A 113,370-nucleotide genomic window follows, 5' to 3' on the forward strand; every position below is an offset into this window, starting at 1 on the left:
TGGACGAGGTGCTGGGCGACAACAGCGGCGTGACCGGGGTGCGCCTCAAGTCCACCGTGGATGGCAGCACCCAGGAGATCGCGGCCCCGGGACTGTTCATCGCCATCGGCCACAGCCCCAACACCGGTATCTTCGAGGGCCAGCTCGAGATGGCCGGCGGCTATATCAGGGTCCAGTCCGGCCTCGACGGCAACGCCACCGCGACCAGCGTGCCGGGTGTGTTCGCCGCCGGCGACGTGATGGATCATGTCTACCGCCAGGCCGTGACTTCTGCCGGTACCGGCTGCATGGCCGCGCTGGACGCCGAGCGCTACCTGGACGAGCTGTAAGCGCCCTTCGGGCAGCGCCAAGTCGCAAGCGCCCAGCTGACAAGGGCGAACAGGGTTGTTGGTGCTGAAACAAGATTGGCCCCGTTGGTGGTGAAAGCCAACGGGGTCAATTGTTGACACAAGCTAGGTGTCAGCGATCATTCTGCGGCGCTCGGCGCTCGGCGCTCGGCGCTCGGCGCTCGGCGCTCGGCGCTCGGCGCTCGGCGTATATGGCTAGTAGTGCGGCGGCAGCTCGTCCTCGGGGCGAGGCGTCGCCGTGTCGTGCTCCTGCAGCGCCCGTTGCTGGTCGCGCAGTCGTTCCTTCATCAGCGCATTGAGCCGCTCGAGGCGTGACAGTCGCTGCTCCTGGCCGGCCACGGCCGCGTCCAGGGTGTCGAGCCAGTGCTCCTGGTAGGCGATGCGGCTCTCCAGGGCCTCGAGGCGCCGTGCCAGCTCGGCAGGCGTCGTATCGGTGCTCATGGTAGAATCCTCGCGCTGGGTGTCGCCGTTCATCGTGGCACCTTCATGATCATGATGGTTTCTTCCTTCCTTTCACCCCGACAAGAGAGTTTTACAGGTCCATGAATCGAAAGGTCGTGTTTCGTTGCAGTCTCATCAGCCTGCTGCTGGCCGCGCCGGCCCCGCTGCTGATTGCCCTGTTCGTCCATCTCACCGGCGGCGTGCTGTCCCGTGAGCTGTTTTCCAGCCTCCAGGTCGGCGGCGTGGCCGTGGTCTATTTCGCCGCCGCCGCCGCGGTCTTCCTGGTGCTGCTGGTCGCCACCCTGGCGGTCAACGCCCTGACGCCCCAGCTGGTCAACCTGGCCGAGGTCGAGGATGACGATCGCGAGATCGGCGAGGTCAAGTGGTTCAACGTCAACAAGGGGTACGGCTTCATTACCCGTGACGACGGGGAGGATGTCTTCGTGCACTTCCGTGCCATCCGCGGGCGGGGGCATCGTACCCTGGCCGAGGGGCAGAAGGTGCGCTACCACGTCATCCAGAACGAGCGAGGGCTGCAGGCCGACGACGTCACCGTCATCACCTGAATCCCTCGCGATCCGTCGGCCCGACGCCCCGCACGCTCTGGTAGAGTGCGCGGGGCGTTGTCGTTCCGGGGGATCACTGGCCGGAGTCGGGCCAGTCGATCGGCTGCTCGGTGCCGTCGGGCAGCACCTGCAGGAAACGGTCCGGGTCGTCGCCGGGCTGCCAGCCACCCAGCGAGCAGCGTACCTCGCAGCCCAGCCGGGCGGCGGCCTCCCGGGCACACGCCGTGTCGGTCGCCCAGGGCGTCTCGGGGCTGTCGAGCCACAGGCTGGCGAAGCCGTCGGCGGCCTTCTCCACCACCAGCACGGGCACCTCGCCGGCCGCCGCGTGGCCGAGGGTGCGCCACTGGCGCTTGCCGGCGGGCGAGAGCGGCCCGGCGCCGATGGCCTGCCGGAGCCAGGCATCCAGACGCGCGATGTCGCAGTGGGCCAGGTAGATCTCGATATCGGGATAGGATTGCATGGGCGCCTCAGGGCCGTGCCGTGCCGTTGACGAAGAGTCTGGCGAGAATCGCCTCATAGACCCGGCTGAGGTCGTCGAGATCCGAGGCCAGCACTCGCTCGTTGACCTGGTGGATGGTGGCGTTGCAGGGGCCAAGCTCGACCACCTGGCTGCCCAGGGTGGCGATGAAGCGCCCGTCGGACGTGCCACCGGCGGTGGAAAGCTCGGGGCGGTGTCCCAGGGCATCCTCGACGCCGGTGACGGCGGCCTCCACGAGTTCGCCCTCGGCAGTGAGGAAGGGGTCGCCGTTGAGCGTCCAGTCCAGGTGATAGTCGAGGCCATGGGCCTCCAGCAGCGCCTCGGTGCGTTGCTTCAGCTGCTCGTGGGTCACCTCGGTGGAGAAGCGGAAGTTGAATACCACCTCGACGTCGCCGGGGATGACGTTGGTGGCGCCGGTCCCCGCGCGGATATTGGAGACCTGGAAGCTGGTGGCGGGGAAGAAGGCGTTGCCGGCGTCCCAGTGCTCCCGCGCCAGGGCGTCCAGCGCCGGCAGCGCCTGGTGGATGGGGTTGCGCGCCAGGTGCGGGTAGGCCACGTGGCCCTGGATGCCCCTGATGTGCAGCACCCCGCCCAGCGAGCCGCGTCGACCGTTCTTGATCACGTCCCCGAGGCGGTCGGTGGAGGAGGGCTCGCCGACGATGCAGTAGTCGAGCCGCTCGTGGGCCTCGCGCAGGTGCTCGACCACGGCCCGGGTGCCATCCACCGCCGGTCCCTCCTCGTCGGAGGTGATCAAAAAGCCGATGCGCCCGTGGTGGTCCGGATGAGCCGCGACGAAGCGCTCCACCGCGGTGACCATCGCCGCCAGGCTGCCCTTCATGTCGGCGGCGCCTCTGCCCCGCAGCATGCCCGCCTCATCGATGCACGGCTCGAAGGGCGGGAAGTCCCAGCGGGTATGGGGGCCGCTGGGGACCACGTCGGTGTGCCCGGCGAAGGCCAGCAGTGGCCCATGGTGGCCGCGGGTCGCCCAGACGTTCTCCACGTCGCCGAAGGGCAGGCGCTCGACCCGGAAGCCGAGCGCCTCGAGGCGCTCGACCATCAGGTCCTGGCAGCCCAGGTCATCCGGGGTCACCGAGGGGCGCCGGATGAGCTCGAAGGCCAGCGCCAGGGTCGGGGAGAGCGCGGGCGGCTCAATTGTTGGCATGCAGCGCCTCATTGAGCGCGATGGCGCTCTTGTTGGTGAGGCACTCGATGCGCCCGTTCTGCGAGTTGCGGCGCAGCAGCAGGTCGTCCTGGCCGGCCAGTTCGCGGGCGGCCACGGTCTTGACCTCCTGGCCCTGGTCGTCGAGCAGGGTGACCTTGGCACCGGCGGTAATGTAGAGGCCGGCCTCCACGGTGCAGCGGTCGCCCAGCGGGATGCCGATGCCGGCATTGGCGCCGATCAGGCAGCCCTCGCCCACCTTGATGACGATGTTGCCGCCGCCGGAAAGGGTGCCCATGGTGGAGCAGCCACCACCGAGGTCCGAGCCCTTGCCGACCATCACGCCAGCGGAGATGCGACCCTCGATCATGCCCGGCCCCTCGGTGCCGGCGTTGAAGTTGACGAAGCCCTCGTGCATCACCGTGGTGCCCTCGCCGAGGTAGGCGCCCAGGCGCACCCGGGCGGTGTCGCCGATGCGTACGCCGCCGGGCACAACGTAGTCGGTCATCTTGGGGAACTTGTCGACGCAGTCCACGGAGAGCGGACGCCCTTCCAGGCGGGCCTTGAGACGGCGGGCCGGCAACTCCTCGATGTCGATCGCCCCCTCACTGGTCCAGGCGATGTTGCGCAGCAGGCCGAACATGCCGGTGAGGTCCAGGCCGTGGGGCTTCACCAGGCGGTGGGAGAGCAGGTGCAGCTTGAGGTAGACCTCCGGGGCGCTCTGGGGCGGGGTGTCCACGTCCAGGAACATGGCCACCAGCGGGCGCCGGCTCGCGGCCAGGGTCTCGGCCAGTTCGGCCTGCTCCTCGTGGCCGGCGGCCTTCAGCGCGCCGGCCAGCTCGCCGCACTGCTCGGGCAGGAAGCTGACCGCGGCGTTGCCGTCGGGGGCATCGAGCACCTTGGCGGCAGCGGCCACCAGGCCGGCGTCGGGGTCGAGCAGCGGGGCCGGATAGTAGATCTCCAGCCAGTCGCCCTGGGTATTCTGGGTGCCGATTCCGAGTGCAAAGCTCAGCATGGGGGTGGTGTCCTCTGGAAGCGTAGGGGAGGGCCCGGGTGGGCCCTAGAGTGAGTCGTAGTCGCCGTCGCGGTAGCCGACGAGGATCTCGTCGCCGGTATCGAGCAGCGGGCGCCTGAGCAGGGTAGGGTGGGCCAGCATCAGCTCGCGGGCCTTGTTGGCGTCGATGTCGGCCTTCTCCTCGTCATCGAGCTCCCGCCAGGTGGTACTGCGCCTGTTGAGCACCTCCATGACCGGCACGCGGTGCAGGATGTGCTCCAGCAGCGGGGCCGAGAGGCCGTCCTCGCGCAGGTCATGGACCTGGTAGGGGATGCCCTTGCCATCCAGGGCCTTGCGGGCGCGGCGACAGGTGTCGCAGTTCTTGATCACATAGAGCGTCAGCATCAGGAACTCCTCTCGATGAAGCGACGGATGCGCCAGGCGGCTTCCACCGTGGCCGCCGTATCGGCGACCAGCGCCAGGCGTAGCCGGCCGCTGCCGGGGTTGGTGCCGGTGCTGCCGACCCGGCCCATGTAGCTGCCGGGCAGCACGCTGACGTTCGCCACGGCATGGAGCGCGCGGGTGAAGGCCTCGTCGTCCCCGCCGGGCACCGCCGGCCACAGGTAGAAGCTCGCCTCGGGGGCGGGGAAGTCCAGCACCGGGGCGAGGACCTCGGTCACCGCGGCGAACGTCTCGCGGTAGGCGTCGCGGTTGGCGCGCACGTGGGCCTCGTCGTTCCAGGCGGTGATCGAAGCCTGCTGAACGGGCAGCGACATGGCGCAGCCGTGGTAGGTGCGATAGCGCCGGAACGGGGCGATCAGCTCGGCGTCGCCGGCCACGAACCCGGAGCGCAGCCCCGGCAGGTTGGAGCGCTTGGAGAGCGAGTGGAACACCAGGCAGCGTCGGTAGTCGTGGCGGCCGAGGCGCGCGCAGGCCTCGAGCAGCCCCGGGGGTGGAGCGGCCTCGTCCAGGTAGAGCTCCGAGTAGCACTCGTCCGAGGCGATCAGGAAGTCGTGTTCATCCGCCAGGGCGATGAGCTTCTCGAACTCGGCCAACGGCGTGACCGCCCCGCTGGGATTGGCCGGCGAGCAGAGGAACACCAGCTGGACGTCGCGCCAGGTCTCGGCGGGCACGCTGTCCAGGTCCGGCCGGAAGCCGCTCTCGGCCGTGCCGTCCAGGTAGAGCGGCTGTCCGCCGGCGAGCAGGGTGGCCCCCTCGTAGATCTGGTAGAAGGGGTTGGGCATCGCCACGCCGGCCGGGCGGGTGCGGTCGAGCGCCGCCTGGACGAAGGCGAAGATCGCCTCCCGGGTGCCGTTCACCGGCAGCACCTGGCGGTCGGCGTCGAGGCCGGCCAGGGCGAAGCGTCGCATCGCCCAGCCGGCGATCGCCGCGCGCAGCTCGCTCGTCCCGGCGGTGGCCGGGTAGCGGGCGAAGTCCTGGCGGTGGGCCGTGAGCGCCTCGAGGGACGCCGCGAAGGGCGCATGCTGCGGCTCGCCGATGGTCAGCGAGATAGGCGCCAGTCCCTCGGGCGGCGTCACGCCGGCCTTGAGGGCGGCGAGCTTCTCGAAGGGGTAGGGCTTGAGGGCGTCGAGGTCGGGGTTCATGGGTGTCCAGATGCGCCTGGGACAGAAGCAAGCGTCCGGCGTCGTTGTCGGTGATGGCCCGCGTGCGGTGGCGGCGCGCGGGCGGGCAGGGCGTCGATTATAGGGAAGCCCCGGGGCGGCCTCAAACGCCGGCCCGCCCTCGTGCCCGGTGGTCGGCGTCAGCCGGGGATGGCCAGGACCTCGATGAGGCGCTCGCGCAGGCGCTGCTGGCGCTGCGGGTCGATGAGCGGCGCACCGGCCTTGTCGGTGATGAAGAAGACGTCCTCGACCCGCTCGCCCAGGGTGGCGATCTTGGCCGCCGACAGCGCGATGTCCTGCTCCATGAAGATGCGGCCCACCCGGGCCAGCAGGCCGGGGCGGTCGGGCGCGACGAGCTCGAGCAGGGTGCGTTCGTTGGCCGGGTCCTGCTCGATGCTGACCTCGGTGGGCACGCGGAAATGCTTGAGCTGACGCGGGGTGTGCCGAGTGACGATCTGCGGATAGTCGTCCGGGTCGTCGAGCTCCTCCACCAGGTGGCGGCGGATCTCCTCGATGCGCTCGCGGTCGCGGATCGCCTGGCCGTGGTCGTCCAGCACGATGAAGGTGTTCAGCGTCCAGTCGTTGCTGGAAGTGGCGATGCGGGCATCGTGGATCGACAGCCCCAGCTGGTCCATGGCGGCGGCGGTGGCGGCGAAGAGGTCGTCCACCGAGCGGGTGTGGATGAAGACCTTGGTGCCGCCCTCGGCCATGTCGTCGGTGGGGGCGTTGATCAGGATCAGCGGCAGCTGGCTGTCGCCGTGGTCGAGGATGCCCTGGGTCTGCCAGACGATCTCGCTGGGGGCGTACTGGAGGAAGTAGTCCTCGCCCAGCGATTCCCAGAGCCGGTCGACCCGGGCCATGTCGGCGCCCACCGAGGCCAGCAGGGAGTGGGCCTCGCTGCGCGTTTCCTGCACCCAGTCGTCGCGCTCCAGGGGGTTCTCGAGGCCGCGACGCAGGGCACGCTTGGTCTCGCCGTGCAGCTGGCGCAGCAGCGAGGCCCGCCAGCCGTTCCACAGGGTCGGGTTGGTGGCGTTGATGTCGGCCACCGTCAGCACGTAGAGGTAGTCGAGCCTCGTCTCGTCGCCCACCAGGCGGGCGAAGTCGGCGATCACGTCGGGGTCGGTGATGTCGCGCTTCTGGGCGACCATGGACATCATCAGGTGGTGCTCCACCAGCCAGCTCACCAGGCGCGTGTCGCGGCTGGAAAGCCCGTGACGCTCGCAGAAGGCCTCGGCATCCCGGGCACCAAGGGTCGAGTGGTCGCCGCCGCGCCCCTTGCCGATGTCGTGGTAGAGGCCGGCGATCCACAAGAGCTCCAGCTTGGGCAGCTGGTGGATCAGGTTGGCGGCGACCGGGAACTCCTCCTTCGCCTCGGGTTTGCGGAAGCCGTGGATGCACTTGAGCAGGCGCAGCGTATGGGCGTCCACCGTGTAGATGTGGAAGAGGTCGTGCTGCATCAGCCCCACCGCCTGGCCGAACTCGGGCAGGTACTTGCCGAGCACGCCGTAGCGGTTCATGCGCCGCAGCTGGCGGGCCACGTTGCCGCCGGAGCGCAGCAGGGCCATGAACAGGCTCTGGTGGCGCAGGTCGTCGCGATAGAGGTCGTCGATCTGGTGGCGGTGGTCGCGGATCAGGCGGATGGTATCGGCACGCACCCCCTCGATCTCCGGATGCTCGGCCATCAGCAGGAAGAGCTCGAGCAGCGCCGAGGGGCGCCGGCGGAAGACATGGCGCGAGCGCGCCTGAATATAGCCCCCCTTGATCTCGAAGCGCTCGTTGAGAGGGATGGTGGTGAGCGCCTCGCCGGCGTGCAGGATCGCCTCGTCGAAGTGCTGCAGCAGCATATCGTTGAGCCCGGCCAGCGCCGTGACGTGGCGATAGTAGCGCTTCATGAACTGCTCCACCGCCAGGCGCTCCGGGGTGTCGCGATAGCCGAACAGCTCGGCGATGGTGCGCTGGTGGTCGAACAGCAGGCGGTCCTCGGCGCGGTCGGTGAGCATGTGCAGGGCGTAGCGTACCTGCCACAGGAAGGCCTGTCCCTGGCTGAGGATGCGAAGCTCCGGATCGTTCATGAAGCCGCCCGAGACGAGATCCTCGTAGCGCTGGGTGCCGAAGTGGCGCTTGGCCACCCAGCCGATCATCTGGATATCGCGCAGCCCGCCGGGGGAGCTCTTGATGTTGGGCTCGAGGTGGTACTCGGAGTTGTTGTAGCGGTAGTGACGGCTGATCTGCTCCTGCCACTTGGCCTCGAAGAAGCGGTCCGCCGGCCATAGCCGGTCGGTGGACAGGCGCGCCTGCATCGCCTCGCGCAGGCGCTCGGACCCGGCCAGGGTGCGGGTCTCGAGCAGGTTGGTGATCACCGTCACGTCGGCCGCGGCCTCGCGCTCGCAGTCGGCCAGCGAGCGCACGCTGTGGCCGATCTCCAGGCCGATGTCCCACAGGAAGGTGATGAAGGCGGTGAGGGCTTCCCGGTAGGGTTCATCATCATCGCGCTCGAGCAGCAGCAGCAGGTCGATGTCGGAGTGGGGGTGCAGCTCGCCGCGGCCGTAGCCGCCCACGGCGAGCAGGGCCACCCCGTCGTCGGGCCAGGCGTGCTGCTCCCAGGCGATGGCCAGCAGGCGGTCGAGACACCAGGCCCGGCCGTGCACCAGGTCGCGGATGTCGGCGCCGGCGCGGAAGCGCTCGTCGAGGCGGGCCTGGATGTCGCGCAGCGCCGCCTTGAAGGGGGTGATCGGCGAGCGCTCGCCGGTGAGTTCGGCGCGGAAGGCCTCGACATCGAAGAGGCTGTCGTCGGGGACGAAGCGATAGTGGTGCAGGAGCATGGCAGTCGACTCAGCGGTCGAGGAAGGAGAGGTCTTCGTCACGACGGGCGGTGAGCACCTCCACGCCCGTCGCGGTGACCAGCAGGGTGTGCTCCCACTGGGCGGTCAGGCTCCTGTCCTTGGTCACGGCGGTCCAGCCGTCGCGCAGGACCTTGGTGCGATGGTCGCCGACGTTGATCATCGGTTCGATGGTGAAGCACATGCCCTCCTCGAGGGTGATGTCGGCCTCGGGGGCATAGCCGTCGTAGTGCAGGACCTGCGGGTCCTCGTGGAAGCCGGCGCCGATACCGTGTCCGCAGAAGTCGCGCACCACCGAATAGCCGTTGGCCTCGGCGTGAGACTGGATGGCGCGGGCAAGTGTAGAGAGGTGCACGCCCGGGCGCACCAGGGCGATGCTGCGGTAGAGGCACTCCTGGGTGACCCGGCAGAGGCGCTCGCCCTGGATGGTCTCGCCGATGATGAACATCATGCTGGAGTCGCCGTGATAGCCGTCGGCGGTCTTCACGGTGATGTCGATGTTCATGATGTCGCCCTTCTTGAGCTTCTTGGCGTCATCCGGGATGCCGTGGCAGACCACGTGGTTGATCGAGGTGCAGATCGACTTGGGAAAGCCGTGATAGTCGAGCGGCGCCGGGGTGGAGCCCAGTTCGTCGACGATATAGTCGTGGCAGAGCCGGTCCAGCTCGCCGGTGCTCACGCCGGCCTTGACGTGAGGGATGATCATCTCGAACACGCTGGCGGCCTGGCGGCCCGCCTCGCGCATCTTCTCGATCTCGTCGGGCGTCTTGATGGGTACGTTCATGGAATCTCGAATCAGGGGTGGTGTCGCCCGAGGGACGGCGGGCTCGAGCATCGGACGACTTCATCTCGGAGGCCATCCATGGTATAAAGCTGCGCGCTTTCCTGCAATCGCGGAGCCCTGTCGACCCGTCGGCGCCTCGGCGAAGCCCGGGAAGTGCGCTCAATCAATGCAATGCCTTGAAATCACACATGCACCGTCACATGGTCCCGGGTGCTGTCGGGTTGCTCCGACGGTCGGATCCATGGGGTGCGTGGAGGCCTAACCCGATTTTCCAGGAGTCATCCATGGCACACGTCAACATGCGTGACCTGCTGAAGGCAGGCGCTCACTTCGGTCACCAGACCAAGTACTGGAACCCGAAGATGAGCAAGTTCATCTTCGGCGCTCGCAACAAGATCCACATCATCAACCTCGAGCACACCCTGCCGGCCCTCAACGAGGCCATCGATGTGGTCGAGAAGATGGCAGCGGCCAACAACAAGATCCTGTTCGTCGGCACCAAGCGCAGCGCGAGCAAGATCATCAAGGAAGAGGCCAACCGCGTCGGCCAGCCGTTCGTCAACCATCGCTGGCTCGGCGGCATGCTGACCAACTACAAGACCATCCGCGTCTCCATCAAGCGCCTGCGCGACCTCGAGACCATGCACGAGGACGGCACCTTCGAGAAGCTGACCAAGAAGGAAGTGCTGATGGCGACCCGCGAGCAGGACAAGCTCGAGCGGTCCGTGGGTGGCATCAAGGAAATGGGCGGCCTGCCCGATGCCCTGTTCGTGATCGACGTCGACCATGAGCGCATCGCCATCAACGAGGCGAACAAGCTGGGCATCCCGGTCATCGGCGTGGTGGACACCAACTCCGATCCCGATGGCGTCGACTACGTGATCCCGGGCAACGATGACTCCATCCGCGCGATCCAGATCTACGTCAAGGCCATCGCCGACGCCTGCGCCCGCGCGAAGGAAGGTCGTCCCGACGAGTTCGTCGAGGTCACCGAAGCCGAAGAGAGCCAGAGCGACGCGGCCGCCGAGTGATCGTCGGCCCGCCTGGGCCGGTCGCCGTGCCGCCACTCCGGTGGCGGCCCGCCGGACAGGCGCAAGGGGGCCCAGGCCCCCTTTCTTCTCTTCTTTTCCGCTACCCATTCCAGGTCGAACCATTCAGAGGACACTACCATGGCAGCTATCAGCGCCTCCCAGGTCAAGGAACTGCGCGAGCGCACCGGGCTCGGCATGATGGAGTGCAAGAAGGCACTCACCGAGACCGATGGTGACATCGAGCAGGCCATCGAGAACCTGCGCAAGAACTCCGGCCTCAAGGCCGCCAAGAAGGCGGGCCGCACCGCCGCCGAGGGCACCGTGGTCACCCGTGTGGCCGAGAACGGCAGCTATGGCGTGATGGTCGAGATCAACTCCGAGACCGACTTCGTCGCCCGTGACGACAACTTCAAGGCGTTCGCCGAGAAGATCGCCGATGCCTTCTTCGCCGCCAAGAGCGAGGACGTGGCCGCCGTCATGGACGGCGAGCTCGAGACCGCCCGCGAGCAGCTGGTGCAGAAGATCGGCGAGAACATCGGCGTGCGTCGCAGCGTCGTGGTCGAGGCCGGTGACGGCAACCTGGTCGGCGAGTACGTCCACGGCGGTCGCATCGGCGTGCTGACCGTGCTCAAGGGCGGCAACGCCGAGGTGGCCAAGGACGTCGCCATGCACGTCGCCGCCATCAACCCGGCGGTGGCCCGTCCCGAGGACATGCCCCAGGAGCAGCTGGACGCCGAGAAGGCGATCATCCTGGCCCAGCCCGACATGGCCGGCAAGCCCGAGCAGATCGCCGAGAAGATGGTCCAGGGCCGCCTGAAGAAGTACCTGGCCGAGAACAGCCTGACCGAGCAGCCCTTCGTCAAGAACCCGGACCAGTCCGTGGCCGAGTTCGTCAAGGCGGCCGGCGGCGAGGTGGTCGGCTTCACCCGTTTCGAGGTGGGCGAGGGCATCGAGAAGGAAGAGGTCGACTTCGCCAAGGAAGTGATGGAACAGGCCAAGCGCAGCTGAGGTCGCAGGTTCCAGTGTGAAGATGGCGTGCGCGCGAGCGCACGCCTTCGCGTATCCGGCCGGTGAATCCGGCCATCCACCAGGTCCCATGCGTCGAGAACCCGGGAGACACCCCATGACCAGTGCCGATCACCCCGCCCCCAGCAAGCCCGAGAAGACCCGCGCCGAGGTGTCCAAGTACAAGCGTATCCTGCTCAAGCTCTCCGGCGAGGCCCTGACCGGCGATGCCGAGTTCGGCATCGACCCCAAGGTACTGGATCGCCTGGCGCTGGAGATCGGCCAGCTGGTGGGGATCGGCGTCCAAGTCGGCATCGTCGTCGGCGGCGGCAACCTCTTTCGCGGGGCGGCCCTGCACGAGGCGGGCATGGACCGGGTCACCGGTGACCACATGGGCATGCTGGCCACGGTGATGAATGCCCTGGCCATGCGCGATGCCCTGGAGCGCTCCAACATCCGCTCGCGGGTGATGTCGGCGATTCCGATGAGTGGCGTGGTGGAGCATTACGACCGCCGTACCGCCATCCGCTACCTGACGTCCGGCGACGTGGTACTGTTCTCGGCCGGCACCGGCAATCCCTTCTTCACCACGGACTCCGCGGCCTGCCTGCGCGGCATCGAGATCGACGCCGACGTGGTGGTGAAGGCCACCAAGGTGGATGGGGTCTACGACAAGGACCCGGTCAAGCACTCGGATGCGGTCAAGTACGAGCAGCTGTCCTATGATGACGCGCTCGACCAGAAGCTCGGGGTGATGGATTTGACCGCCATCTGCCTGGTGCGGGACCATGACATGCCGGTGCGGGTCTTCAACATGAACAAGCCGGGTGCCCTGCTGAACCTGGTGGTGGGTGGCAAGGAAGGCACGCTGATTGACAGAGGGTGAGACAGTGATCGACGACATCAAGAAGGATGCGCAGAGTCGCATGAAGAAGAGCCTCGAGGCCCTTCACCAGAACTTCAACAAGATCCGTACCGGTCGGGCGCACTCCAGTATCCTGGATGCGGTGACCGTGGACTACTACGGCGGCCAGGTGCCGCTCAACCAGGTGGCCTCGATCAACGTCGAGGACGCCAGGACCCTGAGCGTGGTGCCCTGGGAGCAGCAGATGGTGCCCAAGATCGAGAAGGCCATCATGACCTCCGATCTCGGCCTCAACCCGGCGAGCGCCGGCAACGTGATCCGCGTGCCCATGCCGATGCTCACCGAGGAGACCCGCAAGGGCTACATCAAGCAGGCCCGCCAGGAGGCCGAACACGCCCGGGTGGCGGTGCGCAACGTGCGCCGCGATGCCAACGGTGATCTCAAGTCGCTGCTCAAGGAGAAGGAGATCACCGAGGACGAGCAGCACCAGGCCGAGGAGGCCATCCAGAAGCTCACCGACAGCATCATCGCCGAGATCGACAAGGCGCTGGAGTCCAAGGAACACGACCTGATGCAGGTCTGATGACGGCGGGCGGCACCGGCGAACGGCGCCGCCGGCGACGGATCGCCCCTCGGCGAACCGCGGGCAAGGCGTCCGCGGTTCGACGGCCTTCATGCTCTTACCCGCCATGCGAGACATCATGACGTCACCGCAGTCTCCCCGCTCCGGGGTCACCCCCGACGACGGGCCCACCGCCGGCGAGGCCCCCCTGCCGCGCCACGTGGCCATCATCATGGACGGCAACAACCGCTGGGCGAGGGCGCGTGGCATGTCCGGCGTGCGTGGCCACCATGCCGGCGTCGAGGCGGTACGCGCCGTCATCCGCCGCGCCGCCGAGCGCGGCATCGAGACCCTCACGCTGTTCGCCTTCTCCAGCGAGAACTGGAAGCGGCCCGCCAGCGAGGTCAATGCCCTGATGGAGCTCTTCCTCATGGCGCTCAAGCGCGAGGTCAAGAAGCTTCACCGGCACGGCATCCGCCTGTCGGTGATCGGTGACCGCAGCGGCTTCTCCTCCTCGATCCAGAAACACATCGCCGGCGCCGAGGCGCTGACGCGGGACAATACCGGCCTGCACCTGGTGATCGCGGCCAATTACGGGGGGCGCTGGGATATCGCCGGTGCCGCCCGTCGCCTGGCCGAGCGGGTCGCCGCCGGCGAGCTCGATCCCGAGGAGGTCGACGAGCAAGCCCTCGACGAGGAGGTGAGCCTGTCCGGCGATGCGCCGGTGGATCTGTGCATCCGCACCAGCGGCGAGCAGCGCATCTCCAACTTCCTGCTCTGGCAGATGGCCTATGCCGAGCTCCATTTCACTCCCGTGTTGTGGCCCGACTTCGATGGCGCCGCCTTCGACCGTGCACTGGCCGACTTCCAGGGGCGTCAGCGGCGCTTCGGCATGACCGACGAACAGGTCGAGGCACAGGGTGCTTAGACAACGGATCCTCACCGCGGCCTGGCTGATTCCCCTGGCCCTGTTCGGGCTGTTCGGCCTAGAGGGCGAGGGGTTCCGGCTGTTCACCGCCGCCATCGTGCTGCTCGCCGCCTGGGAATGGGCCAACCTCGCCGGCATCACCTCGCCGGGCCGTCGCCTGCTCCCGGTGGCGGGCCTCGCCGTGCTGATGGCGCTGTGCTGGGCGACCGGCGTCGTGCTGTCGACCTGGCCGCTGTGGCTCGGCGCGCTGGGCTGGCTGGTCAACCTCTACTGGGTGACCGGCTACCCCGCGCGTCTCGCGCAGTGGCAGTCGACCGGCATGCGCCTGGCCATGGGGCTCTGGGTGCTGCTGCCGACCTGGGTGGGCTTCAGCGTGCTGCGCGAGGGCGGTGTCGTCTGGCTGCTCTTCGTGCTGCTGCTGGTGTGGGGCGCCGACATCGGCGCCTACTTCGTCGGTCGGGCCCTCGGCCGACACAAGCTGGCCCCCAGCGTCAGCCCCGGCAAGACCTGGGAGGGCGTGGCCGGGGGCCTGGCCTCCACTTCGCTGCTGGCGGTCGGCTTCGCCGCCTGGCAGGGCCTCGGCGTCGCCGGTGGCCTGCTGTTGCTGCTGGCGACGGCGGTGGTGACCCTGGCCTCGGTGCTGGGCGACCTGCTCGAGAGCATGCTCAAGCGCCATCGCGGGATCAAGGACTCCAGCCGGCTGCTGCCGGGTCACGGTGGGGTGCTCGACCGGGTCGACAGCCTGACCGCGGCGGTGCCGCTGTTCGCCCTGCTGCACGGGGGGCTGCTGTGACACCGCGTCGCGTGACCGTGCTGGGCGCCACCGGCTCCATCGGCTCCAGTACCCTGGACGTGCTCGGCCGTCATCCGGAACGCTACCGGGTGCATGCCCTGACCGCCCACCGCTCACGGGAGGCGCTGCTGGCCCAGTGCCGGCGCCACCGGCCGGCGGTGGCCGTGCTCGACGCCGAGGAGGATGCCGCCTGGCTGCGCGGGCAACTGGCCGAGGCGGGGCTCGCCACCACCGAGGTGCGGGCCGGCCGCGAGGCGCTGGTCGAGGTGGCCGAGGCCCGCGAGGTGGATACCGTGATGTCGGCCATCGTCGGCGCCGCCGGCCTGCTGCCGACGCTGGCCGCGGTGAAGGCCGGCAAGCGGGTCCTGCTGGCCAACAAGGAGGCCCTGGTGATGTCCGGGGCGCTGTTCATGGACGCCGTCACGCGCCATGGTGCCACCCTCCTGCCCATCGATTCCGAACATAATGCCATCTTCCAGTGTCTACCCGTCGAGCACCGCGGTGGCCTGGGGCGCCATGGGGTGAGGCAACTGCTGCTGACCGCCTCGGGCGGTCCCTTCCGTGGCTGGTCGCGGGATGACCTGGCCCGCGTGACCCCGGACCAGGCCTGTGCCCACCCCAACTGGTCCATGGGGCGCAAGATCTCGGTGGACAGCGCCACCCTGATGAACAAGGGACTCGAGCTGATCGAGGCGTGCTGGCTCTTCGAGGCCCGTCCCGACCAGGTCCAGGTGGTGGTGCACCCCCAGAGCGTGATCCACTCCATGGCGGCCTACAGCGACGGCTCGGTGATTGCCCAGCTGGGCAACCCGGACATGCGGACCCCCATCGCCTACGGCCTGGCCTGGCCCGAGCGCATCGACGCCGGGGTGGAGGCGCTGGACCTCTTCCAGGTCGCGCGGCTCGACTTCGAGCCCGCCGACGAGACGGCCTTTCCCTGCCTGCGCCTGGCCCGGGAGGCCATGGCCGCAGGCGGCACGGCACCGGCGGTGCTCAATGCCGCCAACGAGGTGGCGGTGGAGGCCTTCCTGGCCGGCCGCCTCGGCTTCACCGATATCGCAGAGCTGGTGGCCCGGGTGCGTGATGAGCGCCCGGTCGTGCCGGCGGGGGACCTCGAGACCATCCTCGAGGCCGATGTTATCGCCCGGCGGGCGGCACACGCCTGGCTGGCGCGGCAATGATGCGCGCGCCTCGACGCTGTTGACTGCAAGGAGATTGCCTTGGGCCTGATCCAGAACGTGCTGGCCGTGATCGTGGTGCTCGGCCTCTTGATCACCTTCCACGAGTTCGGCCACTTCTGGGTGGCCCGGCGCTGCGGCGTGAAGGTGCTGCGCTTCTCGGTGGGCTTCGGAAAGCCGCTGTGGTCGCGCCGCGATCGTCACGGCACCGAGTTCGTGGTGGCCGCCATCCCGCTGGGCGGCTACGTAAAGATGCTCGACGAGCGCGAGGGGCCCGTCGACCCCGCCGAGCGGCAACAGGCCTTCAACAACAAGACGGTCTGGCAGCGCATCGCCGTCGTCGCGGCCGGCCCCCTGGCCAACTTCCTGCTGGCCATCGTCGCCTACTGGGCGCTGTTCGTGGCCGGCACCACCACGGTGGCGCCGGTGATCGGCAGCGTGACGCCGGATTCCCCGGCCAGCCGTGGCGGCCTCGAGGCGGGCCAGGAAATTACCGCGGTACGGGGCGAGGCGGTGCGCTCCTGGGACGAGATCAACCTCAAGCTGGTCGCGGCCATCGGCGAGAGCGGCGAGCTCGAGGTGCAGGCCCGGGACGAGGCCACCGCCGACCCACGGACCTATCGCCTGCCGGTGGAGGAGTGGCTGGTACGCCAGGATCCCCCGCGGCCGCTGCCGAGCCTGGGGCTGACCCCCTGGCAGCCCGAGATCCCGGCGGTGCTGGGTCAGCTGGTCGAGGGCGAGGCGGCCGCCGAGGCCGGCCTGCAGGTAGGCGACGAGGTCGTGGCGGTGGACGGCGACCCGGTGACGGACTGGATGGCCTTCGTCGACCGGGTCCGCGCCAGTCCGGGTGAGCCCCTCGACCTCGAGGTGCTGCGCGACGATGAGCGCCTCTCGATCACCGTCACGCCCGGCCGCAACGAGCTGGAGGAGGGCGTGGCCATCGGCTACATCGGCGCCGGTGTCGAGGCCGTCAGCTGGCCCGACGAGTACCGTCGCGAGATCCGTTACGGCCCGGTGGCCGCCGTGGGCCAGTCGCTGGCGCGTACCGGCGAGATGACGGTGCTGACCCTGGGGGCCATTCGCAAGATGGTGGTGGGGCTGATCTCGCCGTCCAACCTCTCCGGCCCCATCACCATCGCCCGGATCTCCGGCGACTCGGCGCGGGCGGGCCTGGAGAGCTTCGTCAGCTTTCTGGCCTACCTCTCGATCAGCCTGGGGGTGCTCAACCTGCTGCCGATCCCGGTGCTCGACGGCGGCCACCTGCTTTATTACCTGCTCGAGGTGGTGCGCGGTCGCCCGGTGTCCGAGCAGGCCCAGGCCGTGGGCCTGCGCATCGGCCTGGCGCTGGTCGGCACCCTGATGCTGATGGCGCTCTATTTCGACCTGATGCGGCTCTGGTAGCCGGGCGCCGGCTTGTCAGTGGCCAGTACAAATGTATAAGGTGCCTGTCTGGACAGGACGGCAGATCAACGCGAGCGAATCGACTGCATGAAAATCAAGACCATCGGACTGGCGGCGCTGCTGCTCGTAGGTGCCCAGGCGGCACAGGCGGAACCTTTCGACGTTTCCGACATAAGGGTAGAGGGGCTGCAGCGGGTTTCCCCCGCCTCGGTGTTCAATGCCTTTCCTGTCAGCGCCCGCGACCGGGTCGACGAGCGCGAGCTGGCCGAGGCGGCCCGCGAGCTCTTCGCCACCGGCCTGTTCGAGGACGTCAGCCTGGCCCGCGAGGGGGACGTGCTGATCATCCAGGTGGTGGAGCGCCCGACCATCGCGCGCCTCGATATCGAGGGCAACGACCAGATCCCCGATGAGGACCTGCGCGACGGCCTCAAGCAGGCCGGGCTGGAGGAGGGGCAGGTGCTGCAGCTCTCCACCCTCGAGGAGATCCAGCGCGAACTCGAGGGGGTCTACCAGTCCCAAGGGCGCTACAGCGCCCGGATCGAGACCTCCGTCGAGGAGGTCAGCGAGGGCCAGGTCCAGGTCAACATCGACATCGACGAGGGGGCGGTGGCCAAGATCCGCCAGATCAACATCGTCGGCAATCGTGACTTCGACGATGAGGAGCTGCGCGAGGTCTTCGAGCTCGAGGACAAGCCGGGGTTCTTCTTCGGCTGGTTCTCCAGCGACGAGTACTCCCGCGAGGCCCTGGCCGGTGACCTGGAACGGCTGCGCTCCTTCTACCTGGACCGCGGCTACGTGAACTTCAACATCGAGTCCTCCCAGGTCTCGATCAGCCCCGACAAGTCGCGGATCTTCGTTACCGTGAACATCGACGAGGGGCGGCAGTACCGGCTGGGCGACATCCGCTTCGCCGGCGATCTGCGGATCCCCGAGCGCGAGGCCCGTGAGCTGCTGGACGTGGAGAGCGGCGAGATCTTCTCTCGCAGCGACGTCACCGCCTCCTCGGAGGCCCTGCGCTCGCGGCTGGGTGCCGAGGGCTTCGCCTTCGCCAACGTGGACGGCATTCCCGAGGTCGCCACCAGCGGCGACACCGTGGACCTGACCTTCCGCGTCGAGCCCGGCCGCCGGGCTTACGTGCGGCGCATCGAGTTCGCCGGCAACACCACCACCCAGGACGAGGTGCTGCGGCGCGAGATGGTCCAGATGGAGGGGGCGCCGGCCTCCACCGAGTCGATCAGCCAGTCGCGCCAGCGCCTGGAGCGCCTGGGCTTCTTCAAGCAGGTCGACGTGGAGACGCGACCGGTGGCCGGCGAGCCCGACAAGCTCGACGTCACCTACACCGTGGAGGAGCAGCCCTCCGGCTCGATCTCGGCGAGCATCGGCTTCTCCCAGAGCGCCGGGGTGATCTACGGTGCCTCGCTGTCCCAGAACAACTTTCTCGGCACCGGCAACCGGGTCAACCTCGGTGCCCAGCGCAGCGACACCTTCACCAGCCTCAACTTCGGTTTCACCGACCCGTACTGGACCCTCGACGGCATCTCCCGCGGCTATAACCTCTACTACCGCGAGACCGACTACGAGGACTCCGACATCTCGACCTACTCCACCGACGCCTTCGGTGGGGGCATCAACTTCGGCTACCCGATCAACGAGCTGACTCGCCTGAACTTCGGGGCTGCTCTCGAGGACCTGTCGCTCAAGACCTATCGCGATACGCCGGCCGAGATCATCCAGTATGAAAATGACCAGGGCAGCGATGCCCAGAGCCTGAAGCTCACCGCCAGCTGGACCCGCAACAACCTCAATCGCGGCATCATGCCCACCGCCGGCAACTACCAGCGCCTGTCGCTGGAGAGCGCGGTGCCGGGCAGCGACGCCGAGTACTACAAGCTGCGCGCCCAGGCCCGCCAGATCTTCCCCTTCAACGAGGAGCAGACCTGGGGCCTGAAGTTCAGCGGCGAGCTGGGCTATGCGGACACCGTCGGCGGCGACGACCCCTATCCGTTCTACGAGAACTTCTTCTCCGGCGGCCTGGGCTCGGTCCGCGGCTTCACCGGCAACACCCTGGGGCCGGCCACCACCGAGCGCAACGGTGGCGACGACCGCACCCTGGGCGGCAACGTCCTGGTGGAGGGCAGCGCCGAGGTGCTCTTCCCGGTGCCCTTCGTCGAGGACCAGCGCTCGCTGCAGGCCTCGCTGTTCCTGGATGCCGGCAATACCTTCCTGACCGACTGCTACGACGTGCCTGAGGGATTCACCTCGACATGCGACTCCGGCGTCGACCTGGGCGAGCTGCGCTACAGCGCGGGGGTCGGCCTCTCCTGGTTGACCCCGGTGGGGCCGCTGACCTTCAGCGTCGCCGAGCCGCTCAACGACGAGGACGGTGACGACACCCAGTTCTTCCAGTTCTCGCTGGGTCAGACCTTCTGATCCGGCCCCCTATCGAGGAGTCTCCCCCATGCGCAAGCTGTCCGCCGCTCTCTGCCTCGGCCTGCTGGCCGCCGTGACCCTGCCGGCCCAGGCCGACGAGGTGGCCGTGCTCGACTGGCGCGCCGCGCTGATGGAGACCGATGCCGCCCAGCGCTCCATGAACGAGCTGCGCAACCGCCTCGCCGGTCAGCAGCAGGAGGCCGAGTCCCTGGGCCAGGAGCTCCAGCAGACCCAGCAGCGCCTGCAGCAGCAGGGCGAGAGCATGACCGAGACCGAGCGGCGCACGGCCATGCAGGAGTTCCAGCAGAAGGGGCAGCGCTTCGAGCGGCTGCGCCAGGAGATCGGCCAGGCGCGCCAGCAGTCCGAGCAGCAGTTCCTCCAGCAGGCCGAGCCCAAGCTGGACCAGGCCGTCCAGCAGGTCATCGACCGCCACGGGGTCGAGGTGCTCGTGGACCCGAACGGCGTGCTGCATTCCGAACGGGAGCTGCAGAACCTGACCGGGGAAGTCACCGAGATCCTCAACACCCTCTACTGAGCCGGCCGCCCCACGACAGCGAGTCCCCATGAACCAAGACGCCCGAACCCTCACACTGGCCGAGATCGCCGAGCGCCTGGGAGCCCGCCTGGAGGGTGACGGCGGCCGGCGGGTGAGCGGCCTGGCCACGCTCAGGGAGGCCGAGCCGGACCAGGTGGCCTTCCTCGCCAATCGCGCCTACCTCAAGGACCTGCCGGGGACCCGGGCCGCGGCGGTGCTGCTGGCACCCGGCCATGCCGGGACCTGCCCGGTGGCGCGCCTGGAGATGGACAACCCCTACCTCGGCTACGCCGAGCTGTCGCGGCTCTTCGATCCCCTGGCCGGGCGTACCCCGGCCGGTATCCACCCCACGGCGGTGGTCGCCGACGACGTCCGCCTGGGCGCGGAGGTGGCCATCGGCCCCCAGGCGGTGATCGAGTCGGGGGTCGAGCTGGGTGACGAGGTGGTGATCGGCCCGGGCTGCGTGGTGGGCGCCGACTCGCGCATCGGTCCCGGGTCGCGCCTGCACGCCAATGTCACCGTCTGCCATGGCGTGGTGATCGGCGCCCGGGCCATCCTGCACAGCGGCTGCGTGATCGGCGGCGACGGCTTCGGTTTCGCCCACGACGGGGCGCGCTGGCACAAGATCGCCCAGCTGGGCGGCGTGGTGCTGGGCGACGACGTCGAGGTGGGCAGCTGCTCGAGCATCGATCGCGGCGCGCTCGGCGACACCCTGATCGGCGACGACGTCAAGATCGACAGCCAGGTGCAGATCGCCCACAACGTGCAGATCGGCGACCACAGTGCCCTGGCCGGCTGCGTGGGCATCGCCGGTTCCACCCGGGTGGGCCGACACTGCATGCTGGGGGGCGGCGTGGGGCTCTCCGGCCACCTGACCATCGCCGACGGGGTACAGGTCACCGGCATGAGCCTGGTGACCAACTCGATCCTCGAGCCCGGGATCTACTCGTCGGGGACCGGCGCCATGGACAATGCCCAGTGGCGCCGCAACGCGGTGCGCTTCAAGCAGCTCGACGACATCGCCCGGCGCCTGGCGCGGCTCGAGAAGGCCGGCCGCAGCGGTTGAGGCCGTGTCGCAGGGCGGTATAATCCACCGCCTGTCTGCGCCGGCCCCTGCTGCCGGCCATGCCCTTCCGCGGGACGGGCATCCTGTCATTTCAGAGGTTGCTACGATGGTAATGGACATCAACGAGATTCGTGAGTATCTGCCCCACCGCTACCCCTTCCTGCTGGTGGATCGGGTGACGGAGATCACCCTGGGCGAAGCCATCGTTGCCTACAAGAATGTCAGCATCAATGAACCCTTCTTCAACGGCCACTTCCCGCATCACCCGATCATGCCCGGGGTGCTGGTGATCGAGGCGCTGGCCCAGGCCTGTGGCATCCTCGGCTTCAAGACCGTCAACAAGCTGCCCGCCGACGGCTACGTCTACTACCTGGTGGCCAGCGACAATGTGCGCTTCAAGCGCCCGGTGATGCCCGGCGACCAGCTGGTGCTGGAGGCCAGGGTCGAGCGCACCAAGCGGGGCATCTGGAAGTTCGCCTGCCGCGCCACGGTGGATGGCGAGCTGATCTGCGAGGCCGACATCACCTGCGCCGAGAGGAAGGTCGCTTGATACACCCTACCGCCCTCATCGATCCCGCGGCGCGCCTGGCCGACGATGTCGAGGTCGGGCCCTTCACGGTGATCGGGCCCGATGTCGAGATCGGGTCCGGCAGCCATATCGGCCCCCACGTCGTGCTCAAGGGCCCCACCGTGCTGGGTGCGCGGACCCGCATCTTCCAGTTCGCGTCGGTCGGCGAGGACTGCCAGGACAAGAAATACGCCGGGGAGCCGACCCGCCTGGTGATGGGCGACGACAACGTCATCCGCGAAGGGGCGACCCTGCATCGCGGCACCGCGCAGGATCGCGGCGAGACCACCATCGGCTCGCGCAACCTCTTCATGGCCTACGTGCACGTCGGCCATGACTGCGTGATCGGCGACGACTGCATCCTGGCCAACCAGGTGACGCTCGCCGGCCACGTGCATCTGGGCGATTTCGTCATTATCGGTGGCCTCTCGGCCATCCATCAGTTCTGCCACTTCGGCGACCACGCCATGGCGGGCGGCGGTTCGATCATCACCAAGGACACCCCGGCCTATGTGATGATCAACGGCAATCCGGCCCAGGTCCACGGGCTCAATCTGGTGGGGCTCAAGCGCCGCGGCTTCTCCCGGGAGGCCATCCGTGCGCTGGGCGAGGCCTACAAGCTGGTCTATCGCCAGGGGTTGACCACCGAGCAGGCTCTGGATCAGATCCGGGAGCGCTTCGCGCTGCCCGAGACCGAGGCCTTCGCCGCCTCCATCGAGGCCTCGACCCGCGGCATCATCCGCTGAGCATGGCGGCGTCATGACGGTCCGTCGCGTCTACCTGGTCGCCGGCGAGCTCTCCGGCGACATCCTGGGAGCCGGCCTGATGCGTGCGCTTAAGGCGCGTCATCCGGGGGTCGCGTTCCGCGGCATCGGCGGCCCGCGCATGATCGCCGAGGGCATCGACAGCCGCTTTCCCCTGGAGACCCTGTCGGTGATGGGCCTGGTCGAGGTGCTCAGGCACCTGCCCGGGCTGGTCCGGGTGCGGCGTGAACTCAGGCGCGATGCCCTGGCCTGGCGGCCCGATATCGCCATCGGCATCGATGCCCCGGATTTCAACCTCGGGCTGGAGCGGCAGCTGCGCGAGGCGGGCCTGACCACCGCCCACTACGTCAGCCCCTCCGTCTGGGCCTGGCGGCAGGGGCGGGTCAAGGGCATCGCCCGCTCCGTCGACGCCATGCTCACCTTCCTGCCCTTCGAGGCCGCCTTCTACGCCCGCCACCGCGTGCCGGTGGCCTTCGTCGGCCATCCCCTGGCCGACGAACTGCCCCTCGACAACGACCGCACCGCCGCGCGTGCCGAGCTGGGCCTGCCCGCCCACGGCCCGGTGCTGGCCGTGCTGCCCGGTTCCCGGGCCAGCGAGATCCACTTCCTGGGCGAGACCTTCCTCGCCGCCGTCGAGCGGCTCTGCGCCTCGCGCCCCGGGCTGCGGGTGGTGGTCCCGGCGGCGACGCCCGAGCGCCGCACCGAACTGGAGGCGCTGATGGCCGAGCACCCCGCCCTGGTGGACCGCCTGACCCTGGTCGACGGCCGGGCCCGGGAGGCCATGGTGGCAAGCAATGCGGTGCTGCTCGCCTCGGGCACCGCGGCCCTGGAGGCGATGCTCTGCCATCGTGCGATGCTGGTCGCCTACCGGATGGCGCCCATGACCCACTGGCTGGCGAAGCGACTGGTGAAGACCGAGTGGATCTCGCTGCCCAACCTGATCGCCCGCGAGGCCCTGGTGCCGGAGCTGATCCAGGATGCGGCCAACCCCGAGGCGATCGCCGCGGGACTAGGCGCCATGCTCGATGATCCCGCGGGTCGTGCGGCCCTGGAGGCGCGCTTCGCCGCCATGCATGCCGGCCTGCAGCGCGATGCCAGCCGCCGGGCGGCCGAGGCCATCGAGGCCCTGGTGGCGGGCCGTCCGCTGCCGGCCAGCGTGGCCCCGGAGCTGGCCGACGAGGTGTCGCCGTGACGGTCAAGGCGCGCGCGAGTGGGAAGGGGGGCCGCGAGCTGCCGCCGCTGGTGATCGACTATCCGGGAGACCGCCTGGCCGGGGTCGACGAGGTGGGTCGCGGCCCGCTGGTCGGCCCGGTGGTCGCCGCCGCGGTAATCCTCGACCCGGCACGGTCCATCGCGGGCCTTGCCGACTCCAAGGCGCTCACCGCCCGGCGTCGCGAGGCCCTGGCGCTCGAGATCCGCGACCGGGCGCTGGCCTTTGCCGTGGCCGAGGCGTCGGCCGCCGAGGTGGACGCGCTCAATATCTACCATGCCACCCACCTCGCCATGCGCCGTGCCATCGACGCCCTGGTGCCGGCGGCCGAGTACCTGCTGGTGGACGGCAACCGGTTGCCCGGGCATCATGTTCCCGGCCAGGCGGTGGTCAAGGGCGATGCCCGCCATCCGGCCATCGCCGCCGCCTCGATACTGGCCAAGGTCGCCCGCGACGCGGGCATGGTGGCCCTCGATGCCCGGTATCCCGACTACGGTTTCGCCCGCCACAAGGGCTACCCGACCCGCGAACACCTGGCCGCCCTGGAGCGCCTGGGGCCGCTGCCCGACCATCGTCGCTCCTTCGGTCCGGTAAAGCGCCAGCTGGCACTGTTCTGATTCACCAATCCCGAGCCCATCATGACCACGCCCTTCGTTCATCTTCGCGTCCACAGCGAGTTTTCCCTGGTCGACGGCCTGGTGCGTCTCAAGCCGCTGGTCCAGGCCGCCGTTGACCAGGGCCTGCCGGCCCTGACGCTGACCGACGAGGCCAACCTCTTCGGCCTGGTCAAGTTCTACAAGGGCGCCCAGGGGGCGGGGCTCAAGCCGATCATCGGCAGCGACCTCTGGCTGGCCAATCCCCATGACGAGGGGCATCCCTATCGCCTGACGCTGCTGGCCATGGACGAGACCGGCTATCGCAACCTCACCGAGCTGATCTCGCGGGGATGGATGCACGGCCAGCGCCAGGGCCTGGCCCTGCTGGACAAGGCCTGGGTGCTCGAGCAGAGCGCGGGGCTGATCGCCCTGTCCGGGGGCCGGGAAGGGGAGGTCGGCCGACACCTGTTGAGCGACCATCACGACGAGGCTCGCGCCCTGCTCGAGGAGTGGAGCGCCGCCTTCCCGGGACGCTTCTACCTGGAGCTGACCCGTACCGGCCGGCCGCTGGAAGAGGAGTGCGTGCACCTCTCGGTGGACCTGGCCGTCGAGACCGGCATTCCGGTGGTGGCCACCAACGACGTGCGCTTCCTCGCGCGCGAGGACTTCTGGGCCCACGAGACCCGGGTGGCCATCGGCGAGGGCAAGGCGCTGGACGATAAGCGCCGCGAGCGGCGCTACACCGAGGAGCAGTACCTCAAGAGCCCCGCGGAGATGGCCGAGCTGTTCGCCGACATCCCCGAGGCGCTCGAAAACAGCGTGATGATCGCCGCGCGCTGCAACGTGGAGGTGCGCCTGGGCGAGATCTTCCTGCCGGAGTTCGCGATTCCCGAGGGCATGACCCAGGACGAGTACTTCCGCAAGATCTCCCATGACGGCCTCACCGAGCGCCTGGACGTCCTCTATCCGGCAGAACGTTATCCGCGCGACGGGGCGGAGTATGCCGAGATCGACGCCCGCTACCGCAAGCGGCTCGACTTCGAGCTCGACATCATCATCCAGATGGGCTTCCCCGGCTACTTCCTGATCGTGATGGACTTCATCCAGTGGGCCAAGGACAACGACGTCCCGGTGGGGCCCGGGCGCGGCTCCGGTGCGGGCTCGCTGGTGGCCTACGCCCAGAAGATCACCGACCTCGACCCCATCGGCTACGACCTGCTGTTCGAGCGCTTCCTCAACCCCGAGCGGGTCTCGATGCCCGACTTCGACGTCGACTTCTGCATGGAGAAGCGCGACCGGGTGATCGACTACGTGGCCGACCGCTACGGGCGCGACGCGGTGTCCCAGATCGTCACCTTCGGCACCATGGCGGCCAAGGCGGTGGTGCGCGACGTGGCGCGTGCCCAGGGCAAGCCCTACTCGCTGGGGGACAAGCTCTCCAAGCTGATCCCCTTCGAGGTGGGCATGACGCTGGCCAAGGCCATCGAGGCCGAGCCGGCGCTCAAGGAGTTCCTCGACAACGACGAGGAGGCCGCCGAGATCTGGGAGATGGCCAAGAAGCTCGAGGGCGTCACCCGCGGCACCGGCAAGCACGCCGGCGGCGTGGTGATCGCGCCGACCAAGCTCACCGACTTCTCGCCGCTGCTCTGCGACGAGGACGGCAACGGCTTGGTGGTGCAGTTCGACAAGAACGATATCGAGGAGGCGGGGCTGGTCAAGTTCGACTTCCTCGGCCTGCGCACCCTGACCATCATCGACTGGGCGCTGGAGATGGTCGACAAGGTCCGCGCCACCGAGGGCCAGGGGCCGCTGGACATCGACACCATCCCGCTGGATGACGTGCCGACCTTCGAGATGCTCAAGAAGGCCGAGACCACGGCGGTCTTCCAGCTCGAGTCACGTGGCATGAAGGAGCTGATCAAGCGCCTGCTGCCCGACTCCCTGGAGGACATGATCGCCCTGGTGGCGCTGTTTCGCCCCGGCCCCCTGCAGTCGGGGATGGTCGACGACTTCATCAACCGCAAGCATGGCCGGGCGGAGATCTCCTACCCCCACCCGGACTACCAGCACGAGCTGCTCAAGTCGGTGCTCGCCCCCACCTACGGCATCATCCTCTACCAGGAGCAGGTGATGCAGATCGCCCAGGTGATGGCGGGCTACTCGCTGGGCCAGGCCGACATGCTGCGCCGCGCCATGGGCAAGAAGAAGCCCGAGGAGATGGCCAAGCAGCGCGCCGGCTTCATGGAGGGCTGTGCGGCCAACGGCATCGACAAGGACCTCGCCGGCAACATCTTCGACCTGGTGGAGAAGTTCGCCGGCTACGGCTTCAACAAGTCCCACTCGGCGGCCTATGCGCTGGTCTCCTACCAGACCGCCTGGCTGAAGGCGCATTATCCCGGCCCCTTCATGGCGGCGGTGATGTCCACCGAGATGGATAACCTCGACAAGGTGGTGCCGCTGATCGAGGAGTGCCGTCACCTCTCGCTTACGGTGACTCCGCCCGACGTCAACGTCGGCGGCTACAAGTTCACCGTCGACGACCAGGCACGGGTCGTCTATGGCCTGGGGGCGATCCGCGGGGTCGGCGAGGGCCCCATCGGCGCCATCGTCGAGGCCCGCGACGCGGACGGCCCCTTCGAGGATCTCTTCGACTTCTGCCGCCGGGTCGATCCCAAGCGCATGAACAAGCGCACCCTGGAGGCGCTGATCCGCTCCGGCGCCCTGGACACCCTGGGGCCGAGCCGTGCGGTGCTCAGCGCGGCGCTGGAGGATGCCCTGAAGGCGGCGGTCCAGACCCAGACCAATCAGAACCTGGGCATGATGGACATGTTCGGCGAGGCCTTCGTCGACGAATCGGCCGCCGATGCCTACGGCGATTACCGCCAGGCTCGGGAGTGGAGCGACAAGGAGCGCCTCGCCGGCGAGAAGGAGACCCTGGGCCTATACCTCACCGGCCACCCCATCGACGAGTACGAGGGCGAGCTCGCCCGCTTCGTCTCCACCCGCATCAGCGACCTCAAGCCCTCCCGGGAGCCCCAGCGGGTGGCGGGCCTGGTGGTCGGCGTGCGGACCATGAAGTCCAAGCGTGGTGATACCATGGCCTTCATCACCCTGGACGATCGCACCGGGCGCATCGAGGCGTCGCTGTTCGGTGAGCTCTATGACCGGCTGCGCGGCCGTCTCGAGGCCGACCAGGTGATGATCGTCGAGGGCGAGGTCTCCAGCGACGACTACTCCGGCGGACTGCGTCTGCGCGGCAAGGAGGTCACGCCGATGGTCGAGGCGCGCAGCCGCTTCGGCCAGGCGGTGGAGCTCTCCCTGGACGGCGGTCGCCTCAACGGGCGGCTGGTGGATTCGCTGCGCGCGAGCCTCGCCCCCTTCTGCGACGGGGAGGGCCTGCCGGTCCGGCTGCGCTACCGTAATGCCGAGGCCTCGGGCTGGCTGGAGCTCGCCGAGGAGTGGCGCGTCACCCCCAGCGACGAGCTGCTCACCGGCCTGCGCGAGGTGCAGGGACAGGATGGGGTAAGACTGAAGTATCGGTAAACTGGCCGTGGCCTTCAGCATGTCCGCGAGGGGCCCCGGGGGCAGGCCGTAGAGGAGGTCCTACGCCAGGGGTGAGAAGGATCCCTCCGAACGGGCTGGTCAAGGATGGCCAGCACCGGACCTGCAAGCGAAGCGGGACGCGAGAGCGAAGCAGGGCGTCGGTAGCGCCCAGGGAGGGGTTCACAGCGCCTCCTCGACGGTCCGGCGTTCCGGGGCCTTCCGCCGGATCAGTCCCGAGCAGTCGCCAGCAGTAGCTGTGTCGCCTTGCGTGGCGCGTTGAGGGTGCGATAATGCCAGCCACTTCACTTTTCGCGCCGCGCCTGGCCTCGACGGGCAGGGCGGTGAAACACGACAAGGCATCCGGCCAATGAATCCGAACTATCTCGACTTCGAACAGCCCATCGCCGAACTCCAGGCCAAGATCGAGGAGCTGCGGCTGGTCGGCAACGACAGCCAGGTCAACCTCAGCGACGAGATCGGCCGGCTCGAGGAGAAGAGCCGCAAGCTCACCGAGTCGATCTTCAAGGACCTCAGCCCCTGGCAGGTCTCGCAGCTCTCGCGCCATCCCCAGCGCCCCTACACCCTGGACTACCTGGTGCACGTCTTCAGCGACTTCGACGAGCTCCACGGCGATCGCAAGTTCGCCGACGACGCCGCCATCGTCGGCGGCGTGGCGCGCCTGGATGACCGGCCGGTGATGGTGATCGGCCACCAGAAGGGCCGCGACGTCCACGAGAAGGTGCGCCGCAACTTCGGCATGCCGCGCCCCGAGGGCTACCGCAAGGCCTGCCGCCTGATGGAGATGGCCGAGCGCTTCCGCATGCCGGTACTGACCTTTATCGATACGCCGGGGGCCTATCCCGGCATCGACGCCGAGGAGCGCGGCCAGTCCGAGGCCATCGCCTACAACCTGGCGGTGATGTCGCGACTTCGCACGCCGATCGTCGCCACCGTGGTCGGCGAGGGCGGTTCCGGCGGGGCGCTGGCCATCGGCGTCTGCGACGAACTGGCCATGCTGCAGTACTCCACCTACTCGGTGATCTCCCCCGAAGGCTGCGCCTCCATCCTCTGGAAGAGCGCCGAGAAGGCCTCCGATGCCGCCCAGGCGATGGGCATTACCGCCGAGCGTCTCAAGGAGCTGGGGCTGGTCGATACCCTGATTCCCGAGCCCCTGGGCGGGGCCCATCGCCACCCGGTGACCACCGCGGAGCGGGTCAAGGCGTCGCTGCTGGCGAGCCTCGACCGCCTGGAGGCGATGGACACGGACCGCATGCTGGAGCGTCGCTACGAGCGCCTGATGAGCTACGGGGCACCTGTCTAAGGGGCCTTGCTGCGTTCGGCCATGTCCCTGCAACGTCTGATCGATGACGCCCTGGCCCAGACCCCGCCGGGGCGTTGTGTCTGGGTGGCCCTCTCGGGTGGCCTGGACTCCTCGCTGCTGCTGACCCTGGCGGCCACGGCCGGTCGTCGTCATCCCCGCTCCCTGCGGGCCCTGCACGTCCACCATGGCCTGCAGCCCGCCGCCGACGGCTTCGAGCGTCACTGCCGACGGCTCTGTTCGCGACTCGGCGTGCCGCTGTTCGTGGAAGGTGTCGCCGTCGACCGATCCGCCGGGCAGGGGCTGGAAGGGGCGGCCCGGGCGGCGCGCTTCGCCGCCTTCGCAGGGCGAGTGGCCCCGGGGGAGACCCTCTGGCTGGCCCAGCATCGGGATGACCAGGCCGAGACCTTCCTGCTGGCCGCCCTGCGTGGCAGCGGGGTGCGCGGCCTGGCCGGGATGACGATGGGCCGCGACTGGCGGGGCCGGCGGCTCGAGCGCCCCTTTCTGGCTATGGCGCGGCCGACCCTCGAGGCCGAGGCGGGGCGCCGGGGCCTGGCCTGGGTGGAGGACCCCTCCAACGACGACGAGACCCTGGACCGCAACTTCCTGCGCCACGCCGTGCTGCCGCTGCTCGCCTCCCGCTGGCCCCATGCCGGCGAGGCCCTCTCCCGCAGCGCGGTGCTGGCCGGTGAGGCAGATACCCTGCTTGGCGAGCTCGCCGGGCTGGATCTCGAGCGCCTGGGTGGCGACCCTGCGCGTTTGAAGCTTGATGGGCTGGCCGGGCTGTCGTCGGATGCTCGCCGGCGTCTGCTGGTGCGCCACTGCTGCGCACGGCTGGGCCTGCCGACGCCGCCGGCGCGGCGGCTGGCGACGCTGCTGGCCCAGCTCGGTGCCAGGCAGGATGCCGAGGTGCGGGTGGCCTGGCCCGGCGCGGAGGCCAGGGTCTGGCGAGGGCAGCTTCATCTGCTGGCGCCGCCTGAGCCGCTGCCGGTCGACTGGCAGGCCGGGTGGGATGGCCGCTCACCGCTGGTCACGCCATGGGGAGAGGTGCGGGTCTCGCTGGGCCGGGGCGATGGTGCACCGGTCCGTCTGCAGGTAGTACCGCGGCGAGGGGGAGAGCGGCTGCGGCTGCCCGGCCGTGGCCGGCGCGACCTCAAGCGGCTGCTGCAGGAGCTCGACGTGCCGCCCTGGGCGCGTGGGCGGCTGCTGGTGGTTCGGCTGGGAGAAACCGCGGTGGCGGTGCTCGATCCGGTGGATGAGGCGTGGCTGGCGCTCGGCGAGGGCTGGGTCAGCCGCGGCGCAGCACCAGGGGGAAGTCCGCGGCCTGCTGGTAGGCCGCCTCCTGCTCCAGATCGTTGAGCAGCAGCGCCGGGGTCTCCTCGCCGACCAGCGTCAGCGTCAGCGCCTCGCCCTCCGCTTCGAGCCGCGGCACGGCCGGGGGCTGCTCGGGACGGGAGTGATTGAGGATCACCGCCAGGCGCAGCAGTCGGGCCAGCCGGGAGTGGGGACGGCGCTCCGACTCGGGCAGCGCCTGCCACTCCTTGACCGGGAACTTGCGGCGGTGGGCGCGCACCAGGAAGGCCAGCAGTCGTTGTTCCGGCCGCGAGAAGCCGGCCAGGTCGGAGTACTCCAGCAGGTAGGCGCCGTGGCGATGGAACTGGCTGTGGGAGATGGCCAGGCCGATCTCGTGCAGGCGGCTGCCCCAGTCGAGGAAGCGCGCCTGGTCGTCGTCGAGGCCCCAGGTCCCGCGGACCTGGTCGAGCAGGGCGCCGGCGGTGGCCGCCACGTTGTCGGCCTGCCGGCCGTCCACCTGGTAGCTGCGGGCCAGGCCGTCCAGGGTCTTGAGGCGCGAGTCCTCGGGACTGTTGCGCCCCACCATGTCGTAGAGCACCCCCTCGCGCAGGGCGCCGTCGGCATAGCGCATCCGCTCCAGGTCGAAGGCCTCGAAGACCGCGCCGAGAATCGCCACCCCGGCCGGAAAGACCCGCGAGCGGTCGGCCTTGAGTCCCTCCATGGCCACCTTGTCGAGCTTCTTGCACTTGATCAGGCGCTTGCGCAGGGCGGCCAGGCCGTTGCGGGTGATCACCCCGTCGGGGGCATCCCCGGCGGCCGCGATCACCGCGGCCGCCGCCTTGATGGTGCCGCTGGACCCCACCGGGTCGACCCAGCCCAGGCGCTGGTAGGGGCGCTGGATGTTGGCCAGCTCCGAGAGGGCGGCAAGCTCCGCCTGGCGCATGCGCTTCTCGCTGATCTCGCCCCCCTCGAAGAAGCGGCGGGTGAAGGTCACGCAGCCCATGCGCAGGCTCTCCAGCGCCAGGGGCTCGAAGCGCTCGCCGATGATGAACTCCGTGGAGCCGCCGCCGATGTCGACGATCAGTCGGCGGCCGTCCTCGGCCAGGGCGTGGGCCGCGCCCAGATAGATCAGGCGGGCCTCCTCGCGGCCGGCGATGATCTCGATGCGGTGGCCGAGCAGGGCCTCGGCGCGCTCGATCAGCGCCTGGCTGTTGATCGCATCGCGCAGCGCGTTGGTGCCCACCACCCGCAGGTGCCCCGGGGTGATATCCTCGAGGAAGGGGGCGAAGCGGGCCAGGCAGTCCAGGGCGCGCTGCATGGCCTCCTCGCCGAGCCGGCCGTCCTCGTCGAGGCCGGCGGCCAGCTGGACCTTCTCGCCGAGGCGGGCCACCACCTGCAGGCGGTCATCCTGATAGTTGGCCACCAGCAGGTGGAAGCTATTGGAGCCGAGGTCAATGGCGGCGAGCCGGGTGGGATCGCCGGCCACGGCAGCCGGAAGTGGGGCGGCAGCGGAGGGCGCCGGGTCCTGTGGCGAGGTCATGGCAGTTCCTTCGGATCGGTCAGGGGCAAGGGTGCGCGGCGCTCCCGATCGTGTCAATTGTCGCGGGCCCCAGGGCTTGCGTTCGCCCGCCGGCTTGACTAGTATCGGGTCGTTCGCCTGTTCCGAATGCTTCCCGACCGTCTCGCGGCGATCCCGTCACGGTCAGTTTCCAAGTCGTCAGACAGCCCACTGCTTCAGCCCGCGATCCCGGCCGCCTGGCCCGGACCCGCAGGTCAGGCGAAAACGAACCTGCTTCCTCGCTTCCGATATCGGCCCGGCAACCCAGAATGCGGTCGCCCGCCCATGGCCATACGATGCAGCATGACGAGAGGTAGCCTGTCCGGGCTCTGAACGCATCCACAGGGCGTCATCGTCTCGCCTCCTGTCTTTCCTCACGGCGCACTGCCGCCCGGCTTCCACGAGCGAATTCTGAACACACCGATGAATCTTACCGAACTCAAGCAAAAGCCAGTGCCGGAGCTTCTGGAGATTGCCCGCGAGATGGGCATCGACAACCTGGCACGTTCCCGCAAGCAGGACATCATCTTCGCCATCCTCAAGAAGCATGCCAAGAGCGGCGAGCCGATCTTCGGCGATGGCGTGCTGGAGATCCTGCAGGATGGATTCGGCTTCCTGCGCAGTGCCGACAGCTCCTACCTGGCCGGTCCCGACGACATCTATGTCTCGCCCTCCCAGATCCGGCGCTTCAACCTGCGCAAGGGCGACTCCATCTCCGGCAAGATTCGCCCGCCGAAGGAAGGGGAGCGCTACTTCGCGCTGCTCAAGGTCAGCGAGATCAACTTCGACAAGCCGGAGAACGCCAAGCACAAGATCCTGTTCGAGAACCTCACGCCGCTGTTCCCCCAGGAGCGGCTGCGCATGGAGATCGGCAACGGCTCCACCGAGGACCTCACGGCGCGGATCATCGACCTGGTGGCGCCCATCGGCAAGGGCCAGCGCGGCCTGCTGGTCTCCCCGCCCAAGGCGGGCAAGACCCTGATGCTGCAGAACATCGCCACCTCCATCACCCGCAACAACCCCGAGTGCCACCTGATCGTGCTGCTGATCGACGAGCGCCCGGAGGAAGTGACCGAGATGTCGCGCACGGTGCGCGGCGAGGTGGTGGCCTCGACCTTCGACGAGCCGCCGGCGCGCCACGTGCAGGTCGCCGAGATGGTGATCGAGAAGGCCAAGCGCCTGGTCGAGCACAAGAAGGACGTGGTGATCCTGCTCGACTCCATCACCCGCCTGGCGCGGGCCTACAACACCGTGGTGCCGAGCTCCGGCAAGGTGCTCACGGGCGGCGTCGACGCCCATGCCCTGGAGAAGCCCAAGCGCTTCTTCGGTGCGGCCCGCAACATCGAGGAGGGCGGCAGCCTGACCATCATCGCCACGGCGCTGGTCGATACCGGCTCCAAGATGGACGAGGTGATCTTCGAGGAGTTCAAGGGCACCGGCAACATGGAGGCGCACCTGGACCGCAAGCTGGCCGAGCGCCGCGTCTACCCGGCGATCAACATCCGCCGCTCCGGCACCCGCCGCGAGGACCTGATCGCCTCCGAGGACGAGATGCAGCGCATGTGGATCCTGCGCAAGCTGCTCAATCCCATGGAGGATACCGCGGCCACCGAGTTCCTGATCGACCGCCTGAAGGATACCAAGACCAACCTCGAGTTCTTCGAAGCGATGAAACGCCGCTGACCATGGCTGCCGGGAATGCCACTGCGCGGCTGACCCGGCGACAGGCCCCGGAGCGCCGGACCGTCGAAGAGGCGCTGTAACCCCCTCTCCGGCCTGTCCCCGGCGTCGCTTGCCAGGGCAACACAGCAGACGTATTCAAGGGGCATGCTATGCTGCCCCTTTCGTCATTCTGGAATCGGGAAATCCGAATGAAGTACAAGGACCTGCGCGAGTTCATCGCGGTGCTCGAGGCCCAGGGCGAGCTCAAGCGCATCACCGCCGAGGTCGACCCCTACCTCGAGATCACCGAGATCTGCGACCGTACCCTGCGTGCCGGGGGCCCGGCGCTGCTGTTCGAGAACGTCAAAGGCCATGCCATGCCGCTGCTCGGCAACCTCTTCGGCACGCCGAAGCGGGTGGCCATGGGCATGGGCCAGGACTCGGTCGCCGCATTGCGCGAGGTGGGGGAGCTGCTCGCCTTCCTCAAGGAGCCCGAACCGCCCAAGGGGTTTCGCGACGCCTGGAGCAAGCTGCCGATCTTCCGGCAGGTGATGAGCATGGGGCCGAAGACGGTGCGCTCGGCACCGGTGCAGGCGCTCGCCTACGAGGGCGACGAGGTCGACCTCGACCGCCTGCCGATCCAGCACTGCTGGCCCGGCGACGCCGCGCCGCTGGTCACCTGGCCCCTGGTGATCACCAAGGGGCCCCACAAGACCCGCCAGAACCTGGGGATCTATCGCCAGCAGAAGCTCGGGAGGAACCGCCTGATCATGCGCTGGCTCTCCCATCGCGGCGGGGCGCTGGACTTCCAGGAGTTCCAGCAGGCCCATCCCGGCGAGCCCTTCCCTGTGGCGGTGGCGCTGGGCGCCGACCCGGCCACCATCCTGGGGGCGGTGACGCCGGTGCCCGACAGCCTCTCCGAGTATGCCTTCGCCGGCCTTCTGCGCGGCTCACGCACCGAGCTGGTCAGCTGCGGCCATGCCGACCTCCAGGTACCGGCCTCCGCCGAGATCATCCTCGAGGGGTTCATCTACCCCGACGACATGGCCCCCGAGGGTCCCTACGGCGACCATACCGGCTACTACAACGAGGTCGAGCAGTTCCCGGTGTTCACGGTGACGCGCATGACCATGCGCGAGAACGCGATCTACCACTCCACCTACACCGGCCGTCCGCCCGACGAGCCGGCGATCCTGGGCCTGGCGCTGAACGAGGTGTTCGTGCCCATCCTGCGCCGCCAGTTCCCCGAGATCGTCGACTTCTACCTGCCGCCTGAGGGGTGCTCCTACCGCATGGCGGTGGTGACCATGAAGAAGCAGTACCCGGGCCACGCCAAGCGGGTGATGATGGGCGTGTGGAGCTTCCTGCGCCAGTTCATGTACACCAAGTTCGTGGTGGTGCTCGACGACGACGTCTGTGCCCGCGACTGGAAGGACGTGATCTGGGCCATCACCACGCGCATGGACCCCGCCCGGGATACCGTGATGGTGGAGAATACCCCCATCGACTACCTGGACTTCGCCTCCCCCGTGGCGGGACTCGGCTCCAAGATGGGCCTGGACGCCACCAGCAAGTGGCCCGGCGAGACCGACCGCGAGTGGGGCACGCCCATCGTCATGGACGAGGCCGTCAAGGCCCGCGTCAGCGAGCGCTGGAACGAGCTGGGCATCGAGCTCCCTGACAACGCGACATTCTGACAATTTCATGAGGCTTTCATGACGCCAAGGACCCTGACCTGCCTGGTCACCGAGGTCGAGGATCTCACCCCGGACGTCTTCCGCGTCCAGTTGGAGGGCCGGCCCGAGGCCGTGGCCCATGATCCCGGCCAGTACCTGGAGCTGAAGCTGGAGGAGGACCTCTGGGTGCCGTTCTCCATCGCCAACGCCCATGCCGGCGATGGCACCATCGAGCTTCACATCCAGCACTGGCCCGAGCGGGAGAACTCCGCCCGCCTGCGCGAGCTGATGCAGGTGGCCGAGCGGCTGACCCTGCGCCTGCCCGGCGGCGACTGCATCCTCGACCCGGACAGCACGCGACCTTTGCTGCTGGTCGCCGCCGGCACCGGCTTTTCCCAGATGAAGGCGATCGTCGAGGCGGCGCTGCACGATGATCCGGCGCGAGAAATCGACCTCTGGTGGGCGGCCCGCGAGCGTCGCGACCTCTACCTGGAGCGCCTGCCCCGGGCGTGGGTGGAAGCGCATGCCAATGTCCGCTTCCACGCCGTGACCGAGGTCGCGCCCGAGGAAGCCGTGGCGGGGGAGCGGGTCATCGGCCACCGCGGCCGGATCGACCAGGCCCTGGCGACGACCCTCGATGACGTCTCGGGGCATGACGTCTACGTCTCCGGCTCGCCGGGCATGGTCTATGCCTGCGTCGACGTGCTCGCCTCGCTGGGCCTGGCGCCCTCACGCGTCTTCTCGGATGTCTTCGCCTATGCGCCGCGGGACCCCATCGTGCCCACCGCGGGCAGCCTGGTGAGGGAGGCGCGGTCATGAGCGCCTCGCCGATCCTGATCACCGGTGGCGCCCAGCGCCTGGGACGCCACTGTGCCGAGCGGCTGCGCGACGACGGCCACCCGGTGATCATCAGCTATCGCCGCGAGCGGCCCGAGCTGGACGCGCTGCGTGAGCGGGGCATCGTCACCCTGTCGGCCGACTTCTCGACGGAGGCGGGCATCCTGGCGTTCCTCGCCAGGCTGAAGGAGGCAACCCCTTCCCTGAGAGCGGTCGTCCATAACGCCAGCGATTGGGCGCCGGACTCCAGCGGCCCCGAGGCGGGAGCTACCTTCGAGCGGTTGTTTCGCATCCACATGCTGGCGCCCTACCTGATCAACCTGCATGCCCGGGCGCTGCTCGAGGCGTGCAGCGAGCCCCAGCGCGACATCGTGCACCTGACCGACTACGTGGTGCAGAAGGGCTCCAGGAAGCACGCCGCCTACGCCGCCACCAAGGCGGGGCTGGACAACCTGACGCTCTCCTTCGCCGCCATGTACGCCCCGATGATCCAGGTCAATGCCATCGCTCCGGCGATGATCATGCTCAACGAGGGCGATGACGAGGCCTACGCCGAGAAGGCCCGCGCCAAGTCGGCGATGGAGATGATTCCCGGCCCCGGGGTGATCTATCAGAGCCTGCGCTACCTGCTCGACAATCGCTACGTCACCGGCGTGACCCTGCCGGTGGATGGCGGGCGCCACCTGCGCTGAGCCTGCAACCACCGGGGAGTATCAGTCAGGAAGGGGCGAGGCGCTGGATCAGCCTCTAGCGAAACCTGGCTGCGACCATCGGTGTCGTGCCGGATGCGGCCATCTTCGCTAGAATGCGGCTCTACCCTGACACGATAAAAGGAGCGACACATGGCGGGACACGACACGAACTTCAAGGACGACAGCGGCCTGCTGTCCGTGGTGCTGGGCCTGGTGGTGCTGGTGGCCATGAGCGCCCTGCCGGCCACCATCGGCTGGTACCAGCTGTTCGCCGGCTGAGCGGAGGCCCTTGCCAGCCATGCCGCAATGCGGCAGGATGAGGCGAAACCTCAGGAGCGATCCATGATCATGACCCACCGCGTCAAGCCCGCCTCTCACGTTGCCCGCAATGGCAGCGAGGCGTTCGCTGTGTGCGGCTATTGGTCTGGTTACTGGTTTATTCCCGGGGTGCCCGTGGCCATGTCCTGAACGCAAGACGCGACATCGCCGGGAGGTACCTCACCAGGGCCGCCTCCGCCAGAACCCCCGGACGGCCGCCCCGCCCGGGGGTTCCGCATTTCACGGCCCCCGTCCATACAACCGACATCCAGGAGAGGGACCATGACCGCATCCATCGCCATCCGCCAGACCCGGGGGTTCGCGGGCTATTATGGCTACTGGCGATTTAGCGAGCTGCGGTCGGCTCACTCCGCCACGCCCGGCCGTAGCGAGATCGGTGGCACCCGACCGACACGATGTATGACCGCTACCCGGAGTTGATGACGCCATGAACGCTTCCCTTGCCGCCGCCCCCCTGGCCGAGCCCCTGCGCTCCGCCGCCAACCCGGCCCGGCCGCTGCCCACCCCCGGCGAGCTGCGCCGCGAACTGCCGCTTTCTCCCGAACTGGTGGCCCGGATAGGGGCCCAGCGCCGAGCCATCCACGAGATCCTCGCCGGCCATGACCACCGTCTGCTGGTGGTGGTGGGCCCCTGTTCCATCCACGACCCCGAGGCGGCCCTGGAGTACGCCCGCCGCCTGGCCGCACTGGCGCCCCGGGTCGAGGACCGACTGCTCCCGGTGATGCGCGTCTACGTGGAGAAGCCGCGCACCACCGTGGGCTGGAAGGGGCTGGCCTACGACCCGGACCTCGACGGCAGCGGCGATATGGCCCGCGGCCTCGAGGTGTCGCGGCGGCTGATGCGCGAGGTGGCCGAGCTGGGGCTGCCGGTGGCCACCGAACTGTTGCAGCCGATGCTGGCGCCCTACCTGGAGGACCTGCTCGCCTGGGTGGCCATCGGGGCCCGCACCACCGAGTCGCAGCTTCACCGCGAGCTGGCCAGCGGCCTCGAGGCGGCGGTGGGGTTCAAGAACGCCACCGGCGGCGACATCGGCGTGGCGCTCGATGCCATGCGCGCCGCGGCGCACCCGCACAGCCACTTCGGGCTCGATGAAGAGGGGCGTCCGGCGGTGCGCGATACGGCAGGCAACCCTCATACCCAGCTGGTGCTGCGCGGCGGCCACGGCGAGCCCAACTACCAGGCCTCCCATGTCCAGGCGGCACGCCGCGCCCTGGAGGACGCCAACCTGTCGCCGCGGCTGATGGTCGACTGCAGCCACGCCAATGCGCTCAAGGACCACCGCCGCCAGAGCGAGGTGCTGCTCGACGTGCTGGCCCAGCGCCTGGCCGGCGAGACGGCGTTGGCGGGGCTGATGCTGGAGAGCCATCTCCACGAGGGCAAGCAGGCGCTTGCGCCGGGCCGGCTGCGCCATGGGGTCTCGGTCACCGATGCCTGCCTCGGCTGGGAGACCACCGAGCATCTGCTGCTGACGGCAGCCGAGCGACTTCGCTAGCCCTGTACCCCGGATGGCGATGTCGGGATAATGCCGTCGATTGCCGATTCGCTACCCGGAGTTCCCATGCCGTTCCAGTTCGAGGACCACGACCCCGAGACCTACCGCCGCAAGGCCAAGCTGATCAGCCTGGCCATGGCCGGCCAGCTGATCGTCTTCGGGCTGGTGTTCTCGCAGCTGCTGACCACGGCCTTCGGCTCCAGCTTCTGGCTCAATGCCCTGGGCGTGCTGCTGGGGCTGGTCGCGACCAGCCTGGTGTTCGCGGTGCTGCGCGAGCGCCCCTGGATGACCGAGATGCGCTATGTCTGGCAGCTCAAGCACCAGCTGTCCCGGGTCAGCGGCTACCTGCCGGCGCTGCGCCGCGGCATGGCGGAGGGCAACGACACGGCGCTGGCGGTGCTCGCCTTCTACCACCAGGGCATGGCCCAGCTCGCCGAGCTCAATGGCCGCACCCTGGACGACGATGCCGAACTGCTCGCCGAGCGCGAGGTGGTGCGTACCGCCCGTCGCGAGCGCGGCCTGCCCGAGCGCGTATCCGGGCTCGACCCCCATGACCTGGATGCGTTCCGCAAGGGCTGAGTCAGGCCCTGGCGGCATAGGCGAAGAGCAGGGTCTCCTGGGCGCTGATCGGGGCCGCACCGCCGGGCTGCTGCTTGACGTAGAGGCCGTCGCTGCGCAGCAGCCAGCTCTGGCAGTTGTCCACCAGGTAGGTCTCGAGGTCCTTGCGGACCCGGGCGGCCAGCTTCCTGTCCAATAGCGGGAAGCAGGTCTCGACCCGATGGAACATGTTGCGCGCCATGAAGTCGGCGCTGGAGCCCCAGGTCTCCGGCTTGCCGTCGTTGTGGAAATGGAACACCCGGGTGTGCTCCAGGAAGCGGCCGATGATCGAGCGCACCCGGATGTTCTCCGAGATGCCGGGAATGCCCGGGCGCAGGCAGCACATGCCACGGATGATCAGGTCGCACTCCACCCCGGCCCGCGAGGCCCGGTAGAGGGCCTGGATCAGCTTCGGCTCGGTGAGCGAGTTGCACTTAATGATCAGGTGGGCGCGCTTGCCCTTGCGGGCATGTTCGGCCTCCCGGTCGATCTTGGCCACCATCTGTTCGTGCAGGGTGAAGGGGGCGTGCAACAGCTGCTCGATGTGCCGGGCCCGGCCCATGCCCGAGAGCTGCTGGAAGACCTTGTGCACGTCGGCGCAGAGCACCGGGTCGGCGGTGAGCAGGCTATAGTCGGTGTAGAGCTTGGCGGTCCGCGAGTGGTAGTTGCCGGTGCCCAGGTGGGCATAGTGGCGCAGCTTGCCCCGTTCACGACGCACGATGTGCATCATCTTGGCGTGGGTCTTGTAGGCCATCACCCCGTAGATGACGATGGCCCCGGCTTCCTGCAGGCGCGAGGCCAGGGCCAGGTTGTCGGCCTCGTCGAAGCGTGCCCGTAGCTCAATCACCACCGTGACCTCCTTGCCGTTGCCGGCGGCCTCGACCAGGGCGTTGACGATGGGCGAGTCGGCGCCGGTGCGGTAGAGGGTCTGCTTGATGGCCAGCACGTCCGGGTCCCGCGCGGCCTCCCCGAGCATCTCCTCCACCGGGGAGAAGGACTGGAAGGGATGATGGAGCAGGATGTCGCCATCGGCGATCGCGGCCAGCACGCTGTCGGCCTTGCGCAGTGCCTTGGGCAGGCCGGGGGTGAAGGGGCGATAGAGCAGCTCGGGACGCTCCACGTCGCCCAGCACCGACATCATGCGGGTCAGGTTCACCGGGCCGTTGACCCGGAAGAGGTCCGGCTCCTCGAGCTGGAACTGCCTGAGCAGGAACTCGGCCAGCTCGTCGGGGCAGTTGTCGGCCACCTCCAGCCGGACCCCGCTACCGTAGCGCCGCGACAGCAGCTCTCCGCGCAGCGCCGAGGCGAGGTCGGAAACCTCCTCGGGGTCCACGGCGAGGTCGGCGTTGCGGGTCAGTCGGAACTGGTAGCAGCCGAGTACCGTCATGCCGGGAAAGACCTCCTCGGCATGGGCATGGATCATCGAGGAGAGGAAGACGTACTCGCTGAAGCCCGCCTCGCAGAGCGCCTCGGGCAGGGCGATCACCCGCGGCAGCGAGCGGGGTGCCGGCAGGATGGCCAGGCCCCCCTCGCGGCCGAAGGCGTCCTTGCCCTCGAGCTGGACGATGAAGTTGAGGCTCTTGTTGACCAGGCGTGGGAAGGGGTGAGAAGGGTCCAGGCCGATGGGGCTGATCACCGGCATGATCTCGGTCTCGAAGTAGTCGCGCACCCAGGCGCCCTGGGCCTCGGACCAGTCCCCGCGGCGACGGAAGCGAAGCCGCTGGGCCTCCAGGGCGGGGATCAGGACCTCGTTGAGGATCTGGTACTGGCGCGCCACCTGGGAATGGGCGATCTGGGCGATCTCGGCCAGCACCGAGCGGGGCGAGCGACCGTCGGCGCCTGTGGCATCATCGCCGAGCAGCACCTGGTTCTTGAGGCCCGCCACGCGGATCTCGAAGAACTCGTCCATGTTGGACGAGAAGATCAGCAGGAACATCAGCCGGTTGAGCAGCGGATGAGCCTCGTCCAGGGCCTGTTCCAGCACCCGGACGTTGAACTGAAGGTGGGAGAGCTCGCGGTTGAAGTAGAGCCCGGGGTCGGCCAGGTCTGCCTCCGGGTCCGGCAGCGCCTTGGGCTTGATGCCGGTGCGGGTCTGGTTCAACCGCGGGGCGGGAGGCTCGGGGGGCTCGCCGCCCCCCGTCTGGGTGGGCATGTCGGGCTGCCGGTCGGGACCGCGTGTCTCTTCCATGGGGTTTCCCTGTCGTCGGGCGGAAGGGCGCTGTCCCTCCCGTCGGCTATGTCGTCGCGAGCAGCCTGGCCGCGCGCTTGGCGAAGTAGGTCAGCACGCCGTCGGCGCCGGCGCGCTTGAAGCAGAGCAGCGATTCGAGAATCACCGCGTCCGCCTCCAGCCAGCCGTTCTCGAAGGCGGCCATGTGCATGGCGTACTCGCCGCTCACCTGGTAGGCGAAGGTGGGCACCTTGAGTTCGTCCTTCACCCGGCGCACCACGTCCAGGTAGGGCATGCCGGGCTTGATCATCACCATGTCGGCCCCCTCGGCCAGGTCCAGGGCCACCTCGTGGAGCGCCTCGTCGCCGTTGCCCGGGTCCATCTGGTAGGTGGTCTTGTCGGCCTTGCCCAGGTTGCCGGCGGAGCCCACGGCGTCGCGGAAGGGGCCGTAGTAGCGCGAGGCGTACTTGGCGCTGTAGGCCATGATCCGGGTGTTGACCAGCTGCTCCTGCTCCAGCACGTGGCGGATCGAGCCGATGCGGCCGTCCATCATGTCCGAAGGGGCCACCACATCGGCGCCCGCCTCGGCGTGGGAGAGCGCCTGCTTGAGCAGGGTCTCCACGGTGCGGTCATTGTGGACGTAGCCCGCCTCGTCGAGGATGCCGTCCTGGCCGTGGCTGGTGTAGGGGTCGAGCGCCACGTCGGTGATGATGCCGAGCCCGGGGATCGCCTCCTTGAGGGCGCGCACGCTGCGCTGGACGAGGCCCGAGGCGTTGTAGGCCTCCTCGGCCAGTTCGCTCTTCAGCGCCGTGCCCACCACCGGGAAGAGGGCGATGGCCGGGATGCCGAGCGCAAAGGCCTCCCGGGCCTCCTCGATCAGCAGGTCGAGCGACAGCCGCTCGACGCCCGGCATGGAGGGCACCGCCTCGCGCTGGCCCTCGCCCTCGAGCACGAACACCGGCCAGATCAGGTCGGCCGCGGTCAGGGTGTGCTCGCGCATCAGGCGGCGCGAGAAGTCGTCGCGGCGCATGCGGCGCAGGCGTGAGGTCGGGAACTGGCGTGTGGTCATGAAGCTCAAGGCGTCTCTCCGGATAGGGGGATCGGGACCGCCGCCCCCGTCATTATGGCGATGCCGGATGACGGCCTGATGACAGCGGGAGTCGAATGCCTCGAGTATATCAGTGTCGCCCGGCGTCGAAAGCCGCGCCTTGTCGCACCCTGGCCGACTCTCTAAAGTGAAGGCTTGCGGATTTCAGGGCCTGGCTTCGCCGGGCGCCTACCTTCAAGGAGAAAGGCATGAGCAAACAGGTGGCGGTCATCCTCTCGGGATGCGGGGTGCAGGACGGTGCCGAGATCTACGAGACCACCCTGACCCTGCTGCGCCTCGATCAGCTGGGCCTGGGCTATCGCTGCTTCGCCCCCGACATCGAGCAGCATCATGTCGTCGATCATCGTCGCGGCGAGGTGGCCGACGGCGAGCGTCGCAATGTGCTGACCGAGTCGGCGCGCCTGGCCCGCGGCGAGATCGCGCCCCTCGACGAGCTCGAGGCCGACGACTTCGATGCGATCATCCTCCCCGGCGGCTTCGGTGTCGCCAAGAACCTCTCGAACTTCGCCGAGGCTGGGGATGGCATGCAGGTGCTCGACGAGCTCACCGAGGCGCTGTCCGGCTTCCATGAGGCGCGCAAGCCGATCGGCCTGATGTGCATCAGCCCGGTGCTGGTGCCGCGCCTGCTCGGCCCCGGCATCGCCGTGACCGTGGGGCACGATCCGGGCGTCGCCGGGGCGATCAGTGCCATGGGCGGCCTGCACCGCAGCTGCGGGGTCGAGGACATCGTGGTGGATTTCGAGAACCGCGTGGTGACCACCCCGGCCTACATGCTGGCCACGCGCATCAGCGAGGCCGCCACCGGCATCTTCAAGCTGGTCGACCGCATCGACGAATTGATGGACCTGTAAGTTTTAAGCGCCGAGCGCCGAGCTACAAGCAAGCCCCGAAGTCTTCGAGCTTCGGGGCTTGCTTTTGCCGGGTTGGGTCTTAGTCGGGTCTTATCGTGCTGGCCTTGGCCGCTTGGCGCTATGCTTCCTCGTCTTCCTCGTCCTTCTCCCGCTTGCGGCGGACCAGGCGACCGAACAGCAGACCGACCTCGTAGAGCAGGTACATCGGCACCGCCAGCAGGCTCTGGGAGACCACGTCTGGCGGGGTGAGCAGCATGCCGATGACGAAGCAGCCCAGCACCACGTAGGGGCGCTTCTTCGACAGGCTCTCCACCGTGGTGGCGCCCGAGAGGATCAGCAGGAAGGTGGCGATGGGGATCTCGAAGGCCACCCCGAAGGCGAAGAACAGCTTGAGGACGAAGTTCAGGTACTGGTTGATGTCGGTCATCACCGCGACGTTCTCCGGCCCGGTCTGGGTGAAGAACTGGAACAGCAGCGGGAAGACGACGTAGTAGGCGAAGGCGGCGCCACCGTAGAACAGCGCCACGCTGGAGGCCAGGATCGGCAGCGCCAGCGCCTTCTCGTTGTCGTAGAGCCCCGGGGCCACGAAGGCCCAGGCCTGGTGCAGCACGTAGGGAATGGCGGCGAACACCGCCACCACCAGGGTCAGCTTGAAGGGCGCGAGGAAGGGAGAGGCCACCTCGGTGGCGATCATCTGCGATCCTTCCGGCAGCAGCGCCATCAGCGGCTGGGCGACGAAGGAGTAGATGTCGTTGGCAAAGGCATAGAGGCCCAGGAAGATCACCAGGATCGCGATCACGGCGCGCATCAGTCGCGAGCGCAGCTCGATCAGGTGCTCGATCAGCGGGGCCTGGTTCTGCTCCTTGGGGTCACCGGTCTTGCTCATCGGGGGGCAGAATCCTTGTCGGCGTTGGAGGCATCGGCGGGGCGCTGGGAATCATCGGCCTCGCTGCCCGTGCGGGCCCTGGCGAGAGCGTCATCGAGCCGCTTCTCGGGAGGGGCGGCCGGCGGGGCTTCGCCGGTATCGTCACCGGCCGAGGCCGACGGGCGCTTGCCGCTCTCGTCCTCGGCGATGCTCTCCACGCCGCGCTTGACCTGCTGGACGCCCTCGTCGAGCTTCTTCTGCTGCTCGTTGAGCTTCTGGCGCAGCTCCTCCGCCTCGAGCTGGGCACTGATCTCGCGCTGCATGCCCGAGACGGTGCGCTTGATCTTGCCGATCCACAGCCCCAGGGTGCGCGCCGCCTTGGGCAGGCGCTCGGGACCCAGCACCAGCAGGCCCACCACGCCGATGAGCATCAGTTCGAGAAAGCCCATATCGAACATGGCGGGTTACTTGCGCTCTTCCTGGTGCTCTTCCTTGTCATGGGCCTTCTGCTCGGCCTTGACGTCGTAGGTATTGACCTCTTCGTCATGGCTGACGCGGGCCTGGGGGTCGTCCGCCTTCTCGCCCTCGTCCTTATCCTTCTCTTCCTCGTGCATGGCCTTCTTGAAGCCCTTCACGGCGCCGCCCAGGTCACCGCCGACGTTGCGCAGCTTCTTGGTGCCGAAGATCAGGATGATGATGCCGAGAACGATCAGCAGCTGCCAGATACTGATACCACCTAACATAGTTGCTTCCTCAGGTTGGGGCTCCGGGAGGTCCCGGAAGGGCCAGTTGACGCTAGGGTTGCCGTGCGGCCTTCTCGTCGTGTCCGGAGACGCCGAAGCGGCGGGCCAGCTCATCCAGGACCTGGCGGTGGTCGAGGCCCAGGTGCGAGAGCATTACCAGGCTATGAAACCACAGGTCGGCCGTTTCGGCGATCAACGCTTGGCGTGCCGACTCGTCGCCATGCTCGGCGTCCTTGGCGGCCAGCAGGGTCTCGGTGGCTTCCTCGCCGACCTTCTCGAGTATCTTGTTCAGTCCCTTGTGATGCAAGGCCGCCACATAGGAATCCTGTGGCTCCGCCCGGCGGCGTTCTTCGAGCACAACGTGAAGACGGTCGAGGATATCGCTCATGGGAGAAGGTTCCGTTGCAGTGGGTGGAAGAGCGGGGCGGACATCAGTGCCAGGCCAGCAGCAGCACGCCGAGGGCGGCGGCGGCCAGGGCCGGCCAGGGCTGACCTGCGGCCCACTCGCTCAGCGGCTGCCAGGCGAGAGCGGCGACCAGCAGCAGCAGGCCCAGCCGAAGCCGCCGCTGGCTCCTGCCCCGCTGGCTCAGCGCTCGGGAGATCCCGCCCATGGCGTCGACCTGGCGGCGCCGCTGGCGGTGTTCCAGCTCGGTTCGGGTGAGGACCTGGTGGGCGAGCACCGGCAGCTCGGGCAGTTGACGAGAGAGCTCCGGGGCCTGTCGCTTGAGCGACTCCCAGAGGCCGCTGGCGCCGGCGCGCTCCTTCATCCAGCGCTCCAGGTAGGGCTTGGCGGTGCTCCACAGGTCCAGGTCGGGGTAGAGCTGGCGGCCGAGCCCCTCGATGTTGAGCAGCGTCTTCTGCAGCAGTACCAGCTGCGGCTGGACCTCCATGTTGAAGCGTCGAGCGGTCTGGAACAGGCCCAGCAGCACCTGGCCGAAGGAGATGTCCTTGAGCGGCTTCTCGAGGATCGGCTCGCACACCGTGCGGATCGCCGCGGCGAACTCGTTGGCGCGGGTCCCCTCGCCCACCCAGCCCGACTCGATGTGCAGCGCCGCCACCTCGTAGTAGTCCTGGTGGAAGAAGGCCAGCAGGTTGCGTGCCAGGTAGTCCTGGTCCTCGCGGGTCAGGCTGCCGACGATGCCGCAGTCGATGGCGATGTACTGCGGGTCGTGGGGATGTTCGAAAGAGACGAAGATGTTGCCCGGGTGCATGTCGGCATGGAAGAAGTTGTCGCGGAACACTTGGGTGAAGAAGATCTCCACGCCGCGTTCGGCCAGCTTCTTGAGGTCGGTGCCCTGGGCGAGCAGCGCCGCGGTATCGGCCACCGGGACCCCGTAGATGCGCTCCTGCACCATCACCCGGTGGTGGGTCAGTGCCCAGTGGATGGCCGGCACGTAGAGCAGCGGCGAGCCCTTGAAGTTGCGCTTGAGCTGGGAGGTGTTGGCGGCCTCCTTGGTGAGGTCGAGCTCGTCGAAGAGCGTGGCCTCGTAGTCGCGAACCACTTCCACCGGGCGCAGTCGGCGGGCCTCGGGAATTCTTGCCAGCACGCTGGCGAAGCGATACATCAACGCCATGTCCTGGCGCATCACGCGCTCGATCCCCGGACGGATGATCTTGACCACCACGGCTTCGCCCCCGTGCAGCCGGGCGGCATGCACCTGGGCGACGGAGGCCGAGGCCAGGGGCTCGGGCTCGAAGCTGGCGAAGGCATCCTCCAGCGACATCCCCAGCTCCTCCTCGACCAGGGCCATGGCCTGGTGGCCGGGAAAGGGCGGCACCTGGTCCTGGAGCCGCTGCAGTTCGTCGGCTATGTCCTCGGGCAGCAGGTCGCGGCGGGTCGAGAGCATCTGGCCGAACTTGACGAAGATCGGCCCCAGCGACTCCAGCGCCAGGCGCAGGCGCACGCCCCGGGAGCGGTCGCCGATCGGCACCAGGCGCAGCGGTGAAAGCGTGAACAGGCCGCGCAGCCACCAGGGCATCCGCTCCAGCGGCAGCAGGGTATCGAGCCGGTAGCGGGTGATCACCCAGAAGATGCGCGTGAGCCGCAGGATCATCGAGTCGTCTCCGGCGGGGCCAGGCGACGTCGCAGCCGCGCCAGGCGCGCCTCGAGGCGGTCGGTGGCGATCTCCACCTCGGTCAGCTGGTCGCGCAGCGCCTCGAGCTGGTGACGCCCCGGCAGCAGCCGTGCCTCCTCGAAGACATATTCGCCCACGTCGGCGCAGAACTCCTGGCGGGTGCGCAGGCCCCATCGGGAGAGGCTGCGCAGCCCCTCGGCCAGGCTATGGGCCGGGATGTCGCCGAGCCAGCGGGCGAGTTCCGCCTCCCAGTCCAGGTCGAGGTCGAGCAGCAGGTCGCGGGTCGCTTCCAGCAGATGGGTGCGCCCCCGCACGGCGAGCTTGCCCTGGAACATCAGGCGCTCGACGGAGGCCCCGCCCAGCAGTTCGCCGAGAGTCTCGGCATCCAGCTCGACCACGGCGTCGAAGCCCTCCTCGGCGGTGTCGACGGGGCGCAGCAGGTCGAGGCCGGCCGGGTGGAAGTGGATGGCCAGCGCCAGGGCGGGGCGCTCCAGGCGCAACAGGATGCGCTGGCCAGCCAGCCGGGCCAGGCGCGACGGCGCCGCCGGATCGCGGGCGAGCAGGGCGTTCAGGGTGCGTTCCAGGCCGGCCAGCAGCAGGGTGGGAGACAACGCCATCATGCCCTCACAGCTTGATGCCGCGGTGCAGGGCGACGATGCCCCCGGTGAGGTTGGTGTACTCGACGCGCTCCAGCCCGGCGGCCTCCATCATCGCCTTGAGGGTCTCCTGGTCGGGGTGCATGCGGATCGACTCGGCCAGGTAGCGGTAGCTGTCGGCGTCGCTCGCCACCAACTCGCCGATCTTCGGCAGCAGGCGGAAGGAGTACTCGTCGTAGGCCCTGGAGAACAACGGGTTGCCCGGCTTGGAGAACTCCAGCACCAGCAGGCGTCCGCCGGGCTTGAGCACTCGGGTCATGGAGCGCAGCGCGGCGTCCTTGTCGGTGACGTTGCGCAGGCCGAAGGCGATGGTGATGCAGTCGAAGGTGTTGTCGGGGAAGGGCAGGCACTCGGCGTTGGCCTGCACGTACTCGACGTTGCCGCCGATGCCTCTGTCGAGCAGCTTGTCGCGGCCGACCCGCAGCATGGACTCGTTGATGTCGGCCAGCACCACCCGGCCGCGGGGGCCCACCATGCGCGAGAACTTTCCCGTCAGGTCGCCGGTGCCGCCGGCGATGTCGAGCACGCTGTGGCCCGGGCGCACGCCGGAACGCTCGATGGTCAGGCGCTTCCACAGGCGATGGATGCCCATCGACATCAGGTCGTTCATGACGTCGTAGCGGGCCGCCACCGAGTGGAAGACATGGGCCACGCGCGAGGCCTTCTCCCCGACCGGGACTTCCTGATAGCCGAAGTGGGTGGTGTGCTTGTCACTGGCGCTCATGCCGTGGGGGCTCCCGAATCGCTGTGATGGGGGGAGGCCTGGCGGCCTCGCAATGGGCGCCATTGTAGCCTTCCCCGGCGACGATTGTCTTGACGCAGGGAGTCACTGAGGTGACCCCGAGGGCGCCGGGGACAGGCCGAAGAGGGGGTCCTACGCCATGGATGGCGTCGGTAGCGCCCAGGGAAGGGTTCACAGCGCCCCCTCGCAGGCCTGTCGCCGGATCAGCCGAGGGGAGGGCAGGCGACAAGTCTTGCTGTCAGAGCTGCTTGATCTCGATGCCCAGGGGCTCCCGGGAGGCGCCGGCCTCTTCCAGTCGGCGCAGGTAGTCGGCCCAGTTGGCCTCGCGCCTGCGGATCAGGTCGTAAAGGTAGTCCCAGCTGAAGAGCCCGCTGTCGTGGCCGTCGTCGAAGTGCAACTTGAGGGCATAGCGGCCGGTCTGGGTGATGTCCTTCAGGCCGACGTGCTTCTTGCCCACCTGCAGGGTGGCGGTATCGGGGCCATGGCCGCGTACCTCGGCGGAGGGCGAGAAGACCCGCAGGTACTCCACCGGCAGCCGGTAGCTCTCGCCGCCTTCGTAGGTGAGCTCGAGCTCTCGGTCCTTCTTGTGGTAATGCACCCTGGTGGGAATCGGGGCTGTCATGGTACCTCCTGGCTTGTTTCGCACCTCGAGCTTCGCGTGGCTCGAGGTGCGAAGCCCGTGGCTTAGAGAATATACCGCGACAGGTCCTCGTCCATCGCCAGCTCGCCGAGCTGGGAGTCGACGTAGGCGGCATCGATCGACAGCGGGCTGCCGAAGTCGCCACCCAGGTACGAGGCCTCCTCGAGCAGGCGCTCCATCACGGTGTGCAGTCGGCGGGCGCCGATGTTCTCGGTGCCCTCGTTCACCTTCCAGGCGATCTCGGCGATGCGCGCGATGCCGTCCTCCGTGAAGGCGACCTCGAGCCCCTCGGTGGCCAGCAGCGCCTGGTACTGCTTGGTCAGCGCGGCGGAGGGCTCGGTGAGGATGCGCTTGAAGTCCTCCGGCGTCAGGGCGTTGAGCTCGACGCGGATCGGCAGCCGGCCCTGCAGCTCGGGGATCAGGTCCGATGGGCGCGACAGGTGGAAGGCACCGGAGGCGATGAACAGGATGTGGTCGGTGCGCACCATGCCGTACTTGGTGGAGACCGTGGAGCCCTCGATCAGCGGCAGCAGGTCGCGCTGGACGCCCTCGCGGGAGACCTCGCCACCGCTGGACTGGCCGCTGCCCTTGCAGACCTTGTCGATCTCGTCGAGGAAGACGATGCCGTTCTGTTCCACCGCCTCGACGGCGCGGCTCTTGATGTCGTCCTCGTTGACCAGCTTGCCGGCCTCCTCGTCACGCAGCAGGCCGAAGGCGTCCTTTACCGCCACCCGGCGGATCTCGCTCTTCTGCTTGCCCATGCCGGCGAAGAGGTTCTGCAGCTGGCTGGTCATCTCCTCCATGCCTGGCGGGGTCATGATGTCGACGCCGGAACCCTGGGGCGTGACCTCGATGTCGATCTCCTTGTCGTCGAGCTGTCCCTCGCGCAGCTTCTTGCGGAAGATCTGGCGGGTCGAGCTGTCCTGGCGGGGCTCGTCCTCCTGGCCACGGGGCGGTGGCAGCAGGGCGTCGAGGATGCGCTCCTCGGCGGCGTCCTCCGCACGGTGGCCCACCTCGGCCTTGGCCTGCTCGCGCACCAGCTTGATGGCGGCCTCGGTCAGGTCACGGATGATCGATTCGACGTCGCGGCCCACATAGCCCACCTCGGTGAACTTGGTGGCCTCGACCTTGATGAAGGGGGCGCCGGCCAGCTTGGCCAGGCGGCGCGCGATCTCGGTCTTGCCCACGCCGGTGGGGCCGATCATCAGGATGTTCTTGGGCGTCACCTCATGTCGCAGCTCACCGTCGAGCTGCATGCGACGCCAGCGGTTGCGCAGGGCAATGGCCACGGCGCGCTTGGCGTCCTGCTGGCCGACGATGTACTGGTCCAGGGCGTGGACGATCTCGCGGGGGGTCATCCGGGTCATGGTCAGAGCTCTTCCAGGGTGACGTTGTGGTTGGTGAACACGCAGATGTCACCGGCGATGGTCAGGGACTTCTCGGTGATCTCGCGGGCACCGAGTTCGGTGTTCTCGAGCAGGGCACGGGCGGCGGCCAGGGCGAAGTTGCCGCCGGAGCCGATGGCGATGATGCCCCCCTCGGGCTCCACCACGTCACCGTTGCCGGTGATGATCAGCGAGGCATCCTTGTTGGCCACGGCGAGCAGCGCCTCGAGACGGCGCAGGGCACGGTCGGTGCGCCAGTCCTTGGCCAGTTCCACGGCGGCCTTGACCAGGTTGCCCTGGTACTTCTCGAGCTGCGCCTCGAAGCGCTCGAAGAGGGTGAAGGCATCGGCGGTGCCGCCGGCGAAGCCGGCCAGGACCTGGCCGTGGTAGAGGCGGCGCACCTTGCTGGCGTTGCCCTTCATCACGGTATTGCCCAGCGAGACCTGGCCGTCACCGGCCAGCGCCACCTGGTCACCGCGGCGCACGGAAACGATCGTGGTCATGGAGGGGACTCCTTGGGGGAGCACAGGGCTCCCGATGACTGGCGGCGCCGCGGGCGGGGCCGGGGCGCCGTGGATGAACTCAGGGAGTGAAGTGCGGGCGGGGGGCGAGGAATTCAACCTTGGTCGTGCCTCCCTCGCCCGGTCGGGCGGGTCAGTTCTGCAGCTGGATCAGCAGCGGCTCGATGCCCTGGGTGACCATCAGGTCCTGGGCGCGGTTGAGCTCGCGCCGGTCGCTGTAGGGGCCGACCTGAACCCGGTGCCAGGTGTCGCCGCCACCGGCCTTGACCTCGCTGATCTTGGCGAGCAGGCCGAAGTCACGCAGCCGGCCCGCCAGCCTGCTGGCATCGCCCGCCTCGCGGAAGGAGGCAGCCTGCAGCATGAAGCGGGCATCGGCCGGCGGGTCGTCCGTCGCCTGAGTGTCCGGGCGGTCGTCCGGCGCCGTGGCGTCGGCGTCCAGGTTGGCGGCGATCACCTGGGCGATGGGGTCGTCGCCGGTGGTCGCCGCGGGCGTCTCGGGGCGCTCCGGCGGGGTGGCCGTGGAGGCCGGCACCTTGCCCCCGGGGGCAATCACCTCGGACTCCGGCAGCAGGGTGTAGAACTCGAAGGTCGGCATCGGCGGCTCCTCGGGGGTGGCGGCCGGTTCGCCTTCCCGGGATTCCTGGCGGTCCCCGGGTTTGGTCAGCACCGTGGCCAGCGGCGAGTCGCTGCCCTCCTGCCAGGGGGCGATGCCCTGCTGGTGCTGGGCCAGCAGGAAGCCTGCCACCAGGCCGACCAGGCCCCACAGCCAGCCCGGGATGCCGCGGCGCGGGGGCGGGGCGGAGCGGCGCCGCGGGCTGCTGGTGGCGCCGCGCTTGCGGGGGGCCGGTTTGCGGCTGCTGGCCATGGCTTACATCTCCTCGGGCGCGCCGACACCCATCAGGTCGAGGCCGTTGCGCAGGACCTGGCGCGTGGCCAACCCCAGCGCCAGCCGGGCGTTGCGCAGGGCGTCCTCGTCGACCATCACCTTCACCGCGTTGTAGCAGGTGTGGAAGTCGGCGGCGAGGTCGAGCAGGTACTGGGCGATCTGCTGGGGCTCGTGGGCGGCGGCGGCGTGCTGGACCACCTCGGGATAGCGGGCCAGGCGGTTGAGCAGCGCCTTCTCCTGGTCGGCCTCCAGCAGGGGCAGGCTCTGCATGGCCAGGGCGGGATCGAACGGCTTCTCCTCGGCCTCGGCCTTGCGCAGCATGCTGCACACCCGGGCGTGGGCGTACTGCACGTAGTAGACCGGGTTGTCGTTGGACTGGGAGCGGGCCAGGTCGATGTCGAAGGTGAGCTGGGAGTCCGCCCGGCGGGCGGCCAGGAAGAAGCGGGTCGCATCGCGGCCCACCTCGTCGATCAGGTCGCGCACCGTGACGTAGCTGCCGGCGCGCTTGGAGAGCTTCACCTCGACCCCGGAGCGGGTGACCATCACCATCTGGTGCAGGACGTAGTCGGGCCAGCCTTGAGGGATGCCGGCCTCGAGGGCCTGGAGGCCGGCGCGCACTCGGGTCACGGTGGAGTGGTGGTCGGCCCCCTGCTCGTTGATCACGGTCTCGAAGCCGCGCTGCCACTTGTCCAGGTGGTAGGCGACGTCGGGCAGGAAGTAGGTGTAGTGGCCGTCGGACTTGCGCATCACCCGGTCCTTGTCGTCGCCGAAGTCGGTGGTGCGCAGCCACAGGGCGCCGTCCTGCTCAAAGGTATGGCCCTTCTCGATCAGCCGCTGGACGGTGGCCTCGACCTTGCCCTGCTCGTAGAGGGAGGACTCCAGGAAGTAGACGTCGAACGTCACGCCGAAGGCCTTCAGGTCGAGGTCCTGCTCGCGACGCAGGTAGGCCACGGCGAAGTCGCGGATGGCGTCGAGGTCGTCCGGGTCGCCTGCCGCCGTGACGTGACGGTCATCGGCATGCACCGTCTCCCCGGCCAGGTAGGCGTTGGCCACGTCGATGATGTAACCGCCACGGTAGCCGTCCGCCGGCCAGCCCGGGTCGCCGGGGTCGATGCCCTTGACCCGCGCCTGCACCGAGCGCGCCAGGTTGCTGATCTGGGCGCCGGCGTCGTTGTAGTAGAACTCGCGGGTCACCTCGTGGCCGGTGGCCTCGAGCAGGCGACAGATGCTGTCGCCGATGGCGGCGCCGCGGCCGTGGCCGACGTGCAGCGGCCCGGTGGGGTTGGCGGAGACGAACTCCACCTGCACCCGGCGGCCCTGGCCGGTGAGGTTGCGGCCGAAGGCATCCCCGGCCTCGAGCACCTGGCGCACGACCTGGGCGGCGGCGTCGGTGGCGGCGAAGAAGTTGACGAAGCCCGGGCCGGCGATCTCCACCTTCTGTACGGCGTCGCTCGCCGGCAGGGCCGCGACCAGCGCCTCGGCCAGCTCGCGGGGCTTGCGGCCGGCCGGCTTGGCCAGCATCAACGCCAGGTTGGTGGCGTAGTCGCCGTGGGCCTTGTCGCGGGTCGGGTCGACCTTGATGGTCGGCGCGAGATCGGCGGGCAGCACGCCCTGCTGCCGGAGGTTGTCCAGGGCGCCCTCGAGCAGCGCGATGATGGTCTCTTTCATGGAAGTGTCCGGTGTCCTGTGGCGTGGGCGGTGCGGGGCGACCGCCGGGCGAGTCTGGGGCGCCATTATCGGCAATCGGCGCCGGGCTTTAAAGGTGTGTGGTCAGGCCAGGGTCTGCGGGTCGATGTCCAGCGACCAGCGTACCCGTCGCGCCTCGGGGCGGCCCTCGAGCCAGGCGACCAGCCAGGCGCCGGCCTCGTGCAGCTGGCTGCGGCGGTCGGCGGCCAGCATCAGCTGCAGGTGATAGCGGTTCTGGCGCCGCTCCATGGGGGCCGGGACCGGCCCCAGGCAGTCGACCGCGAGGCCGCGCTCGCCGATCCGCTGGCGCAGGGCCTCGGCGGCCAGGCCCCCCAGGGCGACCACGGCCGGCTCGCGGGGCGCCTCGAGGCGCAGCAGGGCGAGGAAGCGGAAGGGCGGCAGCCGGGCGGCCCGCCGCTCCTCCAGCAACTGGCCGGCGAGGGCGTCGTAGCCCCGCTCGGCCAGCAGGCGCAGGTGGGGGTCGTCGGTGTGCAGGGTCTGCACCAGCACCCGGCCGGGGTGCGCGGCGCGGCCGGCGCGGCCCGCCACCTGCTCGAGCAGCTGGGCGCTATGCTCCAGCGCCCGGAAGTCGCTGGCATAGAGGCCGGCATCGGCATTGACCACCACCACCAGGGTGACGTGGGGCAGGTGGTGCCCCTTGGCCAGCATCTGGGTCCCCACCAGCAGGCAGGGGTCGCCGCGGCGTACCTCGGCCAGCATCTGCTCGAGGGCGTCGCGGCGTCGGGTGCTGTCGCGGTCGATGCGGTGCACCGTCACCTCGGGGAACAGCGACGCCAGGGTCTCCTCGGTGCGCTCGGTGCCGCTGCCCAGCGGGCGCAAGTCGACGCTGCCGCAGGTTGGGCAGGCGTCGGGGAGGGCGCGGCGCCGGTCGCAGTGGTGGCAGGCCAGCAGCGGCGGCTGCCGGTGCAGGGTCATGCGCGCATCACAGTGGTCGCACTCGGCCATCCAGCCGCAGGCATGGCAGGCCAGGGTGGGGGCGAAGCCGCGTCGGTTGATGAAGACCAGCACCTGGTGGCCGGCGGCCAGGGTGTCGCGGACCGTCTCGATCACCGGCGGGATCAGTCCGCCCTGGCGGCGGCGGCCGCGCAGGTCGACGAGCTCGAGGCGCGCCGGGGCATGGCGGCTCGCCCGACGGGTCAGGCGCAGGTGGCGGTAGTCGCCCTGCAGCGCCCGCTGCAGGGACTCCAGCGACGGGGTGGCGCTGCCCAGCACCAGCGGGATGCGATGGTGGTGGGCGCGGGCCACGGCCAGGTCGCGGGCATGGTAGCGCAGGCCGTCCTGCTGCTTGTAGGAGCCGTCATGCTCCTCGTCGACGATGATGACCCCGGGGCGGGCCAGGGGGGTGAAGATGGCCGACCGGGTACCCAGCACGATGGGCGCCCGGCCGCTGGCGGCGGCTTCCCAGGCATCGAGGCGCTCATGGTCGGTGAGCCCCGAGTGCAGTGCCACCACCGGCGCCCGGAAGCGGCGGCGGAAGCGGGCGAGGGTCTGGGGCGTCAGGCCGATCTCGGGGACCAGCACCAGGGCCTGGCGATGACGGCCGATGACCGCCTCGATCAGCTGCAGGTAGATCTCGGTCTTGCCGCTGCCGGTGACGCCATGCAGCAGGCAGGGATGGAAGCCGTCGAGCCGCTCGTGGATGGCGGCCAGCGCCACGGCCTGCTCCCGGTTGAGCGGCAGGGCGGGGTCGGCCAGCCCCGCGTCGCCCTCGGCCGGCGGCGAGGCCGCCAGGGGTTCCTCGTGACGGGCCACCAGGCCCTTGTCGGCCAGGGCCCGCAGCTGGTCGCGGCTGAACGACTGGGCGAGGATCGCCTGGCTGACCAGCCCGTGGGGGTGCTGGCGCAGCATGGTCAGCAGTTCGGTCTGGCGAGGGGCTCGGGCGAGGCCCGGCGGAGCGTCCTGGCGGCCGGCCGCGGTGACGCTCCAGCGCTCGCGGGTGCGGGCTTCGAGCGCCCGGCCCTGGCGCAGCAGCCCCGGCATCGCCTGGTGCAGGGTGTCGCCGAGGGCATGCTGGTAGTAGCGGGCGGCGAAGCGGCACAGCCACAGCCAGTCGGCCGGCAGCGGGCCCTCGTCGAGGCAGCCCGCCACCGGCCTGAGGCTCGCGAGCGGCAGCTCACTCTCGTCGCGGCACTCCACGACCACGCCGACGACCTCCCGGCGGCCGAAGGGTACCTGCACCCGCAGGCCGGGCTGCCAGCCCCCCGGGGGAGAGTCGCGGCAGGGGCGGTAGTCGAATAGCCGGCGCAGCGGCGAGGGCACGGCAACGCTTAGTACGCGTGGCACGGGCGGGCAGGGGGAATCGGGCAATTGGCCTCCGGCGTCGGCTCTGCTAGAATGCTTCGCCGCTGCGGACACCCCGAGTGCGTGGCGGCAACCGGTTCGCATCTACAGACAACCCGTATGCGGTGCCTGGCAGAAGATCAGGTGGCGGCATACAGCTTCATGAGGCTCAAGATGAAACAAGGTATCCACCCGGATTACAAGACGGTCAACGCGACCTGTTCCTGCGGCGCCACCTTCGAGGTCGGTACCACCGCCGGTCATGACTTCTCCCTGGACGTCTGCTCCCAGTGCCACCCCTTCTACACCGGCAAGCAGAAGCAGGCGACCACCGGTGGTCGCGTCGAGCGCTTCAACAAGCGCTTCGGTGCCGCCATCAAGCGCTGAGCCGCCAGGCAAGACGCAGCGAGAAACCCGCCCATCGTGGCGGGTTTCTTTATGCCCGGCTGTCGGCGCTCACGTTGGCTGTCTGCCGGCCGTCAGGATAAGCAAAGCGTTATGGCTGGCGGGTTCAGCCATAAGTGTCGCCAAATGGTCGACAACGTCTTCAAACGAGCGTACAACAGGGTAGATGTCTGCCGAGTTGAGCGCGACGGGCTTTTTGTATACGCTAGCCGACCTCCCACTGTTTACCGGATCCTCTCAGCATGACTGACGCGAAGAAGAAGGCGGCGCTGGACTACCACGCGAAACCCATCCCCGGGAAGCTGTCGGTGGAGCTCACCAAGCCTACCGCCACCGCCCGCGACCTCTCCCTGGCCTACAGCCCGGGCGTGGCGGAGCCGGTTCGCGAGATCGCCAGTGACCCGGAGAACGCCTACCTCTACACCGGCAAGGGCAACCTGGTGGCAGTGATCTCCGACGGCAGCGCCATCCTCGGTCTCGGCAACCTGGGCCCGCTGGCCAGCAAGCCGGTGATGGAAGGCAAGGGGGTGCTGTTCAAGCGCTTCGCCGGCATCAACTCGGTGGATATCGAGGTCAACGCCGAGAGCCCGCAGGCCTTCATCGACACCGTGGCGCGCATCGCCGACACCTGGGGCGGCATCAACCTCGAGGACATCAAGGCCCCGGAGTGCTTCGAGATCGAACAGGCGCTGGTCGAGCAGTGCAGCATCCCGGTGTTCCATGATGACCAGCACGGTACGGCCATCGTCACCGCCGCGGGCATGCTCAATGCCCTGGAGATCGCCGGCAAGTCGCTGGACAGCGCCCGCATCGTCTGCCTGGGGGCCGGCGCCGCGGCCATCGCCTGCATGAAGCTGCTGGTCTCCTGCGGCGCGCATCCCGAGAACATCGTGATGCTCGACCGCAAGGGGGTGATCCACAGCGGTCGCGAGGACCTGAACCAGTACAAGGCGATGTTCGCCGTGGAGACCGACAAGCGCACCCTGACCGACGCCATCGAGGGGGCCGACGTCTTCGTCGGCCTCTCCGGCCCGGGACTGATGAGTGCCGACCACATCCGCAGCATGGCCCCCAGCCCGGTGGTCTTCGCCTGCACCAACCCGGACCCGGAGATCCACCCCGACGTGGCCCGGGAGACGCGCCCGGACGTGATCATGGCCACCGGCCGCTCCGACTACCCCAACCAGGTCAACAACGTGCTGGGGTTTCCCTTCATCTTCCGCGGGGCGCTCGACGTGCGCGCCACCCGCATCAACGAGGAGATGAAGGTCGCCGCCGTCCACGCCCTGAAGGACCTCGCCCGCGAGCCGGTGCCGCAGGAGGTACTGGAGGCCTACGAGATGGACGAGATGAGCTTCGGGCCGGAGTACATCATTCCCACTCCCGTGGACATCCGCCTGCTCGACCGGATCTCCTCGGCGGTGGCCCAGGCCGCGGTGGACTCCGGGGTGGCGCGCAAGCCCTATCCCTCCCACTACCCGCTGAAGAGCGTGGATGATGTCTACGGCGGCTGAGCCGCGGAGGCCTTCCCCGTTGCACGACGCCGCCGGCCCTCGGGCCGGCGGCGTCGTCTGTGGCGTGCGGGACGCGGGTGGCTACCAGTCGTAGAGGAGGGAGGCGCTGGTGGTATGGTCGGTGCGGGCCTCGGCGCCCTCCGGCGGTCGGGAGTTGTCCCGGATCTCGTGGGAGAGCCGCAGGGCCAGATGGGAGTTGAGCCGTGAGGTGAGCGACGTCAGCGAGCGCGAGGTGGTGTTGTCATCGGTCGCCTCCACCGAGAACTCCTGCTCCAGGCTGGAAGTCTCCGAGAAGGACCACTCGTAGGCCAGCGCCCCGTAGGCCACGCCCAGGGAGGCGTTCTCCTCCCCCTCGATGCGGTCGTAGCGGTAGCCCGGGCCCGCCTCCAGCGAGAGCCGGTGTCGTCTGCCGTCGAGCAGGTCGCGGCCATAGCCGCCGATGGTGGTGAACTGCTGGTCGTAGCCGCTGAACAGGTCCTTCTCCCAGCGGGCGAAGCCGAATATATAGTGGGGGCCGTCGAGCTCGTAGCGCTCGCGGCCGGCCACCAGATATTGTTCGGCGCTGGTGTCGCCGTTGCGCGAGACGTTGCGCACCTCGCCGCGCAGGCTTTGGGTCCAGTCGCCGGTTACCCAGATGAGCCGGCCCTTGCCGATCAGAGTCTGGCTTTCGGTGTTGCCCGAGAGGTGGGTATAGCCCAGTTCGGCGCTGCCGCTGAAGCCCTGGTCATCCTCCTTGGGCGGTGGCGGGGCGTAGAAGGGGCCGGCCTGAGTGCCGCCGGCGATCGTCAGCAGGCCGCAGAGGGCCGCCCATCGAATCATCGAAGGGAGTGTCGCGGTATGCGGCATGGTGTCAGTCTCCCCGGGTTGCCGGATGTCGGTAGCTGCCCGAAGCGGCGTGCGAGGTTGCGCTGCCCGGACGGCGTCCCTGCCGCCCGGCGCGGGTTACGGGTGTCGGCCTAGAAGATGGCCTCGTAGGCGCCGGTGCCCTGGGAGCCACTCTCGCGCTCGACCTCACGCTCGACGCGACGCGACTGGAAGTCGGGCAGGTGGTCGGCCATGAACAGCTCCTCGATGCCGCCGCCCTGGCCATCGCGCAGCAGGCGTCCGGTGTCGGGGTCGACCCGCTCGGTGACCACGCTCTCCGGCCGCTCCGGCCAGCGCTCCGGCTGGTCCTCCAGGGCCTGGCCCATGAAGTCCATCCAGATCGGCAGGGCGGCCTGGGCGCCGTACTCGGCGGTGGAGGAGTTGTCGTCCTTGCCCACCCAGGCGGTGGACACCAGGTCGCTGTTGAAGCCGGCGAACCAGGCATCGCGCTGGTCGTTGGTGGTGCCCGTCTTGCCGACGATGTCGCCGCGGCCGAGTTCCAGGGCCTTGCGCGCGGTGCCTCGCTCGACCACGTCGCGCAGCATGTCGCGCAGGATGTAGACGGCGGCGGGATCGGCGACCCGGGGAGCGACCTCGAAGGTCTCGCCGTCGAGCTCGACGGTCTGCTCACCCTCGCGGCAGTCGCGGCAGGCGACGCGCGGGCTGGCCTCGTCGACGACCGTCGTGTCATCGCCGCGGGTCACCCGCTCGATGAACCAGGGTGACACCTGGAAGCCGCCGTTGGCCAGCACCGCATAGGCGTTGGTCATCTCCAGCGGGGTCAGGCTCGCGCTGCCCAGTGCCAGGGAGAGGCCGCGCGGCAGCTGATCGCCGGCGAAGCCGAAGCCCTGGAGGAACTCGATGGTGCGATCCAGTCCCAGGGACTGCAGCACGCGGATGGTGACCAGGTTGCGCGACCGCGCCAGGGCATCGCGCAGCCGGATCGGGCCGAGGAAGTCGCCGCTGGAGTTCGCCGGGCGCCACAGGTCGTTGCTGCCGTCCTGCATCACCACGGGGGCGTCATTGACCACGCTGGCCGGGTTCATCTCGCCGCTGTCCAGCGCCGCCAGGTAGACGAAGGGCTTGAAGATCGAGCCGGACTGGCGGCGGGCCTGGGTGGCGCGGTTGAACTTGCTGGCATCGAAGTCGAAGCCGCCCTGCAGGGCCAGGATGGCCCCGGTGTCGGGATCCATCGCCACCAGCGAGCCCTCGGCGTCGGGGCGCTGGGAGAGGCGCCAGCTGCCGTCTTCCCGCTGCAGGATGCGCACCAGGTCGCCGCGGCTGGCGATCTCGCCGGCCGCGCCCGGGGCGGCGCCCCGGCTATTGGCGCTGCGATAGGGGCGCGCCCACTCCAGGCCGGCCCAGTCGAGGGTGTGCAACTCGCCGCCGCGGGCCAGCACCCGCATCTCGCGGCCTTCGCTCTCCACCACGATGGCCGGCTGCAGGGGGCCATAGGCGGGGGTGCGCTCGAGCACCTGCAGCCAGTTGCTGACGTCGCCCTCGATACCCTCGACCTCGGTCTGGCTGCGCTCGGCGGCGCGCCGGGCGGTCTGCATGATCTCGGGCGACTCGGCGAGTTCCTCCTCCAGGCCCTCGCGTCCGGTCTGTTCCTGGGCCTCGGCCAGGCTGCGCGGGATGTCGGTCTGCTCTGGGCCGCGCCAGCCGTGCCGTGTGTCATATTCGATCAGGCCGCCGGCCAGGGCCTGGCCCGCCAGCGGCTGCAGCTCGCTGTCTAGGGTGGTGTGGATGCGATAACCGCCGGTGTAGGCCCGGTCGCCATAGCGTTCCACGGCGAACTGCCGGGCCATCTCGGCGACGTAGTCGGCCTCCACCTCGAGCTGGGCGAGGTGGCGCCGCGCGGTGACCGGGGCCTGCACGGCTTCCTCGTAGGCCGCCTGGTCGATGATCTCGAGCTCCCGCATGCGGAACAGGATCCAGTTGCGGCGGATCAGCGCCCGTTCGGCGTTGGCCAGCGGGTTGAAGGCGGAGGGCGCCTTGGGCAGGCCGGCGATCATCGCCGTCTCGGCCAGGGTCAGCTCGGCCAGCGGCCGGTCGTAGTAGACCTCCGCGGCGGCGGCGATGCCGTAGGCACGGTTGCCCAGGTAGATCTTGTTGACATAGAGCTCGAGGATCTCCTCCTTGGAGAGGATCTGCTCCATCTGCAGCGCCAGCAGGATCTCGCGGATCTTGCGGGTGAAGGTCCGGTCCAGGGTCAGCAGATAGTTGCGCGCCACCTGCATGGTGATGGTCGAGCCCCCGGACTGGATGTCGCCGCCGCTCGCGGCCAGTTCCACCGCGGCACGCGCCAGGCCCTTGGGGTCGACGCCACGGTGGTCGAAGTAGGTGGCATCCTCGGCGGCCAGCAGGGCCCCGATGAGCTCCTGGGGGATCTCCTCATACTCCACCGGCGTGCGGCGCTCCTCGCCAAACTCGCCGATCAGCTTGCCGTCGCGCGTGAGGATGCGCAGCGGGGTCTGCAGCTCGAAGTCCTGCAACTGGCGCACATCGGGCAGGCCGGGCGCGAAATAGAGCGCGGCACCCACCACGCCCAGCACCCCGGCGGCGGAGAGCGAGACCAGCAGCCAGAGGACGGAGACAACCAGGGTTCTGAGTAACTTCATGAAAACGCGGTATCCATGCTGGGAACGGGGGCGGAGTGGTGGCGATGAAAGTGGCCTTCCCTTGCGGCCGCCATTATAGGAAGCCGAGGGAGTGGTCACCAGCGTTGACGCGTGGCGACACCGTCATTCGTGTGAGATCCGGAAATATCATGTAACCTTCGATTACGGATCGGGTATGATGAGTTTCATCTGTTCCGCCCCGGTTCGGAGTGGATAATCATAATGAGCGGCACGCCGCATGGATCAGGCAGGGGCATGACTCAAGATGCGACTGAGAGCATCCGGCAAGGGACTGGTCGGTGTCGATATCACCTCGGCAACCGTCAAGGTCATCGAACTCAAACGCGCTGGTAGTCACTACCAGGTTGAAAGCTACGCCGTGCGGCCCCTGCGCGAAGGCGCCGTGATCGAGCGACGGATCCGCGACATGTCGGCCGTGGTGGACGCCCTCAAGCGCGCCGTGGACCATGCCCGGCCGGGGTCGCGCAACGCCGCCGTGGCCGTGCCGGCCAGTGCCGCCATCACTAAGACCCTTACTCTGCCCGCCTCGCTCGATGACGACGAGATCGAGGCGCGCATCCAGCTGGAATCTGACAAGCACATCCCGTTTCCGTTCAGCGAGGTCGCCTTCGACTTCCAGCGGCTGGGACTCAACTCGCGCTACGGCGACCAGCAGGACGTGCTGCTGGTCGCCTGTCGCCAGCAGGACGTCAACCAGCTGACCGAGGCCGTGCTGCAGGCCGGGCTCACCCCGGCGGCCGTGGATGTCGAGACTTTCGCCATGGAGCGCGCCTTCCAGGAGCTTCGCCACCAGCTGCCCACGGCCGAGGGCGAGCAGGAGTGCGTGGCCCTGGTGGACATCGGCGCCACCATGAACGCCTTCCATGTGCTGCGCGAGGGGCGCGTCACCTACAGTCGCGACACCGTGTTCGGTGGCCGCCAGCTGACCGACGAGATCCGCAACCGCTACGGGCTGACCCTCGAGGAGGCCGGCCTGGCCAAGAAGCGAGGCGGCCTGCCCGATGACTATCAGCGCAGCGTGCTCGACCCCTTCCTCGACACCCTGGTCCAGCAGGTGGGGCGCTCGCTGCAGCTCTACTATACCGCCGGGCGCAAGCAGGAGGTGCGGCGGATGATCCTGGCGGGCGGCACCAGCGTGCTGCCGGGGCTGGCGGAACGCCTGGCCGAGGAGAGCGGCATGGAGGTGGTGATCGCCAACCCCTTCCGGCGCATGAAGGTGAACCCCCGCATCGACGTCCCGACCCTGGCCGGTGATGCCCCGGCCATGCTCACGGCCTGCGGCTTGGCGATGAGGGTAGGCAAATGACCATCGAGATCAACCTGCTCCCCTGGCGGGAGGAAGTGCGTGCCCGGCGCAGCAAGCGGTTCTACCTGGCGCTGGCGTTGATGGCGCTGATCGGCCTCGGCGGCGGCTTTGGCATGACCTGGTACTACGAACAACGGTTGGCCGACCAGCAGCAGCGCCATCAGCTGATCAGTGCCCGCACCGCCGAGCTGGACCGTGACATCCGCGCGGTGAGCCAGTACGAGGAGCAGGTCACGTCGCTGAAGCGACAGATCGAGGTCTTCGAGCAGCTGCAGGTGGGGCGGCCGCAGACGGTTCATGTCTTCAACGCGCTGGCGGCGAGCCTGGAGGAGGGCGTCTACTACTCCGGGCTCAACCGCCAGGGCAGTCAGCTGCGGCTCACCGGCCTGGCCGAGGACAACCGTCGGGTCTCTGACCAGCTGCGCCAGCTGGAGGCCTCTCAGGTCTTCGACGTCCCGGTGCTCTCCGAGGTGGAATCCACCGACAACGAGATGCGTCGCTTCAACCTCAGCGTGAACCAGCAGATGCCCGACGGGGAAGGCACGGAGGCGCCATGAATCTGTCCACGGAAGTTCGTCGACTGCGCGACATGGATTGGGGGGAGCTGGACATCAAGGAGTCCGGTGGCTGGCCCTTCCTGCTGCAGCTGATCTGCTGTGTGCTGGTGCTGGGCCTGACCCTCGCCGGCATGTACTGGTACCTGGCCGCACCCAAGGTCGAGGAGCTCGAGCAGGCCCAGCGCGAGGAGCAGCGCCTGCTGCGCGACTACCGCAGCAAGTCGGCCCAGGCCGCCAACCTGCCGGCGCTGCGAGAACAGGTCGAGGAGCTCGACGAGCGGCTGGCGGGGCTGGTGGCCATGCTCCCGGGCGGTCCCGAGATCCCGTCGCTGATCGACGACATCAGTGAAACGGCCCTCGACAACCAGCTCTCCATCGACTTCATCCGCCTGCGCAGTCCCTCTCTCCAGGAGTTCTACACCGAACGCCCCTTCGATATCCGGGTGAACGGCGACTACCACCGCATCGCCTCCTTCATCGCCGGCGTCGCCGATTTGCCACGCATCGTCACCCAGCATGACTTCAGCCTGGCGCCGGTCGATGACGGCAACCGCCTGCAGCTGTCGATGCTGGCCAAGACCTACAGTTACCGCCCGCCCCAGGCCACCGCCGAGGAGGGAACGCCATGACTCACTGGCTGGCCAGAGGCGCCCTGGTGGCACTGCTGTTCACCCTGGGGGCCTGCCGCGACGCGAACCTGCCCGGCCTCGAGCGGGAGCTCGAGGCGATGCGGGTCGACCCCGGCGAGGTGAATCTGGAGCCGGTGCCGCCCATGCCGACCTACACCTCGGTGGATTACGACTTCGCCGACGAGCGCAGCCCCTTCCAGGCGCGCCTGCCGGAGCCCGAGGAGCTGCCCGGGGGCGGTGCCGACAGCGACCTGGCGCCGGACGAATCGCGCCCCAAGGAGCCGCTGGAGGCCTATGACCTGAGCGAGCTCGAGCTGGTGGGCACCCTCACGGTGGGCGGGCAGCCCTCGGCCCTGATCCAGGCGCCGGACGGCAAGGTGCATCGCCTGCGCACCGGCAACTACATGGGGTCCGACTTCGGACGCATCATCGGCATCACCGGAGCCTCGGTCCAGCTGGTGGAGATCGTGCCCACCGGGCGGGGCGGCTGGACCGAGCGCAGCACGCGGCTGACACTCGACGACTCGACAACATGACGCCATGCCGCCGGGCTGGAGGCGGCAGAGGCCAGCAGGGGGAAGGGAACAATGCAACCGATGATTCGTGGTCTCGCAATCGTGGCACTGCTGGCGGTCTCCACGGCCGCCATGGCGGCCTCCACCCTCACCGACCTGGAGTTCCGCCAGGGCAGTGACGGGGCACTGGAAGTGGATCTCGACTTCCGGGGTCCGGTGCCCGAGGTGCGCGGCTATCGCCTCGACGACCCGGCGCGGCTGACCATCGACCTGATGGAAACCGACAGCGCCCTGGAGCGCCGCCGCGAGGAGCTCGGCATCGGCGGGGTCGAGCGGGTCACGGCCCTGGAGGCCGGTTCGCGCACGCGGCTGGTCTTCGAGCTCGAGGGGCCCCTGCCCTACGACACCCGTCAGCAGGGCGACCGCCTGCGACTCTCCATCGGCGGCGGGGCCGGCCAGTCGCCGGCGGCCACGACCGCCTCGACCCCGGCATCCTCGACCGCCGCCGTCTCGGCGAGCCCGAGCCGGGATACCTCCTCGGCGTCCGGCGAGCCGAGCATCCAGGACATCGACTTCCGTCGCGGCGATGACGGGGCCGGGCGACTGGTCGTGACCTTCGACCGCAGCGGGGTGGATGCCCGGGTGCGCGAGAGTGGCCGCAACCGCATCGTCGCCGAGCTGCGCGGGGTCGAGCTGCCGTCCTCCCTGGACCAGGTCTATGACGTCAGCGACTTCGGCACGCCGCTGCGGCGCGTCACCCCGCGGGTGGGGCGTGATGGCGTCACCCTGGACATCGAGGGCGAGGGCGGCTTCGCCATGGTCTCCACCCAGAGCGGCCGCCGGCTGACCATCGAGGCCCAGCCGGTCACCCAGGCGGAGCGCGAGGAGCGCGTCCGCGAGCAGTTCCCCTATACCGGCGAGCGCATCACCCTGAACTTCCAGGACATCGAGGTGCGCTCGGTGCTGGCGATCATCGCCGACTTCACCGGCCTCAACCTGGTGGCCAGCGACAGCGTGACCGGTCGCGTTACCCTCAACCTGCAGGACGTGCCCTGGGACCAGGCCCTGGACCTGGTGCTCAAGAGCCATGGCCTGGCCAGCCGCCAGCAGGGCAACGTCATCGTGGTGGCCCCGGCCAACGAGCTGGCCAACCTGGAGCGCCAGGAGCTGGAATCCCGCGAGCAGCTCGAGACCCTGGCCCCGCTGGAGACCGAATACATCCAGGTGAAGTATGCCAAGGCCGAGGACATGGCCAATCTGCTGCGCGGCGAGAGCGGCTTCGGCTTGCTGACCGAGCGCGGGCGGGTGGCCGTCGACTCGCGCACCAATACCCTGCTGGTCCAGGATACCGCCGACCAGATCGACAGCATTATCCAAACCCTGGAGCGCCTGGATATCGCGGTGCGCCAGGTGCAGATCGAGGCGCGTATCGTCATCGCCCGCGACAGCGCCACACGCGAGCTGGGGGTGAACTGGGGGCTTTCCTCTCCCGACCGCATCGGTGATAGCCGTTTTGACGTGGATGGGGCGGCTACCGGCAATGCGCCCAACGGTGGCCTGGCGGTGGATATGGGCAGCTCCGACGTGGCGAACACCGCCTTCAGCTTCGGCTATCTCTCCGGCGATATCCTGCTCGACCTGGAACTGCGCGCCCTGGAGAGCGAGGGCAAGAGCCAGACCATCTCCCAGCCGCGGGTCATCACCGCCAACCAGCGCATGGCAGTGATCAAGCAGGGTACCCAGATTCCCTATCAGGAGGGGACCTCCAGCGGCGCCACCAACGTCGAGTTCGAGGAGGCCGTGCTGTCACTGGAGGTGACGCCGCAGATCACCCCGGACAACCGCATCATCATGGACCTGGTGATCAACAACGATACGGTGGGGGAGCTCTTCAACGGCGTGCCCTCCATCGACACCAACGAGATCACCACCCAGGTGCTGGTGGACAACGGCGAGACCGTGGTGCTGGGCGGGATCCTCACCACCGAAGAGGTGCGCAGCCTGTTCAAGACGCCCTTCCTGGGGGATCTGCCGGTGCTGGGCAACCTCTTCCGCTATACCGAGAACACCAATGATAAGGTAGAGTTGCTGGTATTCATCACGCCCCGAATACTGGACGACAACCTGGCCATTCGCTGATGCAGGCACTTCCCAACCTGATACTGATCGGCCCCATGGGGGCCGGCAAGAGCACCATCGGCCGCCTTCTGGCGGCCGAACTGTCACGCGAGTTCTACGACAGCGACCACGAGATCCAGGCGCGCTGCGGCGCCGACATCCCGTGGATCTTCGATGTCGAGGGCGAGGCGGGCTTCCGTGACCGCGAGACCCAGATGATCCGCGAGCTGACCCGTCGCGAAGGCGTGGTCATCGCCACCGGTGGCGGTGCCGTGCTGCGCGAGGAAAACCGCCGGGTGCTGCGCGAGAGCGGTACCGTCATCTATCTGCTCACCACCGTGGAGCAGCAACTCAGGCGCACCGCCAAGGACCGCAACCGGCCGCTGCTGCAGCGCGGCGACCGTGAGCAGCTGCTGCGCGACATGTTCGCGCTGCGTGACCCCCTCTACCGCGCCACTGCCGATGTGGTGGTGCGCACCGACCGGCGCGGCCCCCGCGCCGTGGTCAACGAGATCGTGCGGCGCGTCACGCGCCTGGTCGATCCCCTGCAATGCAAGGCCTGACGCCATGAGCGATTCCCGCAATGCCCCGTGCACCCTCGAGGTGGCGCTGGGCAGCCGCAGCTATCCCATCCATATCGGCCCTGGGCTGCTCGGCGATCCCCGGTGGCTTGCGCCGCACCTGGCCGGACGCCAGGTCATGGTGGTCACCAACGAGACGGTGGCACCCCTCTATCTGTCGCGTCTCCGTCAGGGGCTCGCCGCCGACCTCGAGGTCCGCGAGCTGGTCCTGCCCGACGGCGAGGCCACCAAGACACTCGCCAGCGTCGAGCGGATCTGGGATGCCCTGCTGGCGGCCGGGTTCAATCGTCGCTGCACCCTCATCGCCCTGGGCGGCGGGGTGATCGGCGACATGGTCGGCTTCGCCGCGGCCTGCTACCAGCGCGGCGTGGCCTTCGTGCAGGTGCCGACCACGCTGCTCGCCCAGGTCGACTCCTCGGTGGGCGGCAAGACGGGGGTCAACCATCCGCGGGGCAAGAACATGATCGGCGCCTTCTGGCAGCCGCGGGTGGTGCTGGTCGATACCGATACCCTGGTGACGCTACCGCCGCGGGAGCTCTCCGCGGGGCTCGCCGAGGTGATCAAGTACGGGCTGATCCGCGATGCCGACTTCCTGGCCTGGCTGGAAACCGAGATGGACGCGCTGCGCGGCCTCGATCCCGCCGCCCTGACCCGGGCCATCGAGCGCAGCTGTACCCTCAAGTCGCAGATCGTCGCCGAGGACGAGACCGAGCAGGGGGTGAGGGCACTGCTCAACCTGGGCCATACCTTCGGCCACGCCATCGAGGCCCACCAGGGCTACGGCAACTGGCTGCATGGCGAGGCCGTGGGCACCGGCATGCTGATGGCCGCCGAGCTCTCCTGCCGGCTGGGCTGGCTGAGCGACGAGGAGGTGGCGCGCACCCGGGCGATCATCGAGGCCGCGGCGCTGCCGTTGGCCGCCCCGGCCGAGATGTCGGTGGAGGACTTCCTCGCCATCATGCGCCTCGACAAGAAGAACCTCGACAGCCGCCTGCGCCTGATCCTGCTGCGCACGCTGGGCGAGGCCTGCATCCATGACGCGACCCCGCCCGAGACTCTGGCCGCCCTGCTCGAGGCGTTCCCGCGCCGCTGACGCCCGCCTGCACCTGCGTGTCCGCCGACGCCCGCCCTGTGCGGGCGTCGTCGTGTCAGGGGGGAGCGGCGACTTTCGGGCACAAGTATCTGCATGGCATATGCCGGATCGGCATGGGGAAATGGCAAGCATATAGACCAAAGTCTAATGTGCTTTCCAGCGCGTTGAAGGAGCGTCGTTGGGCCTTGCAAGCCATTGAGTTAATGGGTTTTTTTGATTTACTTGCGGTGCAAGTGGTGGATTTGTCGATGGTTTTTCATGGCGTTCCCGGGGCGAAATATTGCGCGGTGGGGGTGCCTCTGGCTATGCTGGTCGGCCTTTTGTCGAGCAGTCGTGCAGCCGTTTCGGGCGCCGCATGATAAAAGAAAAACTGATAATTATATCATGTGATGACTGCCAAAAAAACCCTTCAACCCGAGGCACGCCCATGAACAGAGGTCTTCATCAGCCCGGCGAGTTCCGTGACAACTGCGGGTTCGGCCTGATCGCCCATATGGAAGGCCAGGCCAGTCACGACCTGCTCAAGACCGCCATCGAGTCCCTGACCTGCATGACCCACCGTGGCGGCATTGCGGCCGATGGCAAGACCGGCGATGGCTGTGGGCTGCTGCTGCAGATGCCCGATGCCTTCATGCGCGACGTCGCCAAGGCATCTCTCGATGTCGAGTTGGGCGAACACTACGCCGTGGGCGTGGTCTTCCTGCCCGACGACGACGCCCGCGAGGCCCGCGGCCGCGAGACCCTGGTCGCCGAACTCGAGGCGCGTGGCCTGCGGGTTGCCGGCTGGCGCGACGTGCCGGTGGATGCCAGCGTCTGCGGGCCCATGGCCCTCGACTGCCTGCCGCGGATCCGCCAGTTGTTCGTCGAGCCGGGCGATGGCGAGGCAGGCCACTTCGATGTGGACCTGTTCATGGCCCGCCGCCGCGCCGAGGAGAAGCTGCGTGACGACGAGGACTTCTATGTCTGCTCGCTCTCCCGCGAGGTGGTCTCCTACAAGGGGCTGATGATGCCGGTGGACCTGCCGGCCTTCTATCCCGACCTGGGTGACGAGCGCCTGGAGACGGCGATCTGTGTCTTCCATCAGCGATTCTCGACCAACACCGCGCCACGCTGGCCGCTGGCCCAGCCGTTCCGCCTGCTGGCCCACAACGGCGAGATCAATACCGTGGAGGCCAACCGCGGCTGGGCCAACTCGCGCAAGGAGAACTTCGTCAACGAGCGGTTGCCCGAGATCGCCGGGCTCGACGAGATCGTCAACACCTCCGGCTCGGACTCCTCGAGCATGGACAACATGCTCGAGGTGCTGCTCACCGGGGGCATGGAACTGCATCGTGCGGTACGCATGATGGTGCCGCCGGCCTGGCAGAACGTGGAACTGATGGACGGCGACCTGCGCGCCTTCTACGAGTACAACTCCATGCACATGGAGCCCTGGGATGGCCCCGCCGGGGTGGTGATGACCGATGGTCGCCAGGCCGTCTGCATGCTCGACCGCAACGGGCTGCGCCCGGCCCGCTGGGTGATCACTCGCAATGGCTACATCACCCTGGCCTCGGAGATCGGCACCTACGGCTACAAGCCCGAGGACGTGGTGGCCAAGGGCCGCGTCGGCCCGGGCCAGATACTGGCCGTGGATACCGAGACCGGTGAGGTGCTGCATACCTCGGACATCGACGAGCGCCTCAAGTCCGCCTATCCCTACAAGCGCTGGCTGAAAGAGGAGGCCCAGTACCTGGAGTCGGCGCTGACCGAGCTCGCCAGCTTCCAGAATATGGATCCCGAGGCCCTGCTTACCCAGCAGAAGATGTTCCAGGTCAGCTTCGAGGAGCGCGATCAGGTGCTGCGGCCGCTGGCCGAGAGCGGCCAGGAAGCGGTGGGCTCCATGGGCGACGACACCCCCATGGCGGTGCTCTCCGGCAAGCAGCGGCTGCTCACCGACTACTTCCGCCAGAAGTTCGCCCAGGTCACCAACCCGGCCATCGACCCGCTGCGCGAGGCGATCGTGATGTCGCTGGAGACCTGCATCGGCGCAGAGCTCAATGTCTTCAAGGCGACCCCGGCGCACGCCCATCGCATCATCCTGACCACGCCGATCCTCTCGCCGCGCAAGTACGCCGCCCTGGTGAACCAGGACGACCCGGCCTTCGCCAGCCATACCCTGTCGCTTGGCTACGATCCCCAGGAGATCGGCCTCAAGGGCGCGATCCATGAGCTCTGCCGCCAGGCCGAGCAGGCGGTCAACGACGGCAAGGTGATCCTAGTGCTCTCTGACGCCGAGCTGGGGAAGGGGCTGGTACCCATCCATGCGGCGCTGGCCGTGGGCGCGGTTCACCATCATTTGGGCCGCCTGGCCCTGCGCCCGCGTTGTAACATCGTGGTGGAGACCGGCTATGCCCGCGATGCCCATCAGATGGCGGTGCTGTTCGGGGTGGGGGCCACGGCGGTCTTTCCCTGGCTGGCCTACCAGGTGATGGCCGACATGCACCACACTGGCGAGCTGGTCGGCAACCCCGCCGATGCCCGGGAAAACTACCGCAAGGGTCTGCAGAAGGGGCTGTTCAAGATCCTCTCCAAGATGGGCATCTCGACGCTCGCCTCCTACCGTGGCTCCCAGCTCTTCGAGGCGGTGGGCCTCTCCTCTGAGGTGGTCGACCTGTGCTTCACCGGCATGGCCTCGCGCATCGAGGGCACCGGCTTCAGCGAGCTGCAGCTGCAGCAGGAGCTGCTGGGGCGCGAGGCCTGGACGCCACGCAAGGGGGTCTCCCAGGGCGGACTGATGAAGTACGTCCATGGCCACGAGTACCACGCCTACAACCCCGATGTGGTCATGGCGCTGCAGGAGGCCGTCCAGGAGGGCGACTACGCCAAGTGGAAGAAGTTTGCCCGGCTGGTCAACGAGCGCTCGCCGGCCACCCTGCGTGACCTCTTGAAGCTCCGGCCCGCCGCCGAACCGCTGCCGATGGAGGAGGTCGAGGCGGTCGAGGACCTGCTGCCGCGCTTCGACAGCGCCGGGATGAGTCTGGGCGCGCTGTCGCCGGAGGCCCACGAGGCCCTGGCCCAGGCCATGAACGAGGCCGGCGGGCGCTCCAACTCCGGCGAGGGGGGCGAGGATCCGGCCCGCTACGGCACCATCCGCTCCTCCAAGATCAAACAGATCGCCTCCGGGCGCTTTGGCGTGACCCCGGCCTACCTGGTCAACGCCGAGGTGCTGCAGATCAAGGTGGCCCAGGGCGCCAAGCCCGGCGAGGGCGGGCAGCTGCCCGGTGGCAAGGTCAACGAGCTGATCGCCCGGCTGCGCTACTCGGTGCCCGGCGTGACCCTGATCTCGCCGCCGCCGCACCACGACATCTACTCCATCGAGGACCTGGCGCAGCTGATCTTCGACCTCAAACAGGTCAATCCCGATGCCCAGGTCTCGGTGAAGCTGGTCTCCGAGCCCGGCATCGGCACCATCGCCACCGGCGTGGCCAAGGCCTACGCCGACCTGATCACCGTCTCCGGCTACGATGGCGGCACCGCGGCGAGCCCGCTGACCTCGATCAAGCATGCCGGCAGCCCCTGGGAACTGGGCCTGCCCGAGGTGCACCAGGCGCTGCGCATCAACGGCCTGCGCGACAAGATCCGCCTGCAGACCGATGGCGGCCTGAAGACCGGCCTCGACGTGGTCAAGGCGGCGATCCTCGGCGCCGAGAGCTTCGGCTTCGGCACCGCGCCGATGGTGGCGCTGGGCTGCAAGTACCTGCGCATCTGCCACCTCAACAACTGCGCCACCGGCGTGGCCACCCAGATGCAGTACCTGCGCGACGAGCACTTCCGCGGCACCGTGGACATGGTCAAGCACTACTTCCGCTTCATCGCCGAGGAGGTGCGCGAGCTGATGGCCCTGCTGGGGGTGCGTCAGTTGACCGACCTGATCGGCCGCACCGACCTGCTGGAGGTGCTGGAGGGCGTCACCGCCTCCCAGCGCAAGCTCGACCTGACGGGACTGCTGGGCAACGACTTCGTGCCGCAAGACGCGCCGCAGTTCTGTGCCGTCAGCCGCAACGTCCCCCATGACCCGGGCGCCAAGAACCAGGAGGTGCTCGAGGCCCTCGCGGATGCCATCGAGGCGAAGTCCGGCGGTGAGTTCGATTTCGCCATCACCAACTGCGACCGCAGCGTCGGGGCGCTGACCTCCGGGGCCATCGCCAAGCGCTACGGCGAGGCGGGGCTCGAGGACGCGCCGGTCACCGCTCGCTTCACCGGCGTGGCCGGCCAGAGCTTCGGTGTCTGGAACGCCTGCGGCCTCAACCTCTACCTGGAGGGCGATGCCAACGACTATGTCGGCAAGGGCATGAACGGCGGCAAGGTGGTGATCGTGCCGCCCGCCGGGAGCGCCTTCGAGAGCCACCGCACCGCCATCGTCGGCAATACCTGCCTGTACGGCGCCACCGGCGGCAAGCTGTTCGCCGCGGGTACCGCCGGTGAGCGCTTCGGGGTGCGTAACTCCGGTGCCCATTCGGTCATCGAGGGCGCCGGCGACCACTGCTGTGAGTACATGACCGGCGGCATGGTCTGCGTGCTCGGCGAGGTGGGCGTCAACTTCGGCGCGGGCATGACCGGCGGCTTCGCCTATGTGCTCGACGAGGACCGCACCTTCGTCGACAAGTACAATCATGAACTGGTGGAGATCCACCGGGTGAACACCGAGGCCATGGAGGCCTATCGGCGTCATCTGCGGGAGATCATCGAGGAGTACGTGGCCGAGACCGGCTCCGCGCGCGGCCGCGCGATCCTCGAGGACTTCAGCGACTTCGTCCGTCACTTCTGGCTGGTGAAGCCCAAGGCCGCGAGCCTGGGCAGTCTGCTGGCTGAATCCCGGCGTCGACCGGAATAAGTGACTGTCGAGACGACGATATCGCCACGCAGAGACCAGGAGAAGAGACCATGGCTAACCGCTTGAGCAACGATTTCCAGTTCATCGACGTGGGTCGGCAGGACCCGCAGAAGAAGGATGCGCGCACCCGGGCCAGGGAGTTCGCCGAGATCTACGAACCCTACAAGCCCCAGGAGGCGGCCAGCCAGGCGCATCGCTGCCTGCACTGCGGCAATCCCTACTGCGAGTGGAAGTGTCCGGTGCACAACTACATCCCCAACTGGCTGCAGCTGGTCAGCGAGGGCAACATCCTCGAGGCCGTGGAGCTGTGCCACAAGACCAACTCCTTGCCCGAGGTGTGCGGGCGGGTCTGCCCCCAGGATCGGCTCTGCGAGGGCGACTGCACCCTCAACGACGGCTTCGGCGCGGTGACCATCGGCTCGGTGGAGAAGTACATCACCGATACGGCCTTCGCCATGGGCTGGCGCCCGGACCTCTCCCGCGTCACCCCGACCGGCCGCAAGGTGGCGGTGATCGGTGCCGGCCCCGCGGGACTGGGCTGCGCCGATATCCTGGTCCGCAACGGCGTCAAGCCGGTAGTGTTCGACAAGTATCCGGAAATCGGCGGGCTGCTGACCTTCGGCATTCCCGAGTTCAAGCTCGACAAGACGGTGATGGAGCGCCGTCGGGCGGTCTTCGAGGAGATGGGCATGGAGTTCTGCCTCGGCGTCGAGGTGGGCAAGGACGTCGAGTTCGACCGCCTGCTCGAGGAGTACGATGCCGTCTTCCTGGGCATGGGTACCTACACGTACATGGAGGGCGGTTTCCCCGGCGAGGACCTGCCCGGCGTGCACAAGGCCCTCGACTACCTGATCGCCAACGTCAACCACTGCCTGGGCTTCGAGAAGGATCCCCGGGAGTTCACCTCGCTGAAGGGCCAGCGCGTGGTGGTGCTGGGCGGCGGCGATACCGCCATGGACTGCAACCGCACGGCCATCCGCCAGGGTGCTACCAGCGTGACCTGTGCCTATCGCCGTGACGAGGAGAACATGCCCGGCTCCAAGCGCGAGGTGGCCAACGCCCGCGAGGAGGGGGTGGAGTTCCTCTTCAACCGCCAGCCGGTGGCGGTGGTCGGCGAGGGCAAGGTCGAGGGTGTCAAGGTGGTGCGCACCCGGCTGGGCGAGCCCGACGAGAACGGCCGGCAGCGCCCGGAAGTGGTACCCGGCTCCGAGGAGATCATCCCCGCCGACGCGGTGGTGGTGGCCTTCGGCTTCCAGCCGAGCCCGGCGCCCTGGTTCGAGACGGTGGGCATCGAGCTCGACGAGCGCGGCCGGGTCAAGGCGCCCGAGGAAGGGGGCGCCCATGCCTTCCAGACCACCAACGAGAAGATCTTCGCCGGCGGCGACATGGTGCGCGGCTCCGACCTGGTGGTCACCGCCATCTACGAGGGACGCCAGGCCGGTGAGGGCATCCTCGATTACCTCGGCGTGTAACGGCGAGCCGTTCCTCACGCCCACTCAGCGCCCCGGCCAACGTCGGGGCGTCTGCATTGCGGCGGGACGCTTCATCTAGACTCTTCCCATAGCCATTGCTCAGGAGGCGTTCATGGAGACGACGCTGGCCACCCTGGGGCTTGCAGCGGCGGAAAGCGGGCCGCTCGCGCCTGAACGGATGACGTTCGCCGATGATGGGAGCATCCCCAATACACTGTTGGCGACGCTGCTGTTTCGCTCGCGGGGGCTCGATTCGCGGCTCGACCGGGAGGCCGTGGCCCACGGCTTCGAGCGGGTCTTTGCCACCAGTGGCTGGCGGCCGAGCTGGCGCGGCGGCGTCTATCCCTATCACCACTATCATTCCATCGCCCACGAGGCCTTCGGCGTGCTGTCGGGGTGGGGCCGGTTGCGACTGGGCGGTGAGCAGGGAGAGGACGTCGACATCCGTGCCGGCGATGCGCTGGTGCTGCCGGCGGGCACCGGGCATTGCCACCTCCAGGCGAGCGATGATTTCCTGCTGCTCGCCGCCTATCCCGAGGATCAGCGCGAGCTCGACCTGATCCGTGCCGACCCCGCCGAGCATGATGCGGCGGTGTCACGCATCACCAAGGTGTCACGCCCCGAGCGCGACCCGCTGGGTGGCGAGATGAGGCACTGGTGGCCATGATGGCACCCCTCCGGTAGGGCTATCGCCGTCAGCGGCATGAGGCGAGGGCGTTCCGGCGCCGCCCATCGCGTGGGCGCTGATTGATGATTGTCTCCAGCGGATTCACCATGCTGCTCGGCGCTGAAATTGAGCCTTTGGTCGCATTCTGCTAGTCTGTCGTCCCATCCTGGCGCGGCTTCCTGCCGTGCCTACCGATCACGTTTCGACAGGTTCTTCATGACACGATATATCTTCGTGACCGGCGGCGTTGTGTCCTCACTCGGCAAGGGCATCGCGTCGGCCTCGCTGGCGGCGATTCTCGAGGCGCGCGGCCTCAAGGTCACCATGCTCAAGCTCGATCCCTACATCAACGTGGATCCGGGCACCATGAGCCCCTTCCAGCACGGCGAGGTGTTCGTCACCGAGGATGGCGCCGAGACCGACCTGGACCTCGGTCACTACGAGCGCTTCATCCGCACGAAGATGACCCAGGCCAACAACTTCACCACCGGGCGCGTCTACGAGAACGTGCTGCGCAAGGAGCGCCGCGGCGACTACCTGGGCGGCACCGTGCAGGTGATCCCGCATATCACCGACGAGATCAAGCGCCGCGTCTATGCCGGCGGTGAGGGCTTCGACGTGGCGCTGGTGGAGATCGGCGGCACCGTGGGCGACATCGAGTCGCTGCCCTTCCTGGAGTCGATCCGCCAGATCAGAAGCGAGCTGGGCGCGAGCCGCGCGATCTTCATGCACCTGACGTTAGTGCCCTATATCAAGACGGCGGGAGAGACCAAGACCAAGCCGACCCAGCACAGCGTCAAGGAGCTGCGCTCCATCGGTATCCAGCCGGACATCCTGATCTGCCGCAGCGAGGTGGAGCTCGAGGAGAGCGAGCGGCGCAAGATCGCCCTGTTCACCAACGTGGAAGAGCGTGCCGTCATTCCGCTGCAGGACGCCGACACCATCTATCGTATTCCGCTGATGCTCCACGAGCAGGGTCTCGACGATATCGTCTGCGACAAGCTGCGACTCGAAGCGCACGAGGCCGACCTCGGCGAGTGGGTGCACGTGCTCGATGCCAAGCTCAATCCGCTGAAGTCGATCAACATCGCCATGGTCGGCAAGTACATGGAACTGCTCGACGCCTACAAGTCGCTCAACGAAGCGCTGATCCATGCCGGTATCCAGACCCGGGTGAAGGTCAACGTCGACTATATCGACTCCGAGGACATCGAGCGCCATGGCACCGAGCGCCTGGCCGGCAAGGATGCCATCCTGGTGCCCGGCGGCTTCGGCGAGCGCGGCGTGGAAGGCAAGATCGCCACCGCCCGCTTTGCCCGCGAGAGCGGCATTCCCTATCTCGGCATCTGCCTCGGCATGCAGGTGGCGGTGATCGAGTTCGCCCGCCATGTAGCCGGCTGGGAGGATGCCAATTCCACCGAGTTTACCCACGACACCATGCATCCGGTGGTCGGTCTGATCACCGAATGGCTCAGCCCCGAGGGCAAGGTCGAGCTGCGCGATGAAGCCTCGGACCTAGGCGGCACCATGCGCCTGGGCGGCCAGGTCTGCCAGCTCAAGGCCGGCAGCCGGGCGCGCAAGGCCTATGGCAGCGACGAGATCGTCGAGCGCCATCGCCATCGCTTCGAGGTGAACAACCAGTTCATCGACGACCTGGAGGAGGCCGGCCTGGTGGTCTCCGGCAAGAGCGTCGACAACTCCCTGGTGGAGATGGTCGAGCTGCCGGATCACCCCTGGTACGTTGCCTGCCAGTTCCACCCGGAGTTCACCTCCACGCCGCGTGACGGCCATCCGCTGTTCACCGGCTTCGTCAATGCGGCGCTGGAGCACAAGGCGGCACGCATCCGTGCCCAGTCCTCCCACCAGGAGTGAGGCCCATGTCTGAGATGAGCGAGTCCGACCCCGAACGCCATATTGAATTCGCCGGCCTGCAGGCCGGCAATTCGTTGCCGCTGATGCTGCTGGGCGGCATGAACGTGCTGGAGTCCCGCGAACTGGCCCTGGAGGTCGCCGAGACCTATGTGGCGGTGACGAGCCGCCTCGGCATGCCCTTCGTCTTCAAGGCGAGCTTCGACAAGGCCAACCGCAGCTCCATCCACTCCTTCCGCGGCCCCGGCCTGGAGAAGGGGCTTGCGATCCTGGCCGAGGTGAAGGCGCGCTTCGGAGTGCCGATCATCACCGACGTCCACGAACCCTGGCAGGCCGAGCCCGCGGCCGAGGTCGCCGACATCATCCAGCTGCCGGCCTTCCTGGCGCGCCAGACCGACCTGGTGGTGGCCATGGCCGCGACCGGGGCGGTGATCAATATCAAGAAGCCGCAGTTCCTGGCGCCCCATGAGGTGCGCCACATCATTCGCAAGTGCGAGGAGGCCGGCAACGACAGGCTGCTGCTGTGCGAGCGCGGCGCCAGCTTCGGCTATAACAACCTGGTCGTCGACATGCTTGGCTTCGGTGACATGAAGCAGACCGGATATCCCGTCTTCTTCGATGTCACCCACTCCCTGCAGCGCCCGGGCGGCCGGGCCGATAGCGCCGGCGGGCGGCGGCAGCAGGTGGCCGAGCTGGCCCGAGCCGGGGTGGCGGTCGGCCTGGCCGGCCTCTTCCTGGAGGCCCACCCCGACCCCGACAACGCCAAGTGCGACGGCCCCTGTGCCCTGCCGCTGGATCACCTCGAGCCCTTCCTGGCCCAGCTGAAGGCCGTCGATGAGCTGGTGAAGGGATTTGCCCCGCTCGAGATTTCCTGATTTCCCCCACGCTGACACGACAAGGACCCACAAGATGACCAAGATCGTCGAACTCCGTGCCCTCGAGGTGCTCGATTCACGCGGCAACCCCACCGTGCAGGCCGAAGTACGCCTGGAAAGCGGCGCCGTGGGCGTGGCCTGTGCGCCCAGCGGGGCCTCCACCGGCTCCCGCGAGGCCCTGGAGCTGCGTGACGGCGACAAGAGCCGCTACCTAGGCAAGGGCGTACTGAAGGCCGTCGAGGCCGTCAACACGACCATCCGAGAGCGCCTGGTGGGCATGGATGCCCGTGACCAGCGCGGGCTGGACGACGCCATGCTGGTGCTGGACGGCACCGACAACAAGGCATCGCTTGGCGCCAATGCCATCCTGGCGGTGTCGCTGGCGGCGGCCAAGGCCGCGGCCAACGCCAAGGGCATGCCGCTCTACGCCCATATCGCCGAGCTCTACGGCCAGCCCGGAAAGTACCTGATGCCGGTGCCGATGATGAACATCCTCAACGGCGGCGAGCATGCCGACAACAACGTCGACATCCAGGAGTTCATGATCCAGCCGGTGGGCGCCCCGAGCTTCCGCGAGGGCCTGCGCATGGGCGCCGAGATCTTCCATGCCCTGAAGAAGGTGCTCAGCGCCCGGGGGCTTGCCACCTCGGTGGGCGACGAGGGCGGCTTCGCGCCGAACCTCGACTCCAATGCCGAGGCCCTGGCGGTGATCCAGCAGGCCGTGGCCGACGCCGGCTACCGTCTGGGCGACGACGTGACCCTGGCGCTGGACTGCGCCTCGTCCGAGTTCTACCGGGACGGCAAGTACGACCTCTCCGGTGAAGGCAAGAGCTTCGACGCCGCCGGCTTCGTCGACTACCTGGCCGAGCTCTGCGAGCAGTTCCCGATCGTCTCCATCGAGGATGGCATGGACGAGTCCGACTGGGACGGCTGGAAGGCGCTGACCGATCGGCTGGGTGACAAGGTCCAGCTGGTGGGCGATGACCTCTTCGTCACCAATACCCGCATCCTGAAGCGCGGCATCGACGAGCAGATCGGCAATTCCATCCTGATCAAGTTCAACCAGATCGGCTCGCTCTCCGAGACCCTGGAGGCGATCCGCATGGCCCAGGATGCCGGCTTTACCGCGGTGATCTCCCATCGCTCCGGCGAGACCGAGGACACCACCATCGCGGATCTCGCCGTGGGCACCAGCGCCGGGCAGATCAAGACCGGCTCGCTGAGCCGCTCGGACCGCGTCGCCAAGTACAACCGGCTGCTGGTGATCGAGCAGGAGCTGGACGGCCAGGTGGCGTACCCGGGGCGCACCGCGATCAAGGGGCAATAAGCGAACAGCGTTGCCTTCTGCGTGACCTCCTGTAGGAGATCGCCTACAGGGTAGCGAAGAGATCCGCCATCCCTGCGTCGGAAAGGCCCGACCCTTCACGGGGTCGGGTATTTTCATTTCATTGATTTACAAGGGTTTTTCCCAGACAGCGCTGACAGGGCGGGCCGGGATGTCCCTGGCGGACGCGTTACGGGCGGGGTTGTGCTGCAATGCGGCTATGCCACACTGCACTCGGGATGTGGGAGAGCGGGGATGCTCTTCCGGCAGGATGCAACGGGATGCGTCAAGTGATGCGCTCGGTGCGGCAGGAGGCCGCTCCCGGGCAGGGAAGGCATCACGGGAGTCGGGCGGAGGGAGCCGCCCGAGGATCGGCTGGGAGCGGGCGGCCTGCGGGCCGCCTTTTTGCCGAGTGTTCTCCTTCTTCGCTCAGGGCAGAAACGTCGACGCCGGATGTCATGTGACATCCGGCGTCGTCGTGTCCGGCCGTGGCGGCGGTTCAGCGCTCGAGCAGTTCCAGCTTGCCCGGCTTGCCGTCCCACTCCTCGGCATCCTCCGGCGGATCCTTCTTCTCGCTGATATTCGGCCAGACCTCGGCCAGCTCGGCGTTGATCTCGATGAACGCCTCCTGGCCATCAGGGAGCTCATCCTCCGAGAAGATCGCTTCGGCGGGGCACTCCGGCTCGCACAGGGCGCAGTCGATGCACTCGTCGGGGTGGATCACCAGGAAGTTGGGGCCTTCGTAGAAGCAGTCCACCGGGCAGACCTCGACACAGTCGGTGTACTTGCACTTGATGCAGTTCTCGGTGACGACGAATGTCATGCCAGTCTCCCATTCTCTGGCCGTGGCAGGGCGCGGCCGGTAGTCGATGATTCAATATTCGTTATAAGAAAGAAAATTCTTATAATTTCCAGGATTTGATCGAGCCATTCTAGTCGTCGCGGGGGTGGCCTCGCAAGCCAAGCTCGGCGCCATTGTCGGCCATTCACAGGGCCTCCTTCCAGCGGTAGAGCAGCTCCAGGGCCTGGCGGGGCGACAGTGCGTCGGGGTCCAGGCCGCCCAGTTGCTCGACCAGCGGGTGGGGCGTGCTGGCGAAGAGGTCGGCCTGGCGGGGCGCGGCCGACCGCTCCCCGTCGCCCGCCGTGACGGACGGCAGCCGGCTGCCCTGGTCGATCTCCTGCTGCTCCAGGGTGGCGAGCTTCTGTCTGGCGCGGGCGATCACGCCCTGGGGAACGCCGGCCAGCTGGGCCACCTGCAGGCCGTAGCTCTGGCTGGCCGGGCCGTCCTCCACCCGGTGCATGAAGACGATCCCGTCGCGATGCTCCGCGGCCGTCAGGTGCACGTTGGCCACCCCCTCGGCCTGCTCGGCCAGCGCCGTCATCTCGAAGTAGTGGGTGGCGAACAGCGTGAAGGCACGGGTGCGAGTCAGGTGCTCGGCGCTGGCCCAGGCCAGCGAGAGGCCATCGAAGGTGCTGGTGCCGCGGCCGATCTCGTCCATCAGCACCAGGCTTTCGTCGGTGGCATTGTGCAGGATGCTGGCGGTCTCGGTCATCTCCACCATGAAGGTGGAGCGCCCGCCGGCCAGGTCGTCCGAGGAGCCGATGCGGGTGAAGATGCGGTCCACCGGTCCGATGGCGGCCGCATCCGCCGGCACGAAGCTGCCGGTGTGGGCGAGCAGGGTGATCAGCGCGGCCTGGCGCATGTAGGTGGACTTGCCGCCCATGTTGGGGCCGGTGATGACCAGCATGCGGCGCGCATCGTCCAGCACCAGGTCGTTGGGCACGAAGGGGGCCTCGGTGACCTGTTCGACCACCGGGTGGCGGCCGCCGCGGATGTCGATGCCCGGTGTCTCGGGCAGCGCCGGACGCACGAAGTCCAGGGCCCGGGCGCGCTCGGCGAAGGCGCACAGCACGTCCAGTGCCGCCAGCGCCCGGCCGGTCCCCTGCAGCGCGGCGAGCTCGGCGTTCAGGGTGTCGAGCAGGCCATCGTAGAGCAGCTTCTCGCGGGCCAGGGCGCGGGACTTTGCCGAGAGGGCCTTGTCCTCGAACTCCTTGAGCTCGGGGATGATGAAGCGCTCGGCATTCTTCAGGGTCTGGCGGCGGACATAGTCGACGGGGGCATCCCGGGCCTGGGCGCGGGGGATCTCGATGTAGTAGCCGTGGACCCGGTTGTAGCCCACCTTGAGGCCGGGCAGCCCGGTCCGCTCGCGCTCCCGGGTCTCCAGGCGAATCAGGTAGTCGCCGGCATGCTCGGCGAGCCCGCGGTGCTCGTCGAGTTCGGCGTCGAAGCCCTCGGCGATCACCCCGCCGTCACGGATCACCACCGGCGGGTTCTCCACCAGGGCGCGGGTCAGGGTGTCGGCCAGCGACGGGAAGGGATGGATATGGTGGCGGAGCTCGTCGAGCGTGCTGCCCTCGCCGTAGGCCTCGAGCTCGGCCTGGAGGTCGGGCAGAGCGACCAGGGCGTCGCGCAGGCGGGCCAGGTCGCGGGGGCGCGCGCTGTAGAGGGCCACTCGGGCTAGGATGCGTTCCACGTCGCCGATCGCCTTGAGCGACTCGCGCAGTGCCACGAAACCCTCGTCGTCGAGCAGCAGCGCCACCGCCGCCTGGCGGCCACCGACCTGGGCACGGTCGCGCAGCGGGCGATTGAGCCAGCGCTTGAGCAGCCGCGAGCCCATGGCGGTAGCGGTGGTGTCGAGCACGCTGGCCAGGGTGTTGTCGGCGCTTCCGCCGAGGTTGACGTCGATCTCCAGGTTGCGACGGCTGGCGGCATCGATCACCACGGCATCGTCGCGGTTCTCCACGCCGATGGCGGTGACATGGGGCAGGGCCGTGCGCTGGGTGTCCCGGGCATAGTCGACCAGCACGCCAGCGGCGGTGATGGCGGCCTCCAGATGGGCGCAGCCGAAGCCGCGCAGGTCCTGGACCTGAAACTGGTCGCACAGGGTGCGGGTCGCGCTCTCGCGGTCGAACAGCCAGTCGCTCTGGCGACGCAGGCCGCGACGCCCCTCCAGGGCGGCCGGCAGGGCCAGGCTCTCGGCGACCAGCAGCTCGGCGGGGTCGAGGCGCTGGAGTTCGGCGAGCATCTCGCCCTCGCCCTCGACCTCCAGCACGTTGAAGCGACCGCTGGAGAGCTCCAGCCAGGCCAGCCCCCAGCGCTCGCCGAGCGGGGCCACGGCGACCAGCAGGTTGTCGCGGCGGGCATCCAGCAGCGCCTCGTCGTAGAGGGTGCCGGGGGTGACGATGCGCACCACGCGGCGCTCCACCGGGCCCTTGCTGGTGGCCGGGTCGCCGATCTGCTCGCAGATCGCCACCGACTCGCCGGCAGTGACCAGGCGGGCCAGGTACCCTTCGGCGCTGTGGTAGGGCACCCCGGCCATGGGAATCGGCTTGCCGGCGGACTGGCCGCGCTGGGTCAGGGTGATGTCGAGCAGGGCGGCGGCACGCCGGGCGTCGTCGAAGAACAGCTCGTAGAAGTCGCCCATGCGATAGAAGAGCAGCACGTCGGGGTGCTCGCGCTTGATCTTCAGGTACTGGCTCATCATGGGGGTATGCTGGGCACTGGCCTGTGACATCGGGTTCCTGCTCTGACGGATGACGGATGGCTGGCGTCGAATGCGCCATGCATGTCGCTGGCAAAGCCGTTATTGTACGGAAAAGTCATCGCTCACGCGCGGCCGACGTCGTCTCGGCCGCTGCGAAAGCCCAGGAGTCATGCCATGTCCCTCCGCGCCTCCCGCCTGGCCGACCTCGACCTCGTGGCCCTCGCCGAGCGTCTTGGCGAACTGTGCCGCGAGCGGGGCATCACGGTCACCGCGGCCGAGTCCTGCACCGGGGGCGGGGTGGCCAGCGCCATCACCGCCGTGGCCGGCAGCTCCGACTGGTTCGAGACCGGCTACGTGACCTATGCCAACGGTGCCAAGACCCGCCTGCTGGGCGTGTCGGAAGCGCTGCTGGCCGAGCAGGGGGCGGTCAGTCGCGAGGTGGTCGAGGCCATGGTCGCCGGCGCCTGCCACGACAGCGGCGCCGAGCTGGGCGTGGCGATCAGCGGGGTAGCCGGCCCCGGCGGCGGCAGTGCCGACAAGCCCGTAGGCACCGTCTGGCTGGCCTGGGGCGACACCGAACGGGTCGAGGCGGCGTGCCACCACTTCGCGGGCGACCGGGCAGCGGTGCGCGAACAGGCCGTGCGCGAGGCGCTGATCGGCCTGGTGCGGCGGCTGGCGTCGGACTGACCCCCTGGTCCGGTCGTGCTGCCACGACTGCAATGCTGGTCGCGCCGGGATTTTTTCGCCATACTACTGTGCAGTCATACAGTGGTTACCGGCCATCGTCATCTTCATTCGCTACCTCTCAGGAGTTCCTTCATGGCTCAGGACGAAAACCGCAGCAAGGCGCTGGACGCCGCCCTTTCCCAGATCGACCGCCAGTTCGGCAAGGGCACCGTGATGCGCCTGGGCGACGCCCCGCGCGTGGTGATGCCCTCGGTCTCCACCGGCTCGCTGGGCCTGGACATCGCCCTGGGGATCGGCGGCCTGCCGCTGGGCCGGGTGGTCGAGATCTTCGGACCCGAATCCTCGGGCAAGACCACCCTGACCCTGTCGGTGATCGCCCAGGCCCAGAAGCAGGGCAAGACCTGCGCCTTCATCGATGCCGAGCACGCCCTGGACCCGAGCTATGCCGAGAAGCTCGGCGTCAATCTCGACGACCTGCTGGTCTCCCAGCCGGATACCGGCGAGCAGGCCCTCGAGATCTGCGACATGCTGGTGCGCTCCGGCGGTGTCGACGTGATCATCATCGACTCGGTGGCGGCACTGACCCCGCGGGCCGAGATCGAGGGCGAGATGGGCGACTCCCACGTCGGCCTGCAGGCGCGCCTGATGTCCCAGGCCCTGCGCAAGATCACCGGGAATATCAAGAACGCCAACTGCATGGTGGTCTTCATCAACCAGATCCGCATGAAGATCGGCGTGATGTTCGGCAGCCCCGAGACCACCACCGGCGGCAATGCGCTCAAGTTCTACTCCAGCGTGCGCCTGGACATCCGCCGCACCGGTTCGGTCAAGCAGGGTGACGAGGTCACCGGCAACGAGACCCGGGTCAAGGTGGTCAAGAACAAGGTCGCGCCGCCGTTTCGCCAGGCGGAGTTCCAGATCCTCTACGGCAAGGGGATCTACCATGCCGGGGAGGTGGTCGACCTGGGTGTGCAGTGCAAGCTGGTTGACAAGGCGGGGGCCTGGTACAGCTACCAGGGCAACAAGATCGGCCAGGGCAAGGCCAACGCCGCCCAGTTCCTTGAGGACAACCCGGCGGTGATGGAGGAGATCGAGAGCCAGATCCGCGCCCAGCTGCTCGCCCCGGTGGAGCCCAAGAAGGAGCAGGCCGTTGACGAGGCGCTCACCGCCGAGGCCGGCCGCGACGACGACCAGCCATAAGGCATGCTGGGACAGTCCTCCGGCAGCGAGTCGTCGCCCCGGGACGATGCCATTCGCCTGCTGGCCCGGCGGGAGCACTCGCGCCAGGAGCTGGCCGAGCGCCTGGCGGCCAAGGGCTACGCGCCCGAGCGCATCGCCGAGTGCCTGAACGACCTGGCCGAGCAGGGGCTGCAGTCTGACGCCCGCTTCGCCGAGAGTTTCCTGCGCTCACGCATCCTGCGGGGCCAGGGGCCGCTGAAGATCCGGCTGGAGCTGGAGCGACGCGGCCTCGACCGGGAGGCGGTCCGTCACGCCTTCGCCGAGAGCGAGCAGGCCGGCGAGGGCGACTGGCTCGCCCTGGCCTGCGAGGCGCTCTCGAGGCGCTTCACCGGACCCGGCGAGTCGCCCCGCGAGCGCGCCCGCCGCGAGCGCTTCCTGGCCCAACGCGGCTTCGACTTCGACCAGGTGCGCCACGCCCTGGAGCACGCCTGGGATTCGACACCAGATCAGTAGTCCTCCAGGTCAGCCCCCGCATCAGCCATGAGGGGTGCTGGCGCTGGCGCCCCTTCAGTCCCTTGACAACTGCGCTATAATGGCTTCCTTTGCGAACGCCCCGGGTGGCATCCCGCGGCACCACGATGCGGCTGGAGACCGCGCGTCGTGGTACCCGCCTCGAGCCAGCGTCGCCCGCCGGGTCACCCCGTTCATCGCCACGGATACCCCATGAAAAGCGCAGACATCAGACAGGCCTTTCTGAGTTACTTCGAGGCACACGGCCATACCGTCGTGCCCTCCAGCTCACTGGTTCCCGGCAACGACCCGACCCTGCTGTTCACCAATGCCGGCATGGTACCGTTCAAGGACGTCTTCCTGGGGCGCGACCCCCGTCCCTACGTGCGTGCGGCCTCGTCTCAGCGCTGCGTGCGCGCCGGCGGCAAGCACAACGACCTGGACAACGTCGGCTATACCGCCCGCCACCACACCTTCTTCGAGATGCTGGGCAACTTCAGCTTCGGCGACTACTTCAAGCGCGATGCCATCCGCTTTGCCTGGGAATTCCTCACCGAGACCCTGGGCCTGCCGAAGGAAAAGCTGTGGGTCACCGTGCACGTCAGCGACGACGAGGCCGAGCGCATCTGGAAGGACGAGATGGGCATCGACCCCGAGCGCTTCTCCAGGCTCGACGAGGACAATTTCTGGCAGATGGGCGACACCGGCCCCTGCGGGCCGAGCTCCGAGATCTTCTTCGATCACGGCCCCGAGGTATGGGGTGGCCCCCCGGGGAGCCCCGAGGAGGACGGCGACCGCTACATCGAGATCTGGAACCTGGTGTTCATGCAGTTCGACCGTGACGCGGCCGGTACCCTGCACCCGCTGCCCAAGCCCTCTATCGATACCGGCATGGGCCTGGAGCGCATCGCCGCGGTGATGCAGGGTGTGCACTCCAACTACGAGATCGACCTCTTTCAGAACCTGCTCGAGGCCGCGGCCCGCGCCACCGGCCATGCCGACACTTCCACGCCGTCGCTGCGGGTGATCGCCGATCACATCCGGTCCTGCGCCTTCCTGATCGCCGACGGCGTGTTGCCCGCCAACGAGGGGCGCGGCTATGTGCTGCGCCGGATCATCCGTCGTGCCATCCGCCACGGTCACAAGCTGGGTGCGCGCGGCAACTTCTTCCACAAGCTGGTGGGCGCGCTGGACGTGGAGATGGGCGCCGCCTATCCGGAGCTGCGCGAGGCGCGCCACCAGATCGAGCGCGTGCTGCTCAAGGAGGAGGAGCAGTTCGCCCGTACCCTGGAACACGGCATGGGCCTGCTCGAGGAAGCCCTGGCCGGCCTCGAGAGCGATACCCTGCCCGGCGAGACGGTCTTCAAGCTCTATGACACCTACGGCTTTCCCTTTGATCTGACCGCCGATGTCTGCCGCGAGCGTGGCGTGAGCCTCGACGAGGCCGGCTTCGAGCGCGAGCTTGAAGCCCAGCGGGAGCGCGCCCGCGCGGCCAGTCAGTTCGGCGCCGACTACGGTGCCGCTCTGGACCTCGAGGGCGAGACCGCCTTCACCGGCCATGACCTGCTGGAGGATCGCGCCACCGTCACCGCCCTGGTCGATCGGGAGGGCAATCCCCTGGCGCGGCTCGAGCAGGAGCAGCGAGGCGTCGTGGTGCTCGACCGCACGCCCTTCTATGGCGAGTCCGGCGGCCAGGTGGGCGATACCGGCTACCTGGAGCTGGAGGGGGGGCGCTTCCTGGTCACCGACACCCAGAAGCAGGCTGGCCACCACCTGCACCATGGCGTGCTGCTCGAGGGCACGCTGGCGGTGGGCGCCGAGGTCCACCCGCGGGTCGACGCCAGCCTGCGCGCGGCCACGGTGCGCAACCACTCCGCAACCCACCTGATGCACAAGGCGCTGCGCCTGGTGCTCGGCGACCACGTGGCGCAGAAGGGCTCGCTGGTCACCCCCGAGCGGCTGCGCTTCGACTTCAGCCACTTCGAGCCCATGACCCCGGAGCAGCTGGCCGAGGTGGAACGCCTGGTCAACGAGCAGATCCTGGCCAACGCACCGACCCGGATCCAGCACATGAGCCTCGATGAGGCCAAGACCAAGGGCGCCGCGGCGCTGTTCGAGGCCAAGTACGCCGACAGCGTGCGGGTGCTGACCATCGGTGCCGACGACTTCTCCATCGAGCTGTGCGGCGGCACCCACGTGGCGCGCAGCGGCGACATCGGCTGCTTCCACATCGTCAGCGAGGCGGGTATCGCGTCAGGCGTGCGCCGCATCGAGGCGATCACCGGCGAGGGGGCGCTGGCCTGGTTCCGCGAGCAGGAGGTGCGCCTCAATCGCATCGGCGAGCGCCTCAAGGCCAAGCCGGAGCAGGCCGAGGAGCGGGTCGAGGCGCTGCTCGAACGCAACCGCACCCTGGAGAAGGAGCTCGAGCGCCTCAAGGCCAAGCTGGCCAGCGCCGCCGGCAACGACATGATCAACGAGGCCAGGGAGGTCAAGGGGGTCAAGGTGCTGGCCAAGCGCCTCGAAGGTGTGGCCGGCAAGGAGCTGCGCGGCATGCTCGACCAGCTCAAGAACAAGCTCGGCTCCGGCATCGTGGTGCTGGGCGTGGCCGATGCCGAGGCCGGCAAGGTCAGCCTGATCGCCGGCGTCACCGATGACCTGACCGGCCGGGTCAAGGCCGGCGAGCTGGTCAACCACGTGGCGGCCCAGGTCGGCGGCAAGGGCGGTGGCCGGCCCGACATGGCCCAGGCCGGCGGCAGCGACGTGGCGGCGCTGCCGGGCGCGCTGGACGGCGTGCCGGCCTGGGTCGAGGAGCGGCTCCAGTAAGGGCTACCAGGGCCGGCGGCAGCGATGCCTCGGCCCTCGTCATCTTCACTCACCTTTCACTCATCCGAGCGCGATTCGCACTCGACGCACGAGGGAAATCGGCATATGGCACTATACGTACAGAAATTCGGCGGCACCTCGGTGGGCTCCGTGGAGCGCATCAAGGCCGTGGCCGAGAAGGTCAAGGGCTTTCGCGACAACGGCCACCAGGTCGTCGTCGTGGTCTCCGCCATGAGCGGCGAGACCAATCGCCTGATCGGCATGGCCAACGAGATCAACGACGAGCCGACGCCGCGCGAGATGGACATGCTGGTCTCCACCGGCGAGCAGGTGACCATCTCGCTGCTGGCCATGGCCCTCCACAAGATCGGCGTGCCGGCGACCTCCTATACCGGTTCCCAGGTGGGCATCCGGACCGACAGTGCCCACACTAAGGCGCGCATCCAGCGCATCGAGACCGATGAGCTGCAGGCCGATCTGGACGACGGTCAGGTGGTGGTGGTCGCCGGCTTCCAGGGCGTCGACGAGGAGGGCAACATCACCACCCTCGGCCGCGGCGGCTCCGATACCACCGGCGTGGCGCTGGCAGCGGCGCTGAAGGCGGACGAGTGCCAGATCTATACCGACGTCGACGGCGTCTACACCACCGATCCACGGGTCTGCTCCAGGGCCCAGCGTCTCGACACCATCACCGTCGAGGAGATGCTGGAACTGGCGAGCCTGGGCTCCAAGGTCCTGCAGATTCGCGCCGTCGAGTTCGCCGGCAAGTACAATGTCCCGCTGCGCGTGCTGTCCAGCTTCGAGGATGGCCCCGGCACCCTGATCGTTGCAGACTCCGACCAAGACGAGGATTCCATGGAAGAACCGCTGATCTCCGGCATCGCCTTCACCGCCAACGAAGCCAAGCTGACCCTGCTCAACACCCCCGACGTGCCGGGCGTGGCCTCGCGCATCCTGGGGCCGATCGCCGATGCCAACATCGAGGTCGACATGATCGTCCAGAACGTGGCACCGGCCGGTGACTACACCGATTTCACCTTCACGGTGGCCAAGGGCGACTACAAGCAGACCATGAAGATCCTCCAGGAGCAGGTGATCCCCGACCTGGGGGGCGGCGATCTGCGCGGGGACGACAACATCGCCAAAGTCTCGCTGGTCGGGGTGGGCATGCGCTCCCATGCCGGGGTGGCCTCGAAGTTCTTCCGCGTGCTGGCCGACGAGAACATCAACATTCGCATGGTCTCCACCTCCGAGATCAAGATCTCCGTGGTGATCGACGAGAAGCACATGGAGCTGGCGGTCAAGGCGCTGCACAAGGCCTTCGGCCTCGACAAGAGCGACATCGAGGCCGAATAAGGCTCTCTCGGGGCGACGACACCTTCTACGCTTGTAGGGAAGGCCGCGACCCCCGTGCCACAGGGCTTCCTTTCAACGTGGCGCGGGCGTCTCATGGGTCGGCGCCATTGGTCAGGGACGACGACTTGTCGCACAATGTAACTTCGTCGTCCCTGCCGGCGAGCATCCCGTAGCCAGAAGTCTGAGAAGGAGATCAGTCATGCTCATCCTGACCCGCCGTGTCGGCGAAACCCTGATGATCGGTGACGACATCACCGTGACCGTCCTTGGCGTCAAGGGCAATCAGGTCCGCATCGGCGTCAATGCCCCGAAGGATGTCGCCGTGCATCGCGAGGAGATCTACCAGCGCATCCAGCGCGAGAAGGCCGATTCCGGTCTCGAGAGCGATGACTAGCACGCGGCCGGTGCGCGAAGCGGGAGCGCCATCGCGGGGCCAGGGCGAAAAATTGCCCGGGTTGCTGGACAATGGCCTTCTAAAACGGTAGGATACGCACCGTGTCGATGAGGGAGAGGTGGCCGAGTGGCTGAAGGCGCTCCCCTGCTAAGGGAGTAAGGGGTTTATAGCCTCTTCGAGGGTTCGAATCCCTCCCTCTCCGCCATTGTCGTCACGCGAAGGTCAAGCGCCCGTAGCTCAGCTGGATAGAGTACCTGACTACGAATCAGGTGGTCGGAGGTTCGAATCCTCCCGGGCGCGCCACCTTCACTTCGGATGTGATCGGCGGTGTAGCGCTTGATTGATCCCCGCAACGAACCTGCTTGTTGCCTTACGCGCCCGTAGCTCAGCTGGATAGAGTACCTGACTACGAATCAGGTGGTCGGAGGTTCGAATCCTCCCGGGCGCGCCAGATCTCGACCCGTCCTCCCTGCGAGGGCGGGTCTTCTGCTTTCCGGGCCCGCTGATCCGAGTCTTCCATCGGTGTGTCGGGGGCAGTGTGCTGCTGCTAGCCGGGTCGGCGCGTCTCGCGTGCCGACCCGGCGATCGTTTGAGGCGCCGTCGTGATGCGACGAGCGCCTCTTTTTTGTGGGCGCCTGTCGCCTGCTGGTGATCCGCGTCAGGCCATCTCGGCGCGATGGCCGGCGTGATCGGGGAGAGGGAGCTCGAGGCCCGCCAGCAGGTCGTCCAGGTCGCGCAACCGCTTCACGGCCTGGAAGCGGCGGGCCGCCTCGTGGTCGCGCTGGCGCATATGGTTGAGCCACTGCTTGATCAGGGCAGTGACGACGCGCGCCGGAAGTGTGCTACGCTGCAATGCAGCAAAGTCGACGAGGATCTGTGCCCGGGCCTGCCAGGGCGTGTCGGGCAATTGCTTACCGGTTGCCTGCCAATGGCGGATGCGTGCCGCCAGCCAGGGGTCGGCCAGGGCGCCGCGGCCGAGCATCACGTCGCGACACCCGGAGAGGGTGCGGGCCTTCCAGTAGTCCTCCAGGGTCCAGATGTCGCCGTTGGCGACCACCGGGATGGAGAGGCGCTGGTGGATGCGGCCGATCCACTCCCAGTGGGCCGGCGGGCGGTAGCCCTCGTCGCGGGTACGGCCATGGACCACCAGGCGCCGGGCGCCGGCGTCCTGGGTGGCCAGGGCGCAGGCCAGGGCCAGGCGGCGATCGGAGAAGCCCAGGCGAATCTTGGCCGTCACCGGGATCTCGTCGCCCACGGCCCGGGACACCGCCGACACGGCGGCGTGAACCCGTCGCGGGTCACGCAGCAGCGAGGCGCCGCCATCGTGACGGTTGACCAGCTTGGCCGGGCAGCCGAAATTGAGGTCCAGGCCGGTGGCGCCGAGGCTCAGGGCCTGGCGGGCATTGGCCGCGAGGGCCTCCGGGTCGGAGCCCAGCAGTTGCAACTGCACGGGGACGCCACTCGGCGTAGTGACGCCGGGGCGCGCCAGTTCCGGGCAGTGCCGATGGAAGACGCGGGGCGGCAGGCGGGCGTCCACCACGCGCACGAATTCTGTCACCACCCAGTCGAAACCGGGGGTGCGGGTCAGGAGGTCGCGAGTCACCGCATCGATGACTCCCTCCATGGGCGCTAGGCCGATCCGCCCGTTATGTAGTAAATTAACAACGCTGACTTCCACCATGACGCCATTGCAATCTGTCGGGGATGTGGCAGGTTATAGCATCCTAAAAAATGCGCAAGCCGGGTTTTCTCGTGAGATCGAGCCCAACTAAGCGCAAGAAGCAGGAGAATTCGCATGCAGGACACGCAGCTGCTCAACGAGGGGCTTGCCCTGATGGGGCTCGGCATGGGCTTTGTCTTTGTTTTTCTTACCGTGCTGGTGATCGTCACCACCCTGATGTCCAAGGCCATCGGTCGCTTCTTCCCCGAGCCGCCCGCGCCTGCCGCGACCGGCAACCGCCGCCCGCCGGCGCCTCGCCAGGACGATGACGTGATGGTCGCCATCACCGCCGCGGTGCATCGCTATCGCCGCCGCCACCGCCGCTGAGGCGACTCCCCCTTTCCCCTTCCATCCATAACGACAAGGTCACGACCATGACTGACAAGACACGCCCGCTTGGCATCACCGATGTCGTCCTGCGCGATGCCCACCAGTCGCTGTTCGCCACCCGCATGCGCCTCGATGACATGCTGCCCATCGCCGAGAAGCTCGACCGCGTCGGCTTCTGGTCGCTGGAGTCCTGGGGCGGGGCCACCTTCGACGCCTGTATCCGCTACCTCGGCGAGGATCCGTGGGAGCGGATACGGGCGTTGAAGGCGGCCATGCCCAACACCCCCCAGCAGATGCTGCTGCGCGGCCAGAACCTGCTCGGCTACCGCCACTACGCCGATGACGTGGTGGACCGTTTCGTCGAGCGGGCCAGGACCAACGGCGTCGACGTCTTCCGCGTCTTCGATGCCATGAACGACCCGCGCAACCTCGAGCGGGCCATCCAGGCGGTCCGCAAGGTCGAGGGGCACGCCCAGGGCACGCTCTCCTATACCGTGAGCCCGGTGCACACCCTGGACGGCTGGGTCGAGCTCGGCAAGACCATCGCCGCCATGGGCGCCGACTCCCTGGCCATCAAGGACATGGCCGGCCTGCTCAAGCCCTACGATGCCTATGAGCTGGTCACCAAGCTCAAGGCCGCCGTGGACATCCCCATCCACATGCAGTGCCACGCCACCACCGGCATGTCCACCGCCACCGCCCTCAAGGCCGCAGAGGCGGGCATCGACAACGTCGATACCGCCATCTCCTCGATGTCCATGACCTATGGCCATAGCCCCACCGAGTCGGTGGTGGCCATCCTGGCGGGCACCGAGCGCGACACCGGCCTGGACCTCGAGCTGCTCGAGGAGATCGCCGCCTACTTCCGCGAGGTGCGCAAGAAGTACGCCGCCTTCGAGGGCTCGCTGAAGGGCATCGACTCGCGCATCCTGATCGCCCAGGTGCCGGGCGGCATGCTCACCAACATGGAAGGCCAGCTCAAGGAGCAGGGCGCCGGCGACAAGCTCGACGATGTTCTGAAGGAAATTCCCAGGGTACGGGAAGATCTGGGCTTTATCCCGCTGGTCACCCCCACCTCGCAGATCGTCGGCACCCAGGCGGTGATGAACGTGATGATGGGCGAGCGCTACAAGTCGATCTCCAAGGAGGTCCAGGCGCTGCTCAAGGGCGAGTACGGTGCCGCCCCGGCGCCGTTCAACAAGGAGCTTCAGGCGCGCGTGCTGGAGGGGGGCGAGCCGATCACCTGCCGCCCCGCCGACCGGCTGGAGCCGGAGATGGACCGTCTGACCGCCGAGCTCAAGGAGAAGGCCAAGGCCGAAGGCATCCGCCTGGCCGAGGGCGAGCGCGAGATCGACGACGTGCTGACCTATGCGCTCTTCCCGCAGATCGGCCTGAAGTTTCTCAAGAACCGCGACAACCCCGACGCCTTCGAGCCCGCGCCCCAGGCCCCCGGGAAGGAGACCCCCGACGCCAGTGCCAGCCTGCCGGCGAAGGCCGAGGCCAGGGCCCCGGCCACCCAGGGCACGGCGCCGGCCGGCCCCGAGACCTACACCGTCAAGGTCAACGGCAAGGCCTACGTGGTGGAGGTCGCCGAGGGCGGCGAGGTCGGTGCTGTCCAGGAGCAGGCCGCGCCCGCCCAGCCCGAGGCCGCGCCGGCCGCGAGCGGTGAGGCGATCACCGCGCCGCTGGCCGGCAACATCTTCAAGGTCAACGTGCGCGAGGGCGACAGCGTCGAGGCGGGGGACGTGGTGATCATCCTCGAGGCCATGAAGATGGAGACCGAGGTGCGTGCCACGGGCGCCGGCACCGTCTCCGCTGTCAAGGTCAGCGAGGGCGACAGCGTCGCCGTCGGTGACGTCCTGATCGAGCTCTAAGGGCCCCCTCATGGAGAAACTACTGACACTCTGGCACGGCTCGGGGCTCTACAACCTGAATCTGGGCCAGGCCGTGATGATCCTGGTGGGGCTGGTGCTGCTCTACCTGGCGATCCGCAAGAAGTTCGAGCCGCTGCTGCTGGTGCCGATCGGCTTCGGCGGCATCCTGGCCAACATTCCCGAGGCGGGCCTGGCGCTGTCGGCGCTGGACCAGGCCATCGAGGTGGCCAGGCCCGCCGTGCTCCAGCAGCTCGGGACCGCCCTCGGTGCGAGCCTGGACCCGCTGGCCGACGCCGAGACGTGGCGCCAGACCCTCAAGGGGCTGGCCCATGACGGGGCCTCGCCGGAGGCGCTGCGTGCCGCCCGCGACGTGGCGGTCGGCGTCGGCTACGGCGACGGCATGCTCTACAGCTTCTACGCCGTGGCCATCGCCTCGGGCATCGCCCCGCTGGTGATCTTCATGGGCGTGGGGGCGATGACCGACTTCGGCCCGCTGCTGGCCAACCCGCGTACCCTGTTCCTGGGCGCGGCGGCCCAGTTCGGCATCTTCGCCACCCTGTTCGGCGCGGTAGGGCTCTCGGCCCTGGGCGTGATGGACTTCTCGCTCAACCAGGCCGCCGCCATCGGCATCATCGGCGGTGCCGACGGCCCCACCTCGATCTATGTGTCGAGCGTGCTGGCCCCGGAGCTGCTGGGTGCCATCGCCGTGGCCGCCTATGCCTATATGGCGCTGGTTCCGCTCATCCAGCCGCCGATCATGAAGCTTCTCACTTCGAAGCGGGAGCGCGAGATCACCATGACCCAGCTGCGGCCGGTGTCGAAGCTCGAGAAGGTGGTCTTCCCGATCGCGATCCTGCTGCTGGTGGCCTTCTTCCTGCCGGATGCGGCGCCGCTGCTGGGGATGTTCTGCTTCGGCAACCTGATGCGCGAGTGTGGCGTGGTGGAGCGGCTCTCGGACACGGCCCAGAACGCGCTGATCAACATCGTGACCATCTTCCTGGGCCTCTCGGTGGGCTCCAAGCTGATGGCCGACAGCTTCCTGGCGGTGGAGACCTTGGGGATCCTCGGCCTGGGCATCGTGGCCTTCGGCATCGGCACCGCCGCCGGGGTGCTGATGGCCAAGCTGATGAACGTGATGAGCAAGATGCCGATCAACCCGCTGATCGGGGCCGCCGGGGTCTCGGCGGTGCCCATGGCGGCGCGGGTGGCCAACAAGGTGGGGCTGGAGTCCAACCCCCACAACTTCCTGCTGATGCACGCCATGGGGCCCAACGTGGCCGGGGTGATCGGTTCGGCGGTGGCCGCCGGGGTGATGATCAAGTATCTGGGGTGAGGCGCCCTCGGGCGCCGTTCCTCGTGCTGGCGGAGTCAATCGTCCAGCAATGCGAGCCGGCCCCGCAGGCGTGTCTCGAGGGCGGTCAGGTCGGCAGGGGCGTCGCTTGGCCAGCCCACCGTGAGCCGCACGCCGTCGGCGCCGTACTCGGCCTGCTCGACCGGCACCTCCTGGCCGGCCAGCCAGGCGCGGGCCTCGGCCTCGCCGGCGAAGTCGACCCGCAGGCGCAGCGGAGTGCGCTCGACCACCGTGCGGCGCGGCAGGGCCTCCAGGCCCTCGGCCACGGCGCGGGAGTAGGCGCGCGCCAGGCCCCCGGTGCCGAGCTTGGTGCCGCCGAAGTAGCGCGTGACCACGCAGCCCACCTCGCCGAGGCCGGCGCCCTCCAGCACCTGGAACATGGGACGCCCGGCGGTGCCGCCGGGCTCGCCGTCGTCGGAGAATCCGATGGCGGTCTGCTCGCCGGGTGGGCCGGCGATGAAGGCGCTGCAGTGGTGGCTGGCGCCGGGGTGGGTTCGGCGTGCCTCGGCCAGCAGTGCCTCGAAGGCGGCCGTATCCGGCGAATGGCAGAGCCAGGTGATAAAGCGGCTGCGCTCGACGTCGGTCTCGGTTTCCCGCCACTCTCCGGGCAGCAGGTCGGGTACCGGATAGCGCATCAGGCGGCCAGCTCCGCCTGACGCACCACGCCCATCACCAGGCCGATCACCTGGATGTCGTCGTTGCGCAGGTAGATGGGGGCCATGCGCTCGTTGGCCGGCTGCAGGCGCACGCCTGACTTCTCGATGTAGAGCTTCTTCAGGGTGACCTCCTGATCGTTGATCATCACCACCGCGGTCTCGCCGTTCTCGGCACTCTCGCGGCGCTCGATGATGATCACATCCCCGTCGAAGATGTTGCAATCGACCATGGAGTCGCCGCGCACTCGCAGGGCATAGGTGTTGCGGCGCACCATGCGCGTGGGTACCTGGATGCTGCCGGCCTCGGGGCAGGCCTCGATGGGCATTCCCGCCGAGACGCGGCCGAGCAGCGGGATCTCGGTCAGGTCGTCCGCCTCGATGGCCGCCCAGGCCTGGGCCAGCGGAAGGTTGCGGCGGCGCTCCAGGTACTGCGGTGTGACGTTGGGCATGCGATGTCTCCCCTGTCGTCGAAACCTGTCGATACGTACAGTGTTTCACGAGCATAGCAGGGGGCCGGAATCTGGCAAGGGATGGCTGTCCACGCAAGGCTTGATCCAGGGCAAGTGCGACCGGCTGACGCAGACGGCTCGACTGGTAGCCAGGGCCCTTTCCGTGTAGAGTTCCGGGCGAAATTACCCATGCCGGGAGAGTGCCTTGAGCCTGCGGCTGCAAGCCCGAAAGCTGGCCTGTGAGCGGGACGATCGCTGGCTGTTCAGAGACCTTGACCTGGACATCCATGCCGGCGAGATCGTGCGTGTGGAAGGCCCCAACGGCAGCGGCAAGACCACCCTGCTGAAGATCCTTTCCGGGCAGCTGGCCGACTTTCAGGGAGAGCTCTACTGGAACGACCACCCCATGCGACGCACGCGCCAGGACTTCCTGGCCAACCTGCTCTACCTGGGCCATGCGCCGGGGGTCAAGGCGGCGCTGACGCCACTAGAGAACCTGGCCTGGTACCAGGCCCTGGCGGGCGAGCCCGATGATGAGGCCGCGCGCTTCTCGGCGCTCTCGGCCGTGGGGCTCGCCGGCTTCGAGGACCTGCCCGCCGGCCAGCTCTCCGCCGGCCAGCAGCGCCGGGTGGCCCTGGCCCGGCTGGAGCTGATTCCGCGTCCGCTCTGGGTGCTCGACGAGCCCTTCACCGCCATCGATCGCGACGGCGTGGCGGCCCTCGAGGGGCGCCTGGCGGCCCATGCCCGGCGCGGCGGCTGCGTGCTGGTCACCACCCACCACGAATTGGCCGACTCTCCGGCACTGCGGCGCATCCGGTTGGGGCAGGGGGGCGACGATGCCACACTCTGAGTCACGCTTGGCGCAGGAGCCGGGTGACATGCCGCTGTTCCGGGAACCCGAGGGCGGTGCCGGGGTCGCAATTCGAGCGACGCTGAAGCGTGACCTGGTGCTGATGATGCGCCGGCGCAGCGAGGTGCTCAACCCGCTGGTGTTCTTCGCCCTGGTGATCACCCTGTTCCCGATCGGCATCTCGCCGGACCCGGAGCTGCTGGCGACCATCGCCCCGGGCCTGCTGTGGGTGGCGGCGCTGCTCGCGGCGCTGCTCTCCCTGGACAGCTTGTTTCGCAGCGACTACGACGATGGCTCCCTGGAGCAGCTGCTGCTCTCGCCCCAGCCGCTGCCGGCGCTGGCGTTGGCCAAGGTGGCGGTGCACTGGCTGCTCACCGGCCTGCCGCTGGCACTGATGGCACCGCTGCTGGGCATCCTGCTGTCGCTGCCGGCAGGCAGCTATGCGGTGCTGGCACTGTCGCTGGCGCTGGGCAGTGCCAGCCTGAGCCTGATCGGCGCCATCGGGGCGGCGCTGACCGTGGGGCTCTCGCGGGGCGGCGTGCTGCTGTCGCTGCTGGTGCTGCCCCTCTATATCCCGGTGCTGATCTTCGGCGCCGGGGCCGTGCAGGCGGCCATCCTCGGCGATGGCGTCTCGGCGCACCTGGCCATCCTGGGGGCGCTCCTGGCAGTGGCGCTGAGCCTCGCCCCCTGGGCGATCGCGGCGTCACTGCGCATCAGTATCAACGGTTGAGGACGACAATCGGCATGTGGGCCTTCATACACAAGCTCGGATCACCCAAGTGGTTCTACGCCATCAGCACGCGCCTGCAGCCCTGGTTCTGGGGGGCGGCGGCGGTGCTGATCCTGGTCGGCAGCGCCTGGGGGCTGGCCTTCGCCCCGGCGGACTACCAGCAGGGCAACAGCTTCCGCATCATCTACGTGCACGTGCCGGCGGCCTTCCTGGCCCAGTCGATCTTCGTCAGCATGGCGGTGGCCGGCGTCATCTTCATGGTCTGGAAGATCAAGATCGCCGACATGGCGGCGGCGATGATGGCCCCCTTGGGTGCCGCCATGACCTTCGTGGCGCTGTTCTCCGGCGCGGTGTGGGGCGTGCCGACCTGGGGCACCTGGTGGATGTGGGACGCGCGTCTCACCTCGATGCTCATCCTGCTGTTCCTCTACTTCGGTGTCATCGCCCTGCGCGGCGCCTTCTCCAGTCGCGACAGCGCCTCCCGGGCCGCCTCCGTACTGGCCATGGTCGGCGTGATCAACATCCCCATCATCAAGTACTCGGTGGACTGGTGGTACACCCTCCACCAGCCGGCCACCTTCAGCGTCACCTCGCGTCCGGCCATGCCGGTGGAGATGTGGGCGCCGCTGCTGATCATGGTGCTGGGCTTCTACTCCTTCTTCATCGCGGTGACCCTGATGCGCACCCGCAGCGAGATCCTGCGTCGCGAAGCGAGCAAGCGCTGGGTGCGTGAGCTGGCCGGGGAGGTGAGCTGATGGCGTTCGATTCCCTGTCGGCCTTCCTGGCCATGGGCGGCCATGGCGTCTATGTCTGGGCGTCCTGGGGCGTCACCGGGCTGCTGCTGGTGGGCGTGGTGCTCCATGCCCGCGCCGAGCGTCGAGCGCTGCTGCGTGACCTGCGGCGCCGGGCGCGTCGCGCGCAGCACCACGGCGCATCGGACGCCGCCGCGACACCGGTTTCACATCGAGAGGGCCATGCCCGTGAGAGCTAAACGCAAGCAGAAGCTGTTCGTTATCCTGGGGCTGGTCTCGCTGGCCGCCATCGCCGTGGGCCTGACCCTCTACGCCCTGCGCAGCAACATCAACCTCTTCTTCAGCCCGGTGCAGATCGCTGCCGGGGATGCTCCCCTGGAACGGCAGATCCGCGCCGGCGGCATGGTCAAGGAGGGCTCGGTGGATCGCGACAAGGAGAGCCTCGAGGTGACGTTCACTGTCACCGACTATGTCGACGACCTCGAGGTACGCTACAGCGGCATCCTCCCCGACCTGTTCCGCGAGGGGCAGGGCGTGGTGGTGGTCGGCGAACTCCAGCAGGACGGCTGGCTGCGAGCCGACCAGGTGCTGGCGCGTCACGACGAGAACTACATGCCCCCCGAGGTGGCCCAGGCCCTGGAGGAGGCTGGCTATTCGCCGGAGGACTACCAGGCCAAGGCCGAGGAGGTGGGCAAGAAGGTGGAAGCCCAGGCGGAAGACAGCGGCGACGGCCGGACCAACTGAGCGGAGTGCCCATGCAGACCCTGATGATCCCTGAGATCGGCCACTATGCCCTGATCATTGCCCTGCTGATGGCACTGGTCCAGGGCGTGATGCCACTCGCCGGGGCGGCCACGCGCCGCCCGCTGTGGATGGCCTACGCGCGGCCCATGGCCACCGGCCAGTTCCTCTTCCTGGCCATCGCCTACGCCTGCCTGACCGCCAGCTACCTGCTGGACGACTTCAGCGTGGCCAACGTGGCCAACAACTCCAACTCGATGCTGCCCTGGTACTACAAGGCCAGCGCCGTGTGGGGCAACCACGAGGGGTCGGTGCTGCTGTGGAGCCTGATCCTGGCCGGCTGGAGCTTCGCGGTGAGCCGCTTCTCGCGGGAGCTGCCCCGCGACATGCTGGCGAGGGTGATGGGCGTGATGGGGCTGGTCAGCGTCGGCTTCCTGGCCTTCGTGCTGATCACCTCCAACCCCTTCGAGCGGCTGCTGCCCAACGTCCCCCAGGACGGCGCCGACCTCAATCCGCTGCTGCAGGACTTTGGCCTGATCGTCCACCCGCCGATGCTCTACATGGGCTACGTGGGCTTCTCGGTGGTCTTCGCCTTCGCCATCGCCGCCCTGCTGGGCGGGCGCCTGGATGCGGCCTGGACCCGCTGGGCGCGGCCCTGGACCAATATCGCCTGGGCCTTCCTCACCGTGGGCATCGCCCTGGGCAGCTGGTGGGCCTACTACGAGCTGGGCTGGGGCGGCTGGTGGTTCTGGGACCCGGTCGAGAACGCCTCGCTGCTGCCCTGGCTGGCCGGCACGGCGCTGATCCACTCCCTGGCGGTGACCGAGAAGCGCGGCGCCTTCAAGAGCTGGACGGTGCTGCTGGCGATCACCACCTTCTCGCTGTCGCTGATGGGCACCTTCCTGGTGCGCTCGGGCGTGCTCACCTCGGTGCATGCCTTCGCCAACGATCCCTCCCGCGGGCTCTTCATCCTGGTGCTGCTGGGCATCACCGTGGGGCTCTCGCTGCTGCTGTTCGCCCTGCGCGCCCCACGGGTCAGCCACCAGGTCGGCTTCAGCTGGCTCTCCCGTGACGCCCTGCTGCTGATCAACAACATCCTGCTGGTGATCATGACCGTCACGGTGCTGCTCGGCACGGTCTACCCGCTGCTGCTCGATGCCCTGAACCTCGGCAAGATCAGCGTGGGCCCCCCCTACTTCAATGCCCTCTTCGTGCCGCTGACGGTGGTGCTCTGCCTGTTCATGGGGCTGGGTCCCCTGGCGCGCTGGAAGCATACCCCGGCCCGTGACCTCTTCCGGCGCAGCTGGCTCGCCGGCCTGGCGGCCCTGGCGATCGGCGCGGTTGCCCCGCTGCTCTATCGCGGCGAGTGGAACCTCAAGGTGAGCCTGGGCGTCGTTATCGCCCTGTGGATCGTGCTGCCCATGGCCCGCGACCTCTGGGCCAAGTCCCGGCACTCCGCCGGCCGCGTGGCCGGCATCAGGCGCCTCTCCCTGGCCTACTGGGGCATGATCCTCGGCCATCTGGGCATCGCGGTGACCATCATCGGCGTCACCGTGGTCTCCAACTACGCCATCGAGCGCAACGTGCGCATGGGCGTGGGCGACAGCGTCGAGGTGGTCGGTTACACCTTCACCATGACCGAGCTCGCCAACCGGCGTGGGCCGAACTACCTGGCGGACACCGCCGAGATCGAGGTGCGCCGCGGCGACAGCCAGCGCAGCTTCACCATGACCCCCGAGAAGCGCCTCTACATCGCCCGTGGCATGCCGATGACTCAGGTCGCGCTGCGCCCCGGCCTGTTCCGCGACCTCTACGTCGCCATGGGCGAGGACCTGGAAGACGGCAGCTGGGCGATGCGCATCCAGTACAAGCCCTTCGTGCGCTGGCTGTGGCTGGGGGCGCTGCTGATGGCCTTCGGCGGCGTGCTGGCCGTGGCGGATCGGCGCTATCGTCGCGCCGTGACGGCCCGCGACCCGGAACGCGCGGTGGCTGCCGAGCCTCGGGAGGCCACCACATGAAGCGTCGCCTGCTGCTGCTCCTGCCGCTGGTCGGCTTCCTGGTGCTCGGCGCCTTCCTCTACATGGGATTGTCGATCAATCCCTTCGAGCGCGACTCGGCGCTGATGGCCCGGGAGTTTCCGGCCTTCGAGCTCACCACCCTCGAGGATCCCGAGCGGGTGGTGGATGCTTCCCTGCTCGAGGGCGAGGTCACCCTGGTCAACGTCTGGGGCGAATGGTGCCCGACCTGCAAGCAGGAGATGCCGCAGCTGCTCGACCTCGCCGATCGCGGCGTGCGCCTGGTGGGGGTCGACTACAAGGATACCCGGGAGAAGGGACGCGAGTTCCTCACCGAGTTCGGCAACCCCTTCGAGGTCAACATCTTCGACCCGGAGGGCAGCCTGGGCTTCGAGCTGGGCGTCTACGGGGCCCCGGAGACCTTCCTGGTCGATCGCGAGGGCATCATCCGCTATCACCATACCGGCTACATCCGGCCGGAGGACGTGCGCGAGACGATACTGCCGGAGGTGGAAAGATGGCGCTGATCACCCGACTGCTGCTGTGTGCCCTGTTGCTGTGGCCCACCCTGGGCCAGGCGGCGGTGGAGGTTCGCGAGTTCGATGACCCGGTCACCGAGCAGCGCTACCGCGACCTCACCGCGACCCTGCGCTGCCCCAAGTGCGAGAACCAGGCCATCGACGACTCCGACTCGCCCATCGCCGGCGACATGCGCGAACGGGTCTATCTCCAGCTCCAGGACGGCCGTTCCGACAAGGAGATCCTCGACTTCATGGTCAACCGCTTCGGTGACTATGTGCTCTACAACCCGCGCCTCGAGGGACGCACCCTGCTGCTGTGGGGGCTCCCCGCCGGCCTGGTGCTGCTGGGCGCCTTGGTGGTGGTGCTCATGGTGCGTGCCCGCCGGCGCACCTCGGCCCGCGACCTGAGCGCCGAGGAACGGGCGCGCCTGGATGCCCTGATCAAACGCGAGAGGACCGAATGACCCTGTTATGGATCGCCCTTGCCCTGCTGCTGCTGCCGGCCCTGTGGCTGCTGGTCGCCCCCCTGCGGCGCGCCGCCGCCGTGAGTGCCGCCCAGCGTGATCATGAGGCCAACGACCGCACGACCGACCAGAACCTGGCCATCTACCGCCGCCGGCTGGCCTCGCTGGAGGCCGCCCGGGAGCGAGGCGACATCGACCCGGCGCGTTTCGAGGAGGATCGTCTCGAGCTCGAGCGCAGCCTGCTCGAGGACACCGAGCACCTGGAGCGTGCGCCCCTGAAGTCGGCCGCGTCCGGCAAGCTGGCGGTGCCGCTGGTGATGGTGGCCGTCGTGCTGGCCAGCGCCTTCTGGTATGTCCAGAAGGGGGCCGAGGGCGACCTCACCCTCTACACGGTCCAGCAGCAGGTGATGAACGACCCCGAGGCGTCATTGCCGATGCTGGTCGAGCGGCTCGAGGAACAGGCCGCCCGCCAGCCCGACAACCCCAACGTCTGGCGGGCGCTGTTCCCGCTCTACCGTGACAGCGGCCGCACCGCCGAGGCCACCCGCACCCTGGAGCGGCTGGTCGAGCTCGAGGGGCGCCAGCCCGGGCTGCTGGCCGAGCTGGCACAGATCCGCTACTTCGCCGCCGGCCGCGAGATGACCGACGAGGTCCAGACGCTGGTCGACGAGGTGCTGGCGATGGATTCCAGCCAGCCTACGGTGCTTGGCATGCTCGGCATCGATGCCTTCGACGACGGTGACTACGAGACCGCCATCGACCGGTGGCGTCGGGCCATCGCCGGCATGGATGACCCCGATACCGCCGACGCCCTGCGCCAGGGCATCCGCGTCGCCCAGCAGCGCCTGGGGATCGCGCCGGACGAGGCCGAGCAGGCCGTCGCCGAGGGGCCCGGCATCGCCGTCAGGGTTCGCCTGGCGGACGACCTCGCCGGTCGGCTCGACGCCGATGCCACCGTCTTCGTGGTGGCCCGGGACCTCGAAGGGGAGCTGCCGCCGCTGGCCGTGGCCCAGGCCCGGCTGGACGAGCTGCCGCTCACCGTGGTGCTCGATGATGGCCGCTCCATGTCCCCCCAGGCGCGGATCTCCCAGGTCGACGAGGCGCGGCTGATGGTTCGGGTTTCCGAGAGTGGCCAGGCCACGCCCCAGCCCGGCGATCTGCTCGGTACCCTCGAGGGGGTGACGGTGGGCGATACCGATGGCGAGCCCGTCGAGGTGGTGATCGACCGGGTCGTCGAGTAAGCCCATGCGCCTCACGTCGATCCGCCTGGTGGGGTTCAAGTCCTTTGTCGATCCGGTCACTGTGCCCTTCGACGGCAACATGACCGCTATCGTGGGGCCCAACGGCTGCGGCAAGTCCAACATCATCGACGCGGTGCGCTGGGTGATGGGCGAGTCGTCGGCCAAGACCCTGCGCGGCGAGTCGATGACCGACGTCATCTTCAACGGCTCCACCGGCCGAAAGCCGGTGGGGCTCGCCTCCATCGAGCTGCATTTCGACAACCGTGACGGCGCCATGGGCGGCGCTTATGCCCAGTACGCCGAGATCGCCGTCAAGCGCCAGGTCACCCGCGACGCCCAGTCCAGCTACTTCTTCAACGGCCAGAAGTGCCGTCGCCGCGACATCGCCGACCTCTTCCTGGGCACCGGCCTGGGGCCGCGCTCCTATGCCATCATCGGCCAGGGCATGATCTCTCGACTGATCGAGGCACGCCCCGAGGAGCTGCGCTCGACCCTCGAGGAGGCCGCCGGCATCTCCAAGTACAAGGAGCGACGCCGCGAGACCGAGAACCGCATGCGGCGCACCCAGGAAAACCTGGAGCGCCTGGAGGACATCCGCGAGGAACTCGACAAGCAGCTCGAGCGGCTCAAGCGCCAGGCCGAGGCGGCGCGTCGCTACCAGACCCTCAAGCAGGAGGAGCATCGCCTCAAGGGCGAGCTGGCCCTGCTGCGCGGCCGCGCCCTGCGCGCCAGCCAGACCGAGGAGGAGACCCGCGTCCGCGAGCTGGAGACCGCCGTGGAGCGTGAGGTACTCGGCATGCGCCAGGCCGAGAGCCGCCTGGAGGAGGCCCGCGCCGAGCACGACCGCCTCGCCGAGGAGCTCGACGGCCGGCAGTCGAGTTTCTTCGAGACCACCACTGCCATCGCCCGCCTGGAGCAGGACCTGGAGCACACCCGCGCCCGCGACCAGCAGCTGGCCCGCGACCTCGAGGCCGCCCGTCACGAGCTCGCCGAGCTCGCTCGTCTCGGCGACGACGACGGCGAACGCCTGGCCCACCTGGACGTGCGCCTCGAGACCCTGGGGCCGGAACAGGAGGAGGTGGCGGAGCAGCTCGCCGAACTGGAGGCCGCCCTGGAGGAAGCCGAACCCCGTGCCGAGGAGGCCGACGCCGCCTGGGAGAGCTTCGGCGAGCGGTGGCAGGCGCAGAGCCGCGAGGCGGAGCGCGCCCAGGACCGGCTGCGCGACCTGGAGAGTCGACTCGAGCGCCTGGCCGCCGACGAGCGTCGTCGTCGCCAGCAGCATGAGGAGCTGCCCGACATCGCCGGCCTGGGTGATCAGCGCCGTGAACTGGCCGAACGTCATGCCGAGCTCGAGGAGCGCCTGGCCGAGATCGAGGCGCGCCGCGGCGAGCATCAGGCCAGCCGCGACGGCGCCCGGGAGCAGGTGCGCGAGGCCGAGGGGGCCCGCGAGGCCGACCGCCAGCGGCGCAGCACCCTGCAGGGCGAGCTGGCCTCGCTGGAGGCGCTGATCCAGGCGGCCCTGGCCGATCACGACGAGGCCCTGGATGCGCACCTGGCCGCCCATGGCCTGGGTCAGCAGCCCCGTCTCGGTGAGGCCCTCGAGGTCGAGCCCGGCTGGGAGGAGGCGGTCTCCTGGGTGCTGGCGCCCTGGCTGCGCGCGCGACTGGTGTCGCTGCCCGACACCCGCGAGGCCCTGGCCTCGCCGCCGGACGCCGAACTCGGCCTGCTCGAGGCCGCCGAGTCGTCTGCCCCGACCGACAGCCTGGCGGCTAGGGTGCGCGGTGCCGGGGCGGCCGGCCAGTGGCTGGCGGGCATCCGCTGCGTCGCCGACCGCGAGGCGGCCTGGTCGGCCCGCGAGGGCCTGGCGGGCGGCGAGAGCCTGATCACCCCTGATGGCCTCTGGCTGGGACCCGGCTGGGTGCGCCATCGTGGCGCCGGCAACGGTCCGGATGCCCTGCTGGTCAGCCGTCGCCGTGAGGCGGAGGTGCGTGATGAGCTGGCCGAGGTGGAAGCCCGCCTCGCCGACCAGGACCGCCACCTCGAGGAGGCCGCGGCGCGGGTCGAGCAGGCCGAGGCGGACCTGGAGCAGGCGCGACTCGAAGAGCGCGAGCTGGAACAGCAGCGCCAGCAGCTGGCCGTCCAGGAGAGCGGGCTGGCCAGCCGACTCGAGCACCTGGAGGGGCGTGCCGCCGAACTCGCCGAGGAGCTCGACGGCCTGGCCGAATCCCGTGAGGAGGCCCTGTTGGCCCTCGAGGAGTCGCGCGAACAGTGGCAGGCGGCGATGACACGGCTGGAGGAGGGGGCCGAGACCCGAGAGCGGCTCGAGCGGGAGCGTCGCGAGGCCCGCGAGACGCTGGCCGCGCTGCGGGCCCGGCAGCGTCCCCTGGCCGAGCAGGCGCAGCGCCTGGCCCTGGAGCAGGAGCGCACCGTGACCGAACGCAACGGGCTGGCCGAACAGCTGGGCCGCGCCGGCGAGTCGCGGGAGCGCCTCGAGTTGCGCTGTGCCGAGCTCGAGGAAGCGCGCGAAGGCCTCCATGAGCCCGACGAGGAACGTCGCGAGCGGCTCGACGAACTGCTGGAGCGCCGCGAACGCGAGGAGCGCGTGCTCAACGAGACCCGCGCCCGGGCCGCCGAACTGGTCGAGCGGCTGCGCGAGGACGAGCAGGCCCGCCAGGGCCACGAGCGCAGCCTCGAGGGCATCCGCGAGCGCCTCCAGGAGTCGCGCATGCAGGTCCAGGCCCTCTCCCTCAAGGCCGAGGCCCAGGACGAGCAGCTCGCCGAGCTGAACCACGACGCCGCGAGCCTGTCCGAGTCTCTTGACCCCAACGCCACCGAGTCCTCCTGGCAGGCCCGGCTGGAGGAGGTCGGCGAGCGCGTCCGCCGGCTGGGGGCCATCAACCTGGCGGCCATCGAGGAGTACGACCAGCAGGCCGAGCGCCGCGACTACCTGGAGGCCCAGCATGCCGAGCTCTCCGAGGCGCTGGAGACCCTGGACCGGGCCATCCGGCGCATCGACCAGGAAACCCGGACGCGATTCCGCGACACCTTCGAGCGAGTCAATGCCGGCCTGCAGGCACTTTTCCCGCGGGTATTCGGCGGGGGAACCGCGTGGTTGACCCTGACCGGCGAGGATTTGCTGGAAACCGGGGTGGCCATCATGGCGCGTCCCCCCGGCAAGAAGAACAGCACCATTCATCTTCTCTCCGGTGGAGAAAAGGCGCTCACCGCCCTGTCGATGGTATTTGCCATCTTCCAGCTCAATCCGGCGCCCTTCTGCATGCTCGACGAGGTGGATGCCCCGCTGGATGATGCCAATGTGGGACGCTACGCGAAGCTGGTGAAGGAGATGTCCGACACCGTCCAGTTCATCTACATCACCCACAACAAGATCGCCATGGAGGCATCGGAACGCTTGATGGGGGTGACCATGCAGGAGCCCGGGGTATCACGCCTGGTGTCGGTCGGCGTCGAGGAGGCCGCGGCCCTGGCCGAGGCCTGATGGGCTTGAACGTGAACGGCAAACGGGTTAACAAGGAAGATAATGAATACTGCATTGCACGGAAGCACGGGGAACCTGAAGGGCGATTGCGAAGGGCCCGGTCGGGTTGCGGCACGAAAATGCCGAGCTTGACAAATAAAAAAAGTGGCCCTTTTTTTGGCAATCGCGCTATGCTGTTGACGGACAACCATCAGGCATGGCGCCTTAGCAAAAGGCATGACGACCCATGGAACTAAGAGAGTGGCTGATCATACTAGGGCTGGCGCTGGTGACCCTCATCGTCATCGATGGTGTGCGTCGCCTGCAGCGTCAGCGTCGTGTTCCACGTCTCGACCAGGTCTCGGACCGGGACGAGCGTGGCCCCACGGGGAACGACGAGGACCCTGAAGCCGCGGCCCGCGCGGCCGAAATCAACTGGGAGCTGCCCAACGGAGGGGCGCGGGTCGTCAGGCCGGCGGAAGACCGGGGGGTACAATCCAAGCCCAAGCTGCAGCGCCAGGAGCACCCCGGCCCCTCGCGGGTGCTGGCGGAGTTTCGGCGGCATGCCGAAGGCCCCGAGACATCGGGCAGCCGGCCGGCAGGTGGCGGCGAGCGTGAGCCGAGCGTCGCCCGTCCTGCCGCCGAGGCACGGGAGACCTTCCGGCCGGTGAACCGTGAGCCTGAGTTCAGGGCGCAGCGCGATCCCGAGCGCAGTGCTCATGCCTCCACCTCCCGGGATCCGGCGGCGGAGGGGGCGATTGCTGCGCAAAACGAGGCCGACGAGCGCCGCGAGCCGGGGCTCTCGAGCCTGGATGGCCTGGACGAGAAGGCCAAGGAGACTACGGCGATGCAGGACACCCAGCCCCTGGCGGCCGACCCCGAGGATCATGACGCCTACGCCGACGAGGAGCATTACCGCCTGGTGGACCTCGAGGGCATGGGCGATTCCCTCAAGAGCGGTTCCAGGCGGGTGGGCTCCTCCATGCAGCGCTTCGGGGCCTCCCTGCAGAAGAGCCTCGCCGAGCGGCGTGAGCACAAGCGCAGCGAGAAGGTCCGCCGCGAGCAGGAGCGTGCCGAGAAGGCCGCTCGCGAGGCGGCGCGTCGGCAGCAGGCCGAGGACGAGAAGGCCGTCCAGGAGGCCGAACGGCGTCGCTTGGAGGCCGAGGCGGTCGCCTCCGCCGATGACGATGACCCGCTCTTCACGCCCTCCCGCAGCCAGCGGCAGGCGCCCGAGGAGGCGCCGGTCGAGGCCGCGATGGATGACGTGGCCCCGCGCGACGACGTGGTGCGCACCCACCCGGTGCTGGAAAGGGCCCTTCGCCATGACGTCAACGCCGAGCATGCCCGCGAGACCCTGAGCCAGGCCGACGAGATCATCGTCATCAGCGTGATGTCCCGGGACGAGGCGGGCTTCTCCGGTACGGCACTGCTCGACCTGATGCTGGCCTGTGGGCTGCGCTACGGACGCGACATGGGCATCTTCCATCGCTTCGAGACCGAGGATCCCGAGAGCCGCCTGCAGTTCTCCATGGTCAACGTGGTCAAGCCGGGGACCTTCCCCATCGAGGCCATGGACGACTTCCGGACCCAGGGCATCACCCTGCTGATGCCGCTGCCGGGCGCCAGCGATACCGCGGCCGCCTTCGAGGCGATGGTCGAGACCGCCATGGTCATCGTCCGCCACCTCGGCGGCGAGCTGAAGGACGAGAACCAGAGCGTGATGACCGCCCAGACCGTGGAGTTCGCCCGCCAGCGGGTCCAGGAGTTCGAGCGGCGCAACCGCCTCAACCGCTACCAGGTGAACTAGCGGTAAGCCTCGAGCGGCAAGCCGGAAGAGGAACAACCCCATGAATCCATGGGGTTGTTCTGTTATCAGGGATGCGGAATGATGCCGGGCCCAGAGTGTTGAGCCTTCACGCAACCAGACCAGGGACGCCATGACCCAAGCCGACCCGCAGCTCCTCGACGAGGTAACGCGCCTGCGTGCCGAGCTCGATGATGCCAACTACCGCTACTATGTGCTCGATGAACCGCGGCTCACCGACGCCGACTACGACCGCCGCCTGCGCCGCCTGCAGGAGCTCGAGGAGGCCCATCCCGACCTGGTGACCCCCGACTCCCCGACCCAGCGGGTGGGGGCCGCGCCCGATGCCGGTTTCCCCGAGGTGCGGCATGCCGTGCCCATGCTCTCCCTGGACAACGCCTTCAGCGAGGAGGAGATCAAGGCCTTCGTCAGGCGCGTCGCCGACCGGCTGGAGGCCCATGGCGAGCCGCTGGCCTTCTGCTGCGAGCCCAAGCTCGACGGTGCCGCCGTGTCGCTGGTCTTCGAGCAGGGCATGCTGGTCAGTGGCGCCACCCGCGGCGATGGCCGCACCGGCGAGGGCATCACCTCCAACCTGCGCACCCTGCGCTCCATTCCGCTGAGGCTGCGTGGCGACGACCCGCCCGACCTGCTGGAGGTGCGCGGCGAGGTGATCATGAGCCATGAGGGCTTCGAGACGTTGAACGAGCGGGCCCGGGAGTCGGACGGCAAGGTGTTCGCCAATCCCCGCAACGCCGCCGCCGGCAGCCTGCGCCAGCTCGACCCCAGGGTCACCGCGACGCGCCCGCTGGAGTTCAGCGCCTACCAGGTGGCGCGCCTCGAGCCGGAGCGGGGCGACGCCTGCCATAGCCAGCTGATGGCCCGGCTCGGCGAGTACGGCTTTCGCACCAGCCAGGAACTGGCGGTGGTCGAGGGGGCCGAAGGGATCATCGACTACTGCCGGCAGCTCGGCGAGAAGCGCGACGGCCTCGGCTACGACATCGACGGCGTGGTGATCAAGGTCGACGACCTGCGCCTGCAGCGCGAACTCGGCTTCGTGGCGCGCGCCCCGCGCTGGGCCATCGCCTTCAAGTTTCCCGCCCAGGAGGAGACCACCCGCCTCAACGACGTGGAGTTCCAGGTCGGCCGCACCGGGGCGATCACCCCGGTGGCCCGGCTAGAACCGGTCTCGGTGGCCGGGGTCACCGTCTCCAACGCCACCCTGCACAATGCCGACGAGATCGCCCGGCTCGGCGTGATGATCGGCGATACCGTGGCGATCCGCCGGGCCGGCGACGTCATCCCCCAGGTGGTCCGGGTGCTGGAGGAGCGCCGTCCGGCCGATGCGCGAGCGATCGTCTTTCCCGAGCACTGCCCGGCCTGTGGCTCGGACATCGAGCACCTGGAGGGCGAGGTGGTGGCGCGCTGCTCCGGGGGGCTCTACTGCCCCGCCCAGCGCAAGGAGGCCCTGAAGCACCTTGCCTCGCGCCGGGCGCTGGACATCGACGGCCTGGGCGAGAAGCTGATCGACCAGCTTGTCGAGCGTGACTGGGTCGCCACCCCGGCGGACCTCTTCCGGCTCGAGGCCGAGCGCCTCGCCGAACTGCCGCGCATGGGCAGGAAGTCTTCCGAGAACCTGGTGGCGTCCCTCGAGAAGGCGAAGCACACCACCCTGGCCCGCTTCGTCTACGCCCTCGGCATTCGCGAGGTGGGGGAGGCCACGGCCGCCAACCTGGCGCGCCACTTCGGCACCCTGAAGGCGCTGATGGCGGCCGACATCGAGGCGCTGGAGGCCGTGGAGGACGTGGGCCCTGTCGTCGCTTCCCATGTGCATACCTTCTTTCGCCAGCCCCACAACCGCGAGACCATCGACGACCTGATCGCCTGCGGGCTGAGCTGGGACGAGGAGGAGGTCGGTGAGCGACCCCAGCCGCTGGCCGGCCAGAGTTGGGTGCTCACCGGCTCCCTGGAGAGCATGACCCGCGACGAGGGCAAGGCGCGGCTCCAGGCCCTGGGGGCCAAGGTGGCCGGCAGCGTCTCCCGCAAGACCGCCTGCGTGGTGGCTGGCGAGGCCGCCGGCAGCAAGCTGGAGAAGGCCGAGCAGATGGGGGTCGAGGTCATCGATGAGGCCGCCTTCCTCGAGCGGCTGGCAGCGTGGGAACAGGGAGAGACCGAGGCATGAGCGGCGATCGCTTTATCGAGGTGCCCTATCGCATGCTGCCGGGCGAGACCCTCGACGCCCTGCTGGAGGCCTTCGTCACCCGCCAGGGCTACGACACCACCGACACCGGTGAGGGCATGCGCGGCTGGGTGGCCCAGCTCAAGGCCCAGCTCGAGCGCGGCGAGCTGCTGATCGCCCATGATCTGCAGACCGAGACCACCGAGGTGATGACGCTGGCCCAGTGGCGCGCCTTCGGTCGCGACCTGGCCGATGACGAGGAAGAGGGGTAGCGCCGCATTATTCACTTACCCCGGATCAGGTCGCGGATCAGCCGTCGCCCAGGGTGCAGGTGGTCCACCAGCGGCTGTTCCAGCGGCAGCGGCTCGTTGCAGATCTGTGATGCGAGAAGCTCCGCGCACAGCGGCGCGCTGGCCAGGCCCCGTGAGCCGTGGGCGGCGCTGATCCACAGGCCCGCATGGTGCCGGCCGGGCGTCTCGGGCACGCGGGTGGCATCCCTGGCCAGTGCTGCGTAGTCGGCCTGCCAGGCCTCGGCGTCGGGCACCGGGCCGGCATAGGGGGACTTGTCGGGACTGGCGGCGCGCAACGCGACCCGCCCCTCCAGATGACCGGGCTCGAGCTTCGCCCCCGTTTCGCGCAGGGCGGCCACGAAGGCGGGCAGGGTGGCCGTAAGCTCCGCCAGGTTGGCCGCGTGGTCGGCCTCACGAATGTCGGTGTCCGTCTCGCGGGGCGCGAAGGTGGCGCCGAAGGTGAGCCCGCCGTCCAGCGCCGGCGACACATAGCCGCCCGCACAGATGACCCGCTCGAGCTCGGGCGCCCCCCGGGGCAGAGCGAGCCGGCTGACCTGGCCGCGCACCGGCTGCAGCGGGAGCCGCGCGGTCTGGGCGAAGCGGTTGGCCAGCGTCGCGGTGGCGACCACCACCTGGTCGGCCGCCAGGCGCTCGCCGTCGGCCAGCGCCAGCGACCAGCCCTCATCAGTCGGGCTCATGCCGACCACCTCCGCGCGGCGAAGCTGGATGCCCGGCATGGCGGCGAGCCGGGCGCAGAGCGCGGCCGGCCGCACCCAGCCCGCCTGGGGGTACTCCAGTCCGCCGTGGGCGATCGGCGTGCCGGCCAGCCGCGAGGCCTCGTCTGCGGCCACGCCCCGCACCACGCCCTCCGGCAGGGGGTGGTGGGCCAGGAAGCGTGCCTGGCGGGCCTGCTCCTTCTCGCTCGTGGCCAGCTGCAGCACGCCGCAGGGCGCCCAGAGTTCCCGGTCGGGGTCGAGGGCCTCGAGCCAGCGTCGGCTGTGCAGCAGGCCGGCCAGATAGACCCGGCTCTGGGGGTTGGTGTCGGCGGCGAGCTTGACGTAGAGCGCCCCCTGGGCGTTGCCGGACCCGCCGCTGCCGGGCCCCTCGCGGTCGATCAGGGTGACCGTGACGCCGCGCCGCGCCAGGGCGGCGGCGGTGCTGGCACCGGCGATGCCGGCACCGATCACCGCGACGTGGCGGGCGCGGCGCGGGGCCGGGGGCGAGAACCAGGGCGTGCGCTCGCGGCGGCGATCCTCGGCGGGCTCGGCGATCTCGCCGGCCAGCATCTCGCGCTTGCGCCCGAAGCCCGGCACCTTGCGCCAGCGGAAGCCGGCGGCGGCCAGGCCCCGCTTGACCACCCCGGCGCAGGTGAAGGTGGCCAGGGTCGCCCCGGGGCGCGAGCGGGCCGCCATGGCGGCGAACAGCTCGGGTCGCCACATCTCGGGGTTCTTCGCGGGGGCGAAGCCATCGAGGAACCAGGCGTCCACCCGCCCGTCGAGCAGCGCCAGCCGCTCGAGGGTGTCGCCGAGGTGCAGGTCGAGGGTGACGCGCGCGTCGAGCCACAGCCGGTGCACGCCGGCCACCGCCTCGGGCCACTGGGCGACCAGGCGCGCGGCCCGGTCGGCCAGGTCCGGCCAGGCGGACAGCGCCCGGGCCAGGTCGTCGCGACGCAGCGGGAACTTCTCGGTGGAGACCAGGTGGAGTCTGGCGGCCGGCGGGGCATGGGCATCGAAGCAGGCCCAGGCACAGAGCATGTTGAGCCCGGTGCCGAATCCCGTCTCGCCGATCACGAAGGGGCGCGCCTCCTGCCAGCCGGCAAATCGCTCGGGCAGCCGGTTGGCGGCGATAAAGACATGCTCGGTCTCGGCGCGGCCGTCATGGCGCGAGAAGTAGACATCCTCGAAGGTCGTGGAGTGGGGCGCCTCCTCGCCGCCATCCTCCCGGTGCCATTCCAGGCGGGCGCTCTCCAGGCCGGACAGCGGGGGCAGGGCATCGGCGGCAGCGGTCACGGCGGGGCTCCGGGGATAGGGTCGATGGGGGCTGGTCAGGATTTGATCGATCTCGCCACGGCGGCCTGCCGACCGGGCTGGCGAAAGGCGTCCGCGGCGTTTCAACAGACTTGTCCACAGCAGCTGTGGGAAACTCGCTGTGGACAACCCGGAAGGGCAGGGCTCAGGGCAGGACCTTCTTGAAGGGCTTCACGCTGGCCCGGGCATAGACGCCGGCGATCATGTAGGGGTCGGCATCGGCCCAGGCCTGGGCACTCTCCAGGTCCTCGAACTCGGCGACCACCAGGCTGCCGGAGAAACCGGCTTCGCCCGGATCACTGCT

Annotated in this window: 100 protein-coding genes and 3 tRNA genes (2 of these 103 cut by a window edge); 70 read left to right on the forward strand and 33 right to left on the reverse strand. The window is 68.7% G+C overall.

Features of this window, described 5'->3' with window-relative positions:
- Nucleotides 1-329, forward strand: partial view of a thioredoxin-disulfide reductase gene (trxB, locus tag QLQ83_RS03395; protein WP_282734155.1) — the 3' end only. Its footprint begins 622 nt before the window's first position; only the last 329 of its 951 coding nucleotides appear in the window; the start codon falls outside the window, past its left edge; it ends in the stop codon at nt 327-329.
- Between the two features lie 213 nt (nt 330-542).
- Here the strand turns inward: trxB and QLQ83_RS03400 are convergent, their stop codons facing one another.
- On the reverse strand, nt 543-788 hold the full coding sequence (locus QLQ83_RS03400; protein WP_282734156.1) for a SlyX family protein: 246 nt from the start codon (nt 786-788) through the stop codon (nt 543-545).
- A 101-nt stretch (nt 789-889) separates the two neighbouring features.
- On the opposite strand from QLQ83_RS03400, the gene QLQ83_RS03405 reads away from it, so the two are divergent.
- Complete coding sequence (locus QLQ83_RS03405) at nt 890-1,354, forward strand: cold-shock protein (RefSeq protein ID WP_106231396.1); 465 nt, start codon at nt 890-892, stop codon at nt 1,352-1,354.
- Between the two features lie 73 nt (nt 1,355-1,427).
- Here the strand turns inward: QLQ83_RS03405 and QLQ83_RS03410 are convergent, their stop codons facing one another.
- The 7 genes from QLQ83_RS03410 to map all read right to left on the reverse strand — a co-directional run bounded on the left by QLQ83_RS03410 (nt 1,428) and on the right by map (nt 9,231).
- Complete coding sequence (locus tag QLQ83_RS03410; protein WP_282734157.1) at nt 1,428-1,814, reverse strand: hypothetical protein; 387 nt, start codon at nt 1,812-1,814, stop codon at nt 1,428-1,430.
- A 7-nt stretch (nt 1,815-1,821) separates the two neighbouring features.
- Complete coding sequence (gene dapE, locus QLQ83_RS03415; protein WP_282734158.1) at nt 1,822-2,994, reverse strand: succinyl-diaminopimelate desuccinylase; 1,173 nt, start codon at nt 2,992-2,994, stop codon at nt 1,822-1,824.
- Nucleotides 2,981-4,006: a 2,3,4,5-tetrahydropyridine-2,6-dicarboxylate N-succinyltransferase gene (dapD, locus tag QLQ83_RS03420; RefSeq protein ID WP_282734159.1), complete on the reverse strand. Its 1,026-nt coding sequence runs from the start codon at nt 4,004-4,006 to the stop codon at nt 2,981-2,983. The genes dapE and dapD overlap by 14 nt, the downstream gene beginning before the upstream one ends.
- Nucleotides 4,007-4,051: 45 nt before the next feature.
- Nucleotides 4,052-4,390 carry an arsenate reductase gene (locus tag QLQ83_RS03425; RefSeq protein ID WP_282734160.1) on the reverse strand — a complete coding sequence of 113 codons (339 nt, stop codon included), beginning with the start codon at nt 4,388-4,390 and terminating at the stop codon, nt 4,052-4,054.
- Entirely contained in the window at nt 4,390-5,589 is a 1,200-nt protein-coding gene (dapC, locus tag QLQ83_RS03430) for a succinyldiaminopimelate transaminase (RefSeq protein WP_282734161.1), read from the reverse strand. The genes QLQ83_RS03425 and dapC overlap by 1 nt, the downstream gene beginning before the upstream one ends.
- Before the next feature lie 158 nt (nt 5,590-5,747).
- The gene (locus tag QLQ83_RS03435; protein ID WP_282734162.1) at nt 5,748-8,429 is read right to left on the reverse strand and encodes a [protein-PII] uridylyltransferase; all 2,682 of its coding nucleotides are present in this window, start codon (nt 8,427-8,429) and stop codon (nt 5,748-5,750) included.
- Nucleotides 8,430-8,439: 10 nt separating this feature from the next.
- Entirely contained in the window at nt 8,440-9,231 is a 792-nt protein-coding gene (gene map, locus QLQ83_RS03440) for a type I methionyl aminopeptidase (RefSeq protein WP_282734163.1), read from the reverse strand.
- Between the two features lie 284 nt (nt 9,232-9,515).
- Here map and rpsB point away from each other — a divergent pair, with 284 nt between their 5' ends.
- The 18 genes from rpsB to tilS all read left to right on the forward strand — a co-directional run bounded on the left by rpsB (nt 9,516) and on the right by tilS (nt 30,383).
- The gene (gene rpsB / locus QLQ83_RS03445; protein ID WP_282734164.1) at nt 9,516-10,262 is read left to right on the forward strand and encodes a 30S ribosomal protein S2; all 747 of its coding nucleotides are present in this window, start codon (nt 9,516-9,518) and stop codon (nt 10,260-10,262) included.
- A 138-nt stretch (nt 10,263-10,400) separates the two neighbouring features.
- The gene (tsf, locus tag QLQ83_RS03450) at nt 10,401-11,270 is read left to right on the forward strand and encodes a translation elongation factor Ts (protein ID WP_282734166.1); all 870 of its coding nucleotides are present in this window, start codon (nt 10,401-10,403) and stop codon (nt 11,268-11,270) included.
- A 115-nt stretch (nt 11,271-11,385) separates the two neighbouring features.
- A complete protein-coding gene (gene pyrH / locus QLQ83_RS03455) occupies nt 11,386-12,153 on the forward strand; it encodes a UMP kinase (RefSeq protein WP_282734167.1) in 768 nt (255 codons plus the stop codon).
- Between the two features lie 4 nt (nt 12,154-12,157).
- On the forward strand, nt 12,158-12,715 hold the full coding sequence (gene frr / locus QLQ83_RS03460; RefSeq protein ID WP_282734168.1) for a ribosome recycling factor: 558 nt from the start codon (nt 12,158-12,160) through the stop codon (nt 12,713-12,715).
- A gap of 118 nt (nt 12,716-12,833) precedes the next feature.
- Nucleotides 12,834-13,622: a polyprenyl diphosphate synthase gene (uppS, locus tag QLQ83_RS03465; protein WP_282734169.1), complete on the forward strand. Its 789-nt coding sequence runs from the start codon at nt 12,834-12,836 to the stop codon at nt 13,620-13,622.
- Entirely contained in the window at nt 13,615-14,415 is an 801-nt protein-coding gene (locus QLQ83_RS03470) for a phosphatidate cytidylyltransferase (RefSeq protein WP_282734170.1), read from the forward strand. Before uppS ends, QLQ83_RS03470 begins: the two co-directional genes overlap by 8 nt.
- Nucleotides 14,412-15,596: a 1-deoxy-D-xylulose-5-phosphate reductoisomerase gene (gene ispC, locus QLQ83_RS03475; RefSeq protein WP_282734171.1), complete on the forward strand. Its 1,185-nt coding sequence runs from the start codon at nt 14,412-14,414 to the stop codon at nt 15,594-15,596. The genes QLQ83_RS03470 and ispC overlap by 4 nt, the downstream gene beginning before the upstream one ends.
- 39 nt (nt 15,597-15,635) lie before the next feature.
- Complete coding sequence (gene rseP / locus QLQ83_RS03480) at nt 15,636-16,994, forward strand: sigma E protease regulator RseP (RefSeq protein ID WP_282734172.1); 1,359 nt, start codon at nt 15,636-15,638, stop codon at nt 16,992-16,994.
- Between the two features lie 87 nt (nt 16,995-17,081).
- Nucleotides 17,082-19,424, forward strand: coding sequence for an outer membrane protein assembly factor BamA (gene bamA, locus QLQ83_RS03485; RefSeq protein ID WP_282734173.1), 2,343 nt, complete (start codon nt 17,082-17,084; stop codon nt 19,422-19,424).
- A 28-nt stretch (nt 19,425-19,452) separates the two neighbouring features.
- Nucleotides 19,453-19,959 (forward strand): OmpH/Skp family outer membrane protein, encoded by a 507-nt coding sequence (locus QLQ83_RS03490; RefSeq protein ID WP_282734174.1) that lies wholly within the window; start codon nt 19,453-19,455, stop codon nt 19,957-19,959.
- 28 nt (nt 19,960-19,987) lie between these two features.
- Complete coding sequence (gene lpxD, locus QLQ83_RS03495; RefSeq protein ID WP_282734175.1) at nt 19,988-21,025, forward strand: UDP-3-O-(3-hydroxymyristoyl)glucosamine N-acyltransferase; 1,038 nt, start codon at nt 19,988-19,990, stop codon at nt 21,023-21,025.
- Between the two features lie 106 nt (nt 21,026-21,131).
- Nucleotides 21,132-21,575 carry a 3-hydroxyacyl-ACP dehydratase FabZ gene (gene fabZ, locus QLQ83_RS03500; RefSeq protein WP_282734176.1) on the forward strand — a complete coding sequence of 148 codons (444 nt, stop codon included), beginning with the start codon at nt 21,132-21,134 and terminating at the stop codon, nt 21,573-21,575.
- Nucleotides 21,572-22,339 carry an acyl-ACP--UDP-N-acetylglucosamine O-acyltransferase gene (gene lpxA / locus QLQ83_RS03505; RefSeq protein WP_282734177.1) on the forward strand — a complete coding sequence of 256 codons (768 nt, stop codon included), beginning with the start codon at nt 21,572-21,574 and terminating at the stop codon, nt 22,337-22,339. Before fabZ ends, lpxA begins: the two co-directional genes overlap by 4 nt.
- 13 nt (nt 22,340-22,352) lie before the next feature.
- Nucleotides 22,353-23,549: a lipid-A-disaccharide synthase gene (lpxB, locus tag QLQ83_RS03510; protein WP_282734178.1), complete on the forward strand. Its 1,197-nt coding sequence runs from the start codon at nt 22,353-22,355 to the stop codon at nt 23,547-23,549.
- Nucleotides 23,546-24,184, forward strand: coding sequence for a ribonuclease HII (gene rnhB, locus QLQ83_RS03515; protein WP_282734179.1), 639 nt, complete (start codon nt 23,546-23,548; stop codon nt 24,182-24,184). Before lpxB ends, rnhB begins: the two co-directional genes overlap by 4 nt.
- Before the next feature lie 21 nt (nt 24,185-24,205).
- Entirely contained in the window at nt 24,206-27,706 is a 3,501-nt protein-coding gene (gene dnaE, locus QLQ83_RS03520) for a DNA polymerase III subunit alpha (protein ID WP_282734180.1), read from the forward strand.
- Between the two features lie 367 nt (nt 27,707-28,073).
- Nucleotides 28,074-29,027 carry an acetyl-CoA carboxylase carboxyl transferase subunit alpha gene (accA, locus tag QLQ83_RS03525; RefSeq protein ID WP_282734181.1) on the forward strand — a complete coding sequence of 318 codons (954 nt, stop codon included), beginning with the start codon at nt 28,074-28,076 and terminating at the stop codon, nt 29,025-29,027.
- 21 nt (nt 29,028-29,048) lie between these two features.
- The gene (gene tilS, locus QLQ83_RS03530) at nt 29,049-30,383 is read left to right on the forward strand and encodes a tRNA lysidine(34) synthetase TilS (RefSeq protein ID WP_282734182.1); all 1,335 of its coding nucleotides are present in this window, start codon (nt 29,049-29,051) and stop codon (nt 30,381-30,383) included.
- On the opposite strand, the gene ppx is transcribed toward tilS, so the two are convergent.
- Entirely contained in the window at nt 30,313-31,857 is a 1,545-nt protein-coding gene (gene ppx / locus QLQ83_RS03535) for an exopolyphosphatase (RefSeq protein WP_282734183.1), read from the reverse strand. The two genes, tilS and ppx, sit on opposite strands and share 71 nt — an antisense overlap.
- A 441-nt stretch (nt 31,858-32,298) precedes the next feature.
- Between ppx and rho the strand changes: the two genes are divergently transcribed.
- The 8 genes from rho to QLQ83_RS03575 all read left to right on the forward strand — a co-directional run bounded on the left by rho (nt 32,299) and on the right by QLQ83_RS03575 (nt 39,152).
- A complete protein-coding gene (gene rho / locus QLQ83_RS03540; RefSeq protein WP_282734184.1) occupies nt 32,299-33,558 on the forward strand; it encodes a transcription termination factor Rho in 1,260 nt (419 codons plus the stop codon).
- A gap of 188 nt (nt 33,559-33,746) precedes the next feature.
- Nucleotides 33,747-35,234, forward strand: a complete 1,488-nt coding sequence (ubiD, locus tag QLQ83_RS03545; protein ID WP_282734185.1) for a 4-hydroxy-3-polyprenylbenzoate decarboxylase — start codon at nt 33,747-33,749, stop codon at nt 35,232-35,234.
- Nucleotides 35,235-35,252: 18 nt separating this feature from the next.
- Nucleotides 35,253-36,032: an NAD(P)H-flavin reductase gene (locus QLQ83_RS03550; protein ID WP_282734186.1), complete on the forward strand. Its 780-nt coding sequence runs from the start codon at nt 35,253-35,255 to the stop codon at nt 36,030-36,032.
- Complete coding sequence (gene folM, locus QLQ83_RS03555; protein ID WP_282734187.1) at nt 36,029-36,742, forward strand: dihydromonapterin reductase; 714 nt, start codon at nt 36,029-36,031, stop codon at nt 36,740-36,742. Before QLQ83_RS03550 ends, folM begins: the two co-directional genes overlap by 4 nt.
- Nucleotides 36,743-36,892: 150 nt before the next feature.
- Nucleotides 36,893-37,021 carry a hypothetical protein gene (locus tag QLQ83_RS03560; protein WP_257125510.1) on the forward strand — a complete coding sequence of 43 codons (129 nt, stop codon included), beginning with the start codon at nt 36,893-36,895 and terminating at the stop codon, nt 37,019-37,021.
- A gap of 63 nt (nt 37,022-37,084) precedes the next feature.
- A complete protein-coding gene (locus QLQ83_RS03565) occupies nt 37,085-37,210 on the forward strand; it encodes a hypothetical protein (RefSeq protein WP_282734188.1) in 126 nt (41 codons plus the stop codon).
- A 298-nt stretch (nt 37,211-37,508) separates the two neighbouring features.
- The gene (locus QLQ83_RS03570) at nt 37,509-38,573 is read left to right on the forward strand and encodes a 3-deoxy-7-phosphoheptulonate synthase (RefSeq protein ID WP_282734189.1); all 1,065 of its coding nucleotides are present in this window, start codon (nt 37,509-37,511) and stop codon (nt 38,571-38,573) included.
- Nucleotides 38,574-38,639: 66 nt separating this feature from the next.
- Nucleotides 38,640-39,152, forward strand: coding sequence for a DUF3087 family protein (locus tag QLQ83_RS03575; RefSeq protein ID WP_282734190.1), 513 nt, complete (start codon nt 38,640-38,642; stop codon nt 39,150-39,152).
- A gap of 1 nt (nt 39,153) precedes the next feature.
- Here QLQ83_RS03575 and ppk1 read toward each other — a convergent pair whose 3' ends face one another.
- Nucleotides 39,154-41,358: a polyphosphate kinase 1 gene (gene ppk1 / locus QLQ83_RS03580; RefSeq protein WP_407650028.1), complete on the reverse strand. Its 2,205-nt coding sequence runs from the start codon at nt 41,356-41,358 to the stop codon at nt 39,154-39,156.
- Between the two features lie 46 nt (nt 41,359-41,404).
- Nucleotides 41,405-42,406: a porphobilinogen synthase gene (gene hemB, locus QLQ83_RS03585; protein ID WP_411971112.1), complete on the reverse strand. Its 1,002-nt coding sequence runs from the start codon at nt 42,404-42,406 to the stop codon at nt 41,405-41,407.
- A gap of 227 nt (nt 42,407-42,633) precedes the next feature.
- On the opposite strand from hemB, the gene elbB reads away from it, so the two are divergent.
- Complete coding sequence (elbB, locus tag QLQ83_RS03590) at nt 42,634-43,296, forward strand: isoprenoid biosynthesis glyoxalase ElbB (protein ID WP_282734192.1); 663 nt, start codon at nt 42,634-42,636, stop codon at nt 43,294-43,296.
- 118 nt (nt 43,297-43,414) lie between these two features.
- On the opposite strand, the gene tatC is transcribed toward elbB, so the two are convergent.
- The 13 genes from tatC to QLQ83_RS03655 all read right to left on the reverse strand — a co-directional run bounded on the left by tatC (nt 43,415) and on the right by QLQ83_RS03655 (nt 55,823).
- Nucleotides 43,415-44,182 (reverse strand): twin-arginine translocase subunit TatC, encoded by a 768-nt coding sequence (gene tatC / locus QLQ83_RS03595; RefSeq protein ID WP_282734193.1) that lies wholly within the window; start codon nt 44,180-44,182, stop codon nt 43,415-43,417.
- Nucleotides 44,179-44,619: a Sec-independent protein translocase protein TatB gene (tatB, locus tag QLQ83_RS03600; protein ID WP_282734194.1), complete on the reverse strand. Its 441-nt coding sequence runs from the start codon at nt 44,617-44,619 to the stop codon at nt 44,179-44,181. Before tatB ends, tatC begins: the two co-directional genes overlap by 4 nt.
- A gap of 6 nt (nt 44,620-44,625) precedes the next feature.
- Nucleotides 44,626-44,904 carry a Sec-independent protein translocase subunit TatA gene (tatA, locus tag QLQ83_RS03605; protein ID WP_282734195.1) on the reverse strand — a complete coding sequence of 93 codons (279 nt, stop codon included), beginning with the start codon at nt 44,902-44,904 and terminating at the stop codon, nt 44,626-44,628.
- Between the two features lie 52 nt (nt 44,905-44,956).
- A complete protein-coding gene (locus QLQ83_RS03610) occupies nt 44,957-45,292 on the reverse strand; it encodes a phosphoribosyl-ATP diphosphatase (protein ID WP_282734196.1) in 336 nt (111 codons plus the stop codon).
- A gap of 43 nt (nt 45,293-45,335) precedes the next feature.
- The gene (ubiB, locus tag QLQ83_RS03615; RefSeq protein WP_282734197.1) at nt 45,336-46,958 is read right to left on the reverse strand and encodes a ubiquinone biosynthesis regulatory protein kinase UbiB; all 1,623 of its coding nucleotides are present in this window, start codon (nt 46,956-46,958) and stop codon (nt 45,336-45,338) included.
- The gene (locus QLQ83_RS03620; RefSeq protein WP_282734198.1) at nt 46,955-47,596 is read right to left on the reverse strand and encodes a ubiquinone biosynthesis accessory factor UbiJ; all 642 of its coding nucleotides are present in this window, start codon (nt 47,594-47,596) and stop codon (nt 46,955-46,957) included. The genes ubiB and QLQ83_RS03620 overlap by 4 nt, the downstream gene beginning before the upstream one ends.
- Nucleotides 47,597-47,603: 7 nt before the next feature.
- On the reverse strand, nt 47,604-48,359 hold the full coding sequence (ubiE, locus tag QLQ83_RS03625) for a bifunctional demethylmenaquinone methyltransferase/2-methoxy-6-polyprenyl-1,4-benzoquinol methylase UbiE (protein ID WP_282734199.1): 756 nt from the start codon (nt 48,357-48,359) through the stop codon (nt 47,604-47,606).
- A 256-nt stretch (nt 48,360-48,615) separates the two neighbouring features.
- Nucleotides 48,616-48,999, reverse strand: a complete 384-nt coding sequence (locus QLQ83_RS03630; protein WP_282734200.1) for a gamma-butyrobetaine hydroxylase family protein — start codon at nt 48,997-48,999, stop codon at nt 48,616-48,618.
- Between the two features lie 62 nt (nt 49,000-49,061).
- The gene (hslU, locus tag QLQ83_RS03635) at nt 49,062-50,384 is read right to left on the reverse strand and encodes an ATP-dependent protease ATPase subunit HslU (RefSeq protein ID WP_282734201.1); all 1,323 of its coding nucleotides are present in this window, start codon (nt 50,382-50,384) and stop codon (nt 49,062-49,064) included.
- Nucleotides 50,385-50,386: 2 nt separating this feature from the next.
- Complete coding sequence (gene hslV, locus QLQ83_RS03640) at nt 50,387-50,905, reverse strand: ATP-dependent protease subunit HslV (RefSeq protein ID WP_282734202.1); 519 nt, start codon at nt 50,903-50,905, stop codon at nt 50,387-50,389.
- Between the two features lie 151 nt (nt 50,906-51,056).
- A complete protein-coding gene (locus QLQ83_RS03645; RefSeq protein WP_282734203.1) occupies nt 51,057-51,788 on the reverse strand; it encodes an SPOR domain-containing protein in 732 nt (243 codons plus the stop codon).
- Nucleotides 51,789-51,791: 3 nt separating this feature from the next.
- On the reverse strand, nt 51,792-53,477 hold the full coding sequence (gene argS, locus QLQ83_RS03650) for an arginine--tRNA ligase (protein WP_282734204.1): 1,686 nt from the start codon (nt 53,475-53,477) through the stop codon (nt 51,792-51,794).
- Between the two features lie 102 nt (nt 53,478-53,579).
- Nucleotides 53,580-55,823 (reverse strand): primosomal protein N', encoded by a 2,244-nt coding sequence (locus QLQ83_RS03655; RefSeq protein ID WP_282734205.1) that lies wholly within the window; start codon nt 55,821-55,823, stop codon nt 53,580-53,582.
- Between the two features lie 147 nt (nt 55,824-55,970).
- Between QLQ83_RS03655 and rpmE the strand changes: the two genes are divergently transcribed.
- Nucleotides 55,971-56,183 carry a 50S ribosomal protein L31 gene (gene rpmE, locus QLQ83_RS03660; protein WP_040185115.1) on the forward strand — a complete coding sequence of 71 codons (213 nt, stop codon included), beginning with the start codon at nt 55,971-55,973 and terminating at the stop codon, nt 56,181-56,183.
- A gap of 260 nt (nt 56,184-56,443) precedes the next feature.
- A complete protein-coding gene (locus tag QLQ83_RS03665) occupies nt 56,444-57,715 on the forward strand; it encodes a malic enzyme-like NAD(P)-binding protein (protein ID WP_282734206.1) in 1,272 nt (423 codons plus the stop codon).
- An 81-nt stretch (nt 57,716-57,796) separates the two neighbouring features.
- On the opposite strand, the gene QLQ83_RS03670 is transcribed toward QLQ83_RS03665, so the two are convergent.
- Together QLQ83_RS03670 and QLQ83_RS03675 are read right to left on the reverse strand one after the other, a co-directional pair.
- A complete protein-coding gene (locus QLQ83_RS03670; protein WP_407650029.1) occupies nt 57,797-58,561 on the reverse strand; it encodes a DUF481 domain-containing protein in 765 nt (254 codons plus the stop codon).
- Nucleotides 58,562-58,671: 110 nt separating this feature from the next.
- A complete protein-coding gene (locus QLQ83_RS03675) occupies nt 58,672-61,200 on the reverse strand; it encodes a penicillin-binding protein 1A (RefSeq protein ID WP_282734207.1) in 2,529 nt (842 codons plus the stop codon).
- Nucleotides 61,201-61,465: 265 nt separating this feature from the next.
- Between QLQ83_RS03675 and pilM the strand changes: the two genes are divergently transcribed.
- The 14 genes from pilM (at nt 61,466) to eno (ending at nt 79,106) form a co-directional block, all read left to right on the forward strand.
- Complete coding sequence (gene pilM, locus QLQ83_RS03680; protein WP_282734208.1) at nt 61,466-62,527, forward strand: type IV pilus assembly protein PilM; 1,062 nt, start codon at nt 61,466-61,468, stop codon at nt 62,525-62,527.
- A complete protein-coding gene (locus QLQ83_RS03685) occupies nt 62,524-63,084 on the forward strand; it encodes a PilN domain-containing protein (RefSeq protein WP_282734209.1) in 561 nt (186 codons plus the stop codon). Before pilM ends, QLQ83_RS03685 begins: the two co-directional genes overlap by 4 nt.
- Entirely contained in the window at nt 63,081-63,713 is a 633-nt protein-coding gene (locus QLQ83_RS03690; RefSeq protein WP_282734210.1) for a type IV pilus inner membrane component PilO, read from the forward strand. Before QLQ83_RS03685 ends, QLQ83_RS03690 begins: the two co-directional genes overlap by 4 nt.
- Nucleotides 63,710-64,249 carry a pilus assembly protein PilP gene (locus QLQ83_RS03695; RefSeq protein WP_282734211.1) on the forward strand — a complete coding sequence of 180 codons (540 nt, stop codon included), beginning with the start codon at nt 63,710-63,712 and terminating at the stop codon, nt 64,247-64,249. Before QLQ83_RS03690 ends, QLQ83_RS03695 begins: the two co-directional genes overlap by 4 nt.
- A 51-nt stretch (nt 64,250-64,300) precedes the next feature.
- Complete coding sequence (pilQ, locus tag QLQ83_RS03700; RefSeq protein WP_282734212.1) at nt 64,301-66,367, forward strand: type IV pilus secretin PilQ; 2,067 nt, start codon at nt 64,301-64,303, stop codon at nt 66,365-66,367.
- The gene (aroK, locus tag QLQ83_RS03705; protein ID WP_282734213.1) at nt 66,367-66,909 is read left to right on the forward strand and encodes a shikimate kinase AroK; all 543 of its coding nucleotides are present in this window, start codon (nt 66,367-66,369) and stop codon (nt 66,907-66,909) included. Before pilQ ends, aroK begins: the two co-directional genes overlap by 1 nt.
- Before the next feature lie 4 nt (nt 66,910-66,913).
- Complete coding sequence (gene aroB, locus QLQ83_RS03710) at nt 66,914-68,020, forward strand: 3-dehydroquinate synthase (protein WP_282734214.1); 1,107 nt, start codon at nt 66,914-66,916, stop codon at nt 68,018-68,020.
- A 185-nt stretch (nt 68,021-68,205) separates the two neighbouring features.
- Entirely contained in the window at nt 68,206-68,379 is a 174-nt protein-coding gene (locus QLQ83_RS03715) for a hypothetical protein (protein ID WP_282734215.1), read from the forward strand.
- Nucleotides 68,380-68,447: 68 nt separating this feature from the next.
- Entirely contained in the window at nt 68,448-72,896 is a 4,449-nt protein-coding gene (gene gltB, locus QLQ83_RS03720) for a glutamate synthase large subunit (protein ID WP_282734216.1), read from the forward strand.
- 50 nt (nt 72,897-72,946) lie between these two features.
- Nucleotides 72,947-74,368 (forward strand): FAD-dependent oxidoreductase, encoded by a 1,422-nt coding sequence (locus QLQ83_RS03725; RefSeq protein ID WP_282734217.1) that lies wholly within the window; start codon nt 72,947-72,949, stop codon nt 74,366-74,368.
- 112 nt (nt 74,369-74,480) lie between these two features.
- Nucleotides 74,481-75,035 carry a cupin domain-containing protein gene (locus tag QLQ83_RS03730; protein ID WP_282734218.1) on the forward strand — a complete coding sequence of 185 codons (555 nt, stop codon included), beginning with the start codon at nt 74,481-74,483 and terminating at the stop codon, nt 75,033-75,035.
- A gap of 216 nt (nt 75,036-75,251) precedes the next feature.
- Nucleotides 75,252-76,907 carry a CTP synthase gene (locus QLQ83_RS03735; protein ID WP_282734219.1) on the forward strand — a complete coding sequence of 552 codons (1,656 nt, stop codon included), beginning with the start codon at nt 75,252-75,254 and terminating at the stop codon, nt 76,905-76,907.
- 14 nt (nt 76,908-76,921) lie between these two features.
- Complete coding sequence (kdsA, locus tag QLQ83_RS03740) at nt 76,922-77,779, forward strand: 3-deoxy-8-phosphooctulonate synthase (protein ID WP_282734268.1); 858 nt, start codon at nt 76,922-76,924, stop codon at nt 77,777-77,779.
- 34 nt (nt 77,780-77,813) lie between these two features.
- Nucleotides 77,814-79,106, forward strand: a complete 1,293-nt coding sequence (gene eno, locus QLQ83_RS03745) for a phosphopyruvate hydratase (protein WP_282734220.1) — start codon at nt 77,814-77,816, stop codon at nt 79,104-79,106.
- Between the two features lie 496 nt (nt 79,107-79,602).
- Here eno and fdxA read toward each other — a convergent pair whose 3' ends face one another.
- Together fdxA and mutS are read right to left on the reverse strand one after the other, a co-directional pair.
- The gene (fdxA, locus tag QLQ83_RS03750) at nt 79,603-79,926 is read right to left on the reverse strand and encodes a ferredoxin FdxA (RefSeq protein ID WP_133635702.1); all 324 of its coding nucleotides are present in this window, start codon (nt 79,924-79,926) and stop codon (nt 79,603-79,605) included.
- A gap of 163 nt (nt 79,927-80,089) precedes the next feature.
- Nucleotides 80,090-82,678, reverse strand: a complete 2,589-nt coding sequence (mutS, locus tag QLQ83_RS03755; RefSeq protein WP_282734221.1) for a DNA mismatch repair protein MutS — start codon at nt 82,676-82,678, stop codon at nt 80,090-80,092.
- A 144-nt stretch (nt 82,679-82,822) separates the two neighbouring features.
- Here mutS and QLQ83_RS03760 point away from each other — a divergent pair, with 144 nt between their 5' ends.
- From QLQ83_RS03760 to QLQ83_RS03800, 9 genes are all read left to right on the forward strand, one after another.
- Nucleotides 82,823-83,335, forward strand: coding sequence for a CinA family protein (locus QLQ83_RS03760; RefSeq protein WP_282734222.1), 513 nt, complete (start codon nt 82,823-82,825; stop codon nt 83,333-83,335).
- Between the two features lie 132 nt (nt 83,336-83,467).
- The gene (recA, locus tag QLQ83_RS03765; RefSeq protein WP_282734223.1) at nt 83,468-84,535 is read left to right on the forward strand and encodes a recombinase RecA; all 1,068 of its coding nucleotides are present in this window, start codon (nt 83,468-83,470) and stop codon (nt 84,533-84,535) included.
- A 3-nt stretch (nt 84,536-84,538) separates the two neighbouring features.
- Entirely contained in the window at nt 84,539-85,027 is a 489-nt protein-coding gene (locus QLQ83_RS03770) for a regulatory protein RecX (protein ID WP_282734224.1), read from the forward strand.
- A gap of 210 nt (nt 85,028-85,237) precedes the next feature.
- Nucleotides 85,238-87,847: an alanine--tRNA ligase gene (gene alaS / locus QLQ83_RS03775; protein ID WP_282734225.1), complete on the forward strand. Its 2,610-nt coding sequence runs from the start codon at nt 85,238-85,240 to the stop codon at nt 87,845-87,847.
- A gap of 105 nt (nt 87,848-87,952) precedes the next feature.
- Nucleotides 87,953-89,203 carry an aspartate kinase gene (locus QLQ83_RS03780; protein ID WP_282734226.1) on the forward strand — a complete coding sequence of 417 codons (1,251 nt, stop codon included), beginning with the start codon at nt 87,953-87,955 and terminating at the stop codon, nt 89,201-89,203.
- A 199-nt stretch (nt 89,204-89,402) separates the two neighbouring features.
- On the forward strand, nt 89,403-89,597 hold the full coding sequence (gene csrA, locus QLQ83_RS03785; RefSeq protein ID WP_089712664.1) for a carbon storage regulator CsrA: 195 nt from the start codon (nt 89,403-89,405) through the stop codon (nt 89,595-89,597).
- 112 nt (nt 89,598-89,709) lie between these two features.
- Nucleotides 89,710-89,802, forward strand: a tRNA-Ser gene (locus tag QLQ83_RS03790).
- Nucleotides 89,803-89,823: 21 nt separating this feature from the next.
- Nucleotides 89,824-89,900, forward strand: a tRNA-Arg gene (locus QLQ83_RS03795).
- A gap of 71 nt (nt 89,901-89,971) precedes the next feature.
- A tRNA-Arg gene (locus tag QLQ83_RS03800) sits at nt 89,972-90,048 on the forward strand.
- Nucleotides 90,049-90,255: 207 nt separating this feature from the next.
- Here QLQ83_RS03800 and QLQ83_RS03805 read toward each other — a convergent pair.
- Complete coding sequence (locus QLQ83_RS03805; protein WP_282734227.1) at nt 90,256-91,221, reverse strand: tRNA dihydrouridine synthase; 966 nt, start codon at nt 91,219-91,221, stop codon at nt 90,256-90,258.
- Nucleotides 91,222-91,392: 171 nt separating this feature from the next.
- Here QLQ83_RS03805 and QLQ83_RS03810 point away from each other — a divergent pair, with 171 nt between their 5' ends.
- Genes QLQ83_RS03810 through QLQ83_RS03820 form a run of 3 tightly spaced genes read left to right on the forward strand, consistent with a single transcriptional unit; the run spans nt 91,393 to nt 94,854 of the window.
- A complete protein-coding gene (locus tag QLQ83_RS03810; protein ID WP_282734228.1) occupies nt 91,393-91,644 on the forward strand; it encodes an OadG family protein in 252 nt (83 codons plus the stop codon).
- 47 nt (nt 91,645-91,691) lie between these two features.
- Complete coding sequence (gene oadA / locus QLQ83_RS03815; protein ID WP_282734229.1) at nt 91,692-93,521, forward strand: sodium-extruding oxaloacetate decarboxylase subunit alpha; 1,830 nt, start codon at nt 91,692-91,694, stop codon at nt 93,519-93,521.
- Between the two features lie 10 nt (nt 93,522-93,531).
- Nucleotides 93,532-94,854 carry a sodium ion-translocating decarboxylase subunit beta gene (locus QLQ83_RS03820; protein ID WP_282734230.1) on the forward strand — a complete coding sequence of 441 codons (1,323 nt, stop codon included), beginning with the start codon at nt 93,532-93,534 and terminating at the stop codon, nt 94,852-94,854.
- A gap of 35 nt (nt 94,855-94,889) precedes the next feature.
- Here the strand turns inward: QLQ83_RS03820 and QLQ83_RS03825 are convergent, their stop codons facing one another.
- Both QLQ83_RS03825 and lexA read right to left on the reverse strand, forming a co-directional pair.
- Entirely contained in the window at nt 94,890-95,507 is a 618-nt protein-coding gene (locus QLQ83_RS03825) for an IMPACT family protein (protein WP_282734231.1), read from the reverse strand.
- Nucleotides 95,507-95,977 carry a transcriptional repressor LexA gene (gene lexA, locus QLQ83_RS03830; protein WP_282734232.1) on the reverse strand — a complete coding sequence of 157 codons (471 nt, stop codon included), beginning with the start codon at nt 95,975-95,977 and terminating at the stop codon, nt 95,507-95,509. The genes QLQ83_RS03825 and lexA overlap by 1 nt, the downstream gene beginning before the upstream one ends.
- Before the next feature lie 205 nt (nt 95,978-96,182).
- Here lexA and ccmA point away from each other — a divergent pair, with 205 nt between their 5' ends.
- The 13 genes from ccmA (at nt 96,183) to QLQ83_RS03895 (ending at nt 111,021) form a co-directional block, all read left to right on the forward strand.
- Nucleotides 96,183-96,827 carry a cytochrome c biogenesis heme-transporting ATPase CcmA gene (gene ccmA, locus QLQ83_RS03835; RefSeq protein ID WP_282734233.1) on the forward strand — a complete coding sequence of 215 codons (645 nt, stop codon included), beginning with the start codon at nt 96,183-96,185 and terminating at the stop codon, nt 96,825-96,827.
- 28 nt (nt 96,828-96,855) lie between these two features.
- On the forward strand, nt 96,856-97,557 hold the full coding sequence (ccmB, locus tag QLQ83_RS03840) for a heme exporter protein CcmB (RefSeq protein ID WP_282734234.1): 702 nt from the start codon (nt 96,856-96,858) through the stop codon (nt 97,555-97,557).
- A 14-nt stretch (nt 97,558-97,571) separates the two neighbouring features.
- Entirely contained in the window at nt 97,572-98,312 is a 741-nt protein-coding gene (locus QLQ83_RS03845; RefSeq protein WP_282734235.1) for a heme ABC transporter permease, read from the forward strand.
- Complete coding sequence (gene ccmD, locus QLQ83_RS03850) at nt 98,312-98,548, forward strand: heme exporter protein CcmD (protein WP_282734236.1); 237 nt, start codon at nt 98,312-98,314, stop codon at nt 98,546-98,548. The genes QLQ83_RS03845 and ccmD overlap by 1 nt, the downstream gene beginning before the upstream one ends.
- Nucleotides 98,538-99,053 carry a cytochrome c maturation protein CcmE gene (gene ccmE / locus QLQ83_RS03855; protein WP_282734269.1) on the forward strand — a complete coding sequence of 172 codons (516 nt, stop codon included), beginning with the start codon at nt 98,538-98,540 and terminating at the stop codon, nt 99,051-99,053. The genes ccmD and ccmE overlap by 11 nt, the downstream gene beginning before the upstream one ends.
- Nucleotides 99,054-99,076: 23 nt before the next feature.
- Nucleotides 99,077-101,068 carry a heme lyase CcmF/NrfE family subunit gene (locus QLQ83_RS03860; protein ID WP_459382595.1) on the forward strand — a complete coding sequence of 664 codons (1,992 nt, stop codon included), beginning with the start codon at nt 99,077-99,079 and terminating at the stop codon, nt 101,066-101,068.
- Nucleotides 101,065-101,592: a DsbE family thiol:disulfide interchange protein gene (locus QLQ83_RS03865; protein ID WP_282734238.1), complete on the forward strand. Its 528-nt coding sequence runs from the start codon at nt 101,065-101,067 to the stop codon at nt 101,590-101,592. Before QLQ83_RS03860 ends, QLQ83_RS03865 begins: the two co-directional genes overlap by 4 nt.
- Nucleotides 101,583-102,050, forward strand: coding sequence for a cytochrome c-type biogenesis protein (locus tag QLQ83_RS03870; RefSeq protein WP_282734239.1), 468 nt, complete (start codon nt 101,583-101,585; stop codon nt 102,048-102,050). Before QLQ83_RS03865 ends, QLQ83_RS03870 begins: the two co-directional genes overlap by 10 nt.
- The gene (gene ccmI, locus QLQ83_RS03875) at nt 102,047-103,291 is read left to right on the forward strand and encodes a c-type cytochrome biogenesis protein CcmI (protein ID WP_282734240.1); all 1,245 of its coding nucleotides are present in this window, start codon (nt 102,047-102,049) and stop codon (nt 103,289-103,291) included. Before QLQ83_RS03870 ends, ccmI begins: the two co-directional genes overlap by 4 nt.
- A 4-nt stretch (nt 103,292-103,295) precedes the next feature.
- A complete protein-coding gene (smc, locus tag QLQ83_RS03880) occupies nt 103,296-106,790 on the forward strand; it encodes a chromosome segregation protein SMC (RefSeq protein ID WP_282734241.1) in 3,495 nt (1,164 codons plus the stop codon).
- A 226-nt stretch (nt 106,791-107,016) separates the two neighbouring features.
- Nucleotides 107,017-108,576 carry a cell division protein ZipA gene (gene zipA / locus QLQ83_RS03885; protein WP_282734242.1) on the forward strand — a complete coding sequence of 520 codons (1,560 nt, stop codon included), beginning with the start codon at nt 107,017-107,019 and terminating at the stop codon, nt 108,574-108,576.
- 130 nt (nt 108,577-108,706) lie between these two features.
- Nucleotides 108,707-110,752 carry an NAD-dependent DNA ligase LigA gene (gene ligA, locus QLQ83_RS03890; protein WP_282734243.1) on the forward strand — a complete coding sequence of 682 codons (2,046 nt, stop codon included), beginning with the start codon at nt 108,707-108,709 and terminating at the stop codon, nt 110,750-110,752.
- On the forward strand, nt 110,749-111,021 hold the full coding sequence (locus tag QLQ83_RS03895) for a YheU family protein (RefSeq protein WP_282734244.1): 273 nt from the start codon (nt 110,749-110,751) through the stop codon (nt 111,019-111,021). The genes ligA and QLQ83_RS03895 overlap by 4 nt, the downstream gene beginning before the upstream one ends.
- Nucleotides 111,022-111,032: 11 nt before the next feature.
- On the opposite strand, the gene mnmC is transcribed toward QLQ83_RS03895, so the two are convergent.
- Both mnmC and QLQ83_RS03905 read right to left on the reverse strand, forming a co-directional pair.
- Nucleotides 111,033-113,048 (reverse strand): bifunctional tRNA (5-methylaminomethyl-2-thiouridine)(34)-methyltransferase MnmD/FAD-dependent 5-carboxymethylaminomethyl-2-thiouridine(34) oxidoreductase MnmC, encoded by a 2,016-nt coding sequence (mnmC, locus tag QLQ83_RS03900; protein WP_282734245.1) that lies wholly within the window; start codon nt 113,046-113,048, stop codon nt 111,033-111,035.
- A gap of 163 nt (nt 113,049-113,211) precedes the next feature.
- Nucleotides 113,212-113,370 carry the 3' portion of a YciI family protein gene (locus QLQ83_RS03905; RefSeq protein ID WP_282734246.1) on the reverse strand. Its footprint extends 141 nt past the window's final position, so only the last 159 of its 300 coding nucleotides appear in the window; the start codon falls outside the window, past its right edge — the gene reads right to left on this strand; it ends in the stop codon at nt 113,212-113,214.

Origin of the sequence: Halomonas rhizosphaerae (genome assembly GCF_030010555.1) — a bacterium.
Taxonomy (GTDB): domain Bacteria; phylum Pseudomonadota; class Gammaproteobacteria; order Pseudomonadales; family Halomonadaceae; genus Halomonas; species Halomonas rhizosphaerae.

Excerpts from the sequence above, each read along its gene's own strand:
- QLQ83_RS03400 (WP_282734156.1), bottom strand. The coding sequence starts at position 788 with ATGAGCACCGATACGACGCCTGCCGAGCTGGCACGGCGCCTCGAGGCC.
- QLQ83_RS03405 (WP_106231396.1), top strand. The coding sequence starts at position 890 with ATGAATCGAAAGGTCGTGTTTCGTTGCAGTCTCATCAGCCTGCTGCTG.
- QLQ83_RS03410 (WP_282734157.1), bottom strand. The coding sequence starts at position 1,814 with ATGCAATCCTATCCCGATATCGAGATCTACCTGGCCCACTGCGACATC.
- dapE (WP_282734158.1), bottom strand. The coding sequence starts at position 2,994 with ATGCCAACAATTGAGCCGCCCGCGCTCTCCCCGACCCTGGCGCTGGCC.
- dapD (WP_282734159.1), bottom strand. The coding sequence starts at position 4,006 with ATGCTGAGCTTTGCACTCGGAATCGGCACCCAGAATACCCAGGGCGAC.
- QLQ83_RS03425 (WP_282734160.1), bottom strand. The coding sequence starts at position 4,390 with ATGCTGACGCTCTATGTGATCAAGAACTGCGACACCTGTCGCCGCGCC.
- dapC (WP_282734161.1), bottom strand. The coding sequence starts at position 5,589 with ATGAACCCCGACCTCGACGCCCTCAAGCCCTACCCCTTCGAGAAGCTC.
- QLQ83_RS03435 (WP_282734162.1), bottom strand. The coding sequence starts at position 8,429 with ATGCTCCTGCACCACTATCGCTTCGTCCCCGACGACAGCCTCTTCGAT.
- map (WP_282734163.1), bottom strand. The coding sequence starts at position 9,231 with ATGAACGTACCCATCAAGACGCCCGACGAGATCGAGAAGATGCGCGAG.
- rpsB (WP_282734164.1), top strand. The coding sequence starts at position 9,516 with ATGGCACACGTCAACATGCGTGACCTGCTGAAGGCAGGCGCTCACTTC.
- tsf (WP_282734166.1), top strand. The coding sequence starts at position 10,401 with ATGGCAGCTATCAGCGCCTCCCAGGTCAAGGAACTGCGCGAGCGCACC.
- pyrH (WP_282734167.1), top strand. The coding sequence starts at position 11,386 with ATGACCAGTGCCGATCACCCCGCCCCCAGCAAGCCCGAGAAGACCCGC.
- uppS (WP_282734169.1), top strand. The coding sequence starts at position 12,834 with ATGACGTCACCGCAGTCTCCCCGCTCCGGGGTCACCCCCGACGACGGG.
- bamA (WP_282734173.1), top strand. The coding sequence starts at position 17,082 with ATGAAAATCAAGACCATCGGACTGGCGGCGCTGCTGCTCGTAGGTGCC.
- QLQ83_RS03490 (WP_282734174.1), top strand. The coding sequence starts at position 19,453 with ATGCGCAAGCTGTCCGCCGCTCTCTGCCTCGGCCTGCTGGCCGCCGTG.
- lpxD (WP_282734175.1), top strand. The coding sequence starts at position 19,988 with ATGAACCAAGACGCCCGAACCCTCACACTGGCCGAGATCGCCGAGCGC.
- fabZ (WP_282734176.1), top strand. The coding sequence starts at position 21,132 with ATGGTAATGGACATCAACGAGATTCGTGAGTATCTGCCCCACCGCTAC.
- lpxB (WP_282734178.1), top strand. The coding sequence starts at position 22,353 with ATGACGGTCCGTCGCGTCTACCTGGTCGCCGGCGAGCTCTCCGGCGAC.
- dnaE (WP_282734180.1), top strand. The coding sequence starts at position 24,206 with ATGACCACGCCCTTCGTTCATCTTCGCGTCCACAGCGAGTTTTCCCTG.
- accA (WP_282734181.1), top strand. The coding sequence starts at position 28,074 with ATGAATCCGAACTATCTCGACTTCGAACAGCCCATCGCCGAACTCCAG.
- tilS (WP_282734182.1), top strand. The coding sequence starts at position 29,049 with ATGTCCCTGCAACGTCTGATCGATGACGCCCTGGCCCAGACCCCGCCG.
- ppx (WP_282734183.1), bottom strand. The coding sequence starts at position 31,857 with ATGACCTCGCCACAGGACCCGGCGCCCTCCGCTGCCGCCCCACTTCCG.
- rho (WP_282734184.1), top strand. The coding sequence starts at position 32,299 with ATGAATCTTACCGAACTCAAGCAAAAGCCAGTGCCGGAGCTTCTGGAG.
- ubiD (WP_282734185.1), top strand. The coding sequence starts at position 33,747 with ATGAAGTACAAGGACCTGCGCGAGTTCATCGCGGTGCTCGAGGCCCAG.
- QLQ83_RS03550 (WP_282734186.1), top strand. The coding sequence starts at position 35,253 with ATGACGCCAAGGACCCTGACCTGCCTGGTCACCGAGGTCGAGGATCTC.
- folM (WP_282734187.1), top strand. The coding sequence starts at position 36,029 with ATGAGCGCCTCGCCGATCCTGATCACCGGTGGCGCCCAGCGCCTGGGA.
- QLQ83_RS03560 (WP_257125510.1), top strand. The coding sequence starts at position 36,893 with ATGGCGGGACACGACACGAACTTCAAGGACGACAGCGGCCTGCTGTCC.
- QLQ83_RS03565 (WP_282734188.1), top strand. The coding sequence starts at position 37,085 with ATGATCATGACCCACCGCGTCAAGCCCGCCTCTCACGTTGCCCGCAAT.
- QLQ83_RS03570 (WP_282734189.1), top strand. The coding sequence starts at position 37,509 with ATGAACGCTTCCCTTGCCGCCGCCCCCCTGGCCGAGCCCCTGCGCTCC.
- QLQ83_RS03575 (WP_282734190.1), top strand. The coding sequence starts at position 38,640 with ATGCCGTTCCAGTTCGAGGACCACGACCCCGAGACCTACCGCCGCAAG.
- ppk1 (WP_407650028.1), bottom strand. The coding sequence starts at position 41,358 with ATGGAAGAGACACGCGGTCCCGACCGGCAGCCCGACATGCCCACCCAG.
- hemB (WP_411971112.1), bottom strand. The coding sequence starts at position 42,406 with ATGACCACACGCCAGTTCCCGACCTCACGCCTGCGCCGCATGCGCCGC.
- elbB (WP_282734192.1), top strand. The coding sequence starts at position 42,634 with ATGAGCAAACAGGTGGCGGTCATCCTCTCGGGATGCGGGGTGCAGGAC.
- tatC (WP_282734193.1), bottom strand. The coding sequence starts at position 44,182 with ATGAGCAAGACCGGTGACCCCAAGGAGCAGAACCAGGCCCCGCTGATC.
- tatB (WP_282734194.1), bottom strand. The coding sequence starts at position 44,619 with ATGTTCGATATGGGCTTTCTCGAACTGATGCTCATCGGCGTGGTGGGC.
- tatA (WP_282734195.1), bottom strand. The coding sequence starts at position 44,904 with ATGTTAGGTGGTATCAGTATCTGGCAGCTGCTGATCGTTCTCGGCATC.
- QLQ83_RS03610 (WP_282734196.1), bottom strand. The coding sequence starts at position 45,292 with ATGAGCGATATCCTCGACCGTCTTCACGTTGTGCTCGAAGAACGCCGC.
- ubiB (WP_282734197.1), bottom strand. The coding sequence starts at position 46,958 with ATGATCCTGCGGCTCACGCGCATCTTCTGGGTGATCACCCGCTACCGG.
- QLQ83_RS03620 (WP_282734198.1), bottom strand. The coding sequence starts at position 47,596 with ATGGCGTTGTCTCCCACCCTGCTGCTGGCCGGCCTGGAACGCACCCTG.
- ubiE (WP_282734199.1), bottom strand. The coding sequence starts at position 48,359 with ATGAGCGCCAGTGACAAGCACACCACCCACTTCGGCTATCAGGAAGTC.
- QLQ83_RS03630 (WP_282734200.1), bottom strand. The coding sequence starts at position 48,999 with ATGACAGCCCCGATTCCCACCAGGGTGCATTACCACAAGAAGGACCGA.
- hslU (WP_282734201.1), bottom strand. The coding sequence starts at position 50,384 with ATGACCCGGATGACCCCCCGCGAGATCGTCCACGCCCTGGACCAGTAC.
- hslV (WP_282734202.1), bottom strand. The coding sequence starts at position 50,905 with ATGACCACGATCGTTTCCGTGCGCCGCGGTGACCAGGTGGCGCTGGCC.
- QLQ83_RS03645 (WP_282734203.1), bottom strand. The coding sequence starts at position 51,788 with ATGGCCAGCAGCCGCAAACCGGCCCCCCGCAAGCGCGGCGCCACCAGC.
- argS (WP_282734204.1), bottom strand. The coding sequence starts at position 53,477 with ATGAAAGAGACCATCATCGCGCTGCTCGAGGGCGCCCTGGACAACCTC.
- rpmE (WP_040185115.1), top strand. The coding sequence starts at position 55,971 with ATGAAACAAGGTATCCACCCGGATTACAAGACGGTCAACGCGACCTGT.
- QLQ83_RS03665 (WP_282734206.1), top strand. The coding sequence starts at position 56,444 with ATGACTGACGCGAAGAAGAAGGCGGCGCTGGACTACCACGCGAAACCC.
- QLQ83_RS03670 (WP_407650029.1), bottom strand. The coding sequence starts at position 58,561 with ATGCCGCATACCGCGACACTCCCTTCGATGATTCGATGGGCGGCCCTC.
- QLQ83_RS03675 (WP_282734207.1), bottom strand. The coding sequence starts at position 61,200 with ATGAAGTTACTCAGAACCCTGGTTGTCTCCGTCCTCTGGCTGCTGGTC.
- pilM (WP_282734208.1), top strand. The coding sequence starts at position 61,466 with ATGCGACTGAGAGCATCCGGCAAGGGACTGGTCGGTGTCGATATCACC.
- QLQ83_RS03685 (WP_282734209.1), top strand. The coding sequence starts at position 62,524 with ATGACCATCGAGATCAACCTGCTCCCCTGGCGGGAGGAAGTGCGTGCC.
- QLQ83_RS03690 (WP_282734210.1), top strand. The coding sequence starts at position 63,081 with ATGAATCTGTCCACGGAAGTTCGTCGACTGCGCGACATGGATTGGGGG.
- QLQ83_RS03695 (WP_282734211.1), top strand. The coding sequence starts at position 63,710 with ATGACTCACTGGCTGGCCAGAGGCGCCCTGGTGGCACTGCTGTTCACC.
- pilQ (WP_282734212.1), top strand. The coding sequence starts at position 64,301 with ATGCAACCGATGATTCGTGGTCTCGCAATCGTGGCACTGCTGGCGGTC.
- aroK (WP_282734213.1), top strand. The coding sequence starts at position 66,367 with ATGCAGGCACTTCCCAACCTGATACTGATCGGCCCCATGGGGGCCGGC.
- aroB (WP_282734214.1), top strand. The coding sequence starts at position 66,914 with ATGAGCGATTCCCGCAATGCCCCGTGCACCCTCGAGGTGGCGCTGGGC.
- gltB (WP_282734216.1), top strand. The coding sequence starts at position 68,448 with ATGAACAGAGGTCTTCATCAGCCCGGCGAGTTCCGTGACAACTGCGGG.
- QLQ83_RS03725 (WP_282734217.1), top strand. The coding sequence starts at position 72,947 with ATGGCTAACCGCTTGAGCAACGATTTCCAGTTCATCGACGTGGGTCGG.
- QLQ83_RS03730 (WP_282734218.1), top strand. The coding sequence starts at position 74,481 with ATGGAGACGACGCTGGCCACCCTGGGGCTTGCAGCGGCGGAAAGCGGG.
- QLQ83_RS03735 (WP_282734219.1), top strand. The coding sequence starts at position 75,252 with ATGACACGATATATCTTCGTGACCGGCGGCGTTGTGTCCTCACTCGGC.
- kdsA (WP_282734268.1), top strand. The coding sequence starts at position 76,922 with ATGAGCGAGTCCGACCCCGAACGCCATATTGAATTCGCCGGCCTGCAG.
- eno (WP_282734220.1), top strand. The coding sequence starts at position 77,814 with ATGACCAAGATCGTCGAACTCCGTGCCCTCGAGGTGCTCGATTCACGC.
- fdxA (WP_133635702.1), bottom strand. The coding sequence starts at position 79,926 with ATGACATTCGTCGTCACCGAGAACTGCATCAAGTGCAAGTACACCGAC.
- mutS (WP_282734221.1), bottom strand. The coding sequence starts at position 82,678 with ATGTCACAGGCCAGTGCCCAGCATACCCCCATGATGAGCCAGTACCTG.
- QLQ83_RS03760 (WP_282734222.1), top strand. The coding sequence starts at position 82,823 with ATGTCCCTCCGCGCCTCCCGCCTGGCCGACCTCGACCTCGTGGCCCTC.
- recA (WP_282734223.1), top strand. The coding sequence starts at position 83,468 with ATGGCTCAGGACGAAAACCGCAGCAAGGCGCTGGACGCCGCCCTTTCC.
- QLQ83_RS03770 (WP_282734224.1), top strand. The coding sequence starts at position 84,539 with ATGCTGGGACAGTCCTCCGGCAGCGAGTCGTCGCCCCGGGACGATGCC.
- alaS (WP_282734225.1), top strand. The coding sequence starts at position 85,238 with ATGAAAAGCGCAGACATCAGACAGGCCTTTCTGAGTTACTTCGAGGCA.
- QLQ83_RS03780 (WP_282734226.1), top strand. The coding sequence starts at position 87,953 with ATGGCACTATACGTACAGAAATTCGGCGGCACCTCGGTGGGCTCCGTG.
- csrA (WP_089712664.1), top strand. The coding sequence starts at position 89,403 with ATGCTCATCCTGACCCGCCGTGTCGGCGAAACCCTGATGATCGGTGAC.
- QLQ83_RS03805 (WP_282734227.1), bottom strand. The coding sequence starts at position 91,221 with ATGGAGGGAGTCATCGATGCGGTGACTCGCGACCTCCTGACCCGCACC.
- QLQ83_RS03810 (WP_282734228.1), top strand. The coding sequence starts at position 91,393 with ATGCAGGACACGCAGCTGCTCAACGAGGGGCTTGCCCTGATGGGGCTC.
- oadA (WP_282734229.1), top strand. The coding sequence starts at position 91,692 with ATGACTGACAAGACACGCCCGCTTGGCATCACCGATGTCGTCCTGCGC.
- QLQ83_RS03820 (WP_282734230.1), top strand. The coding sequence starts at position 93,532 with ATGGAGAAACTACTGACACTCTGGCACGGCTCGGGGCTCTACAACCTG.
- QLQ83_RS03825 (WP_282734231.1), bottom strand. The coding sequence starts at position 95,507 with ATGCGCTATCCGGTACCCGACCTGCTGCCCGGAGAGTGGCGGGAAACC.
- lexA (WP_282734232.1), bottom strand. The coding sequence starts at position 95,977 with ATGCCCAACGTCACACCGCAGTACCTGGAGCGCCGCCGCAACCTTCCG.
- ccmB (WP_282734234.1), top strand. The coding sequence starts at position 96,856 with ATGCCGCTGTTCCGGGAACCCGAGGGCGGTGCCGGGGTCGCAATTCGA.
- QLQ83_RS03845 (WP_282734235.1), top strand. The coding sequence starts at position 97,572 with ATGTGGGCCTTCATACACAAGCTCGGATCACCCAAGTGGTTCTACGCC.
- ccmD (WP_282734236.1), top strand. The coding sequence starts at position 98,312 with ATGGCGTTCGATTCCCTGTCGGCCTTCCTGGCCATGGGCGGCCATGGC.
- QLQ83_RS03860 (WP_459382595.1), top strand. The coding sequence starts at position 99,077 with ATGATCCCTGAGATCGGCCACTATGCCCTGATCATTGCCCTGCTGATG.
- QLQ83_RS03865 (WP_282734238.1), top strand. The coding sequence starts at position 101,065 with ATGAAGCGTCGCCTGCTGCTGCTCCTGCCGCTGGTCGGCTTCCTGGTG.
- QLQ83_RS03870 (WP_282734239.1), top strand. The coding sequence starts at position 101,583 with ATGGCGCTGATCACCCGACTGCTGCTGTGTGCCCTGTTGCTGTGGCCC.
- ccmI (WP_282734240.1), top strand. The coding sequence starts at position 102,047 with ATGACCCTGTTATGGATCGCCCTTGCCCTGCTGCTGCTGCCGGCCCTG.
- smc (WP_282734241.1), top strand. The coding sequence starts at position 103,296 with ATGCGCCTCACGTCGATCCGCCTGGTGGGGTTCAAGTCCTTTGTCGAT.
- zipA (WP_282734242.1), top strand. The coding sequence starts at position 107,017 with ATGGAACTAAGAGAGTGGCTGATCATACTAGGGCTGGCGCTGGTGACC.
- ligA (WP_282734243.1), top strand. The coding sequence starts at position 108,707 with ATGACCCAAGCCGACCCGCAGCTCCTCGACGAGGTAACGCGCCTGCGT.
- QLQ83_RS03895 (WP_282734244.1), top strand. The coding sequence starts at position 110,749 with ATGAGCGGCGATCGCTTTATCGAGGTGCCCTATCGCATGCTGCCGGGC.